This is a genomic window from Sphaerimonospora cavernae (genome assembly GCF_042435035.1).
Lineage (GTDB): Bacteria > Actinomycetota > Actinomycetes > Streptosporangiales > Streptosporangiaceae > Sphaerimonospora > Sphaerimonospora cavernae.
Window position 1 is genome coordinate 1 of sequence record NZ_JBHMQT010000021.1, and the last position, 113126, is coordinate 113126.

General features: G+C 69.4%; 111 protein-coding genes, 1 tRNA gene, 1 pseudogene and 2 riboswitches (1 of these 115 running past the window's edge). Of the genes and pseudogenes, 36 read left to right on the top strand and 77 right to left on the bottom strand.

What is annotated here, in order from left to right; genetic code table 11:
* The 14 genes from ACFHYQ_RS11510 to ACFHYQ_RS11575 all read right to left on the bottom strand — a co-directional run.
* Positions 1-309: DUF742 domain-containing protein (locus tag ACFHYQ_RS11510; protein ID WP_394301108.1), on the bottom strand; the 309-nt coding region annotated here is incomplete at its 3' end.
* A 58-nt stretch (positions 310-367) separates the two neighbouring features.
* Entirely contained in the window at positions 368-790 is a 423-nt protein-coding gene (locus ACFHYQ_RS11515; protein ID WP_055479631.1) for a roadblock/LC7 domain-containing protein, read from the bottom strand.
* Positions 790-3951 (bottom strand): nitrate- and nitrite sensing domain-containing protein, encoded by a 3162-nt coding sequence (locus tag ACFHYQ_RS11520; protein WP_394301109.1) that lies wholly within the window; start codon positions 3949-3951, stop codon positions 790-792. The genes ACFHYQ_RS11515 and ACFHYQ_RS11520 overlap by 1 nt, the downstream gene beginning before the upstream one ends.
* A gap of 306 nt (positions 3952-4257) precedes the next feature.
* Positions 4258-4815, bottom strand: a complete 558-nt coding sequence (locus ACFHYQ_RS11525) for a GTP-binding protein (protein WP_204016334.1) — start codon at positions 4813-4815, stop codon at positions 4258-4260.
* A 7-nt stretch (positions 4816-4822) separates the two neighbouring features.
* Positions 4823-5182 carry a DUF742 domain-containing protein gene (locus ACFHYQ_RS11530; protein ID WP_204016322.1) on the bottom strand — a complete coding sequence of 120 codons (360 nt, stop codon included), beginning with the start codon at positions 5180-5182 and terminating at the stop codon, positions 4823-4825.
* An 18-nt stretch (positions 5183-5200) separates the two neighbouring features.
* The gene (locus ACFHYQ_RS11535) at positions 5201-5620 is read right to left on the bottom strand and encodes a roadblock/LC7 domain-containing protein (RefSeq protein WP_204016321.1); all 420 of its coding nucleotides are present in this window, start codon (positions 5618-5620) and stop codon (positions 5201-5203) included.
* Positions 5617-8631 carry a sensor histidine kinase gene (locus ACFHYQ_RS11540; RefSeq protein WP_394301218.1) on the bottom strand — a complete coding sequence of 1005 codons (3015 nt, stop codon included), beginning with the start codon at positions 8629-8631 and terminating at the stop codon, positions 5617-5619. Before ACFHYQ_RS11540 ends, ACFHYQ_RS11535 begins: the two co-directional genes overlap by 4 nt.
* A gap of 478 nt (positions 8632-9109) precedes the next feature.
* The gene (locus ACFHYQ_RS11545; protein WP_394301110.1) at positions 9110-10045 is read right to left on the bottom strand and encodes a sigma-70 family RNA polymerase sigma factor; all 936 of its coding nucleotides are present in this window, start codon (positions 10043-10045) and stop codon (positions 9110-9112) included.
* A 203-nt stretch (positions 10046-10248) separates the two neighbouring features.
* Positions 10249-10947 carry an SDR family oxidoreductase gene (locus ACFHYQ_RS11550; protein WP_394301111.1) on the bottom strand — a complete coding sequence of 233 codons (699 nt, stop codon included), beginning with the start codon at positions 10945-10947 and terminating at the stop codon, positions 10249-10251.
* A gap of 61 nt (positions 10948-11008) precedes the next feature.
* A complete protein-coding gene (locus tag ACFHYQ_RS11555; protein WP_394301112.1) occupies positions 11009-11824 on the bottom strand; it encodes an alpha/beta fold hydrolase in 816 nt (271 codons plus the stop codon).
* 345 nt (positions 11825-12169) lie between these two features.
* Entirely contained in the window at positions 12170-12751 is a 582-nt protein-coding gene (locus ACFHYQ_RS11560) for a hypothetical protein (protein WP_394301113.1), read from the bottom strand.
* Positions 12752-12925: 174 nt separating this feature from the next.
* Positions 12926-13120 (bottom strand): hypothetical protein, encoded by a 195-nt coding sequence (locus ACFHYQ_RS11565; protein ID WP_394301114.1) that lies wholly within the window; start codon positions 13118-13120, stop codon positions 12926-12928.
* Between the two features lie 220 nt (positions 13121-13340).
* Positions 13341-13610 (bottom strand): group II intron maturase-specific domain-containing protein, encoded by a 270-nt coding sequence (locus ACFHYQ_RS11570; protein WP_394301115.1) that lies wholly within the window; start codon positions 13608-13610, stop codon positions 13341-13343.
* Positions 13607-14515, bottom strand: a complete 909-nt coding sequence (locus tag ACFHYQ_RS11575) for a transposase domain-containing protein (protein ID WP_394301116.1) — start codon at positions 14513-14515, stop codon at positions 13607-13609. The genes ACFHYQ_RS11570 and ACFHYQ_RS11575 overlap by 4 nt, the downstream gene beginning before the upstream one ends.
* A gap of 1020 nt (positions 14516-15535) precedes the next feature.
* Between ACFHYQ_RS11575 and ACFHYQ_RS11580 the strand changes: the two genes are divergently transcribed.
* Positions 15536-17002 (top strand): DUF222 domain-containing protein, encoded by a 1467-nt coding sequence (locus tag ACFHYQ_RS11580; RefSeq protein WP_394301117.1) that lies wholly within the window; start codon positions 15536-15538, stop codon positions 17000-17002.
* Positions 16954-17325, top strand: coding sequence for an HNH endonuclease signature motif containing protein (locus ACFHYQ_RS11585; protein WP_394301219.1), 372 nt, complete (start codon positions 16954-16956; stop codon positions 17323-17325). The genes ACFHYQ_RS11580 and ACFHYQ_RS11585 overlap by 49 nt, the downstream gene beginning before the upstream one ends.
* A gap of 126 nt (positions 17326-17451) precedes the next feature.
* On the opposite strand, the gene ACFHYQ_RS11590 is transcribed toward ACFHYQ_RS11585, so the two are convergent.
* The 4 genes from ACFHYQ_RS11590 to ACFHYQ_RS11605 form a co-directional block, all read right to left on the bottom strand.
* The gene (locus tag ACFHYQ_RS11590) at positions 17452-17619 is read right to left on the bottom strand and encodes a hypothetical protein (RefSeq protein WP_394301118.1); all 168 of its coding nucleotides are present in this window, start codon (positions 17617-17619) and stop codon (positions 17452-17454) included.
* Between the two features lie 111 nt (positions 17620-17730).
* Entirely contained in the window at positions 17731-17895 is a 165-nt protein-coding gene (locus ACFHYQ_RS11595) for a hypothetical protein (RefSeq protein WP_394301119.1), read from the bottom strand.
* Positions 17896-17945: 50 nt separating this feature from the next.
* Positions 17946-18728 (bottom strand): hypothetical protein, encoded by a 783-nt coding sequence (locus ACFHYQ_RS11600; protein ID WP_394301120.1) that lies wholly within the window; start codon positions 18726-18728, stop codon positions 17946-17948.
* 118 nt (positions 18729-18846) lie between these two features.
* Entirely contained in the window at positions 18847-18981 is a 135-nt protein-coding gene (locus ACFHYQ_RS11605) for an FCD domain-containing protein (RefSeq protein ID WP_394301121.1), read from the bottom strand.
* 171 nt (positions 18982-19152) lie between these two features.
* Between ACFHYQ_RS11605 and ACFHYQ_RS11610 the strand changes: the two genes are divergently transcribed.
* The 7 genes from ACFHYQ_RS11610 to ACFHYQ_RS11640 all read left to right on the top strand — a co-directional run bounded on the left by ACFHYQ_RS11610 (position 19153) and on the right by ACFHYQ_RS11640 (position 27381).
* Positions 19153-20496 (top strand): glutamine synthetase family protein, encoded by a 1344-nt coding sequence (locus ACFHYQ_RS11610; protein ID WP_394301220.1) that lies wholly within the window; start codon positions 19153-19155, stop codon positions 20494-20496.
* 10 nt (positions 20497-20506) lie between these two features.
* Positions 20507-21916 (top strand): aldehyde dehydrogenase family protein, encoded by a 1410-nt coding sequence (locus ACFHYQ_RS11615; RefSeq protein ID WP_394301122.1) that lies wholly within the window; start codon positions 20507-20509, stop codon positions 21914-21916.
* 4 nt (positions 21917-21920) lie between these two features.
* Positions 21921-22685 (top strand): 3-oxoacyl-ACP reductase, encoded by a 765-nt coding sequence (locus tag ACFHYQ_RS11620; protein ID WP_394301123.1) that lies wholly within the window; start codon positions 21921-21923, stop codon positions 22683-22685.
* A 46-nt stretch (positions 22686-22731) separates the two neighbouring features.
* Positions 22732-22830: riboswitch (glycine riboswitch) on the top strand.
* A riboswitch (glycine riboswitch) is annotated at positions 22831-22934 on the top strand. It abuts the riboswitch before it with no gap.
* A 37-nt stretch (positions 22935-22971) separates the two neighbouring features.
* Positions 22972-24114, top strand: a complete 1143-nt coding sequence (gene gcvT, locus ACFHYQ_RS11625; protein ID WP_394301124.1) for a glycine cleavage system aminomethyltransferase GcvT — start codon at positions 22972-22974, stop codon at positions 24112-24114.
* Positions 24111-24500, top strand: a complete 390-nt coding sequence (gcvH, locus tag ACFHYQ_RS11630; protein WP_394301125.1) for a glycine cleavage system protein GcvH — start codon at positions 24111-24113, stop codon at positions 24498-24500. Before gcvT ends, gcvH begins: the two co-directional genes overlap by 4 nt.
* Before the next feature lie 25 nt (positions 24501-24525).
* Positions 24526-25905, top strand: coding sequence for an L-serine ammonia-lyase (locus ACFHYQ_RS11635; protein ID WP_394301126.1), 1380 nt, complete (start codon positions 24526-24528; stop codon positions 25903-25905).
* Between the two features lie 60 nt (positions 25906-25965).
* Entirely contained in the window at positions 25966-27381 is a 1416-nt protein-coding gene (locus ACFHYQ_RS11640) for a hypothetical protein (RefSeq protein ID WP_394301127.1), read from the top strand.
* Here the strand turns inward: ACFHYQ_RS11640 and ACFHYQ_RS11645 are convergent.
* Positions 27310-27819: a hypothetical protein gene (locus ACFHYQ_RS11645; RefSeq protein ID WP_394301128.1), complete on the bottom strand. Its 510-nt coding sequence runs from the start codon at positions 27817-27819 to the stop codon at positions 27310-27312. The two genes, ACFHYQ_RS11640 and ACFHYQ_RS11645, sit on opposite strands and share 72 nt — an antisense overlap.
* On the bottom strand, positions 27816-28433 hold the full coding sequence (locus tag ACFHYQ_RS11650; RefSeq protein ID WP_394301129.1) for a DUF6286 domain-containing protein: 618 nt from the start codon (positions 28431-28433) through the stop codon (positions 27816-27818). The genes ACFHYQ_RS11645 and ACFHYQ_RS11650 overlap by 4 nt, the downstream gene beginning before the upstream one ends.
* Positions 28434-28623: 190 nt before the next feature.
* Here ACFHYQ_RS11650 and ACFHYQ_RS11655 point away from each other — a divergent pair, with 190 nt between their 5' ends.
* The gene (locus tag ACFHYQ_RS11655; RefSeq protein WP_394301130.1) at positions 28624-29826 is read left to right on the top strand and encodes an amino acid deaminase/aldolase; all 1203 of its coding nucleotides are present in this window, start codon (positions 28624-28626) and stop codon (positions 29824-29826) included.
* A gap of 21 nt (positions 29827-29847) precedes the next feature.
* Here the strand turns inward: ACFHYQ_RS11655 and ACFHYQ_RS11660 are convergent, their stop codons facing one another.
* Positions 29848-30174, bottom strand: coding sequence for a DUF3618 domain-containing protein (locus tag ACFHYQ_RS11660; protein ID WP_394301131.1), 327 nt, complete (start codon positions 30172-30174; stop codon positions 29848-29850).
* Between the two features lie 150 nt (positions 30175-30324).
* Between ACFHYQ_RS11660 and bcp the strand changes: the two genes are divergently transcribed.
* The 6 genes from bcp (at position 30325) to ACFHYQ_RS11690 (ending at position 36526) form a co-directional block, all read left to right on the top strand.
* Positions 30325-30795, top strand: a complete 471-nt coding sequence (bcp, locus tag ACFHYQ_RS11665; protein ID WP_394301132.1) for a thioredoxin-dependent thiol peroxidase — start codon at positions 30325-30327, stop codon at positions 30793-30795.
* Positions 30796-30961: 166 nt separating this feature from the next.
* Positions 30962-31035, top strand: a tRNA-Leu gene (locus ACFHYQ_RS11670).
* 226 nt (positions 31036-31261) lie between these two features.
* On the top strand, positions 31262-32446 hold the full coding sequence (locus tag ACFHYQ_RS11675) for a sensor histidine kinase (protein ID WP_394301133.1): 1185 nt from the start codon (positions 31262-31264) through the stop codon (positions 32444-32446).
* 36 nt (positions 32447-32482) lie between these two features.
* Positions 32483-33169 carry a response regulator gene (locus tag ACFHYQ_RS11680; RefSeq protein WP_394301134.1) on the top strand — a complete coding sequence of 229 codons (687 nt, stop codon included), beginning with the start codon at positions 32483-32485 and terminating at the stop codon, positions 33167-33169.
* Between the two features lie 114 nt (positions 33170-33283).
* Positions 33284-34030 carry an ABC transporter ATP-binding protein gene (locus tag ACFHYQ_RS11685; RefSeq protein ID WP_394301135.1) on the top strand — a complete coding sequence of 249 codons (747 nt, stop codon included), beginning with the start codon at positions 33284-33286 and terminating at the stop codon, positions 34028-34030.
* A 3-nt stretch (positions 34031-34033) separates the two neighbouring features.
* On the top strand, positions 34034-36526 hold the full coding sequence (locus ACFHYQ_RS11690; RefSeq protein ID WP_394301136.1) for an ABC transporter permease: 2493 nt from the start codon (positions 34034-34036) through the stop codon (positions 36524-36526).
* A 61-nt stretch (positions 36527-36587) separates the two neighbouring features.
* Here ACFHYQ_RS11690 and ACFHYQ_RS11695 read toward each other — a convergent pair whose 3' ends face one another.
* From ACFHYQ_RS11695 to ACFHYQ_RS11725, 7 genes are all read right to left on the bottom strand, one after another.
* Positions 36588-37880 carry a toxin glutamine deamidase domain-containing protein gene (locus tag ACFHYQ_RS11695; RefSeq protein WP_394301137.1) on the bottom strand — a complete coding sequence of 431 codons (1293 nt, stop codon included), beginning with the start codon at positions 37878-37880 and terminating at the stop codon, positions 36588-36590.
* 201 nt (positions 37881-38081) lie between these two features.
* On the bottom strand, positions 38082-38585 hold the full coding sequence (locus ACFHYQ_RS11700) for an ATP-binding protein (protein ID WP_394301138.1): 504 nt from the start codon (positions 38583-38585) through the stop codon (positions 38082-38084).
* Between the two features lie 467 nt (positions 38586-39052).
* Positions 39053-39655 (bottom strand): RdgB/HAM1 family non-canonical purine NTP pyrophosphatase, encoded by a 603-nt coding sequence (rdgB, locus tag ACFHYQ_RS11705; RefSeq protein ID WP_394301139.1) that lies wholly within the window; start codon positions 39653-39655, stop codon positions 39053-39055.
* 20 nt (positions 39656-39675) lie between these two features.
* Positions 39676-40392, bottom strand: coding sequence for a ribonuclease PH (rph, locus tag ACFHYQ_RS11710; protein WP_394301140.1), 717 nt, complete (start codon positions 40390-40392; stop codon positions 39676-39678).
* 10 nt (positions 40393-40402) lie between these two features.
* Positions 40403-41161: an MBL fold metallo-hydrolase gene (locus tag ACFHYQ_RS11715; RefSeq protein WP_394301141.1), complete on the bottom strand. Its 759-nt coding sequence runs from the start codon at positions 41159-41161 to the stop codon at positions 40403-40405.
* Positions 41158-42021 carry a glutamate racemase gene (gene murI / locus ACFHYQ_RS11720; protein WP_394301142.1) on the bottom strand — a complete coding sequence of 288 codons (864 nt, stop codon included), beginning with the start codon at positions 42019-42021 and terminating at the stop codon, positions 41158-41160. The genes ACFHYQ_RS11715 and murI overlap by 4 nt, the downstream gene beginning before the upstream one ends.
* A gap of 29 nt (positions 42022-42050) precedes the next feature.
* Entirely contained in the window at positions 42051-42863 is an 813-nt protein-coding gene (locus ACFHYQ_RS11725; protein WP_394301143.1) for a thioesterase family protein, read from the bottom strand.
* 158 nt (positions 42864-43021) lie between these two features.
* On the opposite strand from ACFHYQ_RS11725, the gene ACFHYQ_RS11730 reads away from it, so the two are divergent.
* The gene (locus ACFHYQ_RS11730) at positions 43022-44626 is read left to right on the top strand and encodes a DUF3352 domain-containing protein (RefSeq protein WP_394301144.1); all 1605 of its coding nucleotides are present in this window, start codon (positions 43022-43024) and stop codon (positions 44624-44626) included.
* A gap of 58 nt (positions 44627-44684) precedes the next feature.
* Here the strand turns inward: ACFHYQ_RS11730 and ACFHYQ_RS11735 are convergent, their stop codons facing one another.
* From ACFHYQ_RS11735 to clpS, 5 genes are all read right to left on the bottom strand, one after another.
* Entirely contained in the window at positions 44685-45632 is a 948-nt protein-coding gene (locus tag ACFHYQ_RS11735; RefSeq protein WP_394301145.1) for a PLP-dependent cysteine synthase family protein, read from the bottom strand.
* Positions 45633-45929, bottom strand: a complete 297-nt coding sequence (locus ACFHYQ_RS11740; protein WP_204016292.1) for a MoaD/ThiS family protein — start codon at positions 45927-45929, stop codon at positions 45633-45635. It lies immediately after the preceding gene.
* Positions 45930-46227: 298 nt separating this feature from the next.
* Positions 46228-46641 (bottom strand): M67 family metallopeptidase, encoded by a 414-nt coding sequence (locus ACFHYQ_RS11745; protein WP_394301146.1) that lies wholly within the window; start codon positions 46639-46641, stop codon positions 46228-46230.
* 21 nt (positions 46642-46662) lie between these two features.
* Positions 46663-47187, bottom strand: a complete 525-nt coding sequence (locus ACFHYQ_RS11750) for a DUF2017 domain-containing protein (RefSeq protein WP_394301147.1) — start codon at positions 47185-47187, stop codon at positions 46663-46665.
* A gap of 73 nt (positions 47188-47260) precedes the next feature.
* Positions 47261-47548, bottom strand: a complete 288-nt coding sequence (clpS, locus tag ACFHYQ_RS11755; protein WP_394301148.1) for an ATP-dependent Clp protease adapter ClpS — start codon at positions 47546-47548, stop codon at positions 47261-47263.
* Positions 47549-47599: 51 nt separating this feature from the next.
* Between clpS and ACFHYQ_RS11760 the strand changes: the two genes are divergently transcribed.
* The 3 genes from ACFHYQ_RS11760 to ACFHYQ_RS11770 all read left to right on the top strand — a co-directional run bounded on the left by ACFHYQ_RS11760 (position 47600) and on the right by ACFHYQ_RS11770 (position 50277).
* Positions 47600-48883 carry a nicotinate phosphoribosyltransferase gene (locus tag ACFHYQ_RS11760; RefSeq protein WP_394301221.1) on the top strand — a complete coding sequence of 428 codons (1284 nt, stop codon included), beginning with the start codon at positions 47600-47602 and terminating at the stop codon, positions 48881-48883.
* 76 nt (positions 48884-48959) lie between these two features.
* Entirely contained in the window at positions 48960-49547 is a 588-nt protein-coding gene (locus tag ACFHYQ_RS11765; protein ID WP_394301149.1) for an isochorismatase family protein, read from the top strand.
* Between the two features lie 115 nt (positions 49548-49662).
* Positions 49663-50277, top strand: a complete 615-nt coding sequence (locus ACFHYQ_RS11770) for a hypothetical protein (protein ID WP_394301150.1) — start codon at positions 49663-49665, stop codon at positions 50275-50277.
* Positions 50278-50284: 7 nt separating this feature from the next.
* Here the strand turns inward: ACFHYQ_RS11770 and ACFHYQ_RS11775 are convergent, their stop codons facing one another.
* From ACFHYQ_RS11775 to ACFHYQ_RS11795, 5 genes are all read right to left on the bottom strand, one after another.
* The gene (locus ACFHYQ_RS11775) at positions 50285-52039 is read right to left on the bottom strand and encodes a DEAD/DEAH box helicase (RefSeq protein ID WP_394301151.1); all 1755 of its coding nucleotides are present in this window, start codon (positions 52037-52039) and stop codon (positions 50285-50287) included.
* Positions 52040-52306: 267 nt separating this feature from the next.
* Complete coding sequence (locus ACFHYQ_RS11780; protein ID WP_394301152.1) at positions 52307-52924, bottom strand: hypothetical protein; 618 nt, start codon at positions 52922-52924, stop codon at positions 52307-52309.
* Between the two features lie 310 nt (positions 52925-53234).
* Entirely contained in the window at positions 53235-54278 is a 1044-nt protein-coding gene (locus ACFHYQ_RS11785; protein WP_394301153.1) for a zinc metalloprotease, read from the bottom strand.
* Positions 54279-54361: 83 nt separating this feature from the next.
* On the bottom strand, positions 54362-54619 hold the full coding sequence (locus ACFHYQ_RS11790; RefSeq protein WP_394301154.1) for a DUF3039 domain-containing protein: 258 nt from the start codon (positions 54617-54619) through the stop codon (positions 54362-54364).
* Between the two features lie 33 nt (positions 54620-54652).
* Positions 54653-56224: a DHA2 family efflux MFS transporter permease subunit gene (locus tag ACFHYQ_RS11795; RefSeq protein ID WP_394301155.1), complete on the bottom strand. Its 1572-nt coding sequence runs from the start codon at positions 56222-56224 to the stop codon at positions 54653-54655.
* Between the two features lie 281 nt (positions 56225-56505).
* Between ACFHYQ_RS11795 and ACFHYQ_RS11800 the strand changes: the two are divergent.
* A pseudogene (locus tag ACFHYQ_RS11800) lies at positions 56506-56616 on the top strand (cellulose binding domain-containing protein); the annotation flags it as partial.
* 51 nt (positions 56617-56667) lie between these two features.
* Here the strand turns inward: ACFHYQ_RS11800 and ACFHYQ_RS11805 are convergent.
* From ACFHYQ_RS11805 to ACFHYQ_RS11825, 5 genes are all read right to left on the bottom strand, one after another.
* Entirely contained in the window at positions 56668-57243 is a 576-nt protein-coding gene (locus ACFHYQ_RS11805) for a YqgE/AlgH family protein (protein ID WP_204016281.1), read from the bottom strand.
* Positions 57244-57371: 128 nt separating this feature from the next.
* Positions 57372-58781, bottom strand: a complete 1410-nt coding sequence (locus ACFHYQ_RS11810) for an NAD-dependent malic enzyme (protein WP_394301156.1) — start codon at positions 58779-58781, stop codon at positions 57372-57374.
* A 115-nt stretch (positions 58782-58896) separates the two neighbouring features.
* Positions 58897-59823: a tetratricopeptide repeat protein gene (locus tag ACFHYQ_RS11815; RefSeq protein WP_394301157.1), complete on the bottom strand. Its 927-nt coding sequence runs from the start codon at positions 59821-59823 to the stop codon at positions 58897-58899.
* Positions 59824-59930: 107 nt separating this feature from the next.
* Positions 59931-61625 carry a coenzyme B12-dependent isobutyryl-CoA mutase large subunit gene (gene icmA / locus ACFHYQ_RS11820; RefSeq protein WP_394301158.1) on the bottom strand — a complete coding sequence of 565 codons (1695 nt, stop codon included), beginning with the start codon at positions 61623-61625 and terminating at the stop codon, positions 59931-59933.
* A 100-nt stretch (positions 61626-61725) separates the two neighbouring features.
* Entirely contained in the window at positions 61726-62244 is a 519-nt protein-coding gene (locus ACFHYQ_RS11825; protein WP_394301222.1) for a MarR family winged helix-turn-helix transcriptional regulator, read from the bottom strand.
* 424 nt (positions 62245-62668) lie between these two features.
* Between ACFHYQ_RS11825 and ACFHYQ_RS11830 the strand changes: the two genes are divergently transcribed.
* The gene (locus ACFHYQ_RS11830; RefSeq protein ID WP_394301159.1) at positions 62669-64645 is read left to right on the top strand and encodes a hypothetical protein; all 1977 of its coding nucleotides are present in this window, start codon (positions 62669-62671) and stop codon (positions 64643-64645) included.
* A gap of 16 nt (positions 64646-64661) precedes the next feature.
* Positions 64662-65414: a DUF4230 domain-containing protein gene (locus ACFHYQ_RS11835; RefSeq protein ID WP_394301160.1), complete on the top strand. Its 753-nt coding sequence runs from the start codon at positions 64662-64664 to the stop codon at positions 65412-65414.
* Position 65415: 1 nt separating this feature from the next.
* On the opposite strand, the gene meaB is transcribed toward ACFHYQ_RS11835, so the two are convergent.
* Positions 65416-66369: a methylmalonyl Co-A mutase-associated GTPase MeaB gene (gene meaB / locus ACFHYQ_RS11840; protein WP_394301223.1), complete on the bottom strand. Its 954-nt coding sequence runs from the start codon at positions 66367-66369 to the stop codon at positions 65416-65418.
* Positions 66370-66446: 77 nt separating this feature from the next.
* Entirely contained in the window at positions 66447-67631 is a 1185-nt protein-coding gene (locus ACFHYQ_RS11845; RefSeq protein ID WP_394301161.1) for an acetyl-CoA C-acetyltransferase, read from the bottom strand.
* A 102-nt stretch (positions 67632-67733) separates the two neighbouring features.
* On the opposite strand from ACFHYQ_RS11845, the gene mce reads away from it, so the two are divergent.
* Both mce and ACFHYQ_RS11855 read left to right on the top strand, forming a co-directional pair.
* The gene (gene mce / locus ACFHYQ_RS11850; protein WP_394301162.1) at positions 67734-68156 is read left to right on the top strand and encodes a methylmalonyl-CoA epimerase; all 423 of its coding nucleotides are present in this window, start codon (positions 67734-67736) and stop codon (positions 68154-68156) included.
* Between the two features lie 198 nt (positions 68157-68354).
* Entirely contained in the window at positions 68355-69653 is a 1299-nt protein-coding gene (locus tag ACFHYQ_RS11855; RefSeq protein WP_394301163.1) for a DivIVA domain-containing protein, read from the top strand.
* A 147-nt stretch (positions 69654-69800) separates the two neighbouring features.
* On the opposite strand, the gene ACFHYQ_RS11860 is transcribed toward ACFHYQ_RS11855, so the two are convergent.
* Entirely contained in the window at positions 69801-70511 is a 711-nt protein-coding gene (locus ACFHYQ_RS11860) for an alpha/beta hydrolase (protein WP_394301164.1), read from the bottom strand.
* A 43-nt stretch (positions 70512-70554) separates the two neighbouring features.
* Positions 70555-70872 carry an Rv1322 family protein gene (locus ACFHYQ_RS11865; RefSeq protein WP_394301165.1) on the bottom strand — a complete coding sequence of 106 codons (318 nt, stop codon included), beginning with the start codon at positions 70870-70872 and terminating at the stop codon, positions 70555-70557.
* A 193-nt stretch (positions 70873-71065) separates the two neighbouring features.
* Between ACFHYQ_RS11865 and ACFHYQ_RS11870 the strand changes: the two genes are divergently transcribed.
* The 3 genes from ACFHYQ_RS11870 (at position 71066) to ACFHYQ_RS11880 (ending at position 74844) form a co-directional block, all read left to right on the top strand.
* Complete coding sequence (locus tag ACFHYQ_RS11870; RefSeq protein ID WP_394301166.1) at positions 71066-72082, top strand: iron ABC transporter substrate-binding protein; 1017 nt, start codon at positions 71066-71068, stop codon at positions 72080-72082.
* A 99-nt stretch (positions 72083-72181) separates the two neighbouring features.
* Entirely contained in the window at positions 72182-73756 is a 1575-nt protein-coding gene (locus ACFHYQ_RS11875; protein WP_394301167.1) for an ABC transporter permease, read from the top strand.
* A complete protein-coding gene (locus ACFHYQ_RS11880; protein ID WP_394301168.1) occupies positions 73753-74844 on the top strand; it encodes an ABC transporter ATP-binding protein in 1092 nt (363 codons plus the stop codon). The genes ACFHYQ_RS11875 and ACFHYQ_RS11880 overlap by 4 nt, the downstream gene beginning before the upstream one ends.
* On the opposite strand, the gene ACFHYQ_RS11885 is transcribed toward ACFHYQ_RS11880, so the two are convergent.
* Complete coding sequence (locus ACFHYQ_RS11885) at positions 74799-76307, bottom strand: 3-hydroxyacyl-CoA dehydrogenase family protein (protein WP_394301169.1); 1509 nt, start codon at positions 76305-76307, stop codon at positions 74799-74801. The genes ACFHYQ_RS11880 and ACFHYQ_RS11885 overlap by 46 nt on opposite strands.
* Positions 76308-76365: 58 nt before the next feature.
* Between ACFHYQ_RS11885 and nucS the strand changes: the two genes are divergently transcribed.
* The 6 genes from nucS (at position 76366) to ACFHYQ_RS11915 (ending at position 81503) form a co-directional block, all read left to right on the top strand.
* Positions 76366-77037: an endonuclease NucS gene (gene nucS, locus ACFHYQ_RS11890; protein ID WP_394301170.1), complete on the top strand. Its 672-nt coding sequence runs from the start codon at positions 76366-76368 to the stop codon at positions 77035-77037.
* A 154-nt stretch (positions 77038-77191) separates the two neighbouring features.
* Complete coding sequence (locus ACFHYQ_RS11895; RefSeq protein ID WP_394301171.1) at positions 77192-78025, top strand: ABC transporter ATP-binding protein; 834 nt, start codon at positions 77192-77194, stop codon at positions 78023-78025.
* 35 nt (positions 78026-78060) lie between these two features.
* Complete coding sequence (locus ACFHYQ_RS11900) at positions 78061-78909, top strand: ABC transporter permease (protein ID WP_394301172.1); 849 nt, start codon at positions 78061-78063, stop codon at positions 78907-78909.
* Positions 78867-80120, top strand: coding sequence for a sensor histidine kinase (locus tag ACFHYQ_RS11905; protein WP_394301173.1), 1254 nt, complete (start codon positions 78867-78869; stop codon positions 80118-80120). Before ACFHYQ_RS11900 ends, ACFHYQ_RS11905 begins: the two co-directional genes overlap by 43 nt.
* A gap of 7 nt (positions 80121-80127) precedes the next feature.
* The gene (locus ACFHYQ_RS11910; protein ID WP_394301174.1) at positions 80128-80748 is read left to right on the top strand and encodes a response regulator; all 621 of its coding nucleotides are present in this window, start codon (positions 80128-80130) and stop codon (positions 80746-80748) included.
* A gap of 167 nt (positions 80749-80915) precedes the next feature.
* On the top strand, positions 80916-81503 hold the full coding sequence (locus ACFHYQ_RS11915) for a TetR/AcrR family transcriptional regulator (RefSeq protein WP_394301175.1): 588 nt from the start codon (positions 80916-80918) through the stop codon (positions 81501-81503).
* A gap of 82 nt (positions 81504-81585) precedes the next feature.
* Here the strand turns inward: ACFHYQ_RS11915 and ACFHYQ_RS11920 are convergent, their stop codons facing one another.
* The 4 genes from ACFHYQ_RS11920 to ACFHYQ_RS11935 are packed head-to-tail and all read right to left on the bottom strand — an operon-like array spanning position 81586 to position 85448.
* A complete protein-coding gene (locus ACFHYQ_RS11920; protein WP_204016260.1) occupies positions 81586-82179 on the bottom strand; it encodes a response regulator transcription factor in 594 nt (197 codons plus the stop codon).
* Positions 82176-83423, bottom strand: coding sequence for a sensor histidine kinase (locus ACFHYQ_RS11925; RefSeq protein WP_394301176.1), 1248 nt, complete (start codon positions 83421-83423; stop codon positions 82176-82178). The genes ACFHYQ_RS11920 and ACFHYQ_RS11925 overlap by 4 nt, the downstream gene beginning before the upstream one ends.
* Before the next feature lie 34 nt (positions 83424-83457).
* Positions 83458-84564, bottom strand: coding sequence for an ABC transporter permease (locus ACFHYQ_RS11930; RefSeq protein WP_394301224.1), 1107 nt, complete (start codon positions 84562-84564; stop codon positions 83458-83460).
* Between the two features lie 5 nt (positions 84565-84569).
* Positions 84570-85448, bottom strand: a complete 879-nt coding sequence (locus ACFHYQ_RS11935) for an ABC transporter ATP-binding protein (protein WP_394301177.1) — start codon at positions 85446-85448, stop codon at positions 84570-84572.
* 108 nt (positions 85449-85556) lie between these two features.
* Here ACFHYQ_RS11935 and ACFHYQ_RS11940 point away from each other — a divergent pair, with 108 nt between their 5' ends.
* Complete coding sequence (locus ACFHYQ_RS11940) at positions 85557-86147, top strand: cob(I)yrinic acid a,c-diamide adenosyltransferase (protein WP_204016256.1); 591 nt, start codon at positions 85557-85559, stop codon at positions 86145-86147.
* A 5-nt stretch (positions 86148-86152) separates the two neighbouring features.
* Here ACFHYQ_RS11940 and ACFHYQ_RS11945 read toward each other — a convergent pair whose 3' ends face one another.
* From ACFHYQ_RS11945 to thrC, 21 genes are all read right to left on the bottom strand, one after another.
* Complete coding sequence (locus tag ACFHYQ_RS11945) at positions 86153-86557, bottom strand: DUF2550 domain-containing protein (protein WP_394301178.1); 405 nt, start codon at positions 86555-86557, stop codon at positions 86153-86155.
* A gap of 22 nt (positions 86558-86579) precedes the next feature.
* Positions 86580-86981, bottom strand: a complete 402-nt coding sequence (locus ACFHYQ_RS11950; RefSeq protein ID WP_394301179.1) for a F0F1 ATP synthase subunit epsilon — start codon at positions 86979-86981, stop codon at positions 86580-86582.
* 24 nt (positions 86982-87005) lie between these two features.
* Positions 87006-88433 carry a F0F1 ATP synthase subunit beta gene (gene atpD / locus ACFHYQ_RS11955; protein ID WP_394301180.1) on the bottom strand — a complete coding sequence of 476 codons (1428 nt, stop codon included), beginning with the start codon at positions 88431-88433 and terminating at the stop codon, positions 87006-87008.
* 1 nt (position 88434) lies between these two features.
* On the bottom strand, positions 88435-89334 hold the full coding sequence (locus ACFHYQ_RS11960; protein ID WP_394301181.1) for a F0F1 ATP synthase subunit gamma: 900 nt from the start codon (positions 89332-89334) through the stop codon (positions 88435-88437).
* Between the two features lie 3 nt (positions 89335-89337).
* Positions 89338-90987, bottom strand: coding sequence for a F0F1 ATP synthase subunit alpha (gene atpA, locus ACFHYQ_RS11965; RefSeq protein WP_394301182.1), 1650 nt, complete (start codon positions 90985-90987; stop codon positions 89338-89340).
* 24 nt (positions 90988-91011) lie between these two features.
* Positions 91012-91821 carry a F0F1 ATP synthase subunit delta gene (locus ACFHYQ_RS11970; protein ID WP_394301183.1) on the bottom strand — a complete coding sequence of 270 codons (810 nt, stop codon included), beginning with the start codon at positions 91819-91821 and terminating at the stop codon, positions 91012-91014.
* Positions 91821-92369 carry a F0F1 ATP synthase subunit B gene (locus tag ACFHYQ_RS11975; RefSeq protein ID WP_394301184.1) on the bottom strand — a complete coding sequence of 183 codons (549 nt, stop codon included), beginning with the start codon at positions 92367-92369 and terminating at the stop codon, positions 91821-91823. The genes ACFHYQ_RS11970 and ACFHYQ_RS11975 overlap by 1 nt, the downstream gene beginning before the upstream one ends.
* A 29-nt stretch (positions 92370-92398) precedes the next feature.
* Positions 92399-92620 (bottom strand): ATP synthase F0 subunit C, encoded by a 222-nt coding sequence (gene atpE, locus ACFHYQ_RS11980; RefSeq protein ID WP_394301185.1) that lies wholly within the window; start codon positions 92618-92620, stop codon positions 92399-92401.
* 67 nt (positions 92621-92687) lie between these two features.
* Positions 92688-93479, bottom strand: a complete 792-nt coding sequence (gene atpB, locus ACFHYQ_RS11985) for a F0F1 ATP synthase subunit A (RefSeq protein WP_394301186.1) — start codon at positions 93477-93479, stop codon at positions 92688-92690.
* Positions 93480-93613: 134 nt separating this feature from the next.
* Positions 93614-93856 carry a hypothetical protein gene (locus ACFHYQ_RS11990; RefSeq protein WP_394301187.1) on the bottom strand — a complete coding sequence of 81 codons (243 nt, stop codon included), beginning with the start codon at positions 93854-93856 and terminating at the stop codon, positions 93614-93616.
* A gap of 60 nt (positions 93857-93916) precedes the next feature.
* The gene (locus ACFHYQ_RS11995) at positions 93917-94339 is read right to left on the bottom strand and encodes a Cg1360 family ATP-synthase-associated protein (RefSeq protein WP_394301188.1); all 423 of its coding nucleotides are present in this window, start codon (positions 94337-94339) and stop codon (positions 93917-93919) included.
* A gap of 164 nt (positions 94340-94503) precedes the next feature.
* Positions 94504-95688 carry a glycosyltransferase family 4 protein gene (locus tag ACFHYQ_RS12000; protein ID WP_394301189.1) on the bottom strand — a complete coding sequence of 395 codons (1185 nt, stop codon included), beginning with the start codon at positions 95686-95688 and terminating at the stop codon, positions 94504-94506.
* Between the two features lie 165 nt (positions 95689-95853).
* Entirely contained in the window at positions 95854-96240 is a 387-nt protein-coding gene (locus ACFHYQ_RS12005; protein ID WP_204016243.1) for a hypothetical protein, read from the bottom strand.
* On the bottom strand, positions 96237-98060 hold the full coding sequence (locus ACFHYQ_RS12010) for a hypothetical protein (protein ID WP_394301190.1): 1824 nt from the start codon (positions 98058-98060) through the stop codon (positions 96237-96239). The genes ACFHYQ_RS12005 and ACFHYQ_RS12010 overlap by 4 nt, the downstream gene beginning before the upstream one ends.
* A gap of 435 nt (positions 98061-98495) precedes the next feature.
* On the bottom strand, positions 98496-99143 hold the full coding sequence (locus ACFHYQ_RS12015) for an L-threonylcarbamoyladenylate synthase (protein WP_394301191.1): 648 nt from the start codon (positions 99141-99143) through the stop codon (positions 98496-98498).
* 40 nt (positions 99144-99183) lie between these two features.
* Positions 99184-100038: a peptide chain release factor N(5)-glutamine methyltransferase gene (gene prmC / locus ACFHYQ_RS12020; RefSeq protein ID WP_394301192.1), complete on the bottom strand. Its 855-nt coding sequence runs from the start codon at positions 100036-100038 to the stop codon at positions 99184-99186.
* A 112-nt stretch (positions 100039-100150) separates the two neighbouring features.
* Entirely contained in the window at positions 100151-101206 is a 1056-nt protein-coding gene (gene prfA / locus ACFHYQ_RS12025; protein ID WP_394301193.1) for a peptide chain release factor 1, read from the bottom strand.
* 137 nt (positions 101207-101343) lie between these two features.
* Entirely contained in the window at positions 101344-101565 is a 222-nt protein-coding gene (rpmE, locus tag ACFHYQ_RS12030; RefSeq protein ID WP_204016238.1) for a 50S ribosomal protein L31, read from the bottom strand.
* Positions 101566-101913: 348 nt separating this feature from the next.
* A complete protein-coding gene (gene rho / locus ACFHYQ_RS12035; protein WP_394301194.1) occupies positions 101914-103914 on the bottom strand; it encodes a transcription termination factor Rho in 2001 nt (666 codons plus the stop codon).
* 413 nt (positions 103915-104327) lie between these two features.
* Positions 104328-105293: a homoserine kinase gene (gene thrB, locus ACFHYQ_RS12040; RefSeq protein ID WP_394301195.1), complete on the bottom strand. Its 966-nt coding sequence runs from the start codon at positions 105291-105293 to the stop codon at positions 104328-104330.
* Positions 105294-105400: 107 nt separating this feature from the next.
* On the bottom strand, positions 105401-106459 hold the full coding sequence (thrC, locus tag ACFHYQ_RS12045) for a threonine synthase (RefSeq protein ID WP_394301196.1): 1059 nt from the start codon (positions 106457-106459) through the stop codon (positions 105401-105403).
* A 243-nt stretch (positions 106460-106702) separates the two neighbouring features.
* On the opposite strand from thrC, the gene ACFHYQ_RS12050 reads away from it, so the two are divergent.
* Positions 106703-108250: a glycosyltransferase family 2 protein gene (locus tag ACFHYQ_RS12050; protein ID WP_394301197.1), complete on the top strand. Its 1548-nt coding sequence runs from the start codon at positions 106703-106705 to the stop codon at positions 108248-108250.
* A gap of 12 nt (positions 108251-108262) precedes the next feature.
* Here ACFHYQ_RS12050 and ACFHYQ_RS12055 read toward each other — a convergent pair whose 3' ends face one another.
* The 4 genes from ACFHYQ_RS12055 to ACFHYQ_RS12070 form a co-directional block, all read right to left on the bottom strand.
* Positions 108263-109987 (bottom strand): glycosyltransferase, encoded by a 1725-nt coding sequence (locus ACFHYQ_RS12055; RefSeq protein ID WP_394301198.1) that lies wholly within the window; start codon positions 109985-109987, stop codon positions 108263-108265.
* On the bottom strand, positions 109984-111189 hold the full coding sequence (locus ACFHYQ_RS12060; protein WP_394301199.1) for a glycosyltransferase family 2 protein: 1206 nt from the start codon (positions 111187-111189) through the stop codon (positions 109984-109986). Before ACFHYQ_RS12060 ends, ACFHYQ_RS12055 begins: the two co-directional genes overlap by 4 nt.
* Positions 111190-111314: 125 nt before the next feature.
* Complete coding sequence (locus tag ACFHYQ_RS12065; RefSeq protein WP_394301200.1) at positions 111315-112880, bottom strand: glycosyltransferase family 39 protein; 1566 nt, start codon at positions 112878-112880, stop codon at positions 111315-111317.
* Between the two features lie 134 nt (positions 112881-113014).
* A protein-coding gene (locus tag ACFHYQ_RS12070; RefSeq protein ID WP_394301201.1) for a polysaccharide deacetylase family protein crosses the window boundary here: on the bottom strand, positions 113015-113126 show its final stretch. It continues 704 nt past the right edge of the window; only the last 112 of its 816 coding nucleotides appear in the window; its start codon lies beyond the right edge, outside the window — the gene reads right to left on this strand; the stop codon is at positions 113015-113017.

The window sequence follows — 113126 nt, forward strand, 5'->3', positions numbered from 1 at the left end:
CAGCGGCATCCGCAACAACGCGGACACCTCCGCCACCGACCGCACCTGACGACACAGCGAGCAGATGGCCTGCCGTTCCGGGGTAAGCGTGGAAAGGTCCTGGTTGGCCAGAGTGATGGACGACACGAGCGCCTCCATCGCGAGTTGGAGACGTGGTGCCGTACGCCCCCCGGTCACCGCGTATGGGCGAACCAGAGAGCTGCTGGGCTGCTCCGGCCGTGCCGAGGACGGGGCAGGGTTCGCCCCCCCGTAGTGCCGGTGGGCATCGTCCACCGGCGGATAGGGCTCGTTGGTCCAACCGCCTGCCACCACGTCCTCCTGACCTCGTCGTTGCTAACGGCCGTACTCGCCGGGGACACCCGGTCTGTCACCTCGGATGAGACGACTGAAGCTCGGCCCGCACCGCGGGAGTGAGCACCTGCCCCGCCCGTTCCACCAGCAACGTCATCTGGTACGCCACCAGGCCCATATCCGAATCGGCCGCCGCCAGAACCGCCAGGCACGACCCGTCGCTGATCGACATGATCAGCAACAGCCCACGCTGCATCTCGACGACCGTCTGCGTCACCGCCCCGCCCTCGAACACCCGGGACGCACCCTGCGTCAGACTGATCAGACCGGCCGCTACCGCCGCCAACTGATCGGCCCGATCCTTGGGAAACCCGTCAGAGAATGCCAGCGGCAGACCGTCCGAGGACACCACCACGGCGTGGGCCACACCGGGCACATTGTTCACAAAATCCGTGATCAACCAGTTGACGCCGCGCGCGGCCTGGCTCATCTCCCTCATCAGTCCTCCTTCTCAGTCTCCTGGGCAGCAGGATCGCCCAGCGGCGCCGCCCCAGGGTATGGCTGGTCCTCGTCGGCCTCTCCACGCGCCACCGCGCGGCCCTGCCGTACACCCTGCTGGAAGCTGGCGAGCCTGCTGCGCACCCGCTCGGGCGAAAGGGCGGGCGGCGGCGTGGTCGCCGCGGCGGCACTCGCCTGCTCGGCGGGGACGGGAGCGGAGGCCGGGGCCGTGGCGGAGCCGGGGACCAGGTTGGCCTTGGGCACCCGCTTCGGCAACCCGGAGGCGGTGACCCCACCGAGCGTGGGCTCGGCCACGGCCTTCGCCGCCTGCCAGCCGGAGTCCGCCGGGGACGACCACGCCTTGGTGGCCGGGGTGTCGTCGGAGTCGCTCTTCTCGTCGGGGAGGTCGACCTTCCTGAACCAGCCGGACTCAACGGCGGCGAAGATCGGCAAGAACTCTTCCTCCGCCTCCATCGGCGACGTGCGGACCACGGGGAGCGGCCCGGTGTGATCGATGTCACCCTCGAACGCCCCTCGTCCGGACCATCCCGGCCACTCGCCCCCGGTGCTGCTCTCGATGCCGCTCTCGACGCCGATCCGGTCCTGAGCGGGCAGACCGGGCCAGGAGGTGCTGCCCGGAGGGGGGAGGTGCCCCGGCCAGGGCGTGTCCAGGGGAGCCTCCCCGATCTGGCCGCGGGCGAAGGGGTTGGTGTCGAACGGGTTGCTGTCGGCAGGATTCACGTCGAAGTCGAACTTCGTCGTCTCGAACGGATCGTTCGACGGGGAGACCGGGCCAGTGGAGCTCGAAGCGCCGGAGTTCCGTCCCGAGGGGCTGCTCCCGAAGGGCCCGCTCTCGAACGGACCACGCTCGAACGGCCCGCTCTCGAACGGACCACGCTCAAAGGAGTCGCCACGTGGGGTCCCCGGCCCGGCGGTGCCCACGCCGGGGGTATTCAGGCCAGGCGCGTCGGCTCCGAACATCGGCGGCCGCGACGCGGGCTCGAAGGGGCTCGGGGCGGTCGGCTCCGGCATGCCCGTCTGTCCAGGGATTCCTGGCTGTCCGGAAATGCCCAGTTGCCCGGACATGCCCAGTTGCCCGGGCATGCTCATGTCACCGGACGTGTCCAGGGCACCCGGTATCCCCGCCACGCCCGGGAACGCCGGTCCCTGGTGGGCGAGCAGCGACTCGGGCAGCAGCACCATCGCGGTCAGCCCGCCGACGTCCTGCTGGCGCAGCTGGACACGGATGCCATGGCGCAGGGCCAGGCGGCCGACCACGAACAGGCCCATCCGGCGGGACACCGACACGTCCACGACCGGAGGGTTGGCGAGGCGGTGGTTCGTCTGCGCCAGCTCCTCGGAGGTCATGCCGATCCCGCGGTCACTGATGGAGATGATGAGTCCACCGCCGTCGATGCGGTTGCTCGAGACGATGACTTTGGTCTCGCGTGGGGAGAACGAGACGGCGTTCTCGACCAGCTCCGCCACCAGGTGGACGACGTCGTTGACCGACTGTCCGAGGACCGCGGCGCCGGGCTGGACCTGAACGTCGACTCGTTCGTACCCCTCGACTTCGGACAGCGAGGCACGGACGACATCGACGATCGGCACCGGCTGACCCCAGCGGCGGGCGGGCTCCTGGCCGGCGAGGACCAGGAGGTTCTCGCTGTTGCGCCGCATGCGGGTGGCGAGGTGGTCGAGCTTGAACAGGTCGCCCAGCCGCCGCTCGTCCTGCTCGCTCTGCTCCAGACCGTCGATCAGCGAGAGCTGCCGCTCCACCAGCGTCTGCGTACGACGCGACAGGTTCACGAACATCGCGTTGACGTTGCTGCGCAGCCGCGCCTCGTCGCCCGCCAGCCGTACGGCCTCGCGGTGGACCTCGTCGAACGCCCGCGCGACCTCCCCGATCTCGTCGCGAGCCACCACCCCGATGGGCGCGATGTGCGGGGTCTCCCCGGTGTCGCCGGCCTCCCGGAGCCGCTGAACAACGCCGGGCAGCCGGTGTCCGGCGATCTCCAGCGCCTCGCCGCGCAACCGGCGCAGCGGCCGCACCAGCGACTGGGCGACGCCCGTGGTGATGGCGAGCACGATGAGCAGCAGGAGACCCACGGCCCCGGCCACGATCAGGGCACGCCGCTGCTCGTCGTCCTTGAGCACCTGGCTCCTGGCGACGATCGACGAATTCAGCTTGGCCTCGACCGTGCGCATCCGGTTGATCGGCTGGGTCATCGCGTCGAACCATCTGCGGATGTCGTCGCGTGCGGTGAGGTCGAGACCGTTGAGCGGGAAACCGGCGTTGGCCCGGTCCAGCACGAGCGTACGGAGGAACTCGGCGTCGTCGACCTTGTCGCCGGTGACAATCGAGTCGTAGTCGGCCCGTTCTTCGCGGGACGCGCTCTTGCGGAAGTCCCGCAACTCGCGGTCCTGAGCGGACATGGCGCCGAGGAAGTCCTGCAGTTGCGCCTGCTCGAACCGCCTGGCCGGGAGCACGGTGGTGAGGAGACCGCGCTGCACCGAGGCGCTCTCCTTGGCCCTGGCGAGCGCGGAGAGGGTGACCGACATGGCGGCGAGCCGGTCGTCCTGGGCGCCCTTGGCCAGTTCGTCCTGCAGCGCGAGAAGGTTCTCGATGACGAGGGAGTACTGCTCGAGGACCGCACTCGGAAGCAGGCTGCCTTCCACCGCCTGCTTACGCAACGGCTCCAGGCTGTCCAGCTTGGCGAGGATGTGCTCGACCTCGTCGCCGGCGTGATCGCCCACCTTGGAACGCGCATCCGTGGCGAGCTTGCGTACATCGGCGAGCGCCGTATCCGCCAGCTTGATCTGCACGTTCACCGCCGCGACGGCCTTCGCCGGTCTGCCGATGGCAGCGTTCCAGACGGCCCGGTCCCGCTCTGCCTGCAGTTCGTGGGTGAGCCCGGCCACGCTCTCCACGAGGCGGGCCAGGTCGTTCGCCCGCTGGTACCCGGCGGCGGTGTCGAGGGAGGCGACCACCCGGAGACCACCGAGCAGCAGGGCCGCCAGGGTCGGAATGAGGATCAGCGCCACCAGCCGGGACCGCACCCGCCAGTTGCGCAGATGGAACCGGCTTCCCTCATCTGGCTCCTGCTCAGCCGGAACCCCGGTCCCTGGGCTCTCGTCGGTCCGGGGGTCTTGTGTCCTCACAGGCTTAGCAACCTCTCGCCGTATGTGCGCGCAGGGGGGAGTGTCTCTCGACGAGTGCGCAGTCGTGACAGTTGAGACGTCCTGCAGGCGAGGGTAATTGCAGCACACCGACACCGGGGAGGCCAACCGAACACCCGTGCACAAACAGCCCAACCGGGCACGTATATGACCTTAATTAACTAAATATCGGACAGGCTTGATTAGCAAATTGTGCCTCGTCGGCCACGCCCGCCACCTGTGGGGATCATCCGGGCACGGCGGTCCGCGGGGTCGCGCTTCTCCGCACGGGCTGACGAGAAGATCGCATCAGTAGGCGCGGCCGTAGGCCGCCCTGACCGTCAGCACATACTCCACCAGGCTGATGAGGGTCGACTTCACCGCATCCCGGGAGCGCGCGTCCGTACGGACGATCGGCACGTGCGGAGGCAGGGACAGGGCTTCCCGCACCTCCTCCTCCGAGTGGAGGTACTGACCGTCCCAGCCGTTCAGCGCGACCAGGAACGGCAGTTGGGCCTCCTCGAAGTAGTCGATGGCGGGGAAGCAGTCAGCCAGCCGACGGCTGTCCACCAGCACCACCGCGCCGATCGCACCCCGAACGAGGTCGTCCCACATGAACCAGAACCGATGCTGGCCGGGCGTCCCGAACAGGTAGAGGATCAGGTCCTGATCCAGCGAGAGCCGGCCGAAGTCCATCGCGACCGTGGTCGTCGTCTTGTTCGGCGTGAGGCCCAGGTCGTCGATGCCGGCGCTGGCGTCGGTCATCACGGCCTCGGTGGTCAGCGGGAGGATCTCGGAGACGGCACCCACGAAGGTCGTCTTCCCAACGCCGAACCCACCCGCCACGACGATCTTCGTCGAGGTCAGCCCACGACTAGAGCCTGCGTAGTCCACTGAGCACCCTTTCGAGCAGGTTGAGGTCTGGCTGCCCTTGTTCGAGCTGCGGCATGTGCAGGCGCACCAGACCCTCGTCGGCCATGTCGGCGATGAGCACGCGGGCCACGCCGAGGGGGACCCGGAGCAGCGCCGAGACCTCCGCGACCGATCGTACGGAACGACATAGCATCATGATCGATTCCTGCTCTGGGGTGAGCAGGGAATAATCATCGCTCTTCAAGGTCACCGATGATACGAGGGTTTCCATCGCCATGTGGTAACGCGGCTCGGATCGTCCACCGGTGACGGCGTAAGGACGGAACAGAGGCTCGTCCTCCGCCCCGTCACCCGCGCGCATACCCGCCTCCCCTGCCCGTTACCGGCGAGAGGTCTGGAGTTCGGCGCGCAGTGCCGGGGTGAGCACCTGACCGGCACGCTCGACCAGCAGGGTCATCTGGTAGGCCACCAGGCCCATGTCGCAGTCGGGCGAGGCCAGCACCGACAGGCACGACCCGTCGCTGATCGCCATGACGAGCAGCAGACCGCGCTGCATCTCAACGACCGTCTGCGTTACCGGTCCGCCCTCGAACACCCTCGCGGCACCCGCGGTGAGGCTGAGCAGCCCTGCGGCGACGGCGGCGAGCTGGTCGGCCCGGTCGGGCGGAAAACCGTCCGATTGGGCCAGCCGCAGACCGTCCGCCGACACCACCACCGCGTGCGCCACGCCCGGCGTCGAGCTGACGAACTCAGTGATCAGCCAGTCGAATCTGCGTACCTCCACGCTCAGCTCAGTCACGAGCCCTCCTCCTCGTTACCCGACCCATCGGCGGGTCCGTCGGCCAGTTCGGCCCGGCCCCGCCGTACGCCCTTTTGGAAGCTGGACAGGCGGCTGCGAACCGCCTCGGCCGACACCGCGGGACGCGGAGCCGGTGACGCGCTCTCCGCCGCACCCACCGAGCCGGGGACCAGATTGGCCCGAGGCGTCCGCTTGGGCAACCCGGCGGCCGTGACGCCGCCGAGCTGCGGATCCCGTGCACTGGCCGCCGCCTGGAAGCCGCTGTCGGCCCGGGACCACCATCCTCCCTCCGGCTCGCCCATCTGCGGATCCGCCGATCCGGAGATGGGCGAGCCCAACACCGGCGAACCCTGTGCGGCGGGTTCCTGCGGCGACGCGTCCCGCCGGCCCGCCGCCGGATCGGCCTGCGCCCTCGGATCGGCCTGCGCGGCCTGAGCGGGCTGCGCGGTCTGGCTCGGCGTCGGGCGCTGGAACCATGCGGACTCGACCGATGCGAAGATCGGCAGGAACTCGTCCCCACGCTCCAGCGGTGTGTCGTTCACCGCCGGGAGAGGCCCGGTGACCGAGGCCGGATCCTCGACCGGGAAGACACCCGAATGCTCGGTGAAGGCCGGGGTGCCCAGGTAGGGCGGAGCCCCGAAGGGCTCGGCGAGCTGTGGAGCCGAAAACGGCTCGGGGGGCGTCCCGTACGGATCGGCGGACGGCGGCGGGACCGGCGTGCCGAAGGGCGGAGTCGTGGTGATGTCCCGCGTCGGCGCACCGAACGGCGCGAACGTCCCGGCGTCGCCACCCGTGGCGTTCTCAGCTGTCTGGAACGACCTGCGCCCGATGCCTGTCGGCGCGTTCCCCCCGGCGCCACCCATGCCGCCACTGCCCCTGGTTCCGCTGCCGCCTCCCGCCGCCCCCCAGGGCTGGAACGCGTTGCCACCGGGAACCGGCTCGGCGAACGGCTGCCGGGCGGGCGGGCCGGCGGTGCCGCCCTGGTTCCCCCTGGCCGGGCCGCCTCCGAACGGGCCGCCTCCAAGCTGGCCACCCGGGGCCGGGGGGGCCATGGGCGACGGCTGGTCGGCGTCCGAGACGAGCTGTGCGGGGAAGAGCACCATCGCGATGACCCCGGCGCCGTCACCCCGCCGGAGCTGGACGCGGATGCCGTGCCGGAGCGCGAGACGTCCGACCACGAACAGGCCCATCCGGCGGGCGACGGAAACATCGACTGTCGGCGGCTCCGCGAGGCGCCGGTTGATCTCCGCGATCTCCTCGAGGGACATGCCGATCCCGGCGTCGCTGACGCCCAGCATGACCGCGCCTCCCTCCACCGGGCTGCTCGACACGACGACCCTGGTGTTGCGCGGCGAGAACGCGATCGCGTTCTCCACGAGCTCCGCGATCAAGTGGATCACGTCGTTGGCGGCGTGACCGGCAACGGCGATGCTGCGGTGCACCTTGACCGTGACGCGCTCGTAGTCCTCGACCTCCGAGAGCGAGGCACGGACCACGTCGACCAGGCGCGCGGGCCTGCTCCGCTTCCGCGGCGGCTCGTGCCCGGCGAGGACCAGCAGGTTCTCACTGTTTCGGCGCATGCGAGTGGCCAGATGGTCGAGCTTGAAGAGGTCCGCCAGCCGCTGACCGTCCTCCTCGCCTCGCTCCAGACCGTCGATCAGCGAGATCTGCCGCTCCACGAGCGTCTGCGTACGACGCGACAGGTTCACGAACATCGCGTTCACGTTGGAACGCAGTCGGGACTCCTCGGCCGCCAGGCGAAGCGCCTGGGCGTGGACTTCGTCGAAGGCCTGCGCCACCTCGCCGATCTCGTCATCGCTGTCCATGACGATCCCCTGGATCGGCTGCTCACGGTCGGGTTCGTCCGACTCCCGCATCCGCCGCACCACGTCGGGCAGCCGCCGCCCGGCCACGTCGAGCGCCTCCGCCCGCAATCGCCGGAGCGGACGCACCATCGATCGCGCGATCAGCGCGGTGGTGACGATGACCAGGACGAGGAGGGCCAGAATCATGATCGCGGCGGTCACCGCGTTGCGCTGCTCACTGGACTGCAGTTGCCGGGCTCGGTCGAGCACGAGGGACGAGACCCGCTGCTCGACGGCGGCCATCTGCTCGATCGCCTTGGTGCTGTGCTGGAACCAGCGCTGGAGCAGCCTTTCCCGGCCGACGTACCTGGCGAGGGAGTGGCCCTGGAGTCCCAGCGTCACCGCCCACGACCTGGTGAGGTCGACGTCCACGATGTCCTTCTGGTTGAGGAGCGCCGACAGGCGGCGGCTCTCCTCCGGCGGTGCCTCTCGGTTGAACGTGGTGAGATAACCCTGCTGTCGCGCCTGGGAGGCGAGGATGCCTTGAAGCTCGGGGGCGGTGAAGGTCTGCCTTCGCTCCTTGAACTCCTTGGTCAGCAGCGACCGCTGGAGGGCCACCTCCTCCTTCAGGTGGGCGAGTGCGTTCAGCGCGCGGATACCGCCGGTCAACTCGAGCACGACGCCGGCCTCGCTGATCTCGTCCTGCAACCGGAGGATGCCGTCGATCAGGGTGGAGTAGCTACCGGGGTCTCCGTCCTCACGCATTTCGGGAAGGCTCGTGAGCCGGTTGCCGACCTGCTGCGCCTGATCGGCGGCACGCCGTCCGAAGTCTTCGGCGATCTTCTCGAGATCGGCCTTCACCTGGGTGACCAGCGGATCCACGACCGCCCGCTGCTGCGACCGGGTCAGCTCGGTCTGCCCGTCGACGTTGAACTTGCGCCGAAGGGGACCGCCCCAGGCTCCGATGTCCCGCTCCAGCGCGAGCTGCTCGGCCAAGTCGCGCAGGTGTACGGAGTACTCCGCGGCGGATCTGGCCACCTGGTAGCGGCCGAGGTCTTCGATCGACTGGGAGACACGCAGGCCCGAGACGAGCACGGCGACGAGCGTCGGAGCGACGATCAGGGCGGTCAGGCGGGTGGGCACCCGCCAGTTACGCAGCGCCAGACGGCGCTGCCACCCCTGATTGTCGGTCTTCGGTTTCTCCATGCTCACCGGCCCCGCCATCTTTTCGGCCTGCCTTCACGCGTTCTGACAGCATGAGTGACATAGCTGTACAAGCGGGACAATTCGACCACAAGGTCACGCGGATAGGTGCCCCTGCCCCGGTTGCGCCACGTAATCGTTACGAACAGGTAAGAGGATCTTCGCCCGATCCGCCTTCACAGCAGCCGACAGCAGTCTCCGCGTCCGGCGACCGCAGTTGCCCGTCTATGCCTGTCTACGACAGGCCCCCGTACAATCCCCCATGCAAGATGACATTTCTGTTTCTTTGCGCCCAGAGTCTCTCGGGAGCGGACTCTCGACGTCAAGCCCGCGCCGCCCGGGGCTCCGGTCCGAGCGCGCCGGACCCCCCGAAGCTCTTCCTGAGGATCGCGGGCACATGCCCGCCGAGACGCGAAAACGCGCACCCTCCCCGGGTGCGCGTCCTTGCGATCTGACTCAGCGGCTCGCGGAGCTCAGCGGCTCAGGCGGCGGCGGTCGCCATCTTGCGCAGACGCGAGAGCGCGTCGCGTTCCAGCCGCCGGGCACGGTCACGACCGATGCCGTAACGCTGCCCCACCTCGGTCAGAGTGTGCTCACGGCCGTCGACCAGGCCGTAACGCCAGCGCAGCATCTCGCTGACCTGACCCTCCAGCCCGGTCAGCCAGTCCTCCAGGCATTCCTTGTCGAGTGTGGCCATCGCCTGCTCCTCGGGGTCGGCCCAGGTGTCGTCAGCGAGCATGTCACCGAGCTCGGTCTCGTCCTCATCACCCACACCGAGCTGCAGCGACACCGGGTCGCTGGCCCAGCGGCGCAGCTCCTGCACCCGCTCGATCGGCAGGTCGAGCACCTCGGCCAGCTCCGCGTCGGACGGTTCGGTGTCGAACTCGGCCAGCATGTCCCTGCGGACCCGCATCAGCCGGGTCATCTGCTCCCCCGCGTGCGTGGGCAGCCGCACCGGCCGCGCCTGCTCGTGAATCGAGCGGCCGACGGCCTGTCTGATCCACCACGTGGCATAGGTGGAGAACTTGTACCCCCGCCGATAGTCGAACTTCTCCACCGCCCGGACCAGACCGAGGTTGCCCTCCTGGACCAGATCGATCAGCGGCATCCCCCGGCCTGAATATTTCCTGGCCACCGCCACCACGAGTCGCAGGTTCGCCTGAATGAACTCGTCCTTGGCGCGGCGCCCCGAGACCGCGATGCGTTCCAACTCCTCATCCGTCGCATCCTTGATCTTCGGCTCGGCCCGGCCGCTGTCGAGCAACTGCTCCGCGAAGAGCCCGGCCTCGATGCGCTTGGCGAGCTCCACCTCCTGCTCCGCGGTCAGCAGGGGGACCCGCCCGATCTCGATCAGGTAGGTCCCGAGCAGGTCCCGGTCCGAGACTTGCCGGTCCTGCGTCCGATTCCCCGTCGCCATTCGCTGGCACCTCTTCCACCGCGCGACCATGTGCACTGTGCGGATCCGGCTCCCCCGGCTCCTGACCCGACCAACGAATTGTCCGTGGCAAAGATTCCGTAAATTAATACGACCGGGGAATGGTTTTCGATTCCTCCCCAAGGAGGATGCGGTCCCCGGAAAACCCCCGACTACCCGGGCAGAGGCGGCCCAAACGATGCGGATCAGCGCGTTGGACCGGCGACCGGCCGTACCGTGATCTCGGTGACATGGGCGTCCGGCGTCGCCGTGACGGCGGCGAGCACCGCTTTCGCCACCGAATCGGGGTCAAGATACCGCTCCGGCTGGTAGGGACCTCCCTCCTGGGCCCGTACGTCCCGCTGCATGTCGGTGTCCACTCGTCCGGGATAGATCGTGGTGACCCGTACGCCGTTGGAGCACTCCTCCTCCCGCAGCACGTCGGCGAAGGCTCGCAGCGCGAACTTACTCGCCGCGTACGAGCCCCAGCCGGCGTTGGCCCGCCGCCCGGCCCCCGAGTTGATGAGCACCACATGGCCGCGTGCCGCCCGCAGGGCGGGAAGCAGCAGCCGGGTCAGCTCCGCCACCGCTACGATGTTGATCTCGAAGGACGTCCGCCACACCTCTGCCGGAGTATCGGCGAGATGACCGAGCCGGGCGATCCCGGCACTGTGCACGAGCAGGTCGAGCCGGTCGAGACCTTCGATCCCCGCGACGTCGGACGGCGCCAACCCGGACAGCTCCACCGCCCAGGGGCGGGCGTCCGGCAGTTCGGCGCAGACCCGGTCGAGCGCGGCGCGGTCCCGCCCGCCGAGCAGTAGGGCGTGTGTGGGGGCCAGGGTCCGGGCGATCGCGGCGCCCACCCCCCGCGAGGCTCCCGTGATCAAAGCTGTGGGTCGCGACATGATCCTCACTCTAAATCTCAGGCCGGAGGATCTCCGGTTAGTCCCCTGGAAATCGCCGGACTCAGCCCTTGATGAAGGCGAGCAGATCGTCGTTGAGCTCGTCCGCGTGCGTGACGAACAGGCCATGGCCGGCCGTCGGATACTCCCGGTAGAGGCTGCCGGGCACGAGCGCGGCCGTACGGCGTCCGGTGATCTCGACGCGTGCCGAGGCGTCCGCGGCACCGTGCACGACGAGCACGGGCACAGTGATCGCACGCAGCGCGGCCCGATGGTCGGCGTGGAAGGCGGCCTCGAAGAGCCGCGCCGTCGCCCACGGTGACGTGGCCAGGCACTGTGCGAGCATCCAGTCGATGAGCGCGGGCGAGACGTCGTTGCCGAGGTGGGTGGCGAACCATATCTGCGTCTGCTTGGCGAACCACTTGGGCCGATCGGTTCTGAACTCGGCGAGCGTGGCACGCAGCGCGGCTTCGGGAGCGCCCTCCGGGTTGTCATCGGTCCGCTTCAGGAAAGGCAGCACGGCGGAGATGAACGCGACGCGGGCGACCCGGCCGTCTCCGTGCCTGGCCAGGTAGCGGGCCAACTCGGCACCGCCTGCCGAATGTCCCACCAGCGTCACCTCGTACAGGTCGAGGTGTTCGATCAGCGCCGCGATGTCATCGGCGGAGGCGTCCAGGTCGTAGCCGTCGGACGGCCGATCGGACCGGCCGTGCCCGCGCCGGTCCAGTGTGATGCACCGGTACCCGCGTTCCACGAAGAACTGGATCTGGTACTCCCACATGTCGCCGCTCAGTGCCCAGCTCGCGGCGAACAGGATTGGCGCACCCCTGCCATAGCTCTCGTAGGCCAGGCGGGTCCCATCCGGGGTCTCGAAGAACATCTCCGGCTCCTCACACTCTCCTCGTGGTTCCGTCGCTCGTACGGCCACTCGTACGGCACATGTCGGAGTCTGGTGGAACCCGGAAAAGCAGGCGATTACGCGACAGGTAAGGAGAGCTGAGACAGGAGAACCAAGAAAGGAGAGCGGCGGGGCGCCCCGGTGTGACACCAACGGAGCGCCCCGCCTCAGACCACGGGTCCGGGCGCGCCCGCACGCGCGCCCGCCGCGGTGTGAAGGAGAGGTAACGCACTCCGGAACTTCCCGGTCCTCGGTCGGGACAAGCTGTTGACCGGTGTAAGCCCTGCTCACGACGCTCCCACGGGCAGGTCAGCCCGACTGGGAGGCTCAATCCACCTCGGGGATGTCCACGTCGAACTCGGCGTCGCCGTCATCGACCCTGCGGAGCTTGATGTCCTCCACCCAGGCGTAGGCGAAACGGCGCACTTCGGCGATCCACTCCTCATCGAGGCCGCATTCGGCGAACACCTCGTCCGCCAGGAGATCGACTGTTTCCAGCCGTTCGGCCAGGTCCTCCGTACGCCAGTCGTCGTCGTGCCGGGCACCGAGCCGTTCGAGCGTGCGGAAGCCGTACAGGTCGGAAACCGAGGCCACATCGACGAAGTCTCGTGCCAGGCCGCGGCCGTGGAGCGCCCTGACCCTGAGACCAACCGCGTCGTCGAGACCCACCACAGGGCATGGTTCGACGATGGAAGGCCGGTCCCGCAGGGCTTCGCGGAGCAGATTCACCTCGCACATCCGCCCGGTGATCTCGTCTGTGACGGCCACGCGGCCCATTCGCGAGCCGGTCTCCGCGGCTTCGGCCGACAGCCCGGTCGTTCGTAAAGCCGCCGCTACCGTGTCGGCGACCTCGGCCAGCGGCGTCTCGGCCGCGGTCGCGAACGTAAGGCCGTCGACTGGCCGACCCATGCGGCCATGCGCACGCAGCGCGTAACCACCGGCGAGCAACCGACCGTACCGTCCGAGAACAGCACGGACGTCCTCGACGAGGCGAAGGGTGGAAAGCGGACAATTCAACCGTGATCACTACGTCCCCTCTCCGATGTCCCGGCCCAGCCGGCCGGCTATGCCTGCCATGACCGGCTATCCGGACACACCGTAGAGCAGGCGGATGCGCCAGGTGGCGTCGACGATGTCGTACCACGTCAGGCACAACCGGGCCTCGGCCTCCTCTGTGCGGGCCTCGGCGGCCAGCAGACGATCACCGGTCAGGCGTGCCGCCTCTTGTTTCAGCCCGGCCGCCATCTTCTGGAACATGAACTGCTCGCGGGATTCCATTCGTCACCTTCCGCCGCAGAGCCACTGTTCCCCTCGTAAATACCCCCACATCCCAACAAAATTCACCAGGACGCCGATCCCCACGATCGCCAATCCAGGCGCGTTGCCCCATGTGCCCCCACATACCCGCCGGGTGGCCCGGGGGAATCTCACACCCCCGGGCCCCCACAGAACGGAGCGTGACAGTCTCCCGTCACTCCGCTCGTCTCATCCCAATCCGTCAGAACTCGGTCATCCAGGGCCCAGTGAGCGAACAGGGCGGGCTGACGTTCCAGCACCTCTTGGCTTTCTTGAACGACCTCAGCCGTTTGAACTTCCGTCGCCCCCAGCGCACCAGGTAGGTGTTGATGCGCCGGATAAGAGCGTCGAGCTCGGTCCGGTAGAACCTGCCGTAGTAGTTCATCCAGCCGCGGACGACCGGATTGATCCACTGGGCGAGTTCCGCCAGATCGGTGGTGGTGTGCAGATGGATGCGCCAGGAACGGATCACTTCGCCCATCTTCCTGCGGGCGTCCTTACTGACCGCCGGGAGGAACGCCGCGAACATGCTCGTCCCATCCCGGTTCGGTGCTTTCCTGGCCCGGAAGGTATACCCCAGGAACGTGAACGACGTCTGCTCATGAGCCAGACGCCGGTTACGGTCCTTGCAGTACACAATCTTGGTCTTGGCCGGGTGCAGCCGCACTCGGCCACCTGGTAGGAATCGACGGCAGCGGCCAGCAGCCGGCGGGTGGCGCAGTAGGCCAAGGTGACCACCCGCGCCTGGGGGTAACGGCCGCCGTCGGGGATCGCGAACTCCTGCTCCACGGTCCCCTGATGGGACAGGTCCAGGGTGGTCCCGTCGAACGCGGTCACCGCCAGCCCGAACAGCGACGCCCCCTTCACCTGCGGGAAGGTGGGCCCGTCCAGCCGGGCGAGCGTGTCGAACAACAGCCGCATCACCTCGGCCGGGAAGCCGGTGCGGGCCTGCGACAAGGCCGACCCGGTCGGGGTCTTTTCGCCCGGCGGTCGCGGTCCTGGCAGTCCCCTCCGTGCCAAGGTCCGTGCCACCACGCTGTCGTATCCCTCGTCGCTGTACATGGCGAGGTTGAGCAGGGTGGCGGCGATGACCTCGCCGGTCAGTGTCCGCCGACGCTGGTCGACATGCCCGGAGCGGTGCACTGCATCGGCGATCGCGTCGGCGGGCACGACCTGCGTCAACAACCCCGCTCCGCCACCGAGCGCACCTCCCGGCCCGGCTACCACCATCTCGCGCAGCAGCCGCCGCTGTCGTTCCTCCTCGGAATCGACGTCGGCCTCTCCGTCGAGAGCGGCATCGGCATGGACGAAGAGGGCATGAGCGTGCCAGACTGCGACAACGAAACTCCTGGTTAGGGCTGTGTCTCGACAACCCATGTCCTACCAGGAGTTTTGCTATTCCGTGATCACTCGCTGTGCCTGCCGGCAACCGTTGCACGAACGATGCCACTGCCGTCGAAACGGACACAGAGATCGATATGTCACTTAACCAAGGGCGGTGCCACATACCCCCATGCCGCGATCTTGCAGTTTTTCTTACATTGGCTTCTTGGCCTGGACGAACGACATTCGTGATCTTGTAGAAGTTGACATCTGATCACCTTGAACCCGACCGACACCTTTGGTGATCTTGCACTCCAATCGGCAAACATGACCGTTCTCAACATTGGACACATTCTACGCAATCGGCATTTAATTCCCGTATTTGTTTAGGATTTAACCACGAGAACAGTTGCCATTTCTCAGCCATGCGTGAGAGAATTCCAACAGATTTTCGAAAGTGACGGGAGTGTCGAGTTCGAGAGGGTGTGGCTGATGAAGCCAGCGGAGGCGCGCGTCACAACGCCCGCAGGCCTCCCCAACCCGGATGCGACTGTCCACCCTCGCCCGGACTTGTCAGATCCCCCGGATCTGCCGATTTTCGGGGATGGGACGCTGCCGGGTCCGCGGTGGTGGGCCGCGGTGCAGGCAGCGGCGGCCGCCCGCGCCTCGGGCGGTTGGGTGCGTTCTCGGCAGTGGTCTGATTGGCGTGACTGGCTCACCTCCGTCCCCGGAATATCCTCGGACGCCGCGCTCCCGAACGCTGGGTCCCAGTACGGTGCGCCAGGTGACGGTGTATCAGGTGACGGTGTATCAGGTGCCGCGTGCCTCGGTGACGGCTTCGATAGCCGCGACCTAGCCGACCCCACTGGTGATCACGACGATGTGGACGACCAGGCGGACCAGCGAACGGACACAGGCAGCGGTGAGGGTGAACGGCCCGCTCCAGTTGGGGAAGGCTGCGTGTCTGATCGCGGCGGATGCGAGGAAGCTGAAGCTGACGGTGTTGAAGCTGACACCGTTGATTCTGAGGGGGCTGAAGAGGCTGGGGCGGGGTCGTGGCCGTTGGTGTCGGTGGTGCGGGAGTCCGCGCTGGCGCTGGCGTTGACCCCGGTCCCGGACGCGCCCCAGGAGTGTCTGGCCCAGTTGGAGGAGCTGATCTTCGCGCGGGATCGGCTGGAGGCGGCGATCGCGGTGCGTGCCCAGCGGGTGCATGCGGCCGGGGCGGCCCGTGAGCGCGGGCATGCCTCGACCAGGACCTGGCTGCGGTCGGTGTGCGGGACGAGCCGGCGGGTCGCCAACCGCGTGGTGGGCCTGGGCATGGAGCTGGAACGCCTGGCGCAGGTGAAGGCCGGGTACGCCGCCGGGAGCCTGAGCGAGGCGGTGGTGACGGCGATCTGCGCGGCCACCGCCGGGCTGAGTGACGCCGACGCGGCCAACGCCGAGACGATTCTGCTGGAGTTGGCCGAGGCGGCCGGGCCGGAGGAGATCGCCAAGGCGGGCCGCTATTTGCGGGCCGTGCTGGATCCCGACGGGGTGATCAAAGAGGTCGACGCCGACCACGACGCGCGGTTCCTGCTGGTGCGGGAGACCGACTCGGGCGGGATGGAGGGCGAGTTCCGCCTGCCGCGGGAGGCCGCCGCCCGGCTGCGCACCCTGCTCGACGCCTACGCCAAGCCCAAAGCCAAGGGCGACGAGCGGCCGCTTCGGGTCCGCAACGCCGACGCGTTCATCGCGCTGCTGGAGCAGCAGATCACCGCCGAGTTGCTGGTGCTGGTCAACGCCGAATCCCTCCCCGACGACACCGTGTCCGACGACACCGTGCCCGATGACGCTCCACCCAGCGACCCACCGTCCGGTGACCCACCGTCCGGTGACCCCGCGCCCGCTGACACCGCGCCCGCTGACACCGCGCCCGCTGACACCGCGCCTGCTGACACCGCGCCGGGTGATCTTTCGGTGGGTGAGGGTAACCCGTCGCGTGACGAGAGTGACGTGAACATCGAGGCCGGCCGGGAAGCACCCGACCAGGCCGAACACGGCTGCGAGACCGCCCGGCAGGAAGCCGGATCGGAAGATGAACCCGGCGAGGCCAGACCCGGCCCCAAGGTCGAGCGTGAGGGCTCCGGGCCGGAGGCAACCGGGACATGTATGACGATGCCGGGCGCGAGCGGGCCGGACACTGCCGGGCCGGACACTGCCGGGTCGGACACTGCCGGGTCGGACACTGCCGGGCCGGGCGAGAACGGGGACCGCGGGACCGGTGGCTGGAAGCGGAACGAGGGCAGCGGGATCGGCGGCCGGAGCAAAGGCAAGGGCCGGGGGAGCAAGGACAAGGGCCGAGGGAGCCCTGGGCACGACGGGAGCGGCCGCCTTGGCGACAGACCGACAGCCTTGCCGGGACCGACAGCTTTGGCGGGGCTGCGGGCTGGCCATGGCAGGCCGCGCTGCGCGCCCTGCCCGGGCTGCTGCTGTCCACCGGGCAACTGCTGCCGATCACCGACGTCCACCGCCTGGCCCGCACCTCCACCCTCATACGCCTGATCATGAACGCCCAGGGGCAGGTCCTGGACATGGGTCGCAAAGTCCGGCTGGCCACCCCCGCCCAGCGTCGCGCCGTCCTGGCTCGTTACGCCACCTGCATGGTGGACGGCTGTCCCCTCCCGGCGAGCATGTGTCAGGTCGATCACGTGGACAACTGGAGCGACGGCGGCCGCACCGACCTCGCCAAACTCGGCCCCACCTGCCAACATCACAACCGGGACCGCTACCGGCACCCCGACCGTTACATACGCCGCCAGATCGGCCCCGACCGATGGGCCTTCACCTACACCGGCCCCTATCGCAACGGCCGCCGAATCAGGTGACCGCCTCGGTGTAGCGGACGGTGGTCACGGCGTCATTCCACTCGTCACGACACATGCCGCGTCGCCTGGGGCCGGTCCCACACATCAATCGGGCCCGGCCGATGGTGCGTGCCACGGGGTTTCCGATCAGGCAGGGGTATTGAGACGGACCAGGGGTTCGCCATCGAGCTTGATGTCGGTGAGCAGCTCGTCGAGCTGAGTGGCGGATCTCACTCCCACGATCGGCACGATCTCCTGCGCCCGGAGCCAGGCGAGCACCACCTGGTTACGGGTCGCGCCCAGCTCGCCGGCCACCTCATCGAGCGCGGCGAGCCTCCGTACGGTGCCGGGGTGATCGTAGTGCTCGGCAGCGGCTTGCCCGTGTAGGCGCCGCCCGGCAGCGAGGTGTAAACCCAGATGGTCAGATCACCCTCTGAGCGCACGTAGTCCAGCGTCTCCTCGCCGACTTGAACGTGTCCTCACCGTGTCGGTGATCGTCCCACCGCGCTCGACGAACCGGTCGAGGATGGCGAACGAGGTCGCCTCGTCCACGGTGGTGCCGAACGGGATGGTTCCCAATGCGATTCTCATGCCGCTCACCATCAATCTGGAGCGAGGCTAGAAAGATCACGGGACACGACCTAACCGCGCTGCATGCGTCTGGGTGGCGATGGCAGGTCGTGGCGCCCGGAGACGAACTCCTGAACCGCGATCTTCGCGCGGATGACGGGGCGTCGCCAGCGCTCCTCCCGGCGGACGGCCCTCGCCATCCGCCTCGGTTTGGGCCGCCTGGCCACCTCTGAGTAGAACCAGCGCGCCCATGGCGATCCGGGGCGGGCCAGGCGCACCGCGCCGACATAGACGAAAGGCGGCACGAACAACCCGAGCAGGCCACTCCAGATCTTCCCCTTGAGCAGGGTGACGACCGCGAAGACGAGGTTGACGACGAGGAACGTCGCCGCAGGCCATGCCCCCGCCACCGCTCCGTTCGCCTCACTCCAGGCGAGCGGCCGCAGACCGAGCAGCAGCAACCCGGTGCCCGCGATCGCGACGAAAACCGCGTCGACCGAGGTGCGTCCCTCCTCCTGCCAGTACACGTCACGCAGGTGCAGGATGAGCGCGAACTCATCGAGCACGAGAGCGGCGCCGACGCCGAAGACCGCGGCCGTGAACGAGTACCACGCCGTCGACACTCCGGCCAGGATCAGGCCGGCCACCCCACCGAGCAGCATGAGGATCACGCCGAACACAACGTGGTGGATGTGCATCTCTCCGACGTTGACGTTGCCGAACCACCGCACCCGCGCCCGGATCAGCCGCACGTTGATCCTCGTGAACACGAAAGCGACGATCAGAGCGACGAAGAAGCAGAGAAGCGGCAGTTGGTGGCCGTCGACGACACGATCATGAAACCAGTCATCCATGCGAAAACCCCATACAAAGACCCCGGCTTCTGATAGTAAGGTGCACCCCAAAGTGCTCGGCTCAAGCAGTTGGCCGCCCCCAGCAGGTGCTCGCTCCCCAGCGAATACGCGGCCCGAATCAGGAGAGGAAGCCGCGCAACAGGGCGGCCGTCCCCGCTGAATGCTCGGCCACCGCGCGGCGGGCCGCCTCCGGATCGCCGGCGAGGATCGCCGCGACGATGGCGTCGTGCTGGGCCACCGCGTGCTCGATCAACGTGCTCTCGATCTACTCTGGGTGAAGCTGCTCTGGATGAAGCTGCGACGAGGGTAAGGGGATCGCCTGAGTGCTTGCATGCCCTCAATGGTCTGGTTCCAGACTTTTGGGTTGCCGGGCGCGAGCCAGACCTCTTGAGCAGCCAGACCTCTCGAACAGGAGGCGCCCGTGCTGAGCGTGGAGGAGCTTCGCGGCGACGTCGAGGCGGGCCGCGTGGACACCGTCCTGCTCGCCGTGACCGATATGCAGGGTCGGCTGCAGGGCAAGCGCCTGGCGGCACGGTACTTCCTGGAAGTGGTGCTCGACCATGGGGCGGAGGGATGCGACTACCTGCTCGCCGTAGACGTGGATATGAACACGGTCGACGGCTATGCCATGTCGTCGTGGGAGCGGGGGTACGGCGACTTCGTGATGAAGCCGGACCTGTCCACGCTGCGCCGGGTGCCGTGGCATGAGGGAACGGTCCTGCTGCTGGCCGACCTGACGTGGGAGGACGGTTCCGACGTCGTCGCCTCGCCGCGGCAGATCCTGCGCGCGCAGCTCGCCCGGCTGGCCGAGCGGGGATGGACCGCGCTGGTCGGGACGGAACTGGAGTTCCGCGTGTACGAGGACAGTTACGAGCAGGCCTGGCAGCGGGGATACCGCGACATGACCCCGGTCAACCTCTACAACGTCGACTACTCGCTGCTCGGCACCGCCAGGATCGAGCCGTTGCTGCGCAAGATCAGGCTCGGCATGGAGGGCGCGGGGCTGTACGTGGAGTCCGCCAAGGGCGAGTGCAACCTCGGGCAGCACGAGATCACCTTCCGGTACGCCGACGCTTTGACGACCTGCGACAACCATGTCTTCTACAAGAACGGCGCCAAGGAGATCGCCGCCCAGGAGGGCAGGTCGATCACGTTCATGGCCAAGCCCGACCCGCGCGAGGGCAACTCCTGCCACATCCACATCTCCCTGCGGGACGCAGGCGGCACCCCGGTGCTGGCGGGGACGGAGCCGTACGGACTGTCGACGGCCGGGCGGCACTTCATCGCGGGTCAGCTCGCCACCCTGCGCGAGCTCACCCTGGCCTACGCGCCCAACATCAACTCCTACAAGCGCTTCGTGCCCGGCAGTTTCGCGCCCACTGCGGTGAAATGGGGTGTCGACAACCGGACGTGCGCGCTGCGCCTGGTCGGGCACGGCCGTTCACTGCGGCTGGAGAACCGGGTGCCGGGCGGGGACGTCAACCCCTACCTCGCGGTAGCCGCGATGATCGCCGCCGGGCTGCGCGGCATCGATCTCGAACTGCCGCTGGAGGAGCCGTTCGCCGGCAACGCGTACGCCGCCGGCGCCGAGACCGTACCGGCCACGCTTCGTGACGCGCTCGCGCTGTGGGAGGGCTCGGATATCGCGCGCGACGCCTTCGGCAAGGACGTCGTCGATCACTACGCCAACAACGCCCGGATCGAACTGGCCGCCTTCGACGCGGCGGTCACCGACTGGGAGCTCTATCGGGGGTTCGAACGCCTTTGAGGGTAGCGCTGTGAAGATAGTCAATCCGGCGACGGAGGAGGCGATCGCCGAGATGGAGATGGCGGACGCCGCTGAGGTGGACCGGACGGTGGAACGTGCCCGGCGGGCCTTCCCCGCCTGGCGGTCCGTCAGTCCAGGTGACCGGGCACGGCTGCTGCGCGGCTTCGCCCGCACGGTCGAGGAGCACGCCGAGGAGCTGGCCCGGCTGGAGATCGCCAACGCGGGGCACACAGTCGGCAACGCCCGTTGGGAGGCGGGGAACGTCCGCGACGTGCTCGACTTCTACTCGGGTGCGCCCGAGCGAGATCACGGCAGGCAGATCCCCGTGCCGGGCGGAGTGGACATCACGTTCGCCGAGCCGCTGGGCGTCGTCGGCGTGATCGTGCCGTGGAACTTCCCGATGGTGATCATGATGTGGGGGGCGGCCCCCGCGCTGGCCGCCGGCAACACGGTCGTCGTGAAGCCCGCCGAGTGGACCCCGCTCACCGCGCTCCGGCTGGCCGAGCTCGCCCTTGAGGCGGGGCTGCCGGAGGGAGTCCTCCAGGTCGTACCCGGCGAGGGCGAGGTCGCCGGGGCCCGGCTGGTCGGGCATCCGGATGTACGGAAGATCGTCTTCACCGGATCGACCGAGGTGGGCAGGCTGATCGCGGCGAAGGCGGCCGAGCAGGTCAAGCGGGTGACACTGGAGCTGGGCGGCAAGAGCGCCAACATCGTCTTCGCCGACGCCGACCTGGACCGGGCGGCCGCCACAGCCCCGATGGCGGTTTTCGACAACTCCGGGCAGGACTGCTGCGCCCGCTCGCGCATCCTGGTGGAGCATTCCGTCTACGACGACTTCCTCCTGCGGCTCGGGCAGGCCGTACAGGAGGTGAAGGTCGGCGACCCGCTGGACCCGGCCAGCCAGATGGGGCCCCTGATCAGCGCCGAGCACCGGGACCGGGTCAGGTCGTTCGTCACGGGGCCGGCGGGCGTGTACGCCACGGGCTCATGCCCGAGCGGACCCGGCTACTGGTTCCCGCCGTCGGTGCTGACCGCGCCAGAAGGGTTCGATCCTGTGGACATCGAGCCCGGCGGGAGCCACGCCGCGTTCCGCCGCGCGTTCACCGAGGAGATCTTCGGACCGGTCGTCACCGTCGTCCCGTTCGAGGACGAGGCTCACGCCGTACAGATCGCCAACAACACGCAGTACGGCCTTTCGGGGTCGATCTGGACACGAGACGTCGGGCGCGCGTTGCGGGTGGCCAGGGACGTGGAGGCGGGAAACCTGTCGGTGAACTCCCACTCCAGCGTCCGCTACTGGACACCGTTCGGCGGGTTCAAGCAATCGGGGCTCGGCCGGGAGCTGGGTCCCGACGCCCTCGCCGCCTTCACCGAGACCAAGAACGTCTTCATCTCCACGGAGTGGACAAGCACGGAGTAGACACATGCAGCGTTTGCAGGACCGCGTCGCCGTCATCACCGGGGCGGGCAGCGGCATCGGCCTGGCCACGGCCCACCGGTTCGCCCGGGAAGGTGCGAAGGTGGTCGCGGTCGACCTCGACGAGGTCACCGGCGCCAAGGTCGCCGAAGAGGTCGGAGGTCTGTACGTCAAGGCCGACGTCGCCGACGAGAACGATGTCACACGGATGTACCAGGCCGCCTTCGACACCTATGGCCGGATCGACATCGCCTTCAACAACGCGGGCATCTCGCCACCGGAGGACGTCTCGATCCTGGACACCGGAATCGAGGCGTGGCGCAGGGTCCAGGAGGTCAACCTCACCGGCGTGTACCTGTGCTGCAAGCATGTCATTCCGTACATGCGGCGGCAGGGCAAGGGTTCGATCATCAACACCGCCTCGTTCGTCGCGGTCCTGGGGTCTGCGACGTCACAGATCTCCTACACCGCGTCCAAGGGCGGGGTGCTGGCGATGAGCCGTGAGCTCGGCGTGCAGTTCGCCCGCGAGGGCATCAGGGTGAACGCGCTGTGCCCCGGTCCTGTCGACACGCCGCTGCTGCGCGAGCTGTTCGCCAAGGACCCGGAGCGGGCGCGGCGCCGTCTCGTCCACGTGCCGCTCGGCAGGTTCGCCCGGGCCGAGGAGATCGCGGCCGCCGTGGCGTTCCTCGCCTCGGACGACGCGTCGTTCATCACCGCCTCGGAGTTCCTGGTCGACGGGGGCATCTCCGGGGCGTACGTCACCCCGCTATAGACGGTTCCGGAGATCGGGTTGAGCCGTTAGGCTTGCCCTGCACCAGTGATCCCGTGCGGGAGAGCATCCTGGCAAGCCGGTCAGGATCCCTGAAGGAGCAAGCCCTCCCCGCGAACCTCTCAAGGCAAAGGACCGTACGGGCCAGGTGTGCTCTGGAAAGTGGACCACGAGGGATCGGGGTCTCGCCGAAGGTGAAAGTCCGGCAAAACACGGACGAAGCTCTCAGGCGCCGATGACAGAGGGGGAGGATGCCCTCATCCGTCCTTTCCGAGGTGCGAGTGCGATCATGTCTCGATCTACCCCTTTGCGCGAGGTCCACGAGAGCCTCAGCGCGACCCTGACCGACTTCGCGGGATGGCTGATGCCGCTGCGCTACGGCAGCGAGTCGGCCGAGCACGACGCGGTCCGTACGGCCGCCGGGCTGTTCGATCTGTCCCACATGGGGGAGATCTTCGTCACCGGTCCGCGGTCGGGCGAGGCCCTCGACTACGCCCTGGTCGGCCAGCTGAGCACGCTCGGCCTCGGCCGCGCCCGCTACACCATGATGGTGAACGAGGTCGGCGGCATCCTCGACGACCTCATCGTCTACCGGCTCGGCGACGAGGAGTTCATGGTCGTCGCCAACGCCGCCAACGCGCCCATGGTCGCCCGTGAGCTGACCGAACGTGCCCAGCCGTCCGGCGCCGTCGTCGAGGACCGTTCCGACGACTACGCGCTGATCGCGATCCAGGGGCCGCGCAGCGTCGAGATCCTACGCGGCCTGACCGAGAGCGGCACCGCCGCCGAGTTGGACGGCCTGAAGTACTACGCGATCATCCCCGGGACGGTCGCCGGCGTGTCCGCGCTGATCGCCCGCACGGGCTACACGGGCGAGGACGGGTTCGAGCTGTTCGTCCGTCCACAGGACGCGGCGCCGCTCTGGCAGGCGCTGAGCGAGGCCGGCAAGGAGTCCGGCCTGTCGCCCGCCGGGCTGTCGTCCCGCGACACGCTGCGGCTGGAGGCCGGCATGCCGCTCTACGGCAACGAGCTGACCACCGAGACGACGCCGTTCGACGCGGGCCTCGGCCGGGTGGTGCGGTTCGACAAGCCCGGCGATTTCGTCGGCCGGGCCGCCCTGGCCAAGATCGCCCAGCTTGAGACAGGCACGGAGGAGACGGGCGCGGAGGAGACGGGCGCGAGCCGACGGCTGGTCGGGCTGGTGGCGCGCGGCCGCCGAGTGCCCCGCCACGGTTATCCGGTGACCCGTGGCGGTGAGGTCGTCGGCGAGGTCACCAGCGGCGCCCCCTCGCGTTCGCTGGGCCGGCCGATCGCGCTGGCGTACATCTCCCGCGCCGCCGCCGAGAGCGGGGACGGCCTCGCCGTGGACATCCGCGGCGCCCAGGAACCGGTCGACATAGTTGACCTGCCTTTCTATAGGAGGAGCAAGTGAGCAGCATTCCCGAGGACCTGAGCTACACCAAGGAGCACGAGTGGTTGGCCGGGCTGGACGACGGCATGACCGTGACCGTCGGCATCACCGCGCACGCGGCCGAACAGCTCGGTGATGTGGTCTTCGTGCAGGTTCCCGAGGTCGGCGCCGCCATCTCCGCCGGTGACGCGGTGGGCGAGGTCGAGTCGACCAAGTCGGTGAGCGACATCTTCTCCCCTGTGGACGGTGAGGTCGTGGAGACCAACCCCGCCGTGGTGGACGACCCGTCCCTGGTCAACTCCGACCCGTACGGCGAGGGCTGGCTGTTCCGTGTGCGCATCGAGCACGAGCCGGACGAGGTGCTGTCCGCGGCCGAGTACGGCGCGTTCATCTCCGGCGAGTCCTAAGAAATCCTGAATAGAGACCAGATCAATGGCGATCAGTGTCTTCGACCTGTTCAAGGTGGGGATCGGGCCGTCCAGCTCGCACACGGGCGGCCCGATGGCCGCGGCACACAAATTCGCCAGGGGCCTGCACGACGACGGGCTGCTGGAGAAGGTCACCCGCGTCGAGGCCGTCCTGTACGGCTCACTCGGGCTGACCGGCAAGGGCCACGGCAGCGACAAGGCCGTCCTGCTCGGCCTGTCCGGTGAGAAGCCCGAGCTCGTCGACGTGGACACCGTCGAGGACAGGCTCGCCGCGATACGGGCGCGCGGCACGGTGAGGTTGTACGGCACGCACGAGATCCCGTTCGTCGTCGGCGAGGACCTCGTCTTCGAGCGGAAGGTGTCGCTGCCGCACCATCCCAACGGCATGCGCTTCACCGCCTTCATGGGCGACACGGGCGACACCGTGCTGCGCGAGAAGATCTACTACTCGGTCGGCGGCGGCTTCGTGGTGGACGAGAACGCGACGGGCGCCGACCGGATCAAGCCCGACGACACGGTCCTGCCGCACCCGTTCACGACAGGGGCCCAGCTGCTGGAGCGGTGCGCCGACACGGGCCTTTCGATCTCCGGAGTGATGCTGGAGAACGAGCAGGCCTTCGGCCGGAGCCCGCAGGAGATCCGCGACGGCCTGCTGCACCTGTGGTCGGTCATGGCCGAGTGCGTGCAGCGTGGCAGCACCCGCGAGGGCGTGCTGCCGGGCGGTCTCAAGGTCCGGCGCCGGGCCAACCAGCTCTACCGCAGGCTGCGCAGCGAGGGCGACGCCGATCCGTTGCGCGCGATGGACTGGGTGACGCTGTTCGCCCTCGCCGTCAACGAGGAGAACGCGGCGGGCGGCCGGATCGTCACCGCGCCGACCAACGGCGCCGCCGGGATCGTGCCCGCCGTGCTGTCCTACTACACGAGGTTCGTCCCCGGCGCGAGCGATGACGGCATCGTGCGCTTCCTCCTCACCGCCGGGGCGATCGGCGTGCTGTTCAAGGAGAACGCCTCCATCTCGGGGGCGGAGGTCGGCTGTCAGGGGGAGGTCGGCTCGGCCTGCTCCATGGCCGCGGCCGGCCTGACCGAGGTGCTGGGCGGCACCCCTGAGCAGGTGGAGAACGCCGCGGAGATCGGGATCGAGCACAACCTCGGTCTCACCTGCGATCCCATCGGCGGTCTGGTGCAGATCCCGTGCATCGAGCGCAACGCGGTAGCCTCGATCAAGGCGATCGCCGCCTCCCGGATCGCGCTGCGGGGCGACGGCCGGCACTTCGTGGCGCTCGACAAGGCCATCAAGACCATGCGGGACACCGGCAGGGACATGCTCGACAAATACAAGGAGACCTCACGCGGCGGTCTCGCCGTCAACGTCATCGAGTGCTGATCCCGCCACTCCCCGCATTACAGCCCCCGATGACAGCCTGGCGAGGAGGAGTATCCCTTGGTGGGTGCACGAGTGAGGGCACACCGGGCGTTCCTGGTCGTGCTGACCCTGGGCGTCGCGCTGCGCGCGTCGGCCGTCCTCGGCTACCGCCCGGCGCTGTGGTTCTGGGCCGACTCGTTCTCCTATCTCAGCTCGGCCCTGGACCTGCAACCCCTGCGGTCCAGGCCCTCGGGCTACTCGTTGTTCTTGTGGGCGCTGAGCCCGTTGCACAGCCTCACGGCCGTCACGGTCGCCCAGCACCTGCTCGGCCTGGGCATCGCCGGCTGCGTCTACGCCGTGCTGCGGCGCCGTACGGCACTGCCGGGCTGGGGCGCGGCGCTGGCCGCGGCGCCGGTGCTGCTGGACGCGCACCAGATCCAGCTCGAGCACCTCGTCATGGCCGACCTGCTCTTCACGGCCCTGGTCGTGGCGGCGGTGACGCTCCTTCTGTGGTGGCCGCGCCCGCCGCTGTTGGCGGCCGTCACGGCGCTGCTCCTGCTGGGGCTCGCCACGATCACCCGTACGATCGGGCTGCCGCTGATCGTGCTCGCGCTGCTCGCCCTGCTCGTGCTGTTCCCCGGGCGTGCGCGATGGCGCGCCACCCTCGCCGGGCTGGTCGCCGCCTCCGCCGTGCTGGGCGGCTACGCCGTCTGGTTCCACAGCGCCCACGGGTCGTACGGCATGGGCGGCAGCAACACCTGGCTGTGGTCCCGCACGATGACATTCGCCGACTGCGCGGTGATGCGGCCGGCGAAGGAGCTCGCCGTGCTGTGCCCGCCGCCGGGGCCCCGGATGGCCGCTCCCGCCTACATCTGGGACGCCGGCTCTCCCCTTCAGCGTGCGGGCAAGGACCGGGAACGCCTCGCCGGGGAGTTCGCCTCACTCGCGATCCGCAGCCAGCCGGTCGACTTCCTGCTCACCGGGCTGCACGACGCGCTGTGGGCGTTCGAATGGGACCGGAGGGTCTATCCCTCGCCGGGCCCGCAGAGCGCCTACGTCTTCCCCGAGACGATCAAGCCGTTCAACGAAAAGATCGCCTCGGCGGGCCGTACCGCGACGGAGCTGACCACGGCCTATCAGGGTTCGTCCGGCGCGACGCGCGTCGTGGAGCCGTACGCCGGATGGCTGCGCGCCTACCAGCGGGCCGGGTTCGTGCGCGGGCCGGTGCTGGCCGCGATCCTGCTGGCCGGGCTCGGCGGCGTGATCGTCCGGCGGTGGGCCGCGCTGCTGCCGTTGGCCGCCGCGACGGCCCTGCTGATGCTGCCGCCGCTCATCGCGGCGTTCGATCACCGCTATGTGGTGCCCGTCGTGCCCCTCGCCTGCCTGGCCGCCGGTCTCGCCCTGGGAGCCCGGCGAGCGGGGCGGTCAGCGGCGGCGGACGTGCAGGCGGGCGACGGCGGGAAGGTCCGGCAGGTCGACGGCGCCGCGCGCCCGTGAGATCGCCGAGTGGTCGAGGCGGGCGACCACCTCAGGCAGGTCGGCCTCCGGCCGCAGCGACAGCGACACCCGCATCCTGCGCTCGCCCACGATCCTGACCTTGATCCCGGCGATGCCGTCGACGCCCCTCAGCGCGACGCCCAGCATCGCGATGCCCGATGCCGTACGGCTTCCGCAGCGCCGCCAGCCCAGCGCGGAAAGGAGCCAGCGGGTCGCGGCCAGCGCGAGCAGCAGGGCGACCCCGGCGGCCAGCGGCCAGGCCCAGGGCCTGCCGGCGGTGAGCGAGGCGAGGTCCATGACGGGGTCGCGCGGCCGGTCGAGCCGGACGGACATCACATAGCCGCCCCCACCGACGAGGGCCAGGCCCACCAGCCCGATCCCGATCCGGTTCCCCAAATACGAACGCAGATGTGAGCGCAGGTGTGAGCGCATCGTCACGTCCTCCTCCCGCGTAGCCGTACGACCACCTCGCGGTGGCCCAGCGCGCCGAGTCCGGAGAGCCGGTCGCCGACGGCGGCGCCGACCTCGCGGAGCAGCTCCCCGGCCCGGTCCGCGTCGGTCTCCACGGTGACCTCGATCTGCCTGCGCAGGACGCGCACGCCGACGTGCTCGACGTAGAAACCCTCGCCGTCCACCGCTTCCCATGCGGCGGCGGCGAGTGTACGGCGCAGACCGGACCGGGTGAGGCCGATGACGAGCAGCGGATCGTCGCCCTCCAGCGGCACCAGCCTGGGCCGTCCGGGAATGACGGCCAGGGCCATCAGCCCTGCCCCGCATACGATTACGGCCATCGCGATGGTCGGGACGACAGGATCGCCGAAGGTCACCGACAGCACCCGCCGCACCGGCGGCCACAGCGCCGACGGCCGTACGGCGAGGCCTGCCATGGCGGCGACGATTTCGGCGAGCACCGCCCAGGCGAGCAGGGAGAGCACGGCGGCCACAGTGATCCCCGCCGGCGTGCGGCCCGGCCACAGCGCCCGCGCGGCCGGGTCGGAGCCGGCCGCCTCCTCGGGCGGAAAGCCCGTGACAAGATCTTGGACGACACTCACCCGTCCCTCACCCCTCTCTTACCTGGTCATGAATAGGTACACGCGGGCGGGGCGCGAGGCGTCCGGTCACCCGCCGGGCTGGGCGATCTTGGGGGACAGATGGCGTGGACTTTGCGCAGCCGGAGTTTGGGATGGGGATAACATGAACGTGGCTCATGAAAATCGGCCGCGCCGGTACTAAGCTGCGGACATGCACGACCATCGGCACCTCGCTCGTGAACGCCTGGACATCGCCACCGCCGCGTTGGAGCCCCCCTTCGCCGTCCTGGACATGGACGCCCTGCTGGCCAACGCCGCGGACATGGTCCGGCGGGCGCACGGCAAGCCGATCCGGGTGGCCAGCAAGTCGATCCGCTGCCGGGCGATCCTGGAACGGGTCCTCGCCATGGAAGGCTTCTCCGGGATCATGGCGTTCACCCTGTCCGAGGCCCTCTGGCTGGTCTCCACCGGGCTGCGCGACGTGCTGGTCGCCTATCCCACGACGGATCGGGACGCCCTGCGCGCCCTCGGCTCCGACGAGCGGGCCGCCCGCGAGATCACCCTGATGGTCGACTCCCCCGAGCACCTGGATCTGATCGACGACGTCATCGACGGTCTCGGTCTCGCCCACCCGATCCGGGTGTGCCTGGACATCGACGCCGCCTTCGTGGCCTTCGCCGGGAAACTCCGGGCCGGCGCGCTGCGCTCACCCGTACGCTCGCCGGAGCAGGCCGCGGCCCTCGCCACCGACATCACCAAGCGTCCCGGTCTGCGGCTTGCCGGACTCATGTCGTACGAGGGGCAGATCGCCGGCGTCGGCGACGACGTCCCGGGTGCGTACGGCGCTCTGGTGCGCTGGATGCAGGGCAGGTCGCAGCGGGAGCTGGTCAGGCGGCGCGGCCGGATCGTGCAGGCCGTACGGCGGATCGCCGACCTGGAGTTCGTCAACGGCGGCGGCACGGGGAGCATCGAGAAGACGGTGCGGGAACGGGCGATCACCGAGGTGGCGGCGGGCTCCGGGCTGTTCCACCCCCGGCTGTTCGACTTCTATCGGAACTTCACCGGCCGTCCCGCCGCGCTGTTCGCGCTGCCCGTGGTGCGCCGGCCCGGCCCGCACGTGGCGACCGTGCTCGGCGGGGGCTATCACGCCTCAGGGCCGCCCGGTCCCACGCGCCTGCCCCAGCCGTACCTGCCGGGCGGGCTGCGGTACGACTCGGACGAGGGCGCGGGCGAGGTGCAGACACCACTGCTGGGCGAGGCCGCGGCCGATCTGCGCGTGGGCGACCGCGTCTGGTTCCGGCACGCGAAGGCGGGCGAGCTCAGCGAGCGGTTCGCGAGCCTCCACCTGATCGAGGGCGACCGGGTCGTCGGCGAGGTCCCCACCTATCGCGGCGAGGGCAGGACCTTCCTCTGACTCCCGGCTGGGCGGTACTGCTCAGCGGGCGCGACGGCGCAGCAGCACGACCGCCGCACCGATCACCACGGCCGCGCCGATGCCGACGAGCAGCGGCCCCATGCTCGGAGTCCGCGGCGGTTCCGCTTCATCAATCGGGGCATAGGTGGTGAACCTACGGGGATGGCCGCGCAGGAGATCCTCGAAGGACGTGACGAACTGCTTGGCGTTGGCCTTCGCCTTGGCCACTTCTCGCTCCGCCACCCGCTTCGGGCTCACCCGGTCGGCGATGGCGTCCACCGTGCGCGCGAGCTCCGCCCTGGTGCGCTCGATCTGCTGCTCCAGCGCATCGGGATCGGTGTCCGCCATGCGATCCCCCTCCTGTTTACTCGTCTGCGATCAGTCTGCCAGGTCTCGCGTGCACCGCGCGCAGCGGTGGAACCTGTAGCGTGGATCAGACGCCCACCGCGTTCCCTGAAAACCGCGGTTCCCTGAAAACCGCGGTTCCTGAAGGAGGCCATGATGAGCAGGCTCGAGACCGGCGACGCCGCGCCGGACTTCACCCTCCGCGACGCCGACGAGAACGAGGTCTCGCTGGAGTCGTTCCGCGGCAGGCGGGTCATCCTGTACTTCTACCCGGCCGCGATGACGCCCGGCTGCACCAAGCAGGCCTGCGACTTCCGCGACAACCTGGACGCGCTGACGGGCAAGGACATCGTCGTGCTCGGCGTCTCCAAGGACAAACCCGCCAAGCTCCAGCAGTTCCGCGAGCGTGACGCGCTCACCTTCCCGCTGCTGTCCGACCCGGATCTCGAGGTGCACAAGGCCTACGGCGCGTACGGCGAGAAACTGAACTACGGCAAGAAGATCATGGGCGTCATCCGCTCTACCTTCGTCATCGACGCCGACGGCAAGGTGGAGAAGGCCCTCTACAACGTGAAGGCCACCGGCCACGTCGCCCGCCTCCTGAAGGACCTCGCCCTTTCCTGATCCACCCAGGGCCTGCGCGGATCTCCGACCTCCGGACACGCGGTAGGATGGGCGCAGCAAAATCGGCTCTGCAACAGAAGAGAAAATCTCCGATTCCTCTACCCGATACCCGAACTGCCATTCTCAAACAGAGAATTTCGCGGGCAAAGGAAAAGGAAAAGGAAAAGGGGTCGTAGCCCAATCGGTCGAGGCAACGGTTTTAGGTGCCGTCAAGTGCGAGTTCGAATCTCGTCGACCCCACTCGAATTCTTCTTAAGACAGTTGAGAGAATGGCCGAGAAGATTGCAGCGCGCCGAATTCGGCGCGGCGGGCGACTCGGGCCACGCTGGGCCTGCGCGCCCGCACCGAGCAGGAGACGGGTCGGCTCGGACCTCCGTAGAAGCGCACGGCTGCGACCTGAGTCGTAGGCGGGGATCCGACTTCAGGTGGACCCCCGGCTGAGCTGGGGATACGTACAGTTGAACCCGTGTTCGGCAGATTGCGCGCGTGGAGTCGGCGCCACACGAAGCTGGTGGACGTCCTCACGGTCTCACCCCTGTGGCTGCTCTCCCTGCTCACCCTGGAGGTCTACGCCAATGCCTATCCACGGGATCACTTCACGCACATCGGCGTAGCCGGTCTGCTGCCGCTCACGGTCGCCCTGCTCCTGCCGCTGACCTGGCGGCGGAGCCGCCCCCGCGAGGTGTTCGCGATCGTCGCGCTCATCTGTTTCGGCCAGTGGCTGGCCAACATCACCATCGCGCCGGCGAACCTGGCAGTCCTGGTCGCGATGTACGGCGTGGCCGCGCGGTGCACGACCGCCTGGGCGGTGGCCGCCGCTCTGGTCGCCGAACTCGGGCTGCTGCTCGCCATGCTCCAGTGGGGAAACGAGGTCACCCAGCCGTTCCTGTCCTCCTCGGTGTTCGTGGTCACCATCTGGATCACCGGGATCTACTCCAACACGCGGCGACGCTACGTCGACAGCCTGGTGGAGCGGGCCGAACGGGCCGAGCTGGAGCGGGACCAGCAGGCGCGCATCGCGGCCGCCGCCGAACGGGCCCGCATCGCCCGGGAACTGCACGACGTGGTCGCGCACAACGTCAGCGTGATGGTCGTGCAGGCCGACGGCGCGGCGTACGCCCTCGACAGCGACCCCGAACAGACCCGCCACGCGCTGCGGACGATCTCCGGGACCGGGCGGCAGGCGCTGGCGGAGATGCGGCGGCTGGTCGGGGTGCTCAGGCAGAACGCGGGCAGTCCGGCCGAGGAGTACGCGCCGCAGCCGGGCGTCGCCCAGCTCGGCGAACTGGTCCGGCAGCTCCGCGACTCGGGGCTGCCGGTCGAGATCGAGGTCTCGGGCACCCCGCGCGACCTCCCCGAGGGTGAGCAACTCGCGATCTACCGGATCGTCCAGGAGGCGCTGACCAATACGCTCAAGCATGGCGGCCCCGATGTCCGGTCCAGGGTCGAGATCACGTACGGCGCGGGCGAGGCCGTGCTGCGGATCGTCGATGACGGCCGGGGCGCGGCGGCCCCGCGCGCCGAGGGCGGCCACGGGCTGATCGGCATGCGGGAGCGGGCCTCGATGTACGGCGGGAGCGTCGAGGCGGGCCCTCACCCGGGCGGAGGCTTCCAGGTCGTCGCCCGGATCCCGCTCGGTGTGCCGGTGTAGCCGGGAGACCGGTGCAGACGAGAGAACGGGACGGCGATGATTCGGGTGATGCTGGTCGATGATCAGGAGCTGGTGCGGGCCGGCTTCCGGATGGTTCTGGGCGCTCAGCCGGACATCGAGGTCGTCGGCGAGGCTCCGGACGGGCAGGCGGCCGTCGAGGCCCTCAAGGGTGTCGGCCTCGACGGCGCCGTTGAGGCCGACGTCGTGCTGATGGACGTGCGCATGCCGCGGATGGACGGCGTCGAGGCGGCCCGCCGCATCTGCGCGACGTCGGATGGGCCGAAGGTGCTCATCCTGACCACCTTCGACCTCGACGAGTACGCGTTCGCGGCCATCAAGGCCGGCGCGTCGGGGTTCCTGCTCAAGGACGTGCCGCCGGCCGAACTGATCAGCGCGATCCACTCGGTCCACTCCGGTGACGCGGTGGTCGCGCCCAGCACGACCCGCCGTCTGCTCGACCGCTTCGCCACGCACCTCCCGGATGGCGAGGCCCGGGGGAAGCGGGACGCGGACATGCTGACGGCACGCGAGCGCGAGGTCCTTCTCCTCGTGGCCCGGGGGCTGTCGAACACCGAGATCGCCGGGCGGCTGCACCTCGCCGAGGCGACCGTGAAGACCCACCTCGGTCGGGTCCTCGCCAAGCTGAACCTGCGCGACCGCGCCCAGGCCGTCGTCTACGCGTACGAAACGGGCTTGGTCCAGCCTGATCATCCCAATGGGTGACCGCGGACTACATCACAAGTCGCACTTCGGGCGCACACGTCACCGCGGCAGTGCGGCTCAAGTCCGTCCCGGAGACCGAGGGAACGGCGAGATCCCGGCCATAGCGTGACTGGCATGACCACAACAACGACCGATGTCCGTACCGCCGTCACAGCGAGAGGACTGACCAAGGTGTACGGCGAGGGCGACGCGGCGGTGCACGCGCTGCGGGGGATCGACGTCGGCTTCGCCACGGGGGCGTTCACGGCCATCATGGGGCCGTCGGGATCCGGCAAGTCGACGCTCATGCACTGCCTGGCCGGACTCGACTCGGTGACCGACGGCCAGATCATGATCGGCGACGTCGACATCACCCGGCTGAACGACAAGCAGCTCACGCTGCTGCGGCGCGAGCGTGTGGGGTTCATCTTCCAGGCGTTCAACCTGCTGCCGACGCTGACGGCCGAGCAGAACATCCGGCTGCCCCTGGAGATCGCGGGACGGCAGGCCGACCAGGTCCTGTTCGACCAGGTGATCGACACGGTCGGCCTGCGGGACCGCCTCAAGCACAAGCCCAGTGAGCTGTCCGGCGGCCAGCAGCAGCGGGTCGCCGTGGCACGGGCGCTGATCAGCAAGCCACAGGTGATCTTCGCGGACGAGCCCACCGGCAACCTCGACTCGCGCAGCGGCGCCGAGGTGCTGTCGTTCCTGCGCCGGTCGGTCCGCGAACTCGGTCAGACGATCGTGATGGTGACCCACGACCCGGTGGCCGCGTCCTACGCCGACCACGTGGTCTTCCTCCGCGACGGGCTGCTGGTCAGCGAACTGGCCGAGCCGACGCCGCAGCGGGTCCTCGACACACTGATGGCGCTGGAGGCCTGAGCCGTGTTCAAGACCACCCTCGCCGGCCTGCTCGCGCACAAGCTGCGCCTGCTGCTCACCTCCCTGGCGATCACGCTGGGGGTGGGCTTCATCGCCGGCACGTTCGTGCTGACCGACACCATCGACGCGGGGTTCAACCGGGCCTTCGCCGACGATGCCGCCACGGTCGACGTGGTCGTGCTCCCGACCGAAGGCGATCTGTCCAGGGAAACGCTGGCCAGGGTCAGGGCCGTCACGGGCGTCCGGGACGCGCAGCCCATGGTCCGCGGCGATGCTCCGTTGATCGGCAAGGACGGCAGGACAGCCGGTGACCACCCGACCATGGGCGTGTCGATCCCGGCGAGCCGGCTCAAGGTCACGGGCGGCCACGGTCCCGAGACGGACGGCCAGGCCGTCCTCGAGAAGAACATCGCCAGGACCGAGGGCTTCCAGCCCGGCGACACGATCTCCGTGCTCGATCACCGCGGCGCCCGGCACGACTTCCGGCTCGTCGGCACCTTCGACGTGGGCCTCGACGCGGATCTCGCCCGGCTCGGCGCGGTCGCCTTCACTCCCGCCGACGCCCTGCGCATGACCGGGGAGAAGGGCTTCCGTGAGATCGCCGTCGTCAGCGCCGGCCCCTCCCCCGAGAGTCTCCGTACGGCCGTCGAGGCGGCCCTCGGATCCGACGCCCCGAAGTCGACGACGATCGTCCAGACGGGGCAGCGGCGTGCCGCCGACCTGGCCGAGAAGAACGGCGTGAGCATGACCTTCATGAAGGTGGGGCTGCTGCTGTTCGGCGTGATCGCACTGCTCGTCGCCGGCCTGGTCATCTACAACACGTTCAACATTCTGGTGGCTCAGCGGATCCGTGAGATGGCGCTGCTGCGCTGCATCGGCGCGACCCGGCGCCAGGTGTTCGTCTCGATCGTGCTGGAGTCGGCGGTGGTCGGGCTGATCTCGGCCGTACTCGGACTGCTGGTCGGCTACGGCCTCGGCGCGGGCGCGGTGGCCGTACTGCAGGGCGTCGAGGCCGATCTCCCCACGGGCTCGGTCAGCCTGACCTCACAGACGATCGTCATCGGGCTCGTGACCGGGCTCGTGGTGACCATGGCGGCGGCGCTGCTGCCCGCCCGCCACGCGACCAGGGTCGCCCCGATCGCGGCGCTGCGCACCCAGGTCGAGGAGCAGACGTTCCGCACCGGGGTCACCCGGATGATCTTCGCTGCCCTCTTCACGGTGGCCGGCGCCGCCCTGACCGCGTTGGGCGTGACCATGGAGCCCGGCGAGAGCGCGCTGTTCACGGTGATGGGCGGCGGCGTGCTGGTCTTCTTCGCCGTGCTCATCCTGGGCCCGGTGATCGTCAAACCGCTGAGCGGGCTGGCGGGCTGGCTGCCGGCGCGGCTGTTCGGCGTGCCGGGACGGCTGGCGCTCGCCAACGCGCGGCGCAACCCCGGGCGGGCGGCGACCACGACGGTCGCGCTCACCATCGGCGTCACGCTGATCACGTTCATGTCCGTGCTGACCGCGACCGTACGGTTGACGACCAGCAAGGAGCTCGACCGGCAGTTCCCGATCGACTACCTGGTCTCGGCCCAGGCCGGCACGGTGCCGGGCTCGGTGGTGGACGCGCTACGCGGACGGTCCGAGCTGGCCGACGTGACCGATGTGCGCGAGGCGGAAACCACGGTGAACGGCCGCGAATTCGGCGTGGGCGCCGTGACCCAGTCGGCCTTCGGCGTCTCGATCAAGCCGGAGGCGGCCTCGGGATCGATGGACGGGTTCGGCCCGGGCAAGGTCGCGATGAACGACTCCGTCGCCGAGGATCTCGGTCTCAAGGTCGGCGACACGGTCACGATCGCGTCGCCCAAGGGGGATCTGCGGCTCCAGTTGAGCGCGGTGCTGAAGTCGGGTGTCACCCTGCTGCCCCCGATCACCATCCCGGAGCAGACCTTCGTGCAGCGCTTCGACACGGTGACCCAGCGGATCGTCCTGGTCGATGCCGCCGAGGGGGTGCACCCCGACCTGGCGCGACGAGCCCTCGAGAAGGTCACGGCGGCCCATCCGGCGATCAAGATCGACAGCACGACCGCGATGCGCGGCCAGTTCGACGAGGCGATCGACATGATGCTGATGATCGTCATCGGCCTGCTGGGGCTCGCCGTCGTCATCTCGCTGCTGGGCATCGCGAACACGCTGTCGCTGTCAGTGCACGAACGGACCCGCGAGTCGGCGCTGCTACGCGCCCTCGGGCTGACCCGGGCCCAGCTTCGGGGCATGCTCTCGGTCGAGGCCCTGGTCCTCGGGTTGGTCGGCGCGATCGTCGGCGTGGTGCTCGGCATCGCGTACGGCTGGGCCGCGACGCAGACGATGGCGGACCGCGTCTACTTCCAGCTCCCGGTCGGTCAGATCCTGATCTTCGTCGTGCTGTCGGGACTGGCCGGGGTGCTGGCGGCGCTGCTGCCCGCCCGGCGGGCGGCCCGGACTTCGATCGTGGGCTCGCTGGTCGCCTCCTGACACCGCCCGGCACGGGCAGCGCCGTTCACAGGCCCGTTCGCAGGCCCGTTCACAGTCCCGATCACAGGCGCTGGCCGTGCCGGTCGATGACCACGCTGAACACGCCGGTGACCTCTTCATACGGCGGCTCGACGGCCATGTGACCACGCTGGGCGTCGATCCACAGCACCTCACCGTTGCAGTTGACGGCGTTCCAGGCATGGCTGCCGCCGGTGGGCCAGCGAGTGATCAGGACGGCGGACGCGCCGTGACCACCGAAGACCAGCCGCTGGGCGATCGCGACGTAGGCGCGGCGGCCGTGCCCCACGTATTCGAACCGGTGCCCCAGCCACTCCTCCGCCCGGGCCACTCCCCCGATCTCCCCGGTCAGCAGCGGCCGGCCGACCGTGTCGTACTCCGGGTACCGGCGCGCCGCCACGACGGGCTCGCCATGCCAGGTCGAGATCACCGCGAGCGAGCAGTCGAGCGCGTTGGTGGCCCGGAACGGGTCTTCCGTGGGCCCCTCCGCGTTGATCAGCCTGATCCACGTGCCGCGCGGGTCGGGGAAGCGCCCACCGACCGCCTGAGCCAGGCTCACCTGCGACTGCGGGTCCGGCTCCGCGAGTCCGCCGGGCCTGCCGTACGGCCGGGTCTCCTCGAGCCTCGGCGGACGGCCCGGCCGGTCGAGCCAGTCGTCCTCCTCCTCCAGAACCGGCGCCCAATCCCTCGGGCCGTTCGAGGTCGCCCCCGCCATGCGGAACTCTTCGGTAGGGACAGGCTCGTCGGCGGACGAAGCATCCGCGACTCCGGAGCCCGGCACAACAGCCTGACCGTCGGATCCGAGGGCGCCCTCTGTCTCACTGGCCGGCTCACAGGCCTCGGCGGCCCGGTGGTCATCAACCGCCTCATCGGAGTAGAGAGCCTCGTCCTCGACGTGATTCTCTACCCGGTCCCCGGCCCGATCGGCAGGCTCGTGCCGTCCGTCCGGTTGACCCGGGGAGAGCTCACACGCATCCGCGGGCTCATGGACCGGCTCATCGCCGGGGACGATCCCACCTGTGCCGTGCTTCTCCCCTGCGGCCACGTCCGCCGCCGTGATCTTGTCTGCGAACAGGTCGTCGCACCGGGAGCCCCCCACCCCATTCATGCCGTTCAAGCCGTGCGAGCTGTTCAACCCGTTGGCGGTGCCGGTCAGCAGGGCGGGGATCCGGCCCTCCGGCCGACGCTCCTCCAGACGACGCTCCACTCTCGGCTCGGACGCCTCAGCGGCCCGCTCGTAATCACGCCACCTGCGGCCGTCCGCGGTCACCACGGGGTCGTACATACCGGACGGCAACCGCCACCGGGCAGACCGACGGAACTTCTCCTGATTCATGTGCTGCGGCCCCCTCCTTCGCGCACATCAGGGTGCGATGCTAGGGCGGACCGCTCGGAAGCCGCGGCTGATTTTCCCAACTCCAGACCCGCAGCTGAACTTGTCCTGCATTCGGCAAAATACAGCTCGGCTCCATTGGCTCAGCCCACCCGCAACGTTATGGAGTGGCGCTCAAGCCAGGCGGAACTACCGAAAAGCAGCTCAGAGTGCGGGCCAGGCTACGAGCTGGAACCAGACAGACTTTCCGTACGGGGTGAGCTCCCAGCCCCAGCGGTGGGAGAACATCTGGACGATGGCCAGGCCCCGGCCGCGCAGGTCGTAATCGCGGGCCTGGCGAGGCTGGGGCAGCGCGCTGCACGAGTCGTGGACGTCGACCACGAGCAGCCTGCACTCCCGGCTGATCGTCACCCTGATCCTGCTCGTCTCGGGGACGCCCACCGACCCATGGGTGATCGCGTTCGTGACGAGTTCCGAGGCCAGGAGCTCGGCGATCTCCGGGACATCCTCGCCGGCGCCCCAGTCAGCGGCCACATCGCTTACGAACCGGCGGACCGAGGCCAGGCACTGCGGGTCACGCGGAATCCACTTCTCCCCCAGCACCGGGCCGTCCCGTTCCGATGCGCCGCGACCGGCCACAGGTGGTGTTCGCGGCTTGACTGACTTGAGCCCCTCCACCGTCTCAACGGCTTCGGCTGCCTCGATCATCGGCTTCTCCCAGCTTGAAACCGCATCCTCATTGGGTTACTCCCCCAGCGTGCCGAGCCACCAATACTCTCTGTACGGATTTGATTACCAAGGCCGACGTTTGGCGGTCGGCTGGACGCGATTGAACTCCGACAGGGAGTGTCATTGTGGTCACATCTACTCGCCGCAGGCGATATGGGATAGGGCGTGCGGATCGTGCCGCCCGGCCGGGTCGGGTCCGGCCTCCTGGCCGGATTCTCGATCGCCACGCTGGAGGACGGAAGCGAGATCGCCCATCTGGAAACGGCCGTTCGCGGGCTTACGCACCAGCGGCCGGGGACGACGTCGCGGCAGCCGTACGACTGTCGTTCGACGCCATGCTGCGCCACAACCGGACCACGGGCGGGCGCTCTACTCGAAACTCTGGACCGATCACTTTATCGACGCATGAGCCGTTTTCTCGGATGGATGCAATCGGCCACGTGACGTTACGGAACTGCTTGGGCGATGATGGGGACCAGGGCGCGGAAGGCGCGGCCGCGATGGCTGATGGCGTCCTTCTCCTCGGCGGACATCTCGGCGGTCGTACGGCTGTCGCCGTCCGGTACGAAGATCGGGTCGTAGCCGAAGCCGCCCGTCCCCCGAGGCTCACGGATCAGGACACCGTGCACCGCCCCCTCGGCCACGTGCTCCTCGCCCGACGGGAGCGCGAGCGCGGCGCTGCAGGCGAAATGGGCCCGGCGGCGCCCGTCGGGCACGTCGGAGATCTGGGCCAGCAGCAGGTTGAGGTTGGCCTTGTCGTCACCGTGGCCGCCCGACCAACGGGCCGAGAAGATGCCGGGCATACCGTTCAGGGCGTCGACGCAGAGCCCGGAGTCGTCGGCGACCGCGGGCAGCCCGCTCCCGGCCGCCACGGCATGCGCCTTGAGCAGGGCGTTCTCGGCGAACGTGCTACCGGTCTCGGCCACCTCGCCGATCTCGGGAAAGCCGTCCAGCCCCACGAGTTCGACCGGCACGCCGACCTCGGCCAGGATCCGGCGCAGCTCGACGATCTTCCCGGCGTTGCGCGTGGCCAGGACCACCCTCGTCATCGCTTCTGTCCTTCCGGGGATCAGGCGAGCGTCTCGGCCTGCAGACGGGTCAGCTCGGCACAGCCGGCGGTGGCGAGATCGAGCAGCCCGTTCAGCAGGGCCCGGTCGAACGGCGTGCCTTCGGCCGTGCCCTGCACCTCCACGAAGTCGCCGCCGCCGGTCATCACGACGTTCATGTCGGTCTCGGCCTTGACGTCCTCGGTGTAGCACAGGTCGAGCAGCGGCTCGGTGCCGATGACGCCGACCGAGACGGCGGCGACCGAGTTCACCAGCGGGTCGCCGGGACACATCCGCCGCTTGCGCATCCAGGCCACGGCGTCGGCGAGGGCGACGTACGCCCCGGTGATCGCGGCGGTCCGGGTGCCGCCGTCGGCCTGCAGCACGTCGCAGTCCAGGAGGATCGAGTTCTCCCCCAGCGCCTTGTAGTCCACGCAGGCCCGCAACGACCGGCCGATCAGCCGGGAGATCTCGTGGGTCCGGCCGCCGATCCTGCCCCGGACCGACTCCCGGTCGCTGCGCGTGTTGGTGGAGCGGGGCAGCATGGCGTACTCGGCCGTCACCCAGCCCAGGCCGCTGCCCTTGCGCCATCGGGGCACGCCGGTCTCGACGGTCGCGGCGCACAGCACCTTGGTCGCCCCGAACTCCACGAGCACGGAACCCTCCGCGTGCGCGAGCCAGTTGCGGGTGATGGTCACGGGACGAAGTTGATCGGGTCGACGACCGTCTGCACGAGTCATAGTGGTCACCTTAACCCCCTGTGAGGTCGTAGACGGCCCCGCTGCGCGCGAGCTCCATCCGGCCGCCGAATCCGCCGCGCGAGGCGTCGTCGAGGATCCTGGCCGGGTCGTGCCAGGGCACGAGGTGCGTGAGGACGAGCGTGCCCGCCTCGGCCCGGGCGGCATGCTCGGCGGCCTGCCGCCCGTTGAGGTGGAGTCCGGGGGGCAGTCCGGGGACGTCGAGAAACGACGCCTCGCACAGCAGCATGTCGGCCTGGCGTGCGAGATCGACCAGCTCCGGGCACTCGCCCGTGTCGGCGGAGTACACCACGGAGCGGCCGCCGTGGGTCACGCGGAAGCCGTACGTCTCGATGGGGTGGTTCATCGGCGCGGCGGCCACTTCGAATGGGCCGATCCCTGTCACCCCGGGGGTCAGCGGCACGAAATCGAAGGATCTCTCCAGCACCGGCTCGTCCGGCATCCCGTACGCGGCGTTGAGCCTGCGGTCGGCTCCGGCGGGAGCGTGCAGCGGTACCTTGGGCAGCGGGCCGTCCGGGGTGTAGGTGCGCACGACGTGGTACGCGCACACGTCGAGGCAGTGATCCGCGTGCAGGTGGGACAGACAGATCGCGTCGACGTCGTAGAGGCCGATGTGCCGCTGCAGTGCGCCGAGCGCCCCGCTGCCGAAATCGAGCAGCAGCCGGAAGCCCTCGGCCTCCAGCAGATAACAGGACGACGGGCTGTCCGGCCCGGGAAAGCTGCCCGAGCATCCGATGACGGTCAGTTTCACAGCGAGCTCCCAATATCGGATTCGCTCGATTCACCCCGCGCCGATTCACCCCGCACCGGCTCACCCAACGTCGCGATCTCGACGGCCTGGATCTCCGGCCCGAGGAACCGCCGCCCGAGCTGCTCGAACAGGTCGGTGTCGCCCGTGGCCCGGAAGCGGTGGACGGGCTCGGTGGTCCCGTCGGACAGTCCGTGGTCGTGCAGGAGCCGGTAGACGTCCTTCGCGGTCTCCTCGGCACTGGACACCAGCGTCACCCCGTCGCCCGCGACGTACGACAGCGCGCCGGTCAGCAGCGGATAGTGGGTGCAGCCCAGGATCAGCGTGTCGCAGCCGGAGTGCTGGATCGGCTTGAGGTAGCCGCGGATGACCTCGATCAGCTCGTCGCTCATCGTCTCGCCGCGTTCGACGAAGTCGACGAGCAGCGGCGTGGCGACCGCGACCAACTCGACGTCGGGGGCGGCGGTGAAGGCGTCGTGATAGGCCATCGACTCGATCGTCGCCCGCGTGCCGATCACGCCGACCCGGCCGTTCCTGGTCGCCCGTACGGCACGGCGGGTGGCGGGCTGGATGACCTCGACGACCGGGACGTCGTACCGCTCCCTGGCGTCCCTGAGCACGGCGGAGCTGGCGCTGTTACACGCGATCACCAGCATCTTGACGTCGTGCTCGACGAGGTGGTCCATCACCTCGAGCGCGTAGGCGCGCAGTTCGGCGATGCTCTTGGGCCCGTACGGCTGACGCGCCGTGTCGGCGACGTAGAAGATCGACTCATGGGGCAACTGATCGATGATCGCCCGAGCGACGGTGAGTCCGCCCACCCCGCTGTCGAAGATCCCGATCGCGCTGCTGTTGTCCGGCACGCTTCCCAAGATTAGGGGAAACCCCGCGGTCAGCCGCGGCCGACGCGGGCGATCTGACGGGATTGGGCGACCAGTCGGCCCGCCGAGTCCCACACCTCGACGTCCTCGTCGAACCAGCCGTCGCTGATCAACCGCCCGCCGCCGATGACCGTGAGCCATCCGGGCACGGGCAGGGCGCGCAGGTGCCAGGTCAGTTCGACCGTCGGTGCCCAACCGCGGGCGCCGGCCGAGAACACCACGGGCGGCAGCGCGTCGACGGCCAGCGCGATCACGTAGGGATCCGGGTCCTGCGGTTCGGCCATCCGGAAGTACGCCCGGGACTCCGGCCGCCCGGTCGGCTGCCCGGCGAGCCACCCGACCGTCGGGGGATCGAACAGCATCTCCACCTGAGCGCTGAGGTTCATGTTCGACTCGGCCTTGGGCACGGGCAGGGGTACGCAGTGAGCCGGGTCGGGCATCGTCGTCAACGGCGCGTCCGACCAGTCCGGGATCGCCGCGGGATCGAGCGTCGCCGTCGTCACGAGGGCCTCGATGAACGACTCGCCGTCCTGGACGAGGGTCGCCCGCGTCATCGCGGCCGTCCGGCCGGACTTGAGCCGGGCCAGCCGTACAGTGGCCGGGCCGGGCCGGGGCACCCGGAGGAACTGGGCACTCGTGGACACCGGGTGCGCGTGCGGCGAGGCGTCCACGACGGCCCGCAGCACGGTGGCCATGAGATAACCGCCGTTCAGCGGGCCGCCGATCGAGTACGCGTCATCGAGACACACGTCATAGGTCGCGTCGTCGACCCGGATCGCCTGCGTCGCCTCGTCGAACTTCGTCACCGCGCGCCCTTCCGCCACGAACAATCTCCCGAATGTTGTTCTAGAGCTACTTTAGCCGCTCCCCCATGACCGGATTCCACCGGAATCAAGTGATGTGCAAGCGCTTTGTTATTCGAAGCCCATAAAGTCTAGACGATCACTGCTATCTACTCCGGAAGTGAGATATGTCAGGCAATATGCCCCCCGGTACTCCCTTCCCGGGAGATCAGGACCCCGATCGGACGGTCGCGTACCGGACCCCGCGTCCTCCGCAGCAGGGCCTTCCGCGGCAGGGGCCTCCGCAGCAGGGCTCCGCGCATACCGCCGGATGGCCGATTTCCGAGGAGTTCGACCCCGCCGCCCCGTCACCCCCCACCCGCAAGGGCATGCGCGGCTGGATCGTCGCGCTGGTCGCGGCGATCGTCGTGGGCGTGGTCGGGGGCGGCGGCGTGTGGGCCGCCGCGAAGCTCAGCGGCGGCGGCACCCAGCCCCATGAGGTGCTGCCCGGCAACGCGATCGCGTACGTGCGGGTCGACCTCGACCCGGCCGCCAACCAGAAGATCGCCCTGTTCGGCATCGCCCGCAAGTTCTCCGCCACCAAGGAGACCTTCTCCGGTGACGATCCCCGTAAGGCGGCCTTCGAGGCGCTGCGCGGCAACGACCCGAAGCTCTCCCACGTGGACTACGCCAAGGACATCGAGCCCTGGCTGGGCGACCGGATCGGCTTCGCCGTGCTCCCGCCGGCCCAGAAGGGTGCGGATCCTGGTCCGGTGCTGGCCGTCCAGGTGAAGGACGAGGAAGCGGCCCGCGCGGGCCTGACGAGGATGAGCTCGGGGGCTGCCGAGCGGGAGCCGATCGGCGTCGCGTTCCGCGACGGATACGCGATCGTCGCACCGGACCAGAACGCGGCCGACCGGTACGCCGCGACGCCGCCACTGTCGGAGGACAGCCGGTTCACCGGCGACATGGACGCGCTCGGCGAGCAGGGCGTGCTGTCCTTCTGGGGGGATCTCGCCCAGATAGCCCAGCTGAGCACGCCGCGCGAGCCCACTCCGGCGGCGCTGGAGTTGCTGAAGGACGCGCGTTTCGCCGGGGCGCTCAGGTTCGGCGACGACTACGCCGAGTTGACCGGCACCGCCCGCGGCACTGACGTGAAGACCGGCCAGACCGAAACCGTCAAGCTCGGTGACCTGCCCTCCTCCACCGCCGCCGCCCTGGGCGTCACCGGACTGGGCACGATACTGCAGGACAAATGGGCCGATATCGAGAAGGCGTTGGGTTCACAGAGCAGGGCGCCCGAGCAGTACGGCCTCACGATGCCGGACGACCTGGTCACGCTGCTCGGCAAGAGCTTCACGCTCGCACTCGACGGTGAGGACCTGAACCTCGCCACGCCCCCGGGGGGTACCGGGCCCAAGGTCGGCACCATTCTGGAGACCGACCCGGCCAAGGCCGAGTCCGTGCTCGCCAAGCTGGAAGCCGCGGGCGCCGACGCCGGACAGGCCGCGCCGGGCAAGGCGCACGGCGACGGAAAGCTGATCTTCGCGACGTCTCAGGACTACGCCGACAAGCTCGCCACGGCGGGCACGCTCCGCGACAGCGAGAGCTTCCAGAAGGCCGTCCCCGGCGCCGAGGACGCGGGCTTCGCCCTCTACGCCGACCTGGACAAGCTGGAGACCCTCTACATCAACGATCTGGAGGGCGAGGCGAAGGCGAACGTGGCGGTGCTGCGCGCCGTGGGGTTGAGCGGCACGATCACCGAAGGTGCGGCCGGATTCACCCTCCGCGTGGTGTTCAACTGATCCGACGAGGAGCGGACGTGATCACACGGAGCCCGTGTGATCACGTCACCGGCTCGCGTCAGGCCCAGAGCTGTCCTTCGAGGCGGCTTTCGGCCTCATCGAGGGTGCCCTCGTACGCGCCGGTGGACAGGTACTTCCAGCCGCCGTCGGCGACGATGAACACGATGTCGGCCCGCTCGTCCACCCGTACGGCCTTGGCCGCCATGCCCAGGGCCGCGTGCAGAGCACAGCCGGTCGAGATGCCGGCGAAGATGCCCTCGGTCGCCAGCAACTCACGGGTACGCCGCAGGGCGTCGGCCGAGGTGACCGAGTAACGCGTGGTCAGCACCGAGGAGTCGTACAGCTCCGGGATGAAGCCCTCATCCACGTTGCGCAGGCCGTACACGAGTTCGCCGTAGCGCGGCTCAGCGGCCACGATCTTCACATCCGGCACGTGCTCGCGCAGGTAGCGCCCGACGCCCATGAGCGTGCCGGTGGTGCCGAGACCCGCCACGAAGTGGGTGACGGTCGGCAGGTCGGCGAGGATCTCCGGGCCGGTGGACTCGTAGTGCGATCGCCAGTTGGCCGGGTTGCCGTACTGGTACAGCATCACCCAGTCCGGGTGCTCCTCGGCCAGCCGCTTGGCCACCCGCACGGCCTCGTTCGAGCCGCCCGCGGCGGGCGAGGAGATGATCTCCGCGCCGTACATGCGCAGGAGCTGACGGCGCTCCTCCGAGGTGTTCTCCGGCATCACGCAGATCAGGCGGTATCCCTTGAGCCGGGCCGACATGGCCAGCGAGATGCCGGTGTTGCCGGAGGTCGGCTCCAGAATCGTGCAACCGGGAGTGAGCAGGCCGTCCTTCTCGGCCTGCTCGATCATCCACAGCGCGGGCCGGTCCTTGACCGACCCGGTCGGGTTCCGGTCCTCCAGCTTCGCCCAGATCCGCACCTTTTCGGATGGCGAAAGGCACGGCAGGCCGACCAGAGGGGTGTTCCCGACCGAGTCGATCAGCGAGTCGAAGCGCATCTAGCGGGCCCCACCGGCTGCACCCGCTCCGCCGGCGACGGCCGGCAGCACGGTCACGGTGTCGCCGTCGGCGACCGGGGTGCCCAGGCCGCCGAGGAAGCGCACGTCCTCGTCGTTCAGGTAGACGTTCACGAAGCGGCGCAGACCGCTCGCGTCCACCAGGCGCTCCTTCAGTCCGGGGTGGTGCGACTCCAGGTCGCCGATGAGCTCCTCGAGCGTGGAGCCCGTGGCGTGGACCGCCTTGGCCCCATCGGTGTAGTTACGCAGGATGGTCGGAATACGGACCTCGACGGCCATCGCAGTCAATCTCCTTGTTCGGTGGTCATCATGGTTCAGTCGGGCGTCATGATCCGCTGGGCATCATGACAAGCAGGCGTCCACTTGACTGGAACATGGTCGGGTGGCCGGGGATTCCGGGCTCAGCGACAGTGTTCAGCGAAAGGGTCAGCGACAGGGGTCAGCGACAGTCGTAGACGACGACCCAGGGCGTGTGCCCGAAAAGGAAATTCTGAACAGGGGATTCCGGGCGCACCCGGCGCGAAAGGACATCCGGTGACGACATGGGACGATCGTCATCGTTAGGCATAAGGCAAGTCTAACCGTACGCCTCAACGATCTTGACTTCCTCCTCGGTGACGACACCTTCGAGGATGCGGTAGGAGCGGAACTCCGGTTCGTCCGAAGCAGTGGAGACCAGGACATAGTGGGCGTCCGGCTCGGACGCGTAGCTGATGTCCGTGCGCGACGGGTACGCCTCGGTGGCGGTATGCGAGTGGTAGATCACCACGGGCGCCTCGTCCCGATCGTCCATGTCCCGCCAGACGCGGAACTGCTCCATCGAGTCGAACCGGTAGAACGTCGGCGAGCGCTCGGCGTTCTCCATCGGGATGAAGCGTTCGGGACGGTCCGACCCCGCCGGCCCGGCCACCACGCCGCACGCCTCGTCGGGATGGTCGGCCCAGGCATGGGCCACGATCTTGTCGACCAGCTCGCGTGAGATCGTCAGCATGCGGGAAACCTACCAAAGGGACTACCAGAGGGCGCGGACCAGGGTGTCCTGCAGGTACGTCAGCCAGTCATAGGTCACGTAGGCCGGATAGCGGGGATCATCCTCGGGCATCTCCGCGATCTCCTCATGGACCTCCTCGGTCACCTCCAGCCGCACGCCCAGCGCGAGCCGTACATCGTTGATGGCACGCAGCCACGCCTGGCCCTGCTCCGCCGTGAGCTCCACCTTGCCGGGCGCCAGGGTCTCGAGCAGCGTCGTCGCGTCCGCGCGTTTGGCGTCCCGTAAGGTCGCCTCGGTGTAGCGGCGAAACTCGCCCGACGCCTCCTCGTCGTCGCCGTACGCCGAGGGGAACAGGCGGGCGAGCACGGGATCGGACGGCGCGGCCGGGGAGCCGATACCGAGCGCACGCTCCAGCGGATCGTCCCCCGTGGTGCCGGGCTCGATCAGGTCGAGGATCTGCACTGCCAGCGACCGCAGGATCGACACCTCGCCCGGGTCGAGGTGGATCGAGACGCCTTCGCTCGTCGATCGGAAACCGGTGCTCATACCGCCATTCTCGTTGGTCTGGTCCGCCACACGTCCCCCTCGGACGCGTGCTCATGGTCCTGCTGGTCAGCGCCTATTTGTCCTGCTGGACGGTTGCCCACAGACCGTAGGAGTGGAGGATCTGGACATCCCGCTCCATCTCCTCGCGTGCGCCACTGGCGACCACGGCCTTGCCCTTGTGGTGCACGTCCATCATCAGTTTCTCGGCCTTCCGCCGGGGATAGCCGAACACGGTCTGGAAGACGTAGGTCACGTAGGACATCAGGTTGACCGGGTCGTTCCACACGATGGCGAGCCACGGCTGATCCGGACGGACGTCCGCCGACGGGCGCTCGACCTCGGCTGGAGCTGTACTACCCACGTAACCATCCTGCACCAAGCGAGTCGTAGTCTTCGACACGTGCGTACGCCCATGGGCACGGCCCTGTTGACCGACCATTACGAGTTGACCATGCTCGAGGCGGCGCTGGCGAGCGGCGCGGCGCAGCGGCGAGCCGTCTTCGAGGTCTTCGCCCGCAGGTTGCCGGGGGGACGGCGCTATGGAGTGGTCGCGGGGACCGCCCGGGTGCTCGACGCGCTGGAGGGTTTCCGGTTCGACGACGCCGACCTCGACTTCCTGCGGCAGGTGGTCGACGAACGGACCCTGGCGTTTCTCCGCGATTACCGGTTTTCCGGAAACGTGTACGGCTACCGCGAGGGTGAGGCGTTCTTCCCCGGCTCGCCGATCATGGTGGTGGAGAGCACATTCGCCGAGGCCGTGCTGCTGGAGACCGTCGTCCTGTCGATCCTCAACCACGACTGCGCCATCGCCTCCGCCGCCTCGCGCATGGCGCACGCCGCCGGGGCCCGGCCGCTGATCGAGATGGGCTCCCGCCGCACGCACGAGATCGCCGCCGTCGCCGCGGCCAGGTCGGCCTACCTGTGCGGCTTCGCCTCGACCTCCAACCTGATGGCCGGGCAACGGTACGGCGTTCCGACCGCAGGCACGGCCGCGCACGCGTTCGTCCTGCTCCACGACTCGGAGGAGGACGCGTTCCGGGCACAGCTCGACTCGCTGGGACGCGGGACGACCCTGCTCGTCGACACCTACGACGTGGCGGAGGCCGTACGGACCGCCGTCGAACTGGCGGGACCGGATCTCGGCGCGGTGCGGATCGACTCCGGAGACCTCGCGGCGATGGCCGAGGACGTGCGGCAGGCGCTCGACGGACTCGGGGCCAAGGAGACGAAGATCATCGTCACCGGCGACCTGGACGAGTTCGCGATCGCCGCGCTCGCCGCCGCCCCGGTCGACGGGTACGGCGTGGGCACCGCGCTCGTCACCGGATCGGGCCACCCGACGGCCAGCCTCGTCTACAAGTTGGTGGCCAGACAGGACGCCACGGGCGCGATGCGGCCGGTGGCGAAGCGGTCGGTGGGCAAGCCCAGCAAGGGTGGCCGCAAGTGGGCCTACCGGCGCACCATCGGCGGGACCGCCACCGCCGAGATCATCGCCGGCGCACCGATCGAGAGCCACCAGCCGGAGCAGAGCGAGGACCGGCCGCTGCTGGCCGAACTCGTCCGCGACGGCGAGATCGTCGGCCGCGAATCCCTGGACGCCGCCCGGCGTCGGCACCGATCAACTTTGGCCGAATTGCCACTGATTGCGCATAGCCTCTCCCCCGGAGACCCGGCAGTCCCTACTATTTTCAAGTGATCGCGGGAGACCGGCGCATGAGGACGACGCCGGTCTCCCGCGATCGCAGAGATGGTCGCGGAGAAAAGGTGGTGCAGTGAAAACCGCGCTCGTCATCGTCGACGTCCAAAACGACTTCTGCGAGGGCGGCAGCCTGGCCGTGGGCGGCGGTGCCGCGGTGGCGGCGGCCATCAGCCGTCACGTCACCGACCGCGCTTCCGCAACCCATGCCTACGACCATGTGGTGGCCACCCGCGACTATCACATCGACCCCGGCACGCATTTCGCCGCCGAGCCCGACTATGTGTCCACCTGGCCGGCGCACTGCGTAGTCGGCACCTCCGGCGCCGACTTCCACCCGGCCTTCGACAGGGAGAGGGTGGAGGAGGTCTTCAGCAAGGGCGCTCACGAGGCGGCCTACAGCGGGTTCGAGGGGGCCACCGCCGACGGCGTCGGCCTCGCCGACTGGCTCCGTGAGCGCGATGTCTCCGCCATCGACGTCGTCGGCATCGCCACCGACCACTGCGTGCGGGCCACCGCCCTGGACGGCGCCCGCGCCGGCTTCGCCGTACGGGTCCTGCTGGACCTGACCGCAGGGGTGGCGAGAGAGACCACCGACACCGCCCTCGGCCAACTCGAGGCCGCTGGGGTGGAACTGGTCGGGGCCCCGGTGGTCCGCCCCTGATCTCCCGCTGAGCGGCCGGGAACACCACGACGATCCGTGCCGAGGACACGCGGAACTCGAGCCGCGATGCCTATATTACTGAGGGTGACGAAATCCTCACGGATAGGCGGCTCGGATGTTCGCGCTCCTGCTCGGCCTCGCCTGGCTGATCCTGACCCCGGTCTGCGTCTGGCTGCTCTTCGGCCGTGACCGCTCGGGGTCCGTACGCGCCACCGCGGTGGTCACCCTGGGAACGCTGCAGGTGGCGACGATGGTCATCGGCTTCACCAGCCGGCATCCGACCTCGACCGGCCCGGCCGGGCGAGCCCCGATCGCGGAGGCACCGATCGCGGGGGACGGCGCGGGCGGCGCGGGCGACGCCGGTGTCATCGATCAGGCCACCTCGTCCTGTCCCCCGCGGATTCTGTCGCCCGAGGCCGTACGGCTGCGCCGCAGCGGTGGAACACTGAACGTGACCGTCTTCTGGAAGGCGGGCACTCCCCAGTGCGACGAGGCGGCGGTGGCGCTGCACCCCTCCGGGAAGCGGCTGGGCATCCTGCTGCGCGAGGGAGGCGCCGCCGGGGAGCCCCTGCCGGGGGAAATGCGTACGGCGCCGGTGCACGTCACACGGGGCATGGCCTCACTGCACCTGCGCTTCACGCCTCGGCGAGGCCATCACAGGAACTACGTCGCCGTCAACGTCCACACCGGCCGTCGGATCCCGAGCGCCCGGCCTGGGCAGTACCGCTGAGCGGTCTTCACTTCCGCTGCGTGGCCCACTTACGGATCAGCGCGATGCGCTCGCGGATCTGCTCGGCGGTCGCCTGGGCGATCGCCGGCCCCCCGCAGGCCCGGCGCAACTCGGCGTGGATCACACCGTGCGGCTGGCCGGTGCGGTGGTTCCACGCGCCGACCAGCCCGTTGAGCTCCTTGCGCAGCTCGTGCACCTGCTCGTGCGGGGCCAGGGCCGGCACGTCCTCCGGATCCGCCTTGGTCTTCCGCTTCGCCGCCTGCTGGTCGGCCTGGCGCTTGCGCAGCAGCGTCGCCACCTGGTCGGGCTCCAGCAGCCCGGGCAGGCCGAGGAAGTCCTCCTCCTCCGGCGAGCCGGGCGCGGCGGCCGTGCCGAACTCGCCGCCGTCGAACAGCACCCTGTCGAAGGTCGCCGACGCCTCCAGCGTCTGGAACGGCAACTCGTCGCCGACGGCGTCCGGCTGCTTCTTCTCCTGCCGGGCCTGCTCCAGCAGCAGGTCGTCCAGACCGTCGTCGTCGCGACGGCGACCGAGAACGTGATCGCGCTCGACCTCCATCTCGCCCGCCAGTCCCATCAGCACGGGCACGGACGGCAGGAACACCGACGCGGTCTCGCCGCGCTTGCGCGCCCGGACGAACCTCCCGACGGCCTGGGCGAAGAACAGCGGCGTCGAGGTGCTCGTCGCGTAGACACCCACGGCCAGGCGGGGGATGTCCACCCCCTCGGAGACCATCCGGACCGCCACCAGCCACCGCCTGTCGGACGCGGCGAAATCCTTGATCTTCTGGGACGCGCCCGGGTCATCCGAGAGCACCACCTCGGCTCCCTGACCTGTGACGGTCCGGATGTGCCGGGCGTAGGCGCGGGCCGACTCGTGGTCGGAGGCGATGACCAGGCCTCCGGCGTCCGGCACGCCGTGCCGGACCTCGTTGAGCCGTCGGTCCGCTGCCTGGATGACCTGGCGGATCCAGTCGCCCTTCGGGTCGAGGGCGGCCCGCCAGGCCTGGGAGAGCTGATCCTTCGTGAGGGGCGTGCCGAGCGTCGCGTTGATCTCGTCGCCCGCCCGGGTCCGCCAGGTCATCTCCCCCGAGTACGCAAGGAAGATCACGGGCCGGACCACGCCGTCGGCCAGGGCCGGGCCGTACCCGTAGGAGTAGTCGGAGACGCTCCGCAGCGCGCCCTCGCCGTCCTCCACATAGGAGACGAACGGAATCGGGCTGTCGTCTGACCGGAACGGCGTGCCGGTCAGCGCGAGCCGCCTGGTCGCGGGCTCGAACGCCTCGCGTACGGCGTCGCCCCACGACTTGGCGTCGCCGGCATGATGGATCTCATCGAAGATCACCAGGGTTTTGCGCGCCTCCGTGCGCGCGCGGTGAAGCGCCGGGTGCATCGCGACCTGGGCATAGGTGATCGCCACACCGGTGTAGTCACGCGAGGTGGCGCCCTGGCTGTTCTTGAACTCGGGGTCGATGCCGATGCCGACCCTGGCCGCCGCGTCGGCCCACTGCCGCTTGAGATGCTCGGTCGGCGTCACGATCGTCAGGGCGCGCACGATCCCGCGGCTGAGCAGTTCGCTGGCGATCCGCAGCGCGTAGGTGGTCTTGCCGGCACCCGGCGTCGCCACGGCCAGGAAGTCTCGCGGCTCACGCCGGAAGTAGAGTTCGAACGCCTCCTGCTGCCAGGCGCGCAGCTTCGGCGCGGTGCCCCAGGCTGCTCGGTTGGGATAGGAGGGGGAGAGGTGGGATGCGGCGGAAACGCTCAACGACGCCTCCCGTAGCTCGTCGGGACACCGCTGTCCCTGTCGGTTCTCCTGTCCCGCCTGTCTCCGCGGGTTGGTCGGCCTCTGCCGGTTCGCTTGTCGCTCTCGGTTCGCTCCCTCACAGTGCCCCCAGATTAGCCGGACGGACCGACAGCACGTGCCGTTCGGGCCGAAGAAGACCACGACCCGGGCCTGCAGCGAAAGGTCCCGATTCGGGAGTTACACGGCGTACGACCCCGGCTCCAGAGACCGGCCTCGATGGGCACCGGCTCAGTGGACGCCGGAGATCAGGGCGTCGATCTCCGCACGCGTCGCGGGCGCGTCGGGATGGGCGAGCGCGAGCATGACCGTGCTCTTGCCGTCGGGCCGGGTGAGCAACGTCACGCGTATGAACGCGGGCTCGTTCACCACGTCGTGGTACTCGGCCCGGACCGCCCGCGTATGGCCGGGGCGCCCGTTGACCGTGACGGCGTGGTCGTCCACCACCTCGACGTCATCGCCGTGAAGCAGCAACCGGGCGTAGAGGTCGGTCAGGTCGATGACCGTGGACCGGAGGTTCGGCGGGTCGACGGGGTCTCCCGGTCTCGCCATGACCGTTGCCAGATCCCCGTGAGCGGCGACGGAGGTGAAACCGGTCACCGGTGCGACGACGCCCTCGCTCCAGTCCGGCGGCAGCGCGTACGAGACTCCGGCGAGCAGATCGTCGACCACCCTGGGCGGCTCGCTTTCGGCGCGGCCCAGGACCGTCAGCACCACCGCACCGATCACGGTCCCGGCGGATATGAACGCGAGGACGACGACGAGCAGGCGGCTCAGCCAGCGCGGCATGCGACGCGGCGGCCGGACCGGCGTGCCGTACCTTTCCGCCGCGGGCGGCTTGTCCGGCAAGGCCGGATCACCGGATAAGACGGGACTGTCAGGCCGTACAGGATCAGCGGGCCAGGCCGGATCACCATGCCATACGGGATCAGTGGGCGACACGGAAACACCGGGCGACGTGGGCACATCGCGCCGTGCCGGGATCTCTCGCGCCGAGCCCTCCTGCCTTGGGGGTGGCCAGACCCGTCGGGTCCACTGATCCTCCACACAACCTCCCACATGAACGCTGTTGTGGAGTTAGTCACAACGGCGGTGCCTCGTCAACGGGGCGACGGGAGATTGCTCCTCGAGCTACGGCCTCGGACGGCCCCCGCGGCACCTACCTGGCCCGGTCGGGATCGCGGTAGGCCGTCCACATCTTCCGGATCCGCGCGGCCTGACCCGCGGTGAACTCGCGCATGCAGCGGTCGTGCGAGTAGTCCATGAAGTTGTGCACCGGGTCGTCTCCCGGCGCCGGACAGGTGTCCTTGCGCGTGGGGCAACCCATCGTGGCGTGCGCCTCCGGCGGCGTGTCGTCCACCGAGTCGCCGGGGGCGTCACAGCCGTTCTCGAACGTGTGCAGCAGGCCCAGCCAGTGGCCGATCTCGTGGACTGCCGTGAAGCCCCTGTTGAAGTTCCGCAGCGGGCCGCCCGGCACGCTGCGCCAATCGATCACCACGCCGTCCAGGCCCGGCTTATCCCCGTACCAATAGGGATAGGTGGAGTAGCCGAGCACGAGCTCCCCGAGTTGCGCGATGTAGAGATTCAGCGTCTCTGGACCACCGACGCGCAATTTGTCCTTCAAGGCCGCCTCGTTGCCCAGGGGGTCGCGGAACCATGCGTGATTCTCGGTGTGGGTCACGCCCTTCAGATCGAACCGGACGCCGGTGTCGACACCGCCGAACTTGCCGCCATAGGCCTCGTTGAGCGCCTGCACCTGCCGGTCCACCGCGCTGTCCGGGAGGCCGAGCACACCGTCTTTGATGATGTGCACCCACAGCGGCACCCGGATCTCTCCCGGTTCGGGAGCGTGCGAGCCGGATCCGCCGCCGTGCCGGTCGGCGTGCGCCCCGAACAGTACGCCGAGCCGACGGCGCAGGTCGGCGTTCATCCGGGCGACCGCCGCGGGGCCCGGCAGACGCGGCTCCAGGGCATGACTGAGCCTGAGCGCGCGGGCACGACCGTGGGTGCGGGCACCGCCGCGCGCTCCGTGGGGAGCCACGGCTCCACGGGCGCGGGCGCCGCCACCCCGGCGTTCCTGTTTCTGGCATTCGCTCGGAGCGGCGGCGGACGCACGGGCCATGGACGTACGGGCCATCGACGCACGGGCCGCGGCGGGGACGCCGCCCACCACGAAGAGACAAGCAAGGCAGACGGCGATCACGCCCCGGGCCATACGTTCCCCCGTTACGGCTGGTCAGGAGGTCGACGTTAGCCGTCCCGGGGGTCATGATCCCGTATCGACACTCACTCGCCGGAAGGTTCGCCCTTCGGCAGACCCTCGTAGATCTCCTTGCACTCCGGGCAGACGGGGTACTTCTTCGGATCGCGACTGGGCACCCACACCTTGCCGCAAAGGGCTCGGACCGGGCTACCGGTCACATAGCTCTCTGTGATCTTGTTCTTGTCGGCGTAGTGAGAGAACCGCTCGTGGTCGCCGTCGCCATGGGAGAGCCGCGGCGTGACTTCGCTCTCGGGAAGAATCTTCGTGCTGCTCACGGTCATCGAGTCTACTTAGCGCGAGAGTCGTACGGGCCGTCAGCCGACATGGACGGCACCGCCCTCGGTCTTGCGGCCGGCCCTGACGAACAGCGCGAAGATCGCAGCCACGACGGCGACGCCGGTGCTCATCTGAAAGCCCAGGTGGAGACCGTCCATGAAGGACATGTGCGCCGCGTTCGCGATGAGGTCGGCCGCCGGCCCGGTGAGGCCGGGCGGGGCCGCGCCCACGGCGGCGAGTTGCTTCAGGCCCTCCATCTGCTCGGGCGGGATGGCGGCGGCCGCCTCTCCGAGGTGACCGGGGAACACGCTCGCCACCTTGGCGGACACGACCGCCCCGAGGATGGCGGTGCCGAGCGCGCCGCCCACCTGCATGGCGGAGTTCTGCACTCCGCCGGCGACGCCGCTGAGCTCCTCCGGGGCGTTGCCGACGATGATCTCGGTGGCGCCCACGAAGACCGGCGACAGGCCGAACGCCAGCAGCACGAACGGGATCGCGCTGTCGACGAACGCCGCGTCGACGCTGAGCCGCGACATCAGGAACATCGCGACGGCGGTGACCAGCATGCCGCCCGTGATGGTGATCTTCGGGCCGAGCTTGCCGATGAGGACACCGGCGATGGGCGAAGCGACGATCATGCCGGCGCTCATCGGCAGCATGCGCAGGCCGGAGTCGAGCGGGCTCAACCCGTGCACGCCCTGGAAGAAGAAGGTGAGGAAGAACATCGCTCCCATCATCGAGAACGCCACGAGGATCATGAGCACGGTGCCGATGGAGACGGAGGCGTTGGCGAAGAGGGACAGCGGCAGCAGCGGTTCACGCGCCTTCGCCTGCCAGAACAGGAACACCGCTCCGACCACCACGGCGACGGCGAGGAAGCCGATCGTCTTGGGGTCGCTCCAACCCCAGGCGGGCGCCTTGATGATGGCCCAGACCAGCGCGAACATGGTGACCGACAGGAGCACCACACCCGGCCAGTCCACTCGGGACAGCGACTGCGCCCGGCTCTCCCTGAGTGCCCACAGGCCGAAGGCCAGCGCCGCCACTCCGACGGGCACGTTGATGAAGAAGACCGACTGCCAGCTCACGTTCTCCACGAGCACGCCGCCGACGATGGGACCGGCCGCGCTCGACAGGCCGATGATCGCACCCCACGCCCCCATCGCCATGTTGAGCCGCTCGCCGGGGAAGGCCATGCGCAGCAGCGCCAGCGCGGCCGGTTGGAGCAGCGCGCCGAACAGACCCTGCAGTACGCGCAGGGCGATCAGCATGGCCACCGACGACGAGAGTCCGATCGCGAGCGAGACCAGGGCGAACCCGACCACGCCGATCAGAAAGATCCGCTTGTGGCCGAAGAGGTCGCCCAGCTTGCCCGCGGTGATGAGGAAGACCGCGAGCGCGAGCAGATAACCGCTGGTGACCCACTGAAGGTCCGCCAGCGACGCGTGAAGGTCCGCGGCGATGACCGGGTTGGCGATCGCGACGACCGTGCCGTCGAGCATTACCATGATCACACCGAGGGAGACCGCGAGCAGCGTCAGCCACGCGGACCCCTGTCCACGCCCGGGCGGTGGCGCCTCGGCACGCTCGGCTACCGCTTGAGACATCATTGACGGTCCCCCCTGAATATCGTGATTCGAAAAAATAATCGAGCCGCTCTCGCGACCTTCGGCATCTTATGGGAGCCGACCGACATTAAGCCCACCGGTTTTCTCCGGGTTCGGGTGCCCCGCAACGTCGCGGCCGGGCCGTCGCCCCGGCCGCCGCCTGTTGAACGTTTCATGAGACACCGCCCACCCGGTTCAGCCCGGAGACCGGATCCCGCAGCTCAGGCAATGTCTGGTCGGCGAGGACACCCACGTCGAGCGGCTCGTCCGTCACCGCCAGGAACGAGAGCTACAACGGCAGGCTCGACGCAGGCGCGAGCACCACGTTCGGGTTCCTCGGATCCTGGAACGGCACCAACGGCACGCCCTCGTCGGTGAGCTGCACCGCGTGCTGATCCCTCCCCATCCCCGTGGCCGGGCGCGCACGCCGTGTCCGGCCACATCTGTCAGTTCAACATGGGATCGTCGGGGAAGGTGGCGACGAGCGCGAGATCGCCGCGCTGGCGGCGCAGAACCGAACGCCACAGCGAGGCCGGGTCGGAGTGGAAGGTGTCCCCCGGCTCCGAATCCACGACGTACCAGGCGCCCTCTCGCAACTCGTTCTCGAGCTGACCCGCCGTCCATCCGGCATAGCCGGCGAAGATCCGCATCTGCGAGATCTCCCCCGCCAGGATCTCGGGCGGCGCGTCGAGATCGACCGTGCCCAGACGGGACACCGCCGACCTGCCCTGGAGCCGTCGCCAGCCCAGCGGCTCCTCCCCGCTCAGCACGACGGCCAGGGCCAGCGCGCTGTCGGTCTGCACCGGTCCGCCCTCGAACAGCACCGGAGGACCGGTGACCAGGGCGTCCCATGAGGGCAGCACCTGGGTCACCTCGACCTCGCTGGGCCGGTTGAGGACCACTCCGAGCGTGCCGCCGTCCTCGTCGTGCTCCAGCACGAGCACGACGCTACGCCGGAAGTTGGGGTCGTCGAGCAGTGGCGTCGCCACAAGCAAACCGCCGACGTAGATCGCCTCCGCCATACCTCCCATGATGAGGGAGGAATGCCGAATCATGCACGTCGCCCCCTGCTTGACGCACCAGATTACTTTTCGCGTCAGGACATATGCGAAATGTATTCGGCCTCCGGTCGATCGTCGACTTCGGTCTCTCAGGCCTCGGTGAAACCCCGGGCCTTTCCGCCGGCCGACTCCCGCACCGCCGCCGCCACCGCGTTCGCCGCGTCGGGGTGGAAGACGCTGGGGATGATGTAGTTGGGACCCAGTTCCTCCGCCGTCACCACGGCGGCGAGCGCCCGGGCCGCGGCGATCAGCATCTCCGGCGTGACGACGGTCGCCTGCGCGTCCAGCAGGCCACGGAAGACACCCGGGAACGCGAGCACGTTGTTGATCTGGTTCGGGTAGTCGGAGCGGCCGGTGGCCACGACCGCCGCGTGTTCGCGGGCCTCGTCCGGCGCGATCTCGGGCTCGGGGTTGGCCAGGGCGAACACGACGGACCCGTCCGCCATGGCCGCGATGTCCTCGCCGGTGAGGATGCCGGGCGCGGACACGCCGATGAAGACGTCGGCGCCCTTCACCGCGCCGCGCAGATCGCCCGCGTACCCGCCGGCGTTGGTGTGCTCGGCGATCCAGCGCAGCGAGTCGTCCAGGTCCTCACGTCCCAGGTGGACGGCGCCGAGGTAGTCGCAGACGATCACGTGCTGCGCGCCGGCGGCGAGCAGCAGCCGTAGTACGGCGGTGCCGGCCGCGCCCGCCCCGGCCAGGGTGATCCGCACGTGCGCGAGGTCCTTGCCCACGACCTTCAGCGCATTCGTCAACGCGGCGAGCACACAGATCGCGGTGCCGTGCTGGTCGTCATGGAACACCGGGATGTCCAGCAGCCCGCGCAGCCGCCGCTCCACCTCGAAGCAGCGCGGCGCGGAGATGTCCTCCAGGTTGATGCCGCCGAAGCCCGGCGCGATCACCTGGACGGTCCGTACGATCTCGTCGACGTCCTGCGTGTCGAGGCAGATCGGCCAGGCGTCGATGCCGGCGAACCGCTTGAACAGCGCGGCCTTGCCCTCCATGACCGGCAGCGCCGCGGCGGGGCCGATGTTGCCGAGGCCCAGGACTGCCGAGCCGTCGGTCACCACGGCCACCGAGTTCCGCTTGACCGTCAGCCGGCGCGCGTCCTCGGGATTGCGCGCGATCGCGAGGCTCACCCGTGCCACGCCCGGCGTGTAGGCCATGGACAGCTCGTCACGGTTGCGCAGCGGGACCTTCGACTGCATCTCGATCTTTCCGCCGAGGTGCATCAGGAAGGTACGGTCGGAGACCTTGTGGATGGTCACGTCCTCGACCGCGCCGAGGCTGTCCACGATCGCCTGCACGTGATCGGTGTCCTTGGCCGCGCAGGTGACGTCGATGCGGAGCTTCTCGTGGCCCGCATTCGTGACGTCGAGGGCGGTGACCACGCCGCCGGCGGTCTCGACGGCGTGGGTGAGCAGGCTGACGGCCTTACCGCCCGCCGGCACTTCGAGACGAACAGTGATCGAATAGGAAACGCTGGGCACGGTGGCCACGTTAATCCGCTCCTTTGCGGGTGCTTCCGGCTTGACGGCGCCGCGTTGAAACCTATCCATCCTGCCACCCCCGGCCGGGTGTTTCAGCCTTCCCCGTGCTCACATGTGGCCGCGTCTAGAAGAGCGCGCTGGACAGTGCCCGCCTGGACTTGGACACCGATGGGTCGTCCGAGGGCAGCGCGTCGAAGAGCCCGAGCAGGTGGACCCTCACCCGGTCGCGATCGCCGTCCCGCGTCCGCCGGACGACCCCGATGAGCCGTTCGAAGGCCTCGTCCACCTTCCCGTTCAGCATCTCCAGGTCCGCCGCCTGCAACTGCAGGTCCACATCGGCCGTGTCCGCGGCGGCCCGGCGGAGCACGTCCGCCTCGTCGAGGTGCTGGGTCCGGCGCAGCAGGCCGACACCGGCGAGGCCGATCCTGGCCGCCTCGTCGGCAGGCGAGCGCGCCAGCAGTCGCTCGTAGGCGGCGGCCGCCGCGTCCAGGTCCCCCTGCTCCATGGCCGTCTCGGCCGCGACGAGATCGGGATCGGCGGTCGGCTCCGCCTCGGCCGCCTCCGCGGGGGCGGCCAGCTCGACGCCGAGTTGCTCGAACACCTGCGCCAGTGCCTGCCGGAGCTGCGCCTCCGGTAGCGGCCCCTCGAACAGGGGCATGAGCTGCCCTTGGAGGGCCAGGTAGACGGTGGGGATCGTGCGCATCCGCAGAGCCTGGGCGAGCTGGGGATCCGCCTCCACATCCACTCGGGCCAGCGCCCAGGCGCCCCCCGCCTCGGCGGCCAGCTTCTCCAGGGTGCCGCTGAACTGCTGTGCCTGCTCCGCTCGGCGCACCGTCGCCTCGACGATGACGGGAACGGTCAGCGACCGCTCCAGGACATCGGCGTTGAAGGTGGCCGAGGTGACCTCGACGACCGTCGAGGCCACTCCTCCGGCTCCGGCTCCGGCGGGCCCGGCCGCCTCGCGTCGTGCCTGCGCCTCCAGTGCCTGCTTGCGAGCGCCTAGGTCGATCGCTCCGTAGAGCGATCCAGGTCGAGAGAACTCCGCTGCCATAGTCCCCATCCTGCCGCACGCTCACGGCTGATCCGTGCCATCCCTCGTCTCGTCGGATCTCTGCCCGGAGGCTCATGGCATCGGGACGGGTTCAGGACCTCGGGACCTCAGAAGCGGGCGGGCTCGGCGTAGGTGCCCCATTCCGCGCGCAGCACATCGCAGATCTCGCCCAGCGTCGCCTCCACCCGGACGGTGTCCAGCATGGGCGGAATCATGTTCTCCTCGGTCCTGGACGCGCTCGCGAGCCCGGCGAGCGCGGTGTCCACCGCCCTCGCGTCCCGCGAGGCCCGGCGCTCGGCCAGCGCGCGGCGCTGCTCCAACTCGACCTCGTGGCTGATGCGGAGGATCTCCAGCGGCTCCTCGACGGTCGCGGTGTGGCAGTTCACACCGACGATACGCTTGTCGCCTTTCTCCAGCTTCCGCTGGTATTCGAAGGCGGCCTCGGCGATCTGCGAGGTGAACCAGCCGTCCTCGATGCCGCGCAGGATCCCGGAGGTCATGTCCCCGGCGCCCATCTCACGGATCCGCGAGAAGACGGCCTCCGCCTCGGACTCCAGCCGGTCGGTGAGCGCCTCGACGTACCACGATCCGCCCAGCGGATCGATCACGTTGGCGGCCTCGGTCTCCTCCATGATCACCTGCTGGGTGCGCAGGGCGATCTCGGCGGCCTTCTCCGAGGGCAGCGCGAGCACCTCGTCCAGGGCGTTGGTGTGCAGCGAGTTCGTGCCGCCGAGCACGGCCGCCAGCGCTTCTATCGCCGTGCGGACGATGTTGTTGTCCGGCTGCCGCGCGGTCAGTGACACACCCGCCGTCTGCGTGTGGAAGCGCAGCCACCGCGCCTTCTCGGTGCGTGCGCCGTACACGTCGCGCAGCCACCTGGCCCAGATCCGGCGCGCCGCGCGGAACTTCGCGATCTCCTCGAAGAAGTCGATGTGGGCGTCGAAGAAGAAAGACAGGCCGGGCGCGAAGACGTCCACATCGAGGCCGCGCGACAACCCGAGTTCGACGTACCCGAACCCGTCGGCGAGCGTGAACGCGAGCTCCTGCGCCGCCGTGGCGCCGGCCTCACGGATGTGGTAGCCCGAGACCGACAACGGCTTGTAGGCGGGGATCTCGGCGGCGCAGAACTCCATGAGGTCGCCGATCAGCCGCAGATGCGGTTCGGGGGCGAACAGCCACTCCTTCTGCGCGATGTACTCCTTGAAGATGTCGGTCTGCAACGTCCCGTTCAGCTTCCCGGCCCGCACGCCCTGCCGTTCCGCGGCGACCACGTACATGCAGAAGATCGGTACGGCGGGCCCGCTGATGGTCATGGACGTGGTCACCTCGCCCAGCGGGATCCCGGCGAACAGCAGGTCCATGTCGAGCGCCGAATCGACGGCCACCCCGCAGTGGCCGACCTCGCCCGCCGAGCGCGGGTCGTCGGTGTCGCGGCCCATCAGCGTCGGCATGTCGAAGGCCACAGACAGGCCGCCGCCGCCCGCCTCGAGGATCATCTTGTAGCGCTCGTTCGTCTGCCGGGCGTTGCCGAAGCCCGCGAACTGCCGGATGGTCCACGGCCGCCCTCGATAGCCCGTCGGGTACAGGCCTCGGGTGTACGGGAACTCCCCCGGCCAGCCGATGCGCTCGAAGCGCGGGTCGTCGCCGGGCGGCCCGTAGACCGCGTCCACCTCCAGTCCGGACAGGGTCCTGAACTCGCGGTCGCGCTTGTAGGCGGCGTCGTACCGCGCCTGCCAGCGGGCCCTGCCCGCCTCGATCGCGCCCGCCTCAAGCGAGACGCCACTCGTCGCGTGCTGGTTCATACGTCCCCCTTCCCCCGTCTCAGTTCCCCGAGAAAATACTAGGACGTCCTAATAAATCCACTAATAGGCCCTGTCCGGCCTGTTCACGAGAGCGGGCCGGTCAGGGGGTGAAGTCACCGGCCGCGACACGAAGGGTCCTGAGCAGGTCGAACATCCGCTCAAGGTCCTCGTCGCCGTACATTCCCAGACAGAAACCGGCGTCCATCAGATCGGCGGTGGCCCGCCGTACGATCTCGCGGCCCTCATCGGTGATCTCGGCGAGCACGCCGCGGCCGTCCCTCGGGTTGCGCATCCGGCGGACCAGCTTGGCTCGCTCCAGGCGGTCCACGGTGTTCGTCACGCTCGTCGGGTGGACCATGAGCCGCTCACCGATCTTCGACAGCGGCAGCGAGCCCTCCCGGCTGAACGTGAGCAGCACCAGCGCCTCGTAACGGGCGAAGGTCAAATCGTACGGCTTGAGCAGCGTGTCCAGTTGCGCCAACAGGATCTGATGGGCTCTCATGATCGAAGTGACGGCGGCCATCGCGGACGACGGGCCGAACCTAGCACGCCAGCTTTCCGCGGCGCGCTCGATCGGGTCGAACGGCAGGCCGAGCGGCTTGGCCGAGCCGGACGGCAGTGGGCCTGAGCTGGGCGGGACATTCGGCGAAACGGACACAGCGCTATACGCTATCGCGACGCCGAACATGATCAACCTGGGAACCGAGCGTAACCGGATTCATTCCTTGACCCCAGAACTCCCTCCCCACGGGTCACGCTCCGTTATGGTTGCCACGTCGAAAGGTGAGGCGGCGGCAAACACCGGACGCCACGGGGAACCATGTCTGCTAGGCGCCCCACTGGGAAAGCTCAGTGGGGAAGCCCGACCAGGGAAGTCGAACGCAGGCGTGGCGAGGCCGGCCGGCGGACGGCGTCGGGGGACGCGGTCCGGCGCACGCTGCTCACACAGGCACGGGGGGTTGACTTGATGGGCAGCATGCCTGTCCCGGCGCACCGTACGCGCCGGATATCGCCGTCGGCGTGGCCAGGGGCCGCGCCGTGTTGTGGGTGACCACAGGGGCGTTCCACGCGGAGAGCTGAGACATGGCGCGGTCGTCGCGATGGCCGTGCTGCTCGCGCTCGGGCTCATCATCGCGTGGAGCGTCCTCATTCCCGGCTTCATGGACTGGGATGACATGGTCACCGCCGTCATCGGATCACTTCGGCTGACGGGTCCGGTCGCGGCCATGTTCACCGCATGGGTCGCGCTGCGCAGACGCCGCGCGAACCGCGGCCGCGTACTGACGCCGTGGCGCGCCGCGAAGGCGCCGCTCGGCATCCTCGCGGTCGTCATCTGCTCGTTCGCGGTGACCGTGCTGCTGCTCGGGTTGCGCGCCGCGCTGGCCGACCAGTCGGGCCACCTGCCGATCGGCGGGCTGGCCATGTGCGTGGCCGGGCTGGCGTTGTACGTGATGATCGGCTGGACGGCGGGCTGGGTGCTGCCGTTCGCCGTCACACCCGTGATCGCCGGGATCGGCACCTACGGGCTGTTCACGTGGGTGGCGGTCGGCTCGTCCTGGGCGGACCGGCTGACCCCGGCGACGCGCAGGCCGTACGACCTGTTCGCCGGGGTCGGCGAGGCGGCGTTCACGGATCAGACGCTCTGGCTCATGGGCCTCAGCACGGCGCTGCTGCTCGGCTGGATCGCCCTGGTGACCAGGCGCATGCTGGCGATGGTCGCCACGGTCATCGCCATGCTGGCCGCGGGCACGGGGGCGGCACGGCTGGTGGCGGAGCCGCGGACGGTGGCCGCCACCGAGCGGCTCGCGTCCTCCTGTCAGTCGTGGCCGTTCCCCGTGTGCGTCCGCCCCTCGATGCGGGACGGCCTGACCGAACTGGCCGGGGTGTTCACCATGCTCGCGCGGCGACTGGCCGACACTCCCGCCGCCTTCGACCGGGTCGAGCAGCGTGACCGCGCCGACCACGCCCCGGTTCCGCCCGGCGTGGCGGTCGTGCATCTCGACGATCTCGGCGCCGGGTTCACCCGGCGGGCGGTGACCGAGTTCCTCGACCGCCTGGCCCGGCCGTGCCCCGGCACGATCTCCAACGGCTACCGGTCCATCGTCGTCTCCTGGCTGCGCGGCGAGCCGCTGCCCGCCGGTCCGCTGCCCGAGCACCGGTACGCCGCAGTGTGGTTCTCCGGCCTGACCGAGGACCAGCGTCACAACTGGTTGCGGATGTTCTACTCCGACTTCGCCTCCTGCCGGCTGCAGAGCAGGCACTTCGGCGGCGGCACCCGGCCCGCGGACCCCAACCTGATCAGCTATCCGGTGAATCCGACCCCCGCGTACGCGCCCGCCTATCCCGTCAATCCGAGCTACCACGTCGATCCGGAGCCGGAACACCACGAGACGCCGGGCGCCGCGCTACCGCCCCGGGCCGGCTTATCTCCAGCGCCGACCCCGGCCGCGTCCCCCGGGCTCCCCGACTCGCCCGCCCTCTCTCCTTCTCCCGAACCGCCGTCACCCGTCCCCGCGTCACCCGGACCGACGCCGGCCGCCGCCACTCCTCGCGATCCGGCCCCTCGCGATCCGGCTCGGGGCGGGCCCGCGCCCCGCGAATCGGGACCACGTGAAACGGGACCACGTGAGCCCCGGCGGCGGGACGGCGACTCCGCCCGCAACGACACCGCACGCAACCCCGGACGGCGCCGCGGCCCCGTCTCGGCACACCGTAGAGACAGCCCCGGCCTCGGCTTCGATCGCCCGGACCGGAGCTCCGATCGCCGTTCGGATCCCTCTTCGGCGAGCGGAGCGGGCGGGAACGAGGAGCGCGGCGAAGGCCCGTACCGCGGGCGGAACCAGCGGGCCACGCGAGGACCGGAGAGTCCTCCCGGCACGGCTCCCCTACCGGCAGGCACCGGGTCGACAGGGCCCGGGTCGACAGGGCCCGGACGAACCCGGCCGACCCCTGCTCCCAGCCCCTCCCCTGGCTTCGGGCTGCTGGACGGACTCGGAGGAGGGGTGCAATCGGCGGAATAGCGGGAAGATTCCCCCCGTGGACCGTCGACCTCCAGCCCGCCGCACTCCTGCCGGCCAACCCGGGGCTCGGCAGACGTCATCCCCTCCCGCGCAGACGCCGCAGACGCCGCAGACGCCGCCCGGCACCGCCTCCCGGCGTTCCCGCCGGGCCTGGCGGTGGCCGGCCGGCCTACTCTTCGCGGTCCTCCTCGTCGTGGCCGGCGCGCGGCTCACCTGGTCCTGGCTGGACCCACTCGGGGAGCGGATCGTCGACCGCAGCGGCCCTGTGCTGCTGCGGTCGATGCAGGATCTGAGTCGTTTCGAGGCCGCGACCGGCGACTTCCAGGTCGTGGTCGACCTGGAGAAGGACGCCGCCTTTCTCCCCGACGCCATCAAGGGCAGCAGGACCCTGTTCATCGGCGCGGGCAGAGTCGACGCCTACGTCGACTTCTCCGGCCTGTCCAAGGACGCCGTCACGGTCTCTCCTGACCGCTCGGCCGTGTCCGTACGGCTGCCGCACGCCGAACTGGAGAAGGCCAATCTGGACAACAAGCGGTCGTACGTCTTCGCCCAGCAGCGTGGGCTCCTCGACCGCATCTCCGACCTGCTGTCGTCGTCTCCGCGGGACCAGCAGGAGCTCTACCTGCTGGCCGAGCGGAAGATCTCTGAGGCCGCCGCGGCCAGCGACCTGCGCGACCGGGCCGACCGGAACACCAGGGCCATGCTCGAGGGCATGTTGAAGTCCCTCGGCTTCACGACCGTCGTCATCGACCACGCCGCCAAACCCTGAGCTAAATCTCAGCGTGGGCGACGGCGGCGACGAGATCGTCGGCGGCGGTGTAAGGGTCGATCTCCGCGGCCAGCAGACGTTCCGCCAGGGCGTCGAGCCGGTCACCGTGGAGTCCGGAGAACCGGGACCGGAGCCGGGCCAGCGCGATGGCCTCGATCTCGTCCCTCGCGCGGGCCAGCCGGCGGCGGCGCGCCTCGCCGGACTCCTCCAGGTACGCCAGGTGCCCGTCCAGCGCGGCCGACAGTTCGTCGGCGCCCTCGCCCCTGACGGCGACGGTGGACACGACAGGGGGCCGCCACGGCGCCGTCGCGAGGCTCACCATGTTCCGCAGTTCGCGTACGGTCGCCCGAGCGCCCTCGCGATCCGCCTTGTTGACCACGAACACGTCCGCGATCTCCAGGATGCCCGCCTTGGCGGCCTGCACGCCGTCCCCCATGCCGGGAGCGAGCAGCACGACGGTGGTGTCGGCCAGTCTGGCGATGTCCACCTCGGCCTGCCCCACCCCGACCGTCTCGACCAGGATCACGTCGCACCCGGCCGCCTCCAGCACCCGAAGCGCCTGCGGCGTGGCCCAGGCCAGCCCGCCGAGGTGACCCCGGCTGGACATGCTGCGGATGAAGACGTCCGGATCGGTCGCGTGCTCCTGCATCCGTACGCGGTCGCCGAGCAGGGCCCCTCCGGTGAACGGGCTGGACGGGTCCACCGCCAGCACGCCCACCCGGGCGTCGCGGCCGCGCAACGTCCGGATGAGCATGCTCGTGGTCGTGGACTTGCCCACGCCGGGAGCGCCGGTCAGGCCGATCACCCACGCCCGGTACGGCTCACGTGTCCCCGTGGCCAGTCCGGCCATGACCGCGCGCAAGGCCGTACCCGCGTCCGGCGCGCGATCGGGACCGGCGACGGCTTTCTCGATCAGCGAGATCAGCCGCGCGACGGCCCGCGGCCGGCCCAGCATCGCCTCGGCTGCGAGCTTCCGGCTCCCCGCGTTCGACCCGTCCACGACCGGGTCATTCCCATGGAGCCGGATCACCACTACCGGGAGGGCACGTGGATGATCAGGGCATCGCCCTGGCCGCCGCCGCCGCACAGGCCGGCCGCGCCGAGGCCACCGCCGCGGCGCCGGAGCTCGTGCGCCAGCGTCAGCACGATGCGGGCGCCGGACGCGCCGATCGGGTGGCCGAGAGCGAGGCCGCCGCCGTTCACGTTGACCTTGTTGAGATCGATCCCCAGCTCCTTGACGGACTGCAGCACGACCTGCGCGAACGCCTCGTTGATCTCCACCAGGTCGAGATCGCCCGTCGTGCGGCCCTCTTTGGCCAAGGCGTGCTTGATCGCGTTAGCGGGCTGCGACTGCAGCGAGTTGTCCGGGCCGGCCACGTTGCCGTGCGCGCCGATCTCGGCCAGCCACTCCAGGCCCAGCTCCTCGGCCTTGGTCCGGGACATGACCACCACGGCCACGGCGCCGTCGGAGATCTGCGAGGAGGAACCGGCCGTGATCGTGCCGTCCTTGGTGAACGCGGGGCGCAGCTTGGCCAGGGTCTCGACGGTGGTGTCCGGTCGGATGCCCTCGTCAGCGGTGACCATGACCGGCTCCCGCTTCCCGGGCGCGGGCACGGGGACGATCTCGTCGTCGAACAGGCCCTTCTCGGTCGCCTCTGCGGCGAGCCGGTGCGACCTGGCCGAGTACTCGTCCTGTTCCTCGCGGGTCAGGCCCAGCCGCGTGTTGTGCCGCTCGGTGGACTCTCCCATCGCGACCTGGTCGAACGCGTCGGTGAGCCCGTCGAAGGCCATCGAGTCCAGCACGCCGGCGTTGCCGTACTTGACGCCCTTGCGCAGGCCGGGCAGCAGATGCGGGGCGTTGGTCATCGACTCCATGCCACCGGCGACGACGATGTCGAACTCCCCGGCGCGGATGAGCTGGTCGGCCAGCGCGATCGCGTCCAGGCCGGACAGGCAGACCTTGTTGATCGTCAGGGACGGGACCGTCATGGGGATGCCCGCGTGCACCGCGGCCTGCCGGGACGGGATCTGCCCAGAGCCTGCCTGGAGCACCTGCCCCATGATCACATACTGCACCTGGTCGGGTGCGACACCTGCCCGCGACAGGGCGGCCTTGATGGCGACGCCGCCGAGTTCGGCGGCGGACAGGCCGGAGAGCGAGCCCAGCAGCCGTCCAATTGGCGTACGAGCTCCGGCGACGATGACGGAACCAGACATCGGGACCTCCATGACGAGGATCAGGGCGACCGTGTCACGATACCCAGGGAGTATTCGGGCGGCCCGCGGCAGCCCGGCTTGATCATGCGCGAATGGAGAGACATGCTGCTCAGGATCGATCATGTCGGCATCGCATGCCACGACCTCGAAGAGAAAATCGAGTTCTACGAGTCCACGTTCGGGCTGACGGTGGTGAGCCGGGAGATCAACGAGGAGCAGGGGGTCCGCGAGGCCATGCTGCACGTGGCGGACGGCGCGCAGGGCGCCTCGTACGTCCAGCTGATGGAGCCGCTGCACCCCGACACGGTGGTGGGTAAGTTCCTCGCCAAGCGGGGCGAAGGCGTGCACCATATCGGGTACGGCGTCGCGGACGTCGCCAAGGCCCTCGAGGAGGTCGGCGCGAAGGGCGTCAGGCTGATCGACGAGCGGCCCCGGCATGGGTCGATGGGGGCATCGATCGCGTTTCTGCACCCCAAGGACGTGGGAGGAGTCCTTACGGAACTCGTGCAGACAGCCCGGCGTTGACTCGAACCCGTAACGCGTAACGCAAGAAACGTTCATACGTAACAACTCGCGCAGAAAGTCGGAGGGAGCCTCCAATCCCGCAGCACCGGAGTACGCTGGCGTATCACCGGACGCGGGTGCTCATAGGCTCCCCCGCCTCGGATATCCACCTCCCGTCCGGCCCTCTGTAGCCGTCTCGACAACCCAGGATCGAGCCCCATGCAGTCCGACATCGACGCCCAGCTCAACAACTTCTTCGAAGACGCCCCTTCTCGCGAATTCGACGTGGTGCTCCGGGGCTATGACCGGCACCAGGTCCACGACCACCTGAAGACAATCGACACCGACCTGCGTCAGGCCAAGGAGCAGGTCGGCACCCTTCAGCGGGAGCTGTCCGAAACGAAGCGCCAGCTCCAGGAGCAGGAGCGCCCGACCTACTCGGGACTGGGCGCCCGGATTGAGCAGTTGCTGCGGTTGGCGGAGGAGCAGGCCACCGAGCTCGTGCAGGCGGCCAGGTCCGAGGCGAACGAGATCCGGGCCGCGGCCAAGGTGGACGCCGCGGACCTGCGGGCCGCCGCGGAGAACGAGGCGGCGGAGAAGCGGGCGCTCGCCACCCGCGAGGTCGAGGAGATGCGGACCAGCGCGGACCGCGACGCCGAGGAGATCCGCTCGACCGCGAGGCGTGAGGCCGACGAACTGACCGCCACCACCGAGCGTGAGGTCGCCAAGATTCGCGCCACCGCCGACCACGAGGTCGCGGAGAAGCGGGCCGACGCCGAGCGGGAGATCGCCAAGCTGCGCACCACGACGGAGCGCGAGGTCGCCCAGCTGCGGGCCTCCACCAAGCGCGAGCGCGACGAGGTCCTCACCACGGCCAAGCGGCAGGCCGACGAGATGCGGGCCCAGGCACAGCGGATCCTGGAGGAGTCCGAGGCCAAGCGGGCGCAGGACGAGGCGGAGTTCGAGATCCAGCTCGCCGCCCGCCGCGAGGAGGCCGAGCGCCAGGAGGCCGAGCGCCACGCCACCGCCCAGGCCAACACCCAGAAGCTGGTCGCCGAGGCGGAGCAGCGGGCCGCCACCGCCGAGCAGCGCGCGGCCAAGGCCACCCAGCAGGCCGAGCAGACCCGCCGCGAGGCCGACACCCACGCCAAGCAGCTGCTCGCCAACGCGCGCAAGAACGCGGACCAGCTCGTCGCCGAGGCGAAGGCGAGCGCCGAGTCGATCGTGACCGACTCCAAGAACGAGGCCGAGCGCACCCGCACCTCGATGCAGCGTCAGGTGGACGAGCTCACCCGCCAGCGCGACAGCATCACCAGCCACCTCGCCCAGCTCCGGCAGCTGCTCGGCGGCGCCCCGCTGCCCGGCATGGACTCCGAGCCGGCTCCCGTCGCGGCCGCCCCGGCCAAGCCGGCCCTGTCGGCCGCGCCGTCCGTCAGCGAGACGCCGTCCGTGTCGTCGGCCCCGGCGCCCGCACCGGCCGCCAAGAGCGACGACGACTCGGAGTGGTGGCAGGAGTAACCGCCGCGCCGACGAGGCAGGCGCAAAATTCGTGACGGCTGACTGAGCAGGGCCCGGCGGACATCATCGCCGGGCCCTGCTTCATCGTTGGATCGTGACATCCTCGCGGCGACGACGCCGCCGGCCCGGGATCAGACGGTGGCGGGATCAGACAGTGGTGGGCAGTGGGACCGCCGCCGGGTTCACCCGGCTGACGATCTCGTTGAGCACGATCCGCACGTACGGCTCACCGACCCACAGATGCTTGGCCCCCTCGACCCCGACTACCTCCGCCCGCGGCACCCGCGCGAAGCGCGGTGCGGCCTCCGCCGGCCGCAGGTAGTCGTCGAACTCGGGCACCAGCGCGACCAGCTGCCGGCCGAAGGCCGCCCAGGCGTCGAGATCCTCGTCGGTCGCCCGGTGCAACGGAGGCGAGAGCAGGATGGCGCCGGCCACGATCGGGTCGCGTCCCCACTTCAGGGCCAGCTCGGTGCCGAACGACCAGCCCACCAGCCACGGATTCGGCAGATCGTGGAAGTCGACGTACTCCAGGGCCGCGGCCACGTCCCACCGCTCGCCCTCCCCCTCGGCGAAGGACCCCTGCGAGGTCCCGCGCTCGGAGGTCGTACCCCGCGTGTTGAAACGGAGCACGGCCAGATCGGCCAGCTCCGGCAGGCGGTAGGACGCCTTGCGCAGCACATGGCTGTCCATCATGCCGCCGTGCGTGGGCAGCGGGTGCAGACAGACCAGCGTCGCGACCGGCGGCCGGCTCGCCGGCAGCGCCAGCTCGCCGACCAGCGTCAGCCCGTCGGCCGTGTGCAGTTCGATGTTCTCCCGCCGAGCCGCCAGCACCGTGGACGCTCTGATGTCCGTACCCACGCGAACCCCTTGCTTGATGTTCCTGTGATTACCGGCTGACTGCTCAGTAACGGCGGCGCCCCGGGCCCCGGTTGGTCCGGTTCCGCCAGCAGGCGGTGTGCCAGTGCCGCCGCTCCTCCTCGCCGCCCGGCCAGGCGGGCCAGCTCACGATGTGCGGCAGTCCGGGCCGGATCTCCTGCTCACATCCCGGGCAGCGATAGGTCCTGGCCGGAGCGGCGCCCGGCACGTCCCGTACGACCCAGTCCCCGTCGGACGCGGACTCGATCCGGTCCACTCCCGGAACCGAGGTTATCGGCCGTACGGCACCGCGCCCGCCCGGGCGCTGGAACGGGTCACGGCGTCTGGCACGGCGGGGGCTCATGGCAACGGTCCTCGGGTGAGCTGCATGTGCGGGGGCAACGGCGGATCGGTCCTCATTGTTCCGGTCCTCATTCTTACAGGGGTCCCCGTCGAGACACCCAGAAGTGTGTATAAGGTATGCCTAACCTAAGATGTTGGTCGGCGGATCCAGCCGATGCTCCTCCCCCCGAGAGGCAAGGACGATGATGCGACGTTTGAGGCGACTGGCTCCGGTCGTGGCGGGAATCGCCGCACTCACCATGCTGACGGCGGCCTGCGGGAACGACCCTTCGGAGTCGGACGCCGGCACGCTCACGCTGTACAACGCCCAGCACGACGACCTCGTGGAGGCCATGGTGGCGGGCTTCACCAAGGAGACCGGCATCAAGGTCGACATCCGCTCCGGCAAGGACTTCGAGTTGGCGAACCAGCTCGTCCAGGAAGGGGACGCCTCACCCGCCGACGTGTTCCTGACCGAGAACTCCCCCGCCATGACGCTGGTGGACGGCAACGGGAGGTTCTCGAAGGTCGACGACGCGACCGTGGCCCAGGTGCCCGCGCAGTATGTCCCGTCGAGCCATAACTGGGTGGGTTTCGCCGCCCGGGCGACCGTGCTCGCGTACAACTCCAAGGCGCTGACTCCCGACCAGCTCCCCGCATCGATCATGGATGTCGCCACGCCGGAGTGGCAGGGCAAGGTCGGCGTCGCGGCCGGCGGCGCCGACTTCCAGGCGATCGTCAGCGCGGTCGTCGCCGTGAAGGGGGAGCAGGCGGCGGCGGATTGGCTCAAGGGCCTGAAGGCCAACGCGAAGATCTACCAGGGCAACGGCGCCGTCATGAAGGCGGTCAACGCCGGCGAGATCCAGGCCGGGGTGATCTATCACTACTACTGGTACAAGGACCGGGCGGAGTCCGGGGCGAACAGCGCCGACACCGAGCTGAAGTTCTTCGGCGGCAAGGACCCCGGAGCGTTCGTGAGCATCTCCGGCGCGGGCGTGCTGAAGTCGAGCAAGCACCAGGCGCAGGCCCAGCAGTTGGTGAAGTATCTCACCGGCGAGAACGGCCAGCGGATCCTGTCCGACAGCAAGGCACTGGAATACAGCATCGCCAGCGACGTGCCCGCCAACCCCGCGCTCAAGCCGCTCAGCGAACTCGACCCGCCCGCCATCGACGTGGCCACCCTCAACGGCCCCAAGGTGGTCGAGTTGATGCAGCAGGCCGGGCTGCTCTAAGGCTTCGGGCCCCAGATGCGCCACGCACCCGTCCGGCCCTCCCCCGAGCGCGCCCCCCGCGGCGTCAACGGGGAGAGCCCCGCCGTACGCTTTCCCGACATGAAGCGCATGAAGCGCAGAACGGGGACAGGCCGGACGGAGCGGTCCTACCCGCCGCTGATGCTGGCCGCCGCCGTGTCCGTGTCGCTGATCGCGCTGATCCCGCTGTGCTTCGTCGTCGGTTACTCGGCGAGCATCGGCCCGACGGAGGCGGCCCGGCTCGTCTTCCGGCCACGCACAGGGGAACTGCTGTGGAACACCGTCCGGCTCGCGGCCGGCTGCGTGCTGCTCTGCGCGGTGATCGGAGTGAGCGCGGCCTGGCTGGTCGAGCGGTCCACACTCCCCGGCCGCCGGGTGTGGAACGTGCTGCTGGTGGCCCCGCTGGCCATCCCCGCGTTCGTCAACAGCTTCGGCTGGGTGTCGCTCATGCCCGGGGCCACCGGATATGGCGGCGCCCTGCTCATCGTCACGCTCTCGTACTTCCCGCTGGTCTACCTCCCGGTCGCCGCCGCGCTGCGCGGTCTCGACCCGGCGCTGGAGGAGTCCGCACACGCGCTCGGGCACTCCCCCTGGCGGACCTTCCTGCGGGTCGTCCTGCCCCAGTTGCGGCCCGCCCTGCTCGGCGGCTCGCTGCTGATCAGCCTGCACCTGCTGGCGGAGTTCGGAGCGCTGCAGATGCTGCGCTTCCCCACCTTCACAACGGCGATCTACGACCAGTACCAGTCGACGTTCAACGGTCCCGCCGCCAACATGCTCGCGGGAGTGCTGGTAGTGCTGTGCCTGCTGCTCCTCCTTGCCGAACTGAGACTGCGCGGGCGGGCCCGCTACGCGCGCCTGGGAGCCGGATCGGCCCGCCCCTCCCCGCGGACGCGGCTCGGCCGCGGCACCGCTCCCGTACTGCTCGGCCTGGGCGTGCTGATCGCGCTCGCGCTCGGCGTACCGCTGGGCAGCCTGGGCTACTGGCTGACGATGGGAAGCTCGTCGGCCTTCCCGGTCGGGATGCTGGCCACGACCACGCTGACCTCGGTCGGGCTGGGAGCGGCCGGCGCGATCCTCACCACGGTCATCGCGCTGCCGGTGGCCTGGCTGTGCGTCCGCCGGCCCGGCCGGCTCAGCGTGATCCTGGAACGCAGCACCTACTTCGGCAACGCGCTGCCCGGCATCGTCGTGGCGCTCGCGCTGGTGACGATCGCGATCCGACTCACCCCCGTGCTCTACCAGACGACGGCGCTGCTGCTGACGGCCTACGCGATCCTGTTCCTGCCCCGGACCATGGTGAACGTCCGGTCCGCGCTGGCCCAGGCGCCCCCGGCGCTCGAGGACGTCGCGCACGCCCTCGGCGCCGGGCGGTCGGCCACCTTCCGGCGGGTCACACTGCGGCTGATCGCCCCGGGCCTGGGCGCGGGAACCGCCCTGGTCTTCATCGCCATCGTCACCGAGTTGACGGCCACGCTGCTGCTCGCGCCCATCGGCACGCACACGCTCGCGACCCAGTTCTGGAGCCACAGCGACAGCATCGCCTACGCCGCCTCCGCTCCCTACGCGGCGCTCATGGTGCTGATCTCGGCACCGGCCACCTACCTGCTCTCCCGAGAGGCGAAAGTCCGAGAGGCGAGGAAAGGATCGCGTGCATGACAGCGCTGACCATCACCGGGGTCACCAAGTCTTTCGGGACCACATCCGTGCTCGAAGGAATCGACCTGTACGTCCCCGCTGGGAGCCTCACCGCCGTGCTCGGACCCTCGGGCTGCGGGAAGACCACCCTGCTGCGGCTGATCGCCGGCTTCGCCGATCCCGACGGCGGCGCCATCGCCATCGGCGACCAGACGGTGTTCGCCCCGGGAAGGTCGGTCCCGCCACAGCGGCGGCGGGTGGGCTATGTGGCCCAGGAGGGCGCCCTGTTCCCGCACCTTTCCGTGGCCGCCAACATCACCTTCGGGCTGCCCCGCTCCGCACGCAGGGCGGGCGAGCGCGTGCCAGAGCTGCTCGACCTGGTCGGCCTGGACCGGCGGCTCGCCTCCCGGTTCCCGCACGAGCTCTCCGGCGGTCAGCAGCAGCGGGTCGCACTGGCCCGGGCACTGGCCCCCGGGCCCTCGGTCGTCCTCCTCGACGAGCCCTTCTCCTCCCTGGACGCGGGCCTGCGCGAGGGGACCCGGCGGGCCGTGGTCCAGGCGCTCCGGGAGACCTCGGCCACCGCCGTGCTGGTCACCCACGACCAGGCCGAGGCATTGTCGTTGGCCGACCAGGTGGCCGTGATGCGGCAGGGCCGTCTCATCCAGCTCGACGCCCCGGCGAAGCTCTACAGGTATCCATGCGACACCGGGGTCGCCGGCTTCGTCGGAGAGTCCGTGCTCCTCCCGGCGGACCTGCGAGACGGCGAAGCCGAGTGCGCTCTCGGCGTCCTCCCGCTCCGCGACTCGGACGGTGCCGCCGAAGCGTCGGCGCAGCCGCGGCGCGGCGCGGTGCTGATCCGTCCGGAGCAGATCCGGCTGCATCCCTTCGCCGACGCCGCCGGAGTCGGGGCGCAGGTCGCCGACGTCAGCTTCTTCGGCCACGACGCCGCCGTCCGGCTGGACCTCCTGCCGGACGGGCCGCGGGTCACCGCCCGGGTCCTGGGCCAGGACCTGCCGGTGCCCGGCGAGCTGGTCCGGCTCACCGTCACCGGCGACGTGCTGGCCTACCCGGCCGACCGGATGCTCGGCACCCCGGCGGTCACGAGCTGATCCAGCAGGGGCGCGGGTGCGAAGGCGGGGTCGCGATATTCGGCGTAGAGCGCGCGCAGGCCGTCCCTGACCTTCGCCAGGCCGATCTCGTCCAGCATCTCGAACGGCCCGGCCGGGTAGCCGCAGCCGAGCCGCATCGCCTCGTCGATGTCGGCCGCGGTCGCGTACCCGCACTCCAGCATCCGCACCGCGTCGTTCAAGTACGGGTAGAGCAGCGCGTTGACCACGAGCCCCGCCCGGTCGGCGCAGCGCACCGGGGTACGCCCCAGCACGGTCACGAGATCGCACACCGCGGTCACCGCCTCCGCGGAGGTGAGCACGGTCGACACCACCTCGGTCACGCTCTCGCCCACGAGGTGCAGGCCCACGAGCCGTTCGGGACGCGGGAGCCGTACGGCGAGCTCGACGACGGGGGCGTCCGACAGCACGATGACGAGGTCGGCGTCGGCCACCGGGCCGAGGTCGGACGCCTCGGCGAGCACGGCCTTGAACCCGGCGGTGTCGAGACCGGCGGCGAATGACGCCGCGGCTGGCCCGTCGCCGACGATGCCGACCAGCGAGATCGCCGGCTTCGACAGCGCCTCGGGGGCGGGAGCCGTACCCTCGCCGGCGTGGGAGAAGAACCCCCGCCCGGTCTTGCGGCCCAGCAGTCCGGCGGTCACGAGCTCACGGAGGATCGGCGCGGGCGCGTGACGGCGGTCGCGGCTCTCCCGGAACAGCACCTCGCACACCTCGTAGGAGGTGTCCAGGCCGATCAGATCGAGCAGCGTGAACGGCCCCATCGGCAGGCCCACGCCCAGCTTCATCGCCGTGTCGATGTCGTCCCGGCCGGCCAGCCCGGACTGGAGCAGATGGCACGCGTGGTTGAGATAGCCGAGCAGCAGCCGGTTGACGACGAACCCGGCCCGGTCGCCCGCGACGACGGGCGTCTTGCCGAGCCGCCGGGCGAGCTCCGCGATCTCGGCGGGCAGCCCCTCCTCGGTGACGACCGTCCTGATCACCTCGACCAGCCGCATGACCGGCGCCGGGTTGAAGAAGTGCATGCCGATCACCTGCCCGGGGCGGGAGGTGGTGGCGGCGATCGCGGTCACCGACAGGGAGGACGTGTTGGTCGCCAGCACCGCCGACGGCTTGCAGATGCGGTCGAGATCGGCGAACAGGTCGCGTTTGAACTCCATGATCTCCGGGATGGCCTCGACCACGAGGTCGGCGTCGGCCAGATCCTCACGGGAGGTGGTGAAGGCGATCCGCTCGAGAACCTCCCGCTGCTGCTCGGAGGTCATCCTGCCCCGGGCGACGGCCCGGCCCGTCGAGCTCTCCAGATGGCCGCGGCCTCTGGACAGCGCGTTCTCGTCGGCCTCGACGCCGGTCACGCGCAGCCCGGCGCGGGCGAACACCTCCGCGATCCCGGCGCCCATCGTCCCGAGCCCGACGACCCCGACCGTCTCGAACGTCCGCTTCATGCCAGTCAGTCTCGCAGAGCACCCCCCGGCGCCCGTAACCCAGGTAGTGTTGGCGCTCATGCGGCTGGTCATCGCTCGGTGCAGCGTGGATTACATGGGAAGGCTGACGGCCCATCTACCGATGGCGCCCCGACTGATCCTGATAAAGGCGGACGGATCGGTCAGTGTGCATGCTGACGACCGGGCGTACAAGCCGCTCAACTGGATGAGCCCGCCCTGCAAGCTCCGCGAGGAGACCATCGACGGCGTGCTCACGTGGTCTGTCGTGCACAGCAAGTCCGGCGAGAAGCTCGTGCTGACCATTGAGGAGGTCCTGCACGACTACAGCCACGAGCTGGGCGTCGACCCCGGGCTGCGGAAGGACGGCGTCGAGGCGCATCTGCAGGAGCTCCTCGCCGAGCACATCACCACACTCGGCGACGGCTGGACGCTGATCCGCCGGGAGTACATGACGGCGATCGGTCCGGTGGACATCCTGTGCCGCGACGAACTCGGCGGCACCGTCGCCGTCGAAATCAAACGACGTGGCGAAATTGACGGCGTTGAGCAGTTGACCCGCTATCTGGAGCTGCTCAACCGCGATCCCCGCCTGGCCCCGGTCAAGGGGATCTTCGCCGCCCAGGAGATCAGGCCACAGGCCCGCGTCCTGGCTGCCGACCGGGGTATCGACTGCGTCATCCTCGACTACGACGCCCTGCGCGGCATCGAGCGCACCGACACCCTGTTCTAAGGCGTTCCAGGGACACGACCCAAGCCCTCGATGGGCGTTTCGGCGTACGTCAAACGGCCGAGGACGGCCGAGGGCGCTGTCCACCGGTCGGAGGACATCGAGGTTCATTCCGCCGGTGGTGTCGCGGGAGCCGTACGGCGTGGACGCTTGAGGCATGACAAACGCGATTGAAGTGCGCGGCCTGACGAAGCGGTACGGCGACGTCCAAGCGGTCGCGGGCCTCGACCTGGACATCAGGCAGGGCGAGGTGTTCGCCATCCTCGGCCCGAACGGCGCGGGCAAGTCGACGACGGTGGAGATCCTCGAGGGGTACCGCTCCCGCGACACCGGCGAGGTCAGCGTGCTCGGCGTGGACCCGGCCCGGCCGACCAGGCAGTGGCGGTCGCGGGTCGGCATCGTCCTGCAGACGGCCAACGACGCGGCCGAGTTGACCGTCCGGGAGACCGTACGGCATTTCGCCGGCTATTACCCCAATCCGCGCGATCCGGACGAGGTCATCGAGAAGGTCGGGCTCACCGCGAAGGCCGGCAAGCGGGTACGCCAGCTGTCCGGAGGTCAGCGCAGGCGGGTGGACGTCGCGCTCGGCATCATCGGCTCCCCCGAGCTGCTGTTCCTCGACGAGCCGACCACCGGTTTCGACCCGGAGGCGCGGCGGCAGTTCTGGGAGCTGATCGAGGGCCTGGCGCACGACGGCACGACGATCGTGTTGACCACGCACTATCTGGACGAGGCCGAGGCGCTCGCCGACCGGGTCGCGGTCGTCGCGCGAGGCCGGATCGTCGCCGAGGGAACGCCCGCGACGCTGGGCGGCCGGGAGGCCGCCAAGGCCCTGGTGACCTGGGCCGACGGCTCGGTGGAGACCGACACCCCGACCAGGACCGTGCTGGATCTCTCCCGGCGGTTCGACGGCGAGGTCCCCGGCCTCACCGTCACCCGCCCGACGCTGGAGGACATCTATCTGCGGCTCATCGAGCCCTCCGCCAACTGACCCGAAATCTTCCCGTCCCGATTGCTGAGGCTCCCATGACAGAAACCACCACGGCCGCCACCCGTAGCGCGACCGCCGTCCGGCCGCTGCCGTCCGTCCTGAGACTCGGCCTGGCCCGCGGCGCCATCGAGAACAAGATGTTCTTCCGGGAGAAGGACGCCGTCATCTTCACGTTGTCCTTACCGATCATCTTCCTCGTGCTGTTCGGCTCGATCTTCTCCGGCAGCATGGAGGGGACCGGAATCACGGTCTCCCAGCTCTACACCGCGGGTCTGCTCGGCGCCGGCGTGATGGGCGCCGGTTTCCAGAACCTCGGCATCGGCATCGCCGGTGACCGCGATGACGGCACGCTGAAGCGGCTGGCGGGCACGCCTATACCACGTGCCGCCTACTTCATCGGCAAGGTGCTCAACGTGCTGGTCATCGCGCTGCTCGAGACCGTGATCCTGCTCGCCATCGGCGTCTTTCTGTACGATCTGGACCTGCCGTCGAAGGCGTCGAGCTGGGTGACGTTCTCCTGGGTGTTCCTGCTCGGCGTGTCGGGAGCCGCCCTGCTCGGCATCGCGGTGAGCAGCCTGCCCCGCTCGGCCAAGAGCGCGGCCGCCGTGATCACCATGCCGTTCGTGGTGCTGCAGTTCATCTCGGGGGTCTTCATCCCGTTCACCCAGCTGCCCGAATGGTTGATCAATGTCTCGTCGGTGTTCCCGCTGAGGTGGATGTGCCAGGGCTTCCGGTCGGTGTTCCTGGGCGATGCGGGGGCCGCCCTGGAGCTGACGAAGTCGTACGAACTGGATCGCGTAGCCTTGATCCTCGCCGCCTGGCTCATCGGAGGTCTCGTACTGTGCCTGACGACGTTCCGCTGGAAGGGCCGCCGCGACGGATGACTCCGTACGGCACGGCGGACAGCGAGCCGGGCGCCGGAGCGTCCGGCTCGCACGCGTGGGAGGCCTCGCGGGCGTGGGAGGCGCTCTTCGCCGTCGCCCTGGCCGTGGCGATCTTCTCCGTGATCCTGGACTCCGACGTCCCGGCCTGGGCCAGGGCGACCACGATCACGCTGCTGCTCCTGTGCACCATCGCCTATCTGCTGCTCGGCCGTCCCGCGATCAGGGAGGGCGACGACGACGACAGCGGGCGCAGGCTCCTCTACTGGGCGCTGATCCTCCTGGCCTTCGTCCCGGCCTCGATCATCTCCCAGCCCGCTTCGTTCACGCTGTTCGCCCTCTGCCCGCAGGCGTTCATGATGCTGCGTCTGCGCACCGCGGTCATCGCGGTGCTCCTGCTCAACTTCGCGCCCGGGGTGCAGTTCGCGGTCCGGGGGGAGACGAGCGTGACGGAGTTGGCGATCTTCGTGGTGACGGCGGCGATCGGCGCCACGTTCGCGCTGATCTTCGGCCCGTGGATCGTCCGGATCATCAAGCAGAGCGCGGAACGCGCCCATCTGATCGAGGAGCTCAGGGCGAGCCGGATCGAGGTGGCCCGGCTGTCGGCCGAACGCGGCGCCCTGGCCGAACGCGCACGGCTGGCCGGGGAGATCCACGACACCCTCGCCCAGGGCTTCACCAGCATCATCATGCTCATCCAGGCCGCCGAGGCCCAGGCGGACCCGTCACGTCACCTGGCGCTGGCCGTGCGGACCGCCCGGGAGAATCTGGCCGAGGCCCGCGCCCTGATCGCGGAGCTCGCTCCCGTGCCGCTCGACGGGTCCTCGCTGGAGGAGGCGCTGCGGCGGGTCACCGGGAGGCTCGGCGAGGAGCTGGGCATCAACGCCTCCTTCACGGTCGAGGGCGCCTCCGTTCCGTTGTCGCCGAGCACCGAGGTCGTGTTCATCAGGGCCGCCCAGGAAGGCCTGGCGAACGTGCGCAAGCACGCGTCGGCCTCGTCGGTCGCGGTGTCCCTGCGGTATGGCGAGACCGGTGCGACGCTGACGGTGCACGACAACGGCGTGGGCTTCCGCGCCGACGACGACGCTCAGGGATTCGGCCTGCGGTCGATGCGCACCCGGGTCGAGCAGGAAGGCGGCACGTTCGCCATCGAGTCGTCCCCCGGCCGGGGCGCCGCCCTCACCGTCACCATGCACCGCAAATCAGGAGTGTGATCTTGCCGTGATTCGTTTGCTGATCGTGGACGACCACCCCGTCGTACGAGAGGGTCTGCGGGGCATGCTGGAGTCCGATCCGGACGTCACCGTCGTCGGCGAGGCCGGGTCCGGCGACGAGGCGGTGGCCTTCGCCGCCGTACTGACGCCCGACGTGATCCTGATGGACCTCAGGATGCCCGGCGGGGACGGCGTGGCGGCGACCAGGCGGATCCTGGCCGACCGGCCGGCGAGCCGCATCATCGTGCTGACGACGTACGAGACCGACCAGGACATCGTGCGGGCCGTCGAGGCGGGCGCGACGGGCTACCTGCTGAAGGACACCTCCCGGGCGGACCTGCTGGCCGCCATCGCCTCGGCCGCGCGAGGCGAGACCGTGCTGTCCCCCTCCGTGGCCACCAAGCTGGTCACCCACCTGCGCAGCCCCGTCACGGGGTCGCTGTCCAAGCGCGAGACGGAGGTGCTGGCGCTCGTCGCACGGGGGCTGACCAACGCCGACATCGGCAAGGCACTCTTCATCAGCGAGACCACCGTCAAGACCCATCTGCTACGGATCTTCACCAAGCTGGGTGTTTCAGACCGCACCGCCGCCGTCACGACCGCCCTCGAGCGAGGCCTGCTGCGGTAGCAGAGTGTCAACTTGACCGCGCTGTCAACCCTTTCGGCGTCTTTGGCATGACTGGAAAGTACGGATTTGCCGATACTTCCATAAAAAGGATCTTGGGGTCATAATGATGTGTTTGGGGGGTCCTGACATGGCGAGGTGAACAAGTGGCAGGGCGTGACTATCGGGGGATGACAGCCGAGCAGAGGCTCGCCGATCGAAGGGAGAGGCTGATCACGGCGGCGTACACATTGTTCGCTCAGCCGGGTTTCCATGACACGACCATCGAGCGGCTCTGCTCCACGGCCCGCATCTCGAACCGTGCCTTCTACGAGTGCTTCACCAATCGCGACGAGCTGATGCGCGCGGTCTACGAGCGCTGCGTCGAGGAGACCCTGGACGCGGTGAGCCGGGCAGTCGAGAAGGCGGCACCCACCCTGAACGACCGGATATTGGCGGGGGTAGGGGAATACATCCGGTTCGTCACCATGGACGTACGGCGGGCGCGACTCATGCACCTCGAGGTACGCCGCGCCGGCGACGTCCTCAGCAGCGCGCGGCAGCTCGCGGTGAAAGGGTTCAGCCAGGTCATCCAGAACGCGGTGGGCGACGTGCCGCACGCCCTGCCCCCGGACCTGCACCTGCTCTCGCTCGGCCTGACGGGAGCGATCACCGAGTTACTGATCGAGTGGGTGCTCGCCGACCCGGCACCCCCCGTCGACGGGCTGATCGAGACGGCCACCCACATCTTCCACCGCTCACTCCAACCGGAGACCTGAGAAAACGGCCCGGCCCCGAACCCCCTCTCCTGCCGAGGTTCCTCCGGGCGCCGGCTCCCGCGACCCGAACGGTCGGAGAATCTCAGATCCAGCCCATCTCCCGGGCGGCGCGGATCGCGGTGATCCGGTTCCCCGCGCCCAGCTTGCTGATCGCGTTGGACAGATAGTTGCGCACGGTGCCCTCGGAAAGGTGCAGGGTCGCGGCGATCCTGGCGATCGGTGCGCCCTCGGCCGCCAGCGCGAGCGCGTCGCGCTCGCGCTGGGTCAGCGGGCACTCCCCCGCCGTCATGGCCGCCGCCGCCATCTCCGGGTCGAGATAGCGACTGCCCGCGTGCACCTTCCGGATCGCCGTCGCCAGCTCGTCGGCGGACGCGTCCTTGGGGATGAAGCCGCGCACCCCGGCCGCGAGGGCGCGCCGCAGATATCCGGGTCGGGCGAAGCTGGTCAGGATCAGCATGGCCCGCCCGGGGAGGCTCTCCGCCACGGACAGCCCGTTCATGCCCGGCATCTCGACGTCCAGCACGATCACGTCCGGTTCGTGCTCCCGTACGGCCTGCGCGACCTCGTCCCCCCGCCCGACCTGTGCGACGACCTCGATGTCCGGTTCGAGCCCGAGGAGCGTGGCGATCGCCACCCGGATCAGCCGCTCGTCGTCGGCCAGCAGGACCCGGATCACGTCGTCACCTCGACCTGCTCGCCGCCCTTGGCACGTTCGACTGCGCCGGCGGACGCGACCGGCATCGGGGCGACCGCGCGCAGTGTGAACTCCCCCGATCCGGTCGGCTGCGCGGTCAGCGTCCCGCCGATCTCCGCCATGCGCTCGGTCAGCCCGGCCAGGCCGTTCCCGCCGCCGTCCGCGTCCCTGGAAGCGACCGGTGCGACCCCGTCGTTGCGCACCTCGAGCACCGCCTCCTTTTCGGAATGCCGCAGGACGATGTCACATCGGGAGGCCGAGCTGTGCCGAAGCACGTTCGTGACCGCCTCGCGGACCACCCAGGCGAACACCGGGGCGACCTCCCGCGACATCTCGCGGTAGGGCAGGTGAAGGTGGCAGCTCACCCCGGCGGCCTCCAGCACCCCGCGCACCGCGCCCAGTTCCGCCGTGAGGTCGAGCCTGCGATAACCCCTGACGGCCTCCCGAAGTTCACGCAGAGCCGTACGGGCCAGGCCCCGCACGGCGCTCATCTCCTCCCTGGCGGCGACCACGTCGGCGGCGCTCAGCCGGACGGCGACCTCGCTTTTCACCGCGATGGCCGAGAGCTGGTGACCGACGAGGTCGTGCAGATCACGGGCGAAGCGCAGCCGTTCCTCGGCCACGGCCAGCCGCGCCTGCGCCTCCCGGCCGGCGTGCGCCTCCTCGGCGAGGCGCCAGATCCACACCCACAGCCGGTTGGTCCAGGGGAAGATGCAGCACATCGCCAGGTGATAGCCGAGGATGCTGACGATGACGCCCACGATGACGCCGGGTTGGGCGAGATCGGCCGTCGGCACCGTGGGGTCATGACCCCGCAGCGTCGCGATTGTGGTCAGCGGGGTCACGACGACGGCCGTGCCCGCGCCGAGCAGGAACGCGGACCTCCGGGAGACCCCCAGCGCGGCCACCGAAAGCCACGAGATGGGCACGAATCCCCAGCCCATCATCTGAGAACCCCCGATGAGCGCAGCCGCCAGGGAGACGGCAGCGGCCACCACGACGTCCCGCCGGGCGTACTCATAATCCAGGACCGCGCGAACGATGCGGACGTAGAGCCAGCTGAACACCACCAGCCCGGCCCCCGCAGCCAGCGTCCGGAACCATGTCGTCGTCCCGGCCTCAAGCGCCGCCGGCGTCGCCAGGGCGACGAAGAACCAGGGAAGGGTGAGCGAGACGTACATCGTCCACCTGACGACTCTGCGCGCCCGCCTCAGCCCGTCATCCACCGCTCAGCCCGCCTTTTAGAGGATCTTGCTCAGTTTATCGAGATCCGACGACCTCGCGAAGCCGTACTCTGGCCCCTGTGCGGAGCACGGCGCGCTCGTAGACCCGGGCGGCGAAGAGCACCGTCCCGGCCACCGCCGCGGTCATCAAAGCGCCCGACAGCAGGATCTCCCAGGCCGGCGTCGCCGCCGCCGTGGCCCGGACCGGCATCACCATCGACGAGAACGGCGGGACGTACGACGCGATCGTCGCCACCAGGCTCGTGGGTTCCTTGGCCGCGTAGGCGGCGACGCCGTACGACGCGAACATCGTCATGGTCATCGGCGTCAGCACGTTGGCGACCTCCTCCTGCCGGGAGACGAGCGAGGCCAGCGCGGCGGCGACCGCGGCGAAGAACGCGTAGCCGAGCACGAACCACACGACGATCCCGGCCACGATGCCGGCCATCCCCGGCGGGAAGTCGACCGCCAGGCCCGAGGCGAAAGCGGCGGCCAGTCCCGCCGCCAGGACGACGACCAGGTTGATCAGGCCCACCACCCCGAGGCCGAGGACCTTGCCGCCGAGGAGTTGCCAGGGCCGCACCGACGTGAACAGGATCTCGACGATCCGGCTGCCCTTCTCCTCGACCACGCCCATCGCGACCATCATGGGGGTCCCGACGACCAGCATGAACAGGATCAGCACCAGCATGAACGCCATCTGGGAGCGGCTCTCCTCATAGCGGGTGTCCACGCCGATCGACTCCATGCTCAGCGGCGTGGTCCGCACTCCGGCCGCCTGGATCTGGGCCTCTCGGTGGGCCGCCTGCAGCATCAGGCCGAGCTCGGTGTCGATCTCCCCGTCGGACAGCACCCTGATCGCCGCGGTCCCGCCGATCATGGCAGCGTCCACGTCCCCGTCGAGCACCGCGCGCCTGGCGGCCGCCTCGTCGGAGTAGGTCCGCCATTCGAGCTCGACGTCGCCGCTGCCCGGAACGTCCAGCTTCTGACTGGCGACCAGGCCGACCGTGTAGGAGTCCGGTCCGCCGAGCAGCTTGGGCGCGAGCGTGATCCCGACGATCAGCACCACCGTGACGGCGAGCCCGACGAAGAACCCTTTGGTCCGCACCTGTGTCCGGATCTCACGTCCGGCCACCAACAGCATGCCGTTCACGCCACGGCCCCCCTGAAGATCTCGGTCAGCGTCGGCTGCTCGACGCCGAAGTGCTCGACCCGCCCCGCCTGTACGGCGGCACGCAGGATGTGCTGGTCGTCCCCCTCATCAGTGATCAGCACCTGACGGCCGTTCTCGACGCTGGTCTCGCCCGGCAGCCCGTACGCCCAGTCGGGCTCGGCGTCGGCGACCACGACCCGCAGCCGCCGCCCGGCCGAGGCGCGCAGCTCGTCGACCGTGCCGGAGGCGACCATCCGGCCGCCCGAGATGATCCCCACCGAGTCGCACAGCCGCTCCACCAGCTCGAGCTGGTGGCTGGAGAAGATCACCGGTACGCCGCCGCGGGCACGCTCCTGCAGCACCTCGGCGAGGGCGTCGACGGCCAGCGGGTCGAGCCCGGAGAACGGCTCGTCCAGGATGAGCACGTCGGGGTCGTGGACCAGGGCCACCGCGAGCTGCACCCGCTGCTGGTTGCCGAGCGACAGCGCCTCGACCGCGTCGCCGACGCGCTCGGTGAGCCCGAGCCGCTCGATCAGTTCGTCGGCCGCCTTGCGGGCTCCCACCGGGGAGAGCCCGTGCAGCCGTCCGAAGTAGCCGATCTGCTCGGCCACCTTCATCTTCTGGTAGAGGCCGCGTTCCTCGGGCATGTAGCCGAACCGCCGCCGCTCGGTGAAATCCAGTGGGCCGCCCTTCCAGCGGACCTCCCCCTCGTCGGTCTGCAGGACGCCCATCACGATCCGCATCGTCGTGGTCTTGCCCGCGCCGTTCGCGCCGACGAATCCGAACATCTCGCCCTGCCGTACCGCGAAGCTCACCCCGTCGAGCGCCCGTTTCGCCGCGCCGAATGTCTTGCGCAGGCCCGTTATCTGCAACATGCGACGATCATCCCGCCAGCCCGCCCGCGGCCAGAAGACGCCGATATCAGCGCTTGCAGATGACATCTGTCAACTCGCCCGGGACGGCCACTGGATACGCTGACGACCATGACACGAGCTGACAAGGACAAGCCGGTTGTGCTGTCGAAGATCTACACGAAGACGGGCGACGACGGGACGACCGCGCTCGGTGACATGAGCCGCACCCGCAAGACCGACGCCCGGCTGGCGGCCTACGCGGACGTGGAGGAGGCCAACGCCTTCATCGGCGCCGCCATGGCGACCGAGGAGTTCAGCGACGAGGTCGCCGAGGTCCTGGTGCGTGTGCAGAACGAACTGTTCGACGTCGGCGCCGACCTGTGCACCCCGGTCGTAGAAAATCCCGAGTTCCCGCCGCTGCGCGTCGAGGAGACGTACATCACCTGGCTCGAGTCCCAGTGTGACCGGTTCAACGCGCAGTTGAAGCCGCTGCGCAGCTTCATCCTGCCCGGTGGCACGCCGGGCACGGCCCTGCTGCACGTCGCCCGCACGGTCGTACGGCGTGCCGAGCGGGGAGCCTGGGCCGCGATGGAGGCCCACGACGACGTGAACCCGCTGACCGCGAAGTACCTGAACCGGCTGTCGGACCTCATGTTCATCCTCTGCCGGATCGTGTCCGGCGGCGACGAGATCCTCTGGAAACCCGGCGGCACCCGCTAGGGAGGCTAGGCGGCGTCGAGATCCAAATAGGCGCTGGGTGGGGCGGATTCGAGCCAGGCGAGGAAGCCGGTCAGCGCGTCCTCGCTCATCGCCAGGGACACCGGGCCGCCCCCGTCGGAGCAGACGACCGCCCAGTAGCCCGCCGGCCCCTCGCCCGTGGCGAGCCTCCTGCGGTCGGAAACGGTGAGGCCGCGCCTCGCGATCGCGCGGCGCGGCCTCAGTCGCAGTCCAAGGAACGGGATCCAGTGGAGCTCTCCCCCGACATAGCGGGCCACTCCGTTTTTCCAGTCCCCGTCCCGTACGCGTACCCGGCAGATGATGGCGCCCCGGCTGTGGGCCAGGGCGAAGGCACGTACGAACAGGAGGGCGGCCACGACGAGCATCCCGAGAAGAATCCCAAGCGCCGTCATCGCCGCCCTCCCATTCGCTGTATCAGACCTCTTCGCCGGCCGCGCGCAGCCGGGCCGCCGCGCGCTTGGCCTCCAGCCTCGCGTCGGCGTCCTCCTGGTCGGCCTCGATCGAGGCCTGGGCGCGCTGCAGCGCGTCCTTGGCCGCCGCGACGTCGACCTCGGTACCGAGCTCCGCCGCCTCCGCGAGGATCGAGACGTCGTTGTTCGCGATCGAGATGAACCCGCCGTGGACGGCGGCCACGATGTCACCATCGTCGGCGCGCTTGATGCGCACCACGCCGCCCTCGACGAGGACACCGAGGACAGGCGCGTGATTCGGCATGATACCGATCTCGCCCTCCACGGTCTTGGCAATCACCATGTCGGCCTCGCCCGACCAGAGCTCACGCTCCGGCGACACGAAACCAACCCGTAGTTTCGCCACTTTCAGCTCCCTCCGGGCCGGCTGTTAGCGCTCGAGTTCCTTCGCCTTAGCGATGGCCTGCTCGATGCCGCCGACCATGAAGAACGCCTGCTCGGGCAGGTGGTCGTACTCACCGGCGCACAGGCCCTTGAAGGAGGCGATGGTCTCGTCCAGCGGTACGAACTCACCCGGCTGGCCGGTGAACGCCTCGGCGGCGTACATCGGGTGGGAGAGGAACCGCTCGATCCGGCGGGCCCGGTTGACCGTGACCTTGTCCTCCTCGGAGAGCTCGTCGATGCCGAGGATCGCGATGATGTCCTGCAGTTCCTTGTACTTCTGCAGGATCCGCTTGGTCTCCTGGGCCACCGCGTAGTGCTCTTCACCGATGATCTGCGGGTCGAGGATCCGCGACGAGGAGTCGAGCGGGTCCACCGCGGGGTAGATGCCCTTCTCCGAGATCGGCCGGGACAGCACGGTCTGCGCGTCGAGGTGCGCGAACGCGTTGTGCGGCGCCGGGTCGGTGATGTCGTCGGCGGGCACGTAGATCGCCTGCATCGAGGTGATCGAGTGACCGCGGGTCGAGGTGATGCGCTCCTGGAGCACACCCATCTCGTCGGCGAGGGTCGGCTGGTAACCCACGGCGGACGGCATACGGCCGAGCAGCGTGGACACCTCGGAACCCGCCTGGGTGAACCGGAAGATGTTGTCGATGAACAGCAGCACGTCCTGCTTCTGCACGTCGCGGAAGTACTCCGCCATGGTCAGAGCGGACAGCGCCACCCGCAGACGGGTGCCCGGCGGCTCGTCCATCTGGCCGAAGACGAGCGCGGTGTCCTTGAGGACGTCCGCCTCATCCATCTCCAGCCACAGGTCGTTGCCCTCACGGGTGCGCTCGCCGACGCCCGCGAACACCGAGGTGCCCGAGAACTTCAGCGCGACACGGCGGATCATCTCCTGGATCAGAACGGTCTTGCCGACGCCCGCGCCGCCGAACAGACCGATCTTTCCACCCTTCACGTACGGCGTGAGCAGGTCGATGACCTTGATGCCGGTGGGCAGCATCTCGGTGCGCGACTCGAGCTGGTCGAACGCCGGGGACGGCCGGTGGATCGGCCACGTCTCGCTGACCTGCAGCGACGCCTTGTCGGTGTCGAGCGGCTCGCCCAGGGCGTTCCACACGTGGCCCTTGACGATGTCGCCGACCGGCACCGAGATCGGCGCGCCGGTGTCGACGACGGCGGCGCCGCGGACGACGCCGTCGGTGGGCTGCATCGAGATGGCCCGGACGATGTTGTCCCCGAGGTGCTGGGCGACCTCGAGGGTCAGGGTCTTGGTCTCACCGGCCAGCGTGACGTCGACGGTGAGGGCCTGGTAGATGTCCGGCATGGCCTCGACGGGGAACTCCACGTCGACGACCGGACCGGTGACGCGGGCGACCCGGCCCACGCTGGTCTCAACAGTCTGTGCGGTCATTTCACTCTTTCCCCGCTGCGGCGTCAGCCAGCGCGTTCGCGCCACCGACGATCTCGCTGATTTCCTGGGTGATCTCGGCCTGGCGTGCCTGGTTCATCTGACGGGTGAAGACCCCGATGAGCTCGTTGGCGTTGTCGGTGGCCGACTTCATGGCCCGGCGCCGGGCGGCGTGCTCGGAGGCGGCCGACTGGAGCAGCGCGTTGTAGATGCGCGACTCGATGTAGCGCGGCAGCAGCGAGTCCAGCACCTCACCGGCGGTGGGTTCGAACTCGTAGTACGGCATCGCGCCCTCGGCGGTCTCCTCGGTCTCCTCGACCTCCAGCGGGAGGATCCGCCGGACGACGACCTGCTGCGTCAGCATCGAGACGAACTCGGTGTAGACGATGTGGATCTCGTCGATTCCGTTGTCGTCCTTGAATGAGCCGATCAGCGCGCCCGCGATCTCCTTGGCGTGCGCATAGGTCGGGTTGTCGGAGAACCCGTCCCACTCCCCGGCCATCTCCCGGCCGCGGAACCGGTGCCAGGTGAGGCCCTTGCGGCCCACGACGAACGGCTTGGCCGCCAGGCCCCGCTCGGTCAGCAGACCCTTCAGGGCCTCGGCCTCACGGAGGACGTTGGCGTTGAAGCCGCCGCAGAAACCACGGTCGCTGGTGACGATGAGCACGCCGGCCGCGGCCGGCTGCTCCTTCGCCGCCATCAGCGGGTGGTCCACGGTCGTCGTGTTCGACAGGACCGCCGACACCGCCTGCGTGATCTCACGCTCGTACGGCACGGCCGCCTGCATCCGCTGCTGCGCCTTGACGATGCGCGATGAGGCGATCAGCTCCTGCGCACGGGTGATCTTCGCGGTCGACTTGACCGACTTGATCCTCCGGCGCAGGAGTCTCAGCTGGGCACCCATGCGCTACTTCTTCTCGGTCTTGCGCACGTGCCTGACGACCTTCTCCTGGCCGACCTCGCCGGCCTCCAGCGCCTCTACGGGCATGTCCTTGACCAGCAGCTCGCCGCTGGAGGTCGTGAAGCCCTTCTTGAACTCCGTGATGGCGTCCTTGAGCGTGGCGATCGCGTCGTCGGGCAGGTCCTTGGTCTCCCGGATGGCGTCGAAGATGCCCTTGTGACCGCTCTGCAGGTAGTCGAGGAACTCGGCCTCGAAGCGGCGGACGTCCTCGAGCGGCACCTCGTCGAGCTCGCCGGTGGTGCCGGCCCACACCGACACGACCTGCTTCTCGACCGGGAACGGGCTGTACTGCGACTGCTTGAGCAGCTCCACCAGGCGGGCGCCGCGCTCGAGCTGGGCGCGGGAGGCCGCGTCCAGGTCCGAGGCGAAGGCGGCGAACGCCTCCAGGTCGCGGTACTGCGACAGCGCCAGACGCAGCGTGCCGGCGACCTTCTTCATCGCCTTGATCTGGGCGGAGCCACCCACTCGGGAGACGGACACACCGACGTTGATGGCCGGGCGGACACCCGCGTTGAACAGGTCCGTCTCCAGGAAGCACTGCCCGTCGGTGATGGAGATGACGTTGGTCGGGATGAACGCCGACACGTCGTTGCCCTTGGTCTCGATGACCGGCAGTCCGGTCATCGAGCCGCCGCCCATCTCACTGGACAGCTTGGCGCAGCGCTCCAGCAGCCGGGAGTGCAGGTAGAACACGTCGCCCGGGAAGGCCTCACGGCCCGGCGGGCGGCGCAGCAGCAGGGAGACCGCGCGGTAGGCGTCCGCCTGCTTGGTCAGGTCGTCGAAGACGATCAGCACGTGCTTGCCCTGGTACATCCAGTGCTGGCCGATGGCCGAACCGGTGTAGGGGGCGATGTACTTGTAGCCCGCCGGGTCGGAGGCCGGGGCGGCGACGATGGTGGTGTACTCCATCGCACCCGCCTCCTCCAGGCGGCCGCGCACCTGCGCGATCGTCGAACCCTTCTGGCCGACGGCGACGTAGACGCAGCGGACCTGCTTGCTGGGGTCGCCGGAGAGCCAGTTCTCCTTCTGGTTGAGGATCGTGTCCACGGCGATCGCGGTCTTGCCGGTGCCGCGGTCACCGATGATCAGCTGTCGCTGGCCGCGGCCGATCGGCGTCATGGCGTCGATCGCCTTGAGGCCGGTCTGCAGCGGCTCCTTCACGGGCTGGCGCTGGACCACCGAGGGCGCCTGCAGTTCCAGGGCGCGGCGGGCCTCGGCCTCGATCGCACCCTTGCCGTCCAGCGGGTTGCCCAGGGGGTCGACCACGCGGCCGAGGAAGGCGTCACCCACGGGGACCGACAGGACCTCGCCGGTACGGCGGACCTGCTGCCCTTCCTCGATCTTGCTGAAGTCGCCCAGGATGACCGCACCGATCTCCCGGACGTCCAGGTTCAGTGCCAGGCCGCGCGTGCCGCCCTCGAACTCCAGCAGCTCGTTCGCCATCGCCGAGGGCAGGCCGGAGACATGGGCGATGCCGTCGCCGGCGTCGACGACGGTCCCGATCTCCTCGCGCGCGGCGCCTTCCGGCTCGTACGCCTGGACGAAGCGCTCAAGCGCGTCCCGGATCTCATCCGGCCGGATCGTAAGCTCCGCCATCTCTTCTCTGTCTCCCTATTCGCCTTAGCCGGCCAACCGGCGGCGGACATCTTCGATGCGTCCGGCGATCGTGGTGTCGATGTAGTCGTCTCCGATCTTCACGGAGAATCCACCGAGCACCTTCGGGTCCACCTCGACATTCAGGTGGACCTCTCGCCCGTAGGTGACTCGCAGCCAGGCCGCGAGCCGCTGCTTCTGCTCTTCCCCGAGCGGTACGGCACTGCGCACGACGCCGACCAGCCGTTCCCGGATGCGGGCCACGATCCAGCCGTACTCCTCGAGGGACGTCTCCAGGCTACGTCCTCGCGGGTGCACGACGAGCTGCGTGACCAGGCGCAGCGTGGACGGGGCGGCCTTGCCGTCGAGCAGCGCGGCGAGCAGATCCCGCTTGCGCTCCGACGGAATCGCCGGGTCGCTGAGCGCGCGGCGCAACTCCGGGTTGGCCGCGAGGATCCGACCGAACCGGAACAGCTCGTCCTCGACGTCGTCGATCCGTCCGGCGGACTCGGCCTCGGCGGCCGCCGCCATGACGCCGACGCGCTCAAGGGTGTCGGGGAGGTCGCCGGCGCCGGACCACCTGGCCCGGACGGCGGCGACCGTCACCTCGAGTGCGGTGTCGCCGACCTTGCCCGCCAGCAGCGCACGGACGACGTCCGCCTTCTGCTCTGCCGGGCGGGCCGGGTCGGACAGGTTGCGCCGCAGCCCGTGCTCGCGGTCGAGCAGATCGGCAACGGCGAACAGTTGTTCGGCCAGCGAGCCGAGGTCGGCCGTCGCCGCGACGGCGTTGAACCGCTCCTCGACCTCCGCCAGCGCTTTCCTGCTCAGACCCCGCATCAGTGAACCGCTTCCGGTCGGGCCTCGAGCTCGTCGAGGAACCGGTCGATGATGCGGCGCTGGCGGGCCTCGTCCTCGAGGGACTCGCCGACGATGCGGCCGGCGAGATCGGTGGACAGCCGGCCGATCTCACCCTGGATCTGGGCCAGCGCCTGCTGCCGCTCGGCCTCGATCTGGGTGCGCGCCGCGGCGAGGATCCGCCTGGCCTCGGCCTCGGCCTCCTCGCGGAGTTCCGCCTTGATCTGCGCGCCCTGCTCTCGTGCTTCCTCTCGCAGCCGCGCCGCCTCCTGACGGGCCTCTGCGAGCTGGTCACGGTACTGGGCCAGGGTGCGCTGGGCTTCGGCCTGAAGGTCTTCGGCCTTCTTGATGCCGCCCTCGATCGCCTCGGTCCGCTCGGCCAGAGTCTTCTGGATGCGCGGGGTCAGAATCTTGCCGACGACGAGGAAGACGACGAGGAAGGCGAAGCTGCCGACGATCAGTTCGTAGTCGTGCGGGATGAGCGGGTTCTCCGCCCCTTCCGCCGCCAGGAGCGTAGCTGCCAGAGTCATGAGTGCAGCCTTCCGTCAGTCTGGGTACGTCAGTAGATGAACGGCGCGACAAGACCGATGAGGGCCAGCGCCTCGGTGAGAACGAAGCCGAGCAGCATGTTCTGCCGGATCAGGCCGTACGCCTCGGGGTTGCGGGCGATGGCCTGCACGCCCTGACCGAAGATGATGCCGATGCCGATGCCGGGGCCGACGGCGGCCAGGCCGTACCCGATGGCGCCAACGTTGCCGGCGACTTCAGCGAGAACGCTCATTATCTGATTCCTTTACTGGTCGGCCGGTGAGTGTGTTCACCGGTCTGGACTACGCCGGGGGTGGGACTCAGTGCTCCGGGTGGAGCGAACCGCCGATGTACATGGCGGCCAGCAGCGTGAAGAGGAACGCCTGCAGGAACTGGATGAAGATCTCGAGGCCGGTCATCGCGATCGTCATGAGGACGCCGACCACACCGAGGCCCGCGCCGAGCGGGGTGAGCTTCTCGATGAGGAACCAGAAACCGACCATGCTGAAGAAGGCCAGGATGAGGTGGCCGGCGAACATGTTCGCGAACAGTCGGACCGCGTGCGTGAACGGCGCGAGGATCAGGTTCGACACCAGCTCGAGCGGCGACAGCAGAAAGTAGATCCACTTCGGCAGCCCGGGCGGGAAGGCCATGTTCTTGAAGTAGCCGCCGAGGCCCTGGTGCTTGATCCCGAGATAGATCTTGACCACGTAGATGACCACCGCGAAGACCACGGGGAACGCGATGTGTGAAGCGACCGGGATCTGGATCAGCGGGATGACGCCGAAGACGTTCCACAACAGGATCAGGAAGAACAAGCTCAGGAGCAGCGGCATCCAGCGCTCGGCGTCCTTGCCCAGGAACGGCCGGGCCACCTGGTCGCGGACGAACTCGTAGCCCTTCTCGCCGATGTTCTGCATCCCGCGCGGGACGAGCTGCGGCTTGGCGAAGGCGCTCCAGGCCAGGGCGCACACCAGGAGGGCGCCCACGACGGCCATGATCACCGGCTTGGTCAGCCAGGCCGGCGCACCCTCGTAAAGCGGGGGGAAGTCGAAGATCGACGGCCCCGGCGCCTGGAACTCATCCCCGGCCAGAAGCGTCAGGGGGGTCACTGGACCACCTCGCATACCTGTTCGGGACCCGATGCCCGAAGCGTGTGCTTGTTCGTCCGTTCGCTACGCTCGCGCACGGGCGTTCCCTTCAGAGTGGATCGATCAACGGAAGAGCGTGGGAAGTAGGCCTGCTCTCAGCGGCCGTACTTCAGATAGACCAGGTAGCCGGCGAGCACGACCCCGAGGACGACGCCTATGGGGATGAACGCATGCACGCCGGTCAAGTGGCTCAGCAACCAGCCGATGCCGCCCCACACCAAGATCCCGGCGAGCAGATAGTTCGGGACAGACCAGGCGGCGTCGGCGAAGTCGCGGCCGTCCTTCTCGGGCCTGCGCTCCTGTTCGCTCATCGCGTGCACGACGATAGCAGGAGCCATGCGGACTAGTCATATCGGACTGCCCCGAGCACCGGCCGGGGACGCGGTCGGCGATCCCCATCATCCGCGCCCTCGTCCGGGCACTTCCGCATCGGGTTCGACGTACAGCATCTTCAGCTTCATGAAGCCGCGCATCTCGCCGACGGTCCACACGAGCGTGCACAGGATGACGCTGAGCGCGAAGACCTTCGGATCGAAGACCGTGGTGGTCTTGAACGCGTTCAACACGGCCATGAGCGCGAGCACCTTGACGACGTAGCCGACCACGGCGGCCGTCATCATCGCCATGGGCGAGACCCGCCCGGCCCAGGTCACCACGGCCAGGCCGACCGTGAAGAAGGCGGCGACCATGACGAGACCGATGCCGGCGCCCAAAGCACCCTTCGCACCGGTGGCGAACGCCGCGACAATCGCGGCGACGAGACCCGCTGCGAGGGTCGGCACGGCGGCGCCCTTGAGAACGCGCACGTCGTTGGCCTGCATCGGAACTCCATGTGTCGGATGTCAAGCGAGCGTTTGGTACCTCACGGGATGCGGTGGGGCAACCCCTGCTAGTGAAAGCTATCACAAGCTCCGGAGTGCCGCCTTTACCTGCCGTTTCTACCGAGTTCCAGCGAGTCCATGTGAGTCCCGGCAGTTCGGTCGGGTTACCGGGGGGTTGTGACGTCCCGTTGACGTGCGGGAGAGGCCGCGTGCGCGCCGACGCTCCGGTGGTAGCGCATGGCGTCCTGCCGCGACCGCAACTTCGGCAGCGCCATCAGCACCAGCACGGCCACGGCCAGCAGGATCGTCAGCGGGAACAGGATGAGCGGAACCCCGCCGATCGACAATCCGACGATGGTGAACGCGAACAGGAACGTCCACGCGTACATGATCAGTACGCTGCGACGTTGCGAGTGGCCCAGATCCAGTAGGCGGTGGTGAAGGTGGCCACGGTCGGGATGGAACGGCGAGAGCCCCGCCGACGTCCGGCGGACCACCGCCATGATCAGGTCGGCCAGCGGCAGGACCATGACCGCGATCGGCAGCACCAGCGGCAGGATGACCGGGAACTTGTTGATCCCGGCGACGGGTTCGACCGAGGATGTGACGGTTACCAGCGAGGTGGCGAGCAGGAGCCCGAGCAACATCGCGCCGGTGTCGCCCATGAAAATCTTCGCCGGATTGAAGTTGTGCGGCAGGAAGCCCAGACACATCCCGATGAGGATGGCGGTGACCGCGGCCGTCACGTTGATGCGCGAGCCGCTACTCGTCTGCGACAGCACGATCGAATAGGCGAATGTCGCGAGCGCGGCTATTCCCACGATCCCCGCCGCCAGACCGTCCAACCCGTCGACGAAGTTCACCGCGTTGATGACGACCACCACGATCAAGATCGTGAGGACGGTGCGGAGGTTGCCGTCGAGCCCGGTCGAACCACCCCACGACTGGGGAAGCGGCAGGAACGGCAGGTTCATCCCGAAGTAGACGAGGATGCCGCCCGAGGCGACCTGGCCGCCGAACTTGACCAGGGCGTCCATGCCCAGCCAGTCGTCGAGGAAGCCGGTCAGCACGATCAGGCCACCGGCGGCGAGCAGCGCGATCACGGTGTTGCCGGTCTGCCCGCTGCTTATCGCGCCGCCGACATGCGGGAGCTGCGTGGCCATGAACAGCCCGGCCGCCATGCCACCGAACATGGCGAGTCCCCCGAGGCGGGGTGTCGGCACCTTGTGCACGTCCCGCTCCCGGACCTCCGGCGCCGCGCCGATCCGCAGTGCGAATGCCCTCACCGGCGGCACCAGCAGGTACGTCACCGCCGCCGTGACGAGCGCCAAGAGGAGATATTCCTTCACGGAACCCAGTTTCCCTGCATAAGCGGACACGTTGTGCCGGGAAAGCGACACGGACCGCCATACTCACCACGGGGATATGCCGGAGGCGCCGCGGTCAGCCCCTTTACCCTTCCACAGACGTTAGCGCACCCGCGGTAACTCCCGTGCCGACAGAGGCGATGCGTGTCAGGAGAACGCGTGCGGCGCACGCGTACCGCCGGGCACCCAGCGCGGGGTGTCCGCCGCCTGATCGCTGATGGCGGTGAGCACGGCCTGGCGGTACATGGCCAGCCTCTTTCGCCATTCGGCCAGGTCCTCGACGTAGCGTCCGGACACCGGCGCATCCCAGACGTCCTTGCTGCGCGCCATCGCATACGGCTTGTCAAGCGACCGGGTGAGGCGATCCATCTGCGGGAGCACCTGGAACCAGAGGTCGACGAGCTTCTGGTACTCCGGGTTGAACACCCAGCCCGTCGGCTGACCTCCCGGAGAGAGCAGGTCGCTGGTCGACGTGGTGGGCGGCTGCTCACCGGGTTGACGTGGCGTGGGCGCCGGCGGGTCGGCGAACGTCACAGCGTAACCTCCCTCTGGCCTCGGTCGCCGGACGTGCCGGGCCTGTCGGCGTCATCCGGCGTCGCCAGGTGGACCTCCACCACCAGCGGGCGGTCCTGGTTCTCGGGCGTTCCCGGCACCGAGCTCGCGTCGCCCGTGGCGTACGGATCCTCCGTGACGTTGTCAGCGGGCGTACCAACGTAGTCGCCCATGGGGTCTCCCGGCGCCAACTCTGGATGACCGGGCGCCGACCCCGAGTGTCCGGAGTTCCCGGAGATCGCGTTTCCGTATGCCGCGTGCCCGGAGGCAGTGGATGCGGAGCCCGTATTCCCGACGGGGGGGCCGCCGACGTGCCCGGAGCCCGTGTGCTGGCCGGAGCCGGAGTGGGCGGGTTCGAGCGGCTCGACGAAACCCGGCGGGCCGTCGGGATGGGGACCGGTCACCATGCTCGCCGGCTGCGCTCCCGCGCCCTGCGTGTCCGCGACTCCGGGCATGTTCATGGGCGTGCTGACGACCTTGACCCCGTCCACCACCATCACCTGGCGGCCCGCGGTCTGGTCGATATCGTCGGGATGGTCCTTTCCCAGAGTGTCGAAGATCTGGGAGTCATCCCGGACGGGGACGCCGGTAGTTCCGGACACGTCTTGCGCGACATGGCCCGTACCAGGTGCGCCCCCGACCGTGGCGTCAGTGGCGTTAGGGACCTGGTTGACGTTGGGGACCTGGTTGGCGCTGGGGGCGGCGGCGGGCGCGCCGGCCGTGCCCGCACTTGGGGCATGTGCCGTGCCCTGGCCGTCACCGGTATAGGAGGCATTGACCACGCCCCCCGTCGTAGCAGCGTCGGCGCCACCACCGCCCGGGTGCACGCCCCCCGCTCCGGTCATCGCGGCGGGGCCCGTGCCGTTCGCCATGCCGCAGCGGCACATGCCGACGCACTGGCAGGTCGCCGTACCGCCCGCCACGCTCGCGTCGCCTCCTGGATTGCCCATGGCATTACTGGTGCCGTCGTCACCCACACCGGCTCCTGTGCCGGCTCCGGTGGCGGGACTCGTCGCATCGGTCGTGCCGGTGCCGTACGCGCTCGAGTTACCGGTCGCGTCCTGCTGTGGGTCGGCCGGCAGAACGGATGGCTGCGTGGCGGGCTGCCCGGTGGGCAGGCCAGTGGGTTGTCCGGCGGGCTGACCGACGGGCTCGACCGTTGCCTGGCCGGTGCGTGCTGTCTCGCCCGCAGTTGGCGGGGGTTGCGACAGGGAGCCCTCGGCTACGCGGGGATTCTTGTCGCCGCCCTTCGCCGGCTTCGCGTCATCGGCCGCACTGTGCGTGCCGGCCCCGTTTCCGGTGGCGGCCTTGTCATGCGCCCGGTGGTCGTCAGCCTTGGGATCCGGCTTGGGATCCGCCTTGTGGTCGGCTTTGTGATCCGCCTTGTGGTCCGATTTGGCTTCGGCCTTGTGGTCCGGCTTGTGGTCGCCCTTGAGTTCCGGCTTGTGATCCGGCTTGGCGCCGTTCGACTTATGATCCTCCGGCTTGGGATCATCCGCCGGCATGGTGATGTCGGGCTCCTGGTAGAACTTCTGGCCCTTGTCCTCGGCCGGCTTGCCGCTCCCGCCGCGCTGCTTCTCTTTCTTCTCCAGCAGTGCCAACCGGCCGGTCACGTCTTTGACCATGGACGTGCAATCATCGGCGACCTGTGCCGGACGGTACGTCACGTGCGCCGCGACTCCGGCCTGGCGCATCACCCCCGTGACCCGGGCCTCGACGTCTTGTATCTCCCTGCCAGCCTGCTGAACCTCCCGCAGCAGTTCGCGTACGAGCTTGGGATCCATTCCGTCGAGCTTGGCCAAGGCGCGCCTCCACAGAGATATCCGCGCACTTCACCGTAGCCTGACTGACGGCGTTAATGAAGTCCGATAGCCAGAAGGCATGAATAAACCACCCCCCTCGCCCCCACCCCCCGTGATCTTGCGAATACTCGCACTTCGCGCCAGGAGCAGGCACTTCTCATTTCGTGATCTTGCAGTTTCTCGCACATCTGCCCGCTGAACAGCGAAAACAGAGAACGTGATCTTGCACTGTTGAGCCGCGTTCGAGATCAACTAACGAACAGACGTAGGCCGGGCGGCTTGACTGCGAGAAACTGCAAGATCACGACACTCGTATGCGCAGGTCAAGGGACATGGCTGCGAGAAACTGCAAGGTCACAAAGTCCGTGGGTGCAGGTCAGGTGGCCATCTTGCGAGAAACTGCAAGATCACGGGTGGGTCTTTTTCGGGCTCGTTCTAGTCTTCGGTGGCGAGATAGCCCACGACGGGGCGGATCTTCTCGATCGGGATCGCGCCCTTGCGCAGCACCCGGGGCACGGCCGTCGTCAGATCCACGATGGTGGAGGGCACGTTCTCGTCGCACGGGCCGCCGTCAAGGTAGACCGACACCGAGTCGCCGAGTTGCTCCTCGGCCTGCTCGACCGTGGTCGCGGGCGGCATGCCCGACCGGTTGGCGCTCGACACGGCCATTGGGCCGGTCTCCTTGAGCAGGTCCAGGGCGATCTGGTGCAACGGCATGCGGACCGCGACCGTGCCCTTGGTGTCGCCCAGATCCCACGACAGCGACCTGTTCGCGCGCAGGATCAGCGTGAGCGGGCCCGGCCAGAAGGCGTCCATGAGGTCCTGGCCGTACATGCCGAGGCTCTCGACCAGCGCGTTTGCCGCCTTGACGGTGCCGACGAGCACGGGAACCGGCATGTCCCTGCCCCGGCCCTTGGCTTCGAGCAGGTCGTTCACGGCCGCGTGCACGAACGCGTCACAGCCGATGCCGTAGACGGTGTCGGTGGGGATGACCACGAGGTCCCCGTTCCCCACCGCCGTCTTCGCAGCGGCGACTCCCTCGGCCCGCCCGGCCTTTTCCACGCAGTCATACCGTCGGCTCACAACCCCATCCTTCCATCCACGCCCTCTCCTGGAGGGCCGATCAGTCCTGTTCCAGGCGGGCGGTGACGAAGCGGTCCCGGCCGGTCAGATCCTGGCGGAGGCGTACGTCACGCCAGCCGTTCTTCTCCGGGAACAGCCAGTACACCGAGTTTCCCTGCTGGTCGGCGTGCTCGACGGCCACGAACCCGCCCGGCCGCAGCAGCCGCCGTGCCGTACGCTCAACGGCTCTGACCTCGTCCAGGCCGTCCTCGCCCGAGCCGTACAGTGCGCGCGTCGGGTCGTAGTCGCGCACCTCCGGGTCGCGCGGGACCGCGCCCGGCGGGATGTACGGCGGGTTGGAGATCACCAGATCCACCCGCCCGTCGAGCTCGGGGAGGCAGTCGGCGAGATCCTCGGGATGGAGCGTGGTACGGCCCTGGCCGTGCTCGAGGATGTTGCGTTTCGCCCAGCCGTACGCCAAGGGATCGATCTCGACAGCATGCACCTGGGCGAGCGCGACCTCCTGTGCGATCGACAGCGCGATCGCCCCGGATCCGGTGCCGAGGTCCACGACGATCGGCGACGCCACGTCCATCTCACGCAGCCGGTCGATCGCCCAGCCCGCCACGACCTCGGTCTCCGGGCGGGGTACGAACACCCCCGGCCCGACCTCGAGCGACAGATAGCGGAAGTAGGCGCGGCCGGTGATGTGCTGCAGCGGCTCGCGGGCCTCCCTGCGGGCGACGCCCTCCCAGAACCGCGCGTCGAAATCGGCGTCCTTGACCAGGTGGAGCCGCCCTCGGGACACACCGTGTACGAAGGCCGCGATCTCTTCGGCGTCCGTGCGCGGGGACGGCACGCCCGCCTCGGCAAGCCGGGCGGTCGCGAGGGCGATCTCATCGAGCAGGAGGGTCATGGTCTCTTACGGCACGGTCTCTTGTGGCTCGGGGACTTTCTCGGGCTTCTTCTGTCTTCTGTGGGTTCTTCTGCGGGATTCTGACTTCGGTTGATGTTTCGGCTCGGATCAGTCACGAAGGGGCGGTGGCATCCCCCAGCTTCTCCGCCAGTTCCGCGTCCAACAAAGCCTGTATCACCGTGTCGAGATCGCCGTCCAGAACTTGGTCGAGGTTGTACGCCTTGTAGCCGACCCGATGATCCGAGATTCGGTTCTCGGGGAAGTTGTATGTACGAACCCGCTCGGAACGGTCGACCGTACGCACCTGGGACTTGCGCTCGGCCATGGCGGCGGCCTCGGCCTCCTCCTGCGCGACCGCGAGGAGCCGGGCACGCAGGATGCGCAGGGCCGACTCCTTGTTCTGGAGTTGGCTCTTCTCGTTCTGGCAGGAGACGACCACACCGGTCGGGATGTGGGTGATCCGAACCGCCGAGTCGGTGGTGTTGACGCTCTGTCCGCCCGGGCCGCTGGACCGGAACACGTCGATCCGCAGGTCGTTCGGGTCGATCTGGATGTCGACCTCCTCGGCTTCGGGGTAGACCAGGACTCCGGCGGCGGAGGTGTGGATGCGCCCCTGGGACTCGGTCACCGGCACCCGCTGGACGCGGTGGACGCCGCCCTCGAACTTCAGCCGAGCCCAGACGCCCTCCTTGCCCTTGATCGCGACCGTGACGTCCTTGTAGCCGCCGAGGTCGGAGTGCTGGGCGTCGATGATCTCGGTCTTGTAGCCGACCCGCTCGGCGTACCTGAGGTACATCCGCAGGAGGTCGCCGGCGAACAGGGCGGACTCCTGCCCACCCTCACCGGCCTTGATCTCCATGAGGATGTCCTTGTCGTCGTTCGGGTCGCGGGGAACGAGGAGGTGCGTCAGCTTCTCCTCCAGGCCCGGGATGCGGCCCTCCAGCTCGGCAGCCTCCTCCGCGAAGGCCGAGTCCTCGGCCGCCAGCTCCTTGGCGGCGACGAGGTCCTGCCGTACGGCCTCCAGCTCCCGATAGGTGGTGACGATGGGCGTGAGCACCGCGTAGCGCTTGCCGTAGGTCCTCGCTCTGGCCTGGTCGGCATGCACAGCGGGGTCGGCGAGTCGCAGTTCGAGGTCCGCGTACTCACCCATGATTTCGTCGAGGTTCAACTCACGCTCCTTTCCACACGATCCTCGGGATCCAGCCGGGTGCCGGGGTGTCCCCAACCCCGATCACCAAGAACGCCGACCCGGACGCGGCCTCTCGTTGACAGAGAGCCGCACCCGAGCCGGCGTCCGGGGATGAGCTACTTGCCCGTCTGGGCCTTCTTGCCGAAGCGCGCCTCGAAGCGGGCCACCCGGCCACCGGTGTCGAGGATCTTCTGCTTGCCCGTGTAGAACGGGTGGCAGGCCGAGCAGACGTCGGCGTGGATGACGCCGTTCTTCGCCGTGCTACGGGTGGTGAAGGAGTTCCCGCAGGTGCAGGTCACCTGCGTGGCCACGTACTCCGGGTGGATGTCGGGCTTCATGTCCTCAGTCCTAACGCTAGAGTGCGGTCGCCGGGTCGCTTCTACCCGTATGGCTGCGCCGTACGGCTGGCGCGCATCGGCACACCTTGTATGCGCGCGTGCGGGAACCGGTACCGCGGCGGTTCGGCTACCAGTGTGCCAGATCCTTCAACCCGCCCAGGCCATGGACTTATTCCTGGCGACAAGACCCGCCCACAGAGCCACGGCGATCTTTACCGGAACCACACATAAATAGGACAAAACAAGCAGTCGATCCGGCACTTCGGTTCAGCTGTGAGGCCCGCGAACAGACGAACGTCCCGTACGGCAGAGCCGTACGGGACGTTCGTCCTCCGATCAGACGGCGCGTCAGTCGCGGTCGCTGCTGACCGTGGTCTTCTGCACCTGGAGCAGGAACTCGGCGTTGGACTTGGTCTCCTTCATCTTCTCGATGAGGAGCTCCAGCGCCTGCTGCATGTCGAGTGCGTGGAGGACGCGGCGGAGCTTCCACACGATGGCCAGCTCCTCCTTGCCCATGAGGATCTCCTCCTTGCGGGTGCTGGACGCGTCGACGTCCACCGCGGGGAAGATCCTCTTGTCGGCCAGCGACCGGTTGAGCTTGAGCTCCATGTTGCCGGTGCCCTTGAACTCCTCGAAGATCACCTCGTCCATCTTCGAGCCGGTCTCGACCAGCGCGGTGGCGAGGATCGTCAGCGAGCCGCCGTTCTCGATGTTGCGGGCGGCGCCGAAGAACCGCTTCGGCGGGTAGAGGGCGGTCGAGTCGACACCACCGGACAGGATCCGGCCGCTCGCGGGCGCCGCGAGGTTGTAGGCGCGGCCCAGCCGGGTGATCGAGTCGAGCAGGACGACCACGTCGTGGCCCAGCTCGACCAGGCGCTTGGCCCGCTCGATCGCCAGCTCGGCGACCGTGGTGTGGTCCTCGGCCGGCCGGTCGAAGGTCGAGTGGATGATCTCGCCCTTCACCGTCCGCTGCATGTCGGTGACCTCTTCCGGACGCTCGTCGACGAGGACGACCATCAGGTGGCACTCGGGGTTGTTGCGAGTGATCGCGTTGGCGATGGCCTGCAGCACCATCGTCTTGCCGGCCTTGGGCGGCGAGACGATGAGACCGCGCTGGCCCTTGCCGATGGGCGAGACCAGGTCGATGATCCGCGTGGTGAGGATGTTCGGCTCTGTCTCCAGGCGCAGGCGCTCCTGCGGGTAGAGCGGCGTGAGCTTGTTGAAGTCGGGCCGCTGACGGGCCTGATCCGGCTCCATGCCGTTCACCGAGTCGAGACGGACGAGCGCGTTGAACTTCTCGCGGCGCTCACCGTCGCGCGGCTGCCGTACGGCTCCGGTCACGACGTCGCCCTTGCGCAGGCCATGCCTGCGGATCTGTGCGAGCGAGACGTACACGTCGTTGGCCCCCGGCAGGTAACCGCTGGTCCGCACGAACGCGTAGTTGTCGAGGATGTCGAGGATGCCGGCGATCGGAATGAGGACGTCGTCCTCGCTGATCACCGGCTCGCCGCTGTCGAACCGGTCACGGCCGCGGCGGTTGCGCTCGCGGAACCGGCCACGCCGGCCGCGGCCGTCCTCGCCCTGCTGGTCGTTCCTGCCGTCGCCGCGCTGGTCACGGCCGCGGTTCTGGCCGTCGCCCGCATCGGCCGCTGCGGGGCGCTGCTCGGTCCGGCTGTCACGGCCGTTGTGGCCGTCACGACCACTGTGACCGTCACGACCGTCACGACCGTCACGCTCCGAGCGGTCGCGCCGGTCCCCGCGCTCACCGCGGGTACGGCGCTCGCGCCGGTCGCCGCCCCGCTCGGACCGGCCCTCGGTGCGCGTCTCGCCCGGCGCGGCATCCGCCTGCGACTCGGCCGGCGCCACCGACGAGGTGGCGGACGGTCCGGCGGTCACGCTGTCGGCGGGAGCGCTGACAGCAGCGGGTGCGCTTGCCACGGGCTCGGACGCGGCGGGCCACTCCTCACGCTCGACGGCGGGCTGCTCAGGCGTCACCTGCTCAATGGTCGTCTGCTCAGCGGCGGCGGGCTTCGCAGCGCGGGAACGTTCCCTGCGGCCGCGCGTGGGACGTTCGGCGGCCGGCGCCTCGGCCGGGGCGGCGGTCTCGGCCGCCTTCGGCTCAGCAGAGGCCTGTCCCTGCTCGCCCTGCTTCTCCTGGATGGCCGCGATGAGTTGGCTCTTACGCATCCGTCCGATCCCGGTGATGCCCAGGGTGGACGCCAGGGCCTGCAGCTCGGGGAGCACCATGCCGGCGAGGCCGGTGCCGGAGCGACGACGTCGGGCCGGGGCGCTGGTGGGGGTGTCGCCGACGGCCTGGCCGTCGGAGAGGAGTTCGGTGGTGTCGCTCAACTAAGGGTCCTTCCCAGGGGTTGGGCGCCAGAATCGTGCGTCCAGGCGTCCCGGTGGTGCGACCCGGCGGGACAGACCGGGCCGGGCTTGACGAGTCTCATGTGTCGATGACCCTCGGGACTCGCAAGCGGTAGGTGCCCGGGGGACTTCCCCCGGATTGCCGTCACCAACCAGATGTCTTGGTGGATCGAACGCGCATGTCTCCGAGAACCCCGCCTCTCGCCAGGCCACTCGCAGGTGAGCTGACTGAAGGTAACGGTTTCGGGAAAATCGCCATGCCCGCGTCGAAGGACGCGGAGCGAAGTGCAGCGATGTGCGAATGACAAGCACGCACCCAACACGGGGGCACCTGGTGCGGCTATCAGCCTAACATCACCAGCGCGCACAACTATTCCCTGAAGGTCGAAGAGGCATCAGCGTGTCTCGGGAAACCGAACGTACGCACCACGTGGGTCGACGTTCATTGGCTGGATGTGCCAGTCATTACCCACTTTAGGCGCGATCAAATCCTTGGTGTCCCGTGTCATGAAAACGAGAACCGTGGGACCGGCCCCCGAGACCACAGCGGGCACACCGGCCGCACGAAGTCCGCGTACCAGTTCCGCCGTGCGCGGCATCGCCGACGCACGGTGATCCTGATGGAGGCGGTCTTCTGTACCGGCGAGCAGCAGGCCGGGTTCCGGCCGTTGTGTGAGCGCCGCTACGAGCAATGCCGCGCGGCCCGCGTTGAACGCGGCATCCGCGTGTGGAACGTCCTTCGGCAGCAGCCCCCGCGCCTCTTCCGTGGACAACCGGAAGTCCGGGATCAACACGACCGGGCGGACATCCTCGTGCGGAGTCACTTTCACCATACTCGACGCTCCGGACTGGTCCGTCCAGGCGATGGTGAGTCCGCCTGCCAGGCAGGGCGCCACATTGTCCGGATGTCCCTCCAGCTCGGTGGCCAGGGCGAACACCTCGTCGTCCGGCAGGGGCCGTACGGCTCCCGCCGCGCCGTCGGCGAGTGCGGGCACGAGGGCACGGGCGGCGAGGACGCCGGCGCAGATCGCGGCCGAGGACGAACCGAGGCCGCGCGCGTGCGGGATCCGGTTGCGGCAGCGCAACCGGATCCCGGACGGCTGGGCGACGCCCATGCGGTCGAACGTGGTCCGCATGGTCTTGACGATCAGGTGGCTCTCGCCCCGGTCCAGCTCACCCGTGCCCGCGCCCTCCCCCTCGACCTCGACCCGCACGTCCCGCAGCCGCGCGCCGTCCGCGTCGAGCACGGCGGCCTCCACCTCGTCGTACAGGTCGAGTGCGAGGCCGAGGCTGTCGAATCCGGGGCCGAGGTTGGCGCTGGTCGCCGGCACCCGGACCACGACGCCGTGACTATCCGTCATTCATGGTTTCCATTCATCTCGGATGGACGAACGGCGTCTCGTAGTCGGGGCATGCCGACGAGGCGCCGGGCAGACGTGGGGAAACGCCGGGCACCGAGCGGGAGATGTCAGGCGAGGCCGAGCGCGGAGGCGGCGGCATACGCGTCGATGGGAATCGTCACCGGAGACGGAGCACCCGAGATGGCCCAGTCAGGGTCCTTGAGTCCGTTGCCCGTCACCGTGCAGACCACGCGCTCTCCCGGCGTGAGGAGACCCTGCTCGTGCGCCGTCAGCAGTCCGGCGACGCTCGCGGCCGAGGCGAGCTCGACGAAGACGCCCTCCTCCTGCGCGAGCAACCTGTACGCGGCGGCGATCTGCCGGTCGGTGACGGCCTGGATGCCGCCGCCGGACTCGTCGCGGGCCGCCTCGGCGAGCCGCCAGGAGGCGGGGTTGCCGATCCGGATGGCCGTCGCGATCGTCTGGGGGTGGGTCACCGGGGCACCGGACACCAGCGGGGCGGCGCCGCTGGCCTGGAAGCCCAGCATCCGCGGCCGCCTGGTGGCCAGGCCGTCGTCGGCGTACTCCTTGTAGCCCATCCAGTAGGCCGAGATGTTGCCCGCGTTGCCGACGGGGATGCAGTGGACGTCCGGCGCGTCGCCGAGCGCGTCGACGATCTCGAACGCCGCGGTCTTCTGCCCCTGGAGGCGGTGCGGGTTGACGGAGTTGACCAGCGCGATCGGGTAGTTCTCCGCGAGCTTCCTGGTCATCTCCAGGCAGTCGTCGAACGATCCCTCCACCTGCAGCAGCTTCGCGCCGTGCACGAGCGCCTGGGCGAGCTTGCCCATCGCGATCTTTCCGCGCGGCACGAGGACGGCGCAACGCAGCCCGGCGCGTACGGCGTATGCCGCGGCCGAGGCGCTGGTGTTCCCGGTGGAGGCGCAGATGACGGCCTTGGCGCCCTCTTCGACGGCCTTGCTGATGGCCACGGTCATGCCGCGGTCCTTGAAGCTGCCGGTGGGGTTGAGACCCTCGATTTTGAGGTGGACATCGCAGCCGGTGATCTCGGACACGCGCCTGGCGGGCAGGAGCGGTGTGCCGCCCTCGAGCAGGGTCACCACTGGCGTCGTCGTGGAGACCGGCAGACGGTCGCGGTACTCCTCGATCAGGCCACGCCAAGCCCTGGTCATGATTGCTTGCTCCTCCCACGCGCGATGCGCGTGTCACCTGCGGTATCGGGCAACGAGTCTACGGCCATCCGCCTGACGTCCGGGATGCGCCGTCCAACTGGTGGACATCTGGGCGGGCATCGCCGTTTTCAGGGGATTCCCACGCTCGCCCCGCGAAACCGTCGGCCGGCTTGGTTAGTGTGAACGGCGTCCGATGGAGATCGCAAGGTCTCGCGAGGTATCGCAAGGTGAGGAGCGGCGATCGTGACGGGAGGCCACGTCAGGCCGAGGGTCCGGCACAACGACTATTCCCCGCTGGCCCCGCCGCCCGTCGGGGAGTGGGTCCCGACGCTGCCCGCCAGCGTCGTCATCCCCGCGCACGGCCGGCAGCACCGTCTGGACCTTACGCTGGCCGCGCTCGCCGCGCAGACCTACCCCGCCTCCCTCACCGAGGTCATCGTCGTCGACGACGGCAGCGATCCGCCGCTGCGGCTCCCGGAGATCCGCCCGGACAACACACGGATCATCTCCGGCCCGCCCGGAGGCTGGGGGGCCGGACACGCGATGAACGCGGGCATCGAGGTCGCGACGGGCGAGATCGTCCAACGCCTGGACGCCGACATGGTGATCTGCCGGGAGCACCTGGAGGCGCTCTTCCGCTGGCACCACCTCACGGACTATCTCGTGACGATCGGCGGCAAGAAGTTCGCCGAGGAGCCCGCTCTGACGCCCGAGCAGGTGTACGACGCGGTGCGGCGCGGCACGCCGGAAGCGCTGTTCGATCCGGCGGCGCTCGTGTCGAGCTCGACCGAGGAGACGATCCGCCGCCTCGACGGGCTGCGCGCCAGCCGCAATCCCTACCAGGTCTGCACCGGGCCCACCGTCTCGTTGCGCCGTACCCTGCTGCGCGAGGTGCGCGGGTTCGACCCGGAGGTCGTGCGCGGCCAGGACACCGAGTTCGCCTATCGGCTCGCCCAGGCCGGAGCGGTGTTCGTGCCGGACATGACGGCGCGGGCCGTGCATCTCGGGCTGCCGGCCCAGCGCGGTGAGCACGGCAAGGCGATCGTCCGGCTGGTCGAGACCCATCTGGCGCAGAAGGTGCCGCTGCGGCGGGATCTCCGCAAGGAGCGCGACCGGCGGCGGCCGGTGCCGTACGTGGAGATCGTGCTCGACGTGACCGGTGCGGACGAGACGCTGATCCGCACGTCCGTCGACGCGATCCTCACCGGAACCGATACCGGGCTCACCGACATCGCCATCACGCTTGTGGGGCCCTGGCCGGGACCTTCCGACCGGGCGAGCCAGGCGCCGGGGAGCAGGGCGTTCGATCTCGCCCTGGTGCGGGAGGCCTTCCGCCACGATCAGCGGGTTCGCTTCGCCGAGCGGGCGGCGCCGACCGCGGCTCCCGCGCCCTTCCGCTACACCACGCCGATCGACGCGCCTCCGGGCGCGGACGAACTGGAGCGGATGACCAAGACGATGCTGGAGGAGCGTCTCGGCCTGCTGGTCGTCGAACTGCCGGACGGCCGCACCGCCGCCCTCGAACGGACGGAGGCCGCCGCCCGGGCCCGCCTGCTCGCCCGCCCCGGTGAAGATCTCTCCACCGTCATCGAGGAGACCCACGGCGTCCGGCACGCCGCGGAGAAGGAGTTCCTCACGGCGCCCCAACGGCAGCCTGCCCCGGCGACTCCCCCGGCGTCTCGGCCTGTGCAGCAGCCCGTGACTCAGCAGGCTGTGGCTCAACCGCCCGTGACTCCACCCGAGCGATCGCGGCCGCGGCAGCGCCTCGGCGGCCTGTTCCGCCGCTCGTGACTCAGGTCGGATCTAGGGGTTCCTGCCGTTGAACGTGCGGGTGAGGCCTCGGGCGAGGACCTTGATTCGTCTGAGGCTCCGCAGGCCACGCCGGGCCTGGGTGCGCCGGAGCGTCGAGACCTGCCGCCGGAGAGTGCCGACCTCCCGGCGGTAGCCGACGGCAGTTCTGCGCCATCGGCCTGCCTCCTCGCGCCACCTGGCGACCTGGCCGCGGATCCGCTCGACCTCCTTGGTGAGCCGCTCGACCTCGGCCTGTGCCTGCACCCGGGCCCGGTAGGCGGCCCGGACGCTCGGGAACGGTCCGGCCTCGGACCCCGAGGTGAAACCGTACGTCTCGCCGTCGACCCAGAACGTGCCGAAGACCTCGTCGACGAAGGCGTCGACGTCCCCGCCGTCACCGTCACCGCCGTCACCGTGCGCCATGGTCTCCCCCTCGCCGTCCGCCTCGTGCGGGGGGACGAGCAGGGCAGCGCGGGCGAACGCCTCGGTGCACTCCAGACGGGCCGCGGTGATGCCCTCCGGGTCCTCGGCCAGCAGGATGCTGACCAGCCCAAGGTCCCGTTCCTGTGCCAGCGCCAGGATCTGGGACAGGGTGTCCTCGCCGGGCGCCCAGCCCGGCGGCAGGCGCAGGCGGAACGGCGCGACGCTGTCGGAGAGCCCGGAGACCAGCCGGACCCGGCTCTCGTGGCCGTAGTGCGCACGCAGCAGGACGAGATCGAGATGGGGATCGGTGAGCGGTGCGCGCTGCTCCGGCCTGATCTCGTCCCACGGACCGGTCACGAGCACCGACAGATCGGTCAGCGTGCCGGCCAGGACCGCGTCCACGGTCGCCATGACGTCGTCACACGATGCGCCGGCGGCGTCGACCACCACCTCCAGCAGGGGAACCTTCCACTGCCGGGTGGGGTGTTTGCGCAGCCACCGGTAGACGGGGACGCGGTCGGCCACGAGCGGGTGGCTGACCCGGCTGATCGACACGGCGTCCCGCATCCGCATCGACGGGCCCAGGTGATAGGCCCGCGCCTCGGGATCGGGGATGAACACCGCCCCGGCCTGAGCCAGGCGGTATCCCATCTCCGTGTCCTGGCCGAGGACCATGTCGGGGTCCATGGGTCCGGCCCGTTCGAACAGCCGCGCCCCGACCGAGGTGGCCCCGCCGATATGGATGCTGAACGCCCGGCGGGTGCGGGTCAGCCCGTCCGTCCGGTCGACCAGGTCTTGGATCCACGCGTGCGGCTCGGTCGGCTCGAAGAACTTCGCGAGGTCCTCGGCCTCGGCCACCTCCTTCGCGTCGGGAAGCGGCGCGGTGGTGAAGCGCAGATAGGACGTGACAGACAGGTAGGGCGCGAGGTGGTGCCAGCGCATGTGCGCCTCCACCTCTTCCCGCTCCGGCACGATGTCGGAGTCCATCCAGTGGATGACGTCGCCGGTGGCCGCGGCCAACCCCATGTTCCGCGCCGCGGCGCGGCCCGGGGTCGGGCAGACCAGCAGGCGGGTGTTCTCCGGCCGGATGTCCGGCAGGCTCAGCGGCGGCTCGCTGCCGTTGTCGACGACGATGACCTCGATCAGGTCCGCCGGATATGTCTGGACGGCGAGACCCGCCAGCGTGAGGTCGAGCTTGGACTGCGCGGCATAGGCCGGCACCACGAGGCTCACCCGGAGCCGTGGCGTCCATGACGATCCCACGGCGGGCGGGTCGAGGACGGTGTAGTCGTTTCCCCGGATTCGCGGCGTCATCCCGCCTCCACGCTCTCGCCGTCCCCCGCAACCTGGCCGTCCCCCAGGATCACACTGGGCCGGAAGCCTCGCCACTGTTTGCCCGAAACTCTCAGGAAGTGCGCAAGTGGCCGCTGCCAGGTGTTCTCGCCGCTCAGCGAGCGCCGCAGGACGTACCCGAGCCCATGCGTGCGGTAGATCCGCCCGCCCCGGGCGACGACCGCGCGCAGCAGGTGGGCGTCCTCACCCCGGGGGTACGGTCCGAAACCGCCGACCTCCCGGAAGAGCTCTCTGCCGATCATGATCGTGCCCCCGGCGACGTGATCGGTCCACCTCTCGCTGCCGTAGTCGGTCCGCCGGACCGTGACGCCGAGCGGCTCCAGGTAGAAGAACTCCTGGGCGGTGCCCACCACGTCGGCGCCGGAGTACGCCTTGGCGAGCAGGAGATCGGCGATGTGCTCGGGGCCGTACCAATCGTCGTCGTCCCACTTGAGGATGGTGTCGGTCGTCGCGTGGGACGCCGCCAGATTGAGCACCTCCCCGAACGGCGTGGCCCGGTCCGACTCCAGCACGATGACGGGCCAGGGGAAGTCCGCCACCGCCCTTTCGGCGAGCGCGGCGGAGAAACCGTGCGAGGCGACGATCACCTCGAGGTCCGCTCCGCGCTGGCGGGCGATCTGCCGCAGCGCGGCGTCCAGCAGGTGCGGCCGGCGCGTCGCCATGACCACCGTCACCGTCGGCGCCGTACGGCCGATGCCCCTCGCGCGCAGCGCGTGCCGTCGCAGCCGCACGCTGTGCTCCTCCCTGCGCAGGTCGCCGACCGAGTCCGGCGTGTCCTCGTCCGGCTCCGGGGTCCAGTTGGCGACCAGGTCGGCCAGGACGGGATCGGCCCGGCGGACCCAGGGTGGCGGCGGGCCGGAGGTGAGCGGCACTCCCGCGGCGGCGAGGTCGGTGACGGCCGCCAGCGCCTCCTCCACCTGGCGGGTGGGCGTGGCGGGCCACTGGACCCGCAGCCCGCGCAGCGGCCGGAGCGCGTCGATCTCCTCCCTGGTCACCCGGTGGCCCGGCGACCGCCCGGCGGAGCGCTCCACTCCTTCCGTGCCCTTCGGGGAGCGCTCCAAGAATCCGTCGGCGCTCCATTGCCCGGCGTTCCAGGACAGCTCAACGGTTCCCTCGGCCGGAGATCGGGTGAACCCCACCGGCGAGCAGATGTCCGTCGTCACCGCACCTCCCGCGCCCACAAAGATCATTCGAGTCGTGGCGGACCCTTGTCAGATCAAAGCGGTTAACTCCGTTGTCAGCAACCGTTCAGGATGGCTTCCTCGTTCTCTCCGATTCCGGGAGAGCGTCACGGGTTTGGAACAGTCCGGGAGAACAGGGCCACCGTCAGGCCGGGAAGCTCCGCGGAGTGCCACGCGGAGGAGAGCCGGAATCCGGCCGTCCGCACCGCCGTGACCTCGGGAAACTTCGACCCTGTGAGGCCGGACTGCTTGGTGCCGCGCCAGACGATCCAGACCCGGGTGCGGCCCTTCAGCGCGGCGGCGACGTCGGAACGTTCCGGATATTCGAAGGCCGTGCCCGGGCCCGTACCCACCCGCATGACGTCATCAGGGAGAACGCCCCGGCCGTAGTAACCGAATCCGGTACGCAACCAGCTCTGGCCGTACAGGATCGCGTCACGCTGCCGCGCCTTCGACTGGACGACCCGCACCGCTCCGGGGAAATCGTCGTAGTGGCCGTTCTGCTGCCGGTAGTCGATCTGATCCGGCATGCCCAGTACCGCGGCGATCAGCACGGCTCCCCATGCGGTGAGCCTGGGGATCAGGACTCCGGAACGCAGCAGGTCGTAGCCGGCGGCCAGCGTGACTCCCGCTGTAAGGGCCAGCGCGGGCGCGGCCACGAAAAGGTACCGGTCCACGTACGCCGGCGTGAGCACCGCCGAGACGAGCAGCAGGAGAACTGGCGGGAACACGAGCCAGCCGCCCAGCAGCGCCCCCCAGGCCCGGCCAGTCCGGTCGGCCCGGTCGGCGGGGCGTCGCAGCAGGATCACGACGCCGACCACGGCGACCGCGAACAACGCCGGACCCAGGGTGGGCGATCCCGTCACCATCTTCGGGAACTTGAGCAGCACGTCGGGGCCGTGCGGCTTGATCCAGCTGATGGCGTGGCGCTCACCCCACCCGATCAGTCCGAGGACCGCCACGGGCAGGCACCCGGCGGCCATCGCGGGCAGCGCCCTGGTCAGGATCTCGCGGCGCGGCAGCAGCCAGGCCGTGGCCAGAAGCTGCGCCGGGAGCACCAGCACCGAGAACAGGTGCGTGCATCCGAGCAGGGCCACGCCGCCCGCGTACCAGCAGGCCCTCCGGGCGGTCGGCGCCTCGACCAGCCGGTGCAGCGCCCATGCGGAGATCACCGCGGCCGCCGCGGCGAAGGCGTACGGCCGGGCGTTCGCGCCGTGGTACGACACCGAGGGCAGCACAGCGAACAGCGCGGCGCCGAGCAGCCCGGCACGCGCGCTGTACAGCCGGCGCCCGAGATCGGCCAGGAATCCGGCCGCGACGCCCAAGGCGAGCGCCGAAGGCAGCCGCAGCCACCACTCCGCGTCGCTCAGCAGCGCCCAGAAGTGCATGAACAGGTAGTAGGGCAGGAAATGCCCATCGATGTTCTGCACGAGCAGCCAGAGCCCGCTCAGCGAGCGGGTCACCGCGCTGTACGTCGCCAGTTCGTCACCGGACAGCGACGCGGACGTCCCGGAGATCGCCACGCCGGTGGCCACGGCCCCGGCGGCCACCGGGGTCCATCTTGGGAGCCGTCGCCGACCGCGCTTCCCGTCCGGCTCCCGATCCCCCGGCCGGCTGCGCCGATGGGAACCGTGACGGACGGCCGCCGACCCCTCCCCCGCAAGAGTGACCATCCCGGCAGGCTAAGGAAACACTTCGGCTTAGATCAACCGCAATCGGTGTCGTTGTTACCGAAACGAATCATCCCGTGACATTTTCTCCGGTGGATCCCCGCCAACAGCGGCATCCGGTGAAGGGATGCCGGACGTCACATGTCATCGGGGACCGGCCAGACCCGTCCTCCGACCACGTCTCCCAGCGGCTTCACGACGACGCGCTTCGCCTTCCGCTGCCCGGCGACCCAGTCCAGGAAGCGGGAC

What these genes read in the sequence shown, in the direction of transcription:
- ACFHYQ_RS11515 (WP_055479631.1), bottom strand. Translation starts at nt 790, where the DNA reads ATGAGGGAGATGAGCCAGGCCGCGCGCGGCGTCAACTGGTTGATCACG.
- ACFHYQ_RS11530 (WP_204016322.1), bottom strand. Translation starts at nt 5,182, where the DNA reads ATGCGCGCGGGTGACGGGGCGGAGGACGAGCCTCTGTTCCGTCCTTAC.
- ACFHYQ_RS11540 (WP_394301218.1), bottom strand. Translation starts at nt 8,631, where the DNA reads ATGGAGAAACCGAAGACCGACAATCAGGGGTGGCAGCGCCGTCTGGCG.
- ACFHYQ_RS11545 (WP_394301110.1), bottom strand. Translation starts at nt 10,045, where the DNA reads ATGGCGACGGGGAATCGGACGCAGGACCGGCAAGTCTCGGACCGGGAC.
- ACFHYQ_RS11550 (WP_394301111.1), bottom strand. Translation starts at nt 10,947, where the DNA reads ATGTCGCGACCCACAGCTTTGATCACGGGAGCCTCGCGGGGGGTGGGC.
- ACFHYQ_RS11555 (WP_394301112.1), bottom strand. Translation starts at nt 11,824, where the DNA reads ATGTTCTTCGAGACCCCGGATGGGACCCGCCTGGCCTACGAGAGCTAT.
- ACFHYQ_RS11560 (WP_394301113.1), bottom strand. Translation starts at nt 12,751, where the DNA reads ATGGGTCGGCCAGTCGACGGCCTTACGTTCGCGACCGCGGCCGAGACG.
- ACFHYQ_RS11565 (WP_394301114.1), bottom strand. Translation starts at nt 13,120, where the DNA reads ATGGAATCCCGCGAGCAGTTCATGTTCCAGAAGATGGCGGCCGGGCTG.
- ACFHYQ_RS11575 (WP_394301116.1), bottom strand. Translation starts at nt 14,515, where the DNA reads ATGGGTTGTCGAGACACAGCCCTAACCAGGAGTTTCGTTGTCGCAGTC.
- ACFHYQ_RS11595 (WP_394301119.1), bottom strand. Translation starts at nt 17,895, where the DNA reads ATGAGAATCGCATTGGGAACCATCCCGTTCGGCACCACCGTGGACGAG.
- ACFHYQ_RS11600 (WP_394301120.1), bottom strand. Translation starts at nt 18,728, where the DNA reads ATGGATGACTGGTTTCATGATCGTGTCGTCGACGGCCACCAACTGCCG.
- ACFHYQ_RS11620 (WP_394301123.1), top strand. Translation starts at nt 21,921, where the DNA reads ATGCAGCGTTTGCAGGACCGCGTCGCCGTCATCACCGGGGCGGGCAGC.
- gcvT (WP_394301124.1), top strand. Translation starts at nt 22,972, where the DNA reads ATGTCTCGATCTACCCCTTTGCGCGAGGTCCACGAGAGCCTCAGCGCG.
- ACFHYQ_RS11635 (WP_394301126.1), top strand. Translation starts at nt 24,526, where the DNA reads ATGGCGATCAGTGTCTTCGACCTGTTCAAGGTGGGGATCGGGCCGTCC.
- ACFHYQ_RS11655 (WP_394301130.1), top strand. Translation starts at nt 28,624, where the DNA reads ATGCACGACCATCGGCACCTCGCTCGTGAACGCCTGGACATCGCCACC.
- ACFHYQ_RS11660 (WP_394301131.1), bottom strand. Translation starts at nt 30,174, where the DNA reads ATGGCGGACACCGATCCCGATGCGCTGGAGCAGCAGATCGAGCGCACC.
- bcp (WP_394301132.1), top strand. Translation starts at nt 30,325, where the DNA reads ATGATGAGCAGGCTCGAGACCGGCGACGCCGCGCCGGACTTCACCCTC.
- ACFHYQ_RS11680 (WP_394301134.1), top strand. Translation starts at nt 32,483, where the DNA reads ATGATTCGGGTGATGCTGGTCGATGATCAGGAGCTGGTGCGGGCCGGC.
- ACFHYQ_RS11685 (WP_394301135.1), top strand. Translation starts at nt 33,284, where the DNA reads ATGACCACAACAACGACCGATGTCCGTACCGCCGTCACAGCGAGAGGA.
- ACFHYQ_RS11695 (WP_394301137.1), bottom strand. Translation starts at nt 37,880, where the DNA reads ATGAATCAGGAGAAGTTCCGTCGGTCTGCCCGGTGGCGGTTGCCGTCC.
- ACFHYQ_RS11700 (WP_394301138.1), bottom strand. Translation starts at nt 38,585, where the DNA reads ATGATCGAGGCAGCCGAAGCCGTTGAGACGGTGGAGGGGCTCAAGTCA.
- rdgB (WP_394301139.1), bottom strand. Translation starts at nt 39,655, where the DNA reads ATGACGAGGGTGGTCCTGGCCACGCGCAACGCCGGGAAGATCGTCGAG.
- rph (WP_394301140.1), bottom strand. Translation starts at nt 40,392, where the DNA reads ATGACTCGTGCAGACGGTCGTCGACCCGATCAACTTCGTCCCGTGACC.
- ACFHYQ_RS11730 (WP_394301144.1), top strand. Translation starts at nt 43,022, where the DNA reads ATGCCCCCCGGTACTCCCTTCCCGGGAGATCAGGACCCCGATCGGACG.
- ACFHYQ_RS11735 (WP_394301145.1), bottom strand. Translation starts at nt 45,632, where the DNA reads ATGCGCTTCGACTCGCTGATCGACTCGGTCGGGAACACCCCTCTGGTC.
- ACFHYQ_RS11740 (WP_204016292.1), bottom strand. Translation starts at nt 45,929, where the DNA reads ATGGCCGTCGAGGTCCGTATTCCGACCATCCTGCGTAACTACACCGAT.
- ACFHYQ_RS11745 (WP_394301146.1), bottom strand. Translation starts at nt 46,641, where the DNA reads ATGCTGACGATCTCACGCGAGCTGGTCGACAAGATCGTGGCCCATGCC.
- ACFHYQ_RS11750 (WP_394301147.1), bottom strand. Translation starts at nt 47,187, where the DNA reads ATGAGCACCGGTTTCCGATCGACGAGCGAAGGCGTCTCGATCCACCTC.
- ACFHYQ_RS11760 (WP_394301221.1), top strand. Translation starts at nt 47,600, where the DNA reads ATGGGCACGGCCCTGTTGACCGACCATTACGAGTTGACCATGCTCGAG.
- ACFHYQ_RS11770 (WP_394301150.1), top strand. Translation starts at nt 49,663, where the DNA reads ATGTTCGCGCTCCTGCTCGGCCTCGCCTGGCTGATCCTGACCCCGGTC.
- ACFHYQ_RS11790 (WP_394301154.1), bottom strand. Translation starts at nt 54,619, where the DNA reads ATGACCGTGAGCAGCACGAAGATTCTTCCCGAGAGCGAAGTCACGCCG.
- ACFHYQ_RS11795 (WP_394301155.1), bottom strand. Translation starts at nt 56,224, where the DNA reads ATGATGTCTCAAGCGGTAGCCGAGCGTGCCGAGGCGCCACCGCCCGGG.
- ACFHYQ_RS11805 (WP_204016281.1), bottom strand. Translation starts at nt 57,243, where the DNA reads ATGGCGGAGGCGATCTACGTCGGCGGTTTGCTTGTGGCGACGCCACTG.
- ACFHYQ_RS11815 (WP_394301157.1), bottom strand. Translation starts at nt 59,823, where the DNA reads ATGGCAGCGGAGTTCTCTCGACCTGGATCGCTCTACGGAGCGATCGAC.
- icmA (WP_394301158.1), bottom strand. Translation starts at nt 61,625, where the DNA reads ATGAACCAGCACGCGACGAGTGGCGTCTCGCTTGAGGCGGGCGCGATC.
- meaB (WP_394301223.1), bottom strand. Translation starts at nt 66,369, where the DNA reads ATGCTGGGCCGGCCGCGGGCCGTCGCGCGGCTGATCTCGCTGATCGAG.
- ACFHYQ_RS11845 (WP_394301161.1), bottom strand. Translation starts at nt 67,631, where the DNA reads ATGTCTGGTTCCGTCATCGTCGCCGGAGCTCGTACGCCAATTGGACGG.
- mce (WP_394301162.1), top strand. Translation starts at nt 67,734, where the DNA reads ATGCTGCTCAGGATCGATCATGTCGGCATCGCATGCCACGACCTCGAA.
- ACFHYQ_RS11855 (WP_394301163.1), top strand. Translation starts at nt 68,355, where the DNA reads ATGCAGTCCGACATCGACGCCCAGCTCAACAACTTCTTCGAAGACGCC.
- ACFHYQ_RS11865 (WP_394301165.1), bottom strand. Translation starts at nt 70,872, where the DNA reads ATGAGCCCCCGCCGTGCCAGACGCCGTGACCCGTTCCAGCGCCCGGGC.
- ACFHYQ_RS11875 (WP_394301167.1), top strand. Translation starts at nt 72,182, where the DNA reads ATGAAGCGCATGAAGCGCAGAACGGGGACAGGCCGGACGGAGCGGTCC.
- ACFHYQ_RS11880 (WP_394301168.1), top strand. Translation starts at nt 73,753, where the DNA reads ATGACAGCGCTGACCATCACCGGGGTCACCAAGTCTTTCGGGACCACA.
- ACFHYQ_RS11885 (WP_394301169.1), bottom strand. Translation starts at nt 76,307, where the DNA reads ATGAAGCGGACGTTCGAGACGGTCGGGGTCGTCGGGCTCGGGACGATG.
- nucS (WP_394301170.1), top strand. Translation starts at nt 76,366, where the DNA reads ATGCGGCTGGTCATCGCTCGGTGCAGCGTGGATTACATGGGAAGGCTG.
- ACFHYQ_RS11895 (WP_394301171.1), top strand. Translation starts at nt 77,192, where the DNA reads ATGACAAACGCGATTGAAGTGCGCGGCCTGACGAAGCGGTACGGCGAC.
- ACFHYQ_RS11900 (WP_394301172.1), top strand. Translation starts at nt 78,061, where the DNA reads ATGACAGAAACCACCACGGCCGCCACCCGTAGCGCGACCGCCGTCCGG.
- ACFHYQ_RS11915 (WP_394301175.1), top strand. Translation starts at nt 80,916, where the DNA reads ATGACAGCCGAGCAGAGGCTCGCCGATCGAAGGGAGAGGCTGATCACG.
- ACFHYQ_RS11930 (WP_394301224.1), bottom strand. Translation starts at nt 84,564, where the DNA reads ATGCTGTTGGTGGCCGGACGTGAGATCCGGACACAGGTGCGGACCAAA.
- ACFHYQ_RS11935 (WP_394301177.1), bottom strand. Translation starts at nt 85,448, where the DNA reads ATGTTGCAGATAACGGGCCTGCGCAAGACATTCGGCGCGGCGAAACGG.
- ACFHYQ_RS11940 (WP_204016256.1), top strand. Translation starts at nt 85,557, where the DNA reads ATGACACGAGCTGACAAGGACAAGCCGGTTGTGCTGTCGAAGATCTAC.
- ACFHYQ_RS11945 (WP_394301178.1), bottom strand. Translation starts at nt 86,557, where the DNA reads ATGACGGCGCTTGGGATTCTTCTCGGGATGCTCGTCGTGGCCGCCCTC.
- atpD (WP_394301180.1), bottom strand. Translation starts at nt 88,433, where the DNA reads ATGACCGCACAGACTGTTGAGACCAGCGTGGGCCGGGTCGCCCGCGTC.
- ACFHYQ_RS11960 (WP_394301181.1), bottom strand. Translation starts at nt 89,334, where the DNA reads ATGGGTGCCCAGCTGAGACTCCTGCGCCGGAGGATCAAGTCGGTCAAG.
- atpA (WP_394301182.1), bottom strand. Translation starts at nt 90,987, where the DNA reads ATGGCGGAGCTTACGATCCGGCCGGATGAGATCCGGGACGCGCTTGAG.
- ACFHYQ_RS11970 (WP_394301183.1), bottom strand. Translation starts at nt 91,821, where the DNA reads ATGCGGGGTCTGAGCAGGAAAGCGCTGGCGGAGGTCGAGGAGCGGTTC.
- ACFHYQ_RS11975 (WP_394301184.1), bottom strand. Translation starts at nt 92,369, where the DNA reads ATGACTCTGGCAGCTACGCTCCTGGCGGCGGAAGGGGCGGAGAACCCG.
- atpE (WP_394301185.1), bottom strand. Translation starts at nt 92,620, where the DNA reads ATGAGCGTTCTCGCTGAAGTCGCCGGCAACGTTGGCGCCATCGGGTAC.
- ACFHYQ_RS11990 (WP_394301187.1), bottom strand. Translation starts at nt 93,856, where the DNA reads ATGGCTCCTGCTATCGTCGTGCACGCGATGAGCGAACAGGAGCGCAGG.
- ACFHYQ_RS11995 (WP_394301188.1), bottom strand. Translation starts at nt 94,339, where the DNA reads ATGCAGGCCAACGACGTGCGCGTTCTCAAGGGCGCCGCCGTGCCGACC.
- prmC (WP_394301192.1), bottom strand. Translation starts at nt 100,038, where the DNA reads ATGACCCTCCTGCTCGATGAGATCGCCCTCGCGACCGCCCGGCTTGCC.
- rpmE (WP_204016238.1), bottom strand. Translation starts at nt 101,565, where the DNA reads ATGAAGCCCGACATCCACCCGGAGTACGTGGCCACGCAGGTGACCTGC.
- thrB (WP_394301195.1), bottom strand. Translation starts at nt 105,293, where the DNA reads ATGACGGATAGTCACGGCGTCGTGGTCCGGGTGCCGGCGACCAGCGCC.
- thrC (WP_394301196.1), bottom strand. Translation starts at nt 106,459, where the DNA reads ATGACCAGGGCTTGGCGTGGCCTGATCGAGGAGTACCGCGACCGTCTG.
- ACFHYQ_RS12055 (WP_394301198.1), bottom strand. Translation starts at nt 109,987, where the DNA reads ATGACGCCGCGAATCCGGGGAAACGACTACACCGTCCTCGACCCGCCC.
- ACFHYQ_RS12065 (WP_394301200.1), bottom strand. Translation starts at nt 112,880, where the DNA reads ATGGTCACTCTTGCGGGGGAGGGGTCGGCGGCCGTCCGTCACGGTTCC.